Here is a 115,343-nt window from a genome sequence, read left to right as displayed (position 1 = left end):
GTCCTGTAAGGGGATAGCATTTAGTTCCTTCAAAGAGAGCCAATCGACTTGCTCCAGCAGTTGCTCACCGGCATTCGATTCAGGGTCCAGGCCTGTCTCAAGGCTTCCGCCTACCACGCTTACCTCAAAGAACAGCTCCACGGCGTGAAGGGGGGAGCGTAAAAACTCGTTCACGAAGAGGAATCTGTTGACACGCACGTTTAAGCCGGTTTCTTCCTTGAACTCGCGGGCCAGGCCCTGCTGCATGGTCTCGCCATACTCCAGGCCGCCTCCGGGCGGCGACCAGAACGAGTCGTTGCCAACGGTGTGGCCGTGCTTCACTAACAGGAGCTTATCATCTTGAATGCAGATGCCGCAAACCCGCACCCGAAGCTTTTCGGAGTAATTAGCGGCAAGTGGGTTAATTGTAGCCATATTTTGTGAATTTTGATCCGGGCAGTACTTTTACTGCATGATACAAACATTTAATCCTGACTTTGAGCAGGACATTCGGGTGAAGTTGGAGCGCCAGGAGTTTATGAAGCTGATGGGCTTCGAAGTAACAAAGATAGAAGTTGGCAGGATAGAAGGCGAATTGAAACTGGAGAAAAGGCATTTGCAGCATAAAGGTTTTACCCACGGTGGCGTGATCGCCACGCTTGCCGACATTGTGGCGGGCTTTGCTGCCGTCAGCCTCGTTCCCAAAGAACACCAGGTGGTAACCGCCGAACTGAAGGTTTCTTACTTCCACCCGGGCATTGGCGAGAAGCTGGTGGCGAAGGGGTACGTGATCAAGCCAGGGCGCAAGCTTAACTTTTGCGAGGCCGAGGTTTATGCGCTACAGGGCGACTCGGAACCACTGCTGATCGCAAAGGCCTCGGCCACGATGGCAACCATTACGCCAGCCGACCTGCAGGCCCGCCAAGAGGCGCTGAATCAATAGTGGCTTTAAACGCTTGTAAGGGCACTTTCATATTTATTTTCAGGAAATAGAAGAAATAAACGCTAAAAGCTGAACATTTTGATCTTGTTTTATGTACTTTTAGGGAAAACAAAATTATTATCATGAACAAAGGAGTAGTAAAGTTCTTCAATGAGACAAAAGGATTTGGTTTCATTAAAGATGAAAATTCAGGACAAGAGTATTTCGTACACGTTAGCGGTCTTGTTGACGAGATCAGAGAAAATGACGAAGTAACTTTTGAGTTAAAAGAAGGAAGAAAAGGACTAAACGCTGTGAACGTTAAAAGAGCTTAGTTCTTAGACATACACGTTAGTTAAAAAACTCAAAAAGCCCTGCCTTATGGTAGGGCTTTTTTGTGCCTTACACTTTGCGGCTGTATCTTTACCTTAGTCGCCACGGCAACCAACGCCGGCTATTACCATTATCTGTTAACTTACCGCATGCGCCCCCTAGAAGCCTTAAAGCATAACTTCCCGTTCGAACCTACCGATGACCAGGCCCAGCTCTTCACGAAGCTGGAGGAGTTTATACTGGCGAAGCAGGAAGAGCGGCAGGTTTTTCTGCTGAAAGGGTATGCCGGTACCGGAAAAACCACGGTGGTAACCTCGCTGGTGAAAATCCTTAACACGTTTGGGTATAAGTATGTGTTGCTGGCACCCACCGGGCGTGCTGCCAAGGTGATGGGTAGTTACAGTGGCCGGCCAGCGCAAACCATCCACAAGAAAATTTACCGCCAAACGGCCAACCCTTTTTCAGAAGGCCTTTCCTTTACAAGGCAACCCAACAAAACGGACAATACCTTTTACATTGTCGATGAGTCCTCTATGATCTCAGATGAGAGTGGATTCGGGGACAAGGGATTGCTGGAGGACCTGCTGAGTTATGTGTTTGATAAGAAGAACAACAAGCTGCTGCTGATCGGGGATACAGCCCAGTTGCCCCCGGTAGGGCAAACGCTCAGCCCCTCGCTGGATGCTGAATACCTGAAGCAGAACTTCTGGTGTAACGTGCAGCAAATGGAGTTGCGCCAGGTGATGCGCCAGGCCGAGGCCTCGGGTATACTGATGAACGCCACCAAGCTGCGTGATCAGATGAAGCAGGAACCTCTCGAGATCAAACTTTTTACCAAAGGTTGGCGCGACATTTTCCGGATGACGGGAGAGAAGCTGGAAGACGGCTTGCGGTATGCCTATGATAAGTTTGGAGTTGAGAACACCATTATCATCTGTCGCTCGAACAAGGCGGCAAACCTCTATAACCAGCATGTGCGGCGGCGCATCTTTTTTGCCGAGGATGAGCTTGGGGTAGGGGATTACCTGATGATTGTCCGTAACAACTACTTTTGGCTGCCCAAAGAATCGGACATTGGCTTTATGGCCAACGGCGACTTTGTGGAGGTCACCAAAATTATCCGCTACGAGGACATGTATGGCTTCCGCTTTGCCGATGTCCGGATCCGATTCGTGGACTACCCGGATGCGCAGGAAGAGGAAGTCAAGATTATGCTTGACACCCTCTATACCGATACGCCTGCGTTGCCTACCGACCAGAACCGCAAGCTGTATGAAGCCGTGCTGGAAGATTACATGGATATCAAAACCAAGCGGGAGCGTAACAAAGAACTGAAGAAAAACCCATACCTGAACGCGCTGCAGGTCAAGTTTGCCTATGCCCTGACTTGCCACAAGGCGCAGGGCGGGCAGTGGAAAGCGGTGTTCGTGGATCAGGGGTTTTTGAAAGACGATATGATCAACGAGGAATTTGCCCGCTGGCTGTACACAGCGCTCACCCGCTCTTCGGAGGAGTTGTACCTCCTGAACTTTAATCAGCAATTATTAGTTACGTAACAAAAGAAAATCTTATTTTGCATCGTTATATGTAAAATTCAGTATAAGCTATTGCAATAACCTTAACCTTTTATCAAGACAGAGATGAAAAAAGTACTTCTTTCTTTTGCTTTTGCAGCGCTAGTAGCTGGAGGCACCATGGCTCAGGAGCAACCTAAAGCTAAGGCTACTGCTCCACAAGTGCAGGCTACTAACGGCCCAGGGCTTACGTTTGAGGCGACTGAGCACAACTTCGGCGACATTAAGCAGGGAGATGTGGTAGAGCATACCTTTAAGTTCACGAACACGGGCACACAGCCGCTGGTTATTGAGCGCGTAGATGTAACCTGCGGTTGCACCACGCCAAACTGGACCAAAGAGCCTGTGATGCCAGGTAAGACTGGTTTTGTTACGGCCAAGTTTAACAGTGCCGGTAAAATGGGCCAGCAGAAAAAAGCAATCACTGTGCACTCTAATGCGGCCGATGGCGCCAAGTATGTGTATATCGTGACCAATATCCAAGACAAGTCTACTGCCAGTGCAGTAAAACAATAAGTATCGCTGCAACTGCAGCTACCAACAAAAAGAGCCGCTCCGATAAGAGTGGCTCTTTCTGTTTTGGGAGGAATGATGCTACAAATCCAGATGGGTTTGGAACGTTCGTTCACTAAAATGCTTTCAGTACGGCATAGAACAGGGCACCCCAACCCACAATCAGCGCTGTGCCGCCAATAGGCGTTATCGCGCCTAACCAAGTGATGCCTGTTAAGCAGAGGGTATAAAGAGAGCCTGAAAAGACTAGGATGCCCAGAAAGAAGCACCAGGCCGCTACCTGCAGGGCCGGTTGCTCTACCCGGAACAAAAGCAGGCCAATGGCCAGCAACGCCAGCGTGTGGTACATCTGGTAGCGAACAGCAGTCTCAAAGGTGTCTACTCGGTTGGTTTCTCGAAGCATCGGTCCCAAGGCATGCGCCCCGAAAGCCCCGATGGCTACCGTTAACGCCCCAAAGGCTGTGGCGATCAATAATATCGTTTTTTGTGTCACGCTAATAGGGTATGTGATGTGAAGGTCTGTTGATTGTAGTGCAGCAGGTATAAGGGCTACAGCACCCGGCATTCAGAAATGCTTCGCCCGAAGAATTACTCCTGGTCGAGCGCCTCGACAACCTGTTCCTCAAACTCGTCCTGGCTCTCATACTGCTCGAAGTCAAGCTTCTTATTGTTTGCTTTCAATTCTTTAATCACATCGTAGGCAACGGCTAAAGGCTCAGCCTCTTTCCCGCTCAGGTCAGCGCCCCAGTCGGCCCCGAGTAAAAGGCCATCGCCATACATACCCACACACCAGTTTTCCAGAAACTCAACGAGTGATATTTTTTCAGTTACATAGTTTTCCCATTCATCTTCAGAACAGGCGGCAGCGCCTTCCTGTGTCGACCAGAACAGAATAACTTCATTTTCCGCGTCTTCTGCGGAGTTAGAAGTTGCCCAGGTCTCGTCTTTGGTTAGTCCCCACACGGCATCTGTTTCGACAATTCGCTTCACAAACGCTTCATAAACTTTGTCAGGCGTGGCGGCAGGTTGCATCATAAATGGTTAGGTATTTTTAATTTTAGTTAAAGTCTCAAGAGGTCAATCAGCTTGTTTTCGCCAAGGTTATGGCTTCAGTTGGGTAGCAGGGTCGTGGTGCGCACAGCATATTAGCCTTAATGGCCTATGAAGATCAAAAGTATATATTTTAAATCATAATTTTTGAAACAGATTCGGATAATCTGAAATTATTCCATCTACTCCCATGTGTTTTAACTGCTGCATCTGCTCCAAATCGTTTACCGTCCAGGGAATTACTTTTATTTGCTTTTGATGCGCTTGCTGCACTAATTCCGGGGTTACAAGCCCATGGGCAGGACTATAGATGGTTGGGGTGAAGCCTAAAGTGGAGAGGTTCTCTTTTAAGGTAGCCTTATTCTCAACCAGCAGCGCTGTTTTAACATCTGGATATTTTCGGTGCAGCACCTGGAGCGTACGCACATCAAACGACTGAATTATTACCCAGGGTAGCAGGTCCTTTTGCTTGATAACGGCAACTAATTTTTCGACAAACTCCTGCGGCTCCGGGTGGTATTTGTTATCGCTTGCAGGCTTTGATTTTGTTTCGATGTTGTAAAACACCTGCGGCAATTGGTGCGCCTGCAAATAGGTTTGAACAGTATCGAACACTTCAGCCAGGAGGGGTTTGTAAGCGGGGGCCAATACCTGTTCCGGAAAGCGGCGATGGGGTTTAGAGCCTACATCAAACCCCCTGATCTGGCTGTATGGCATTTGGTACAGCACGAATTTACCAGCGTCTGCCTCCGGTATCTCAGCACCATCGGGGAGCAGTTCGTGGTCGGGGTTGAAGTACGGATCATGCGAAAGCAGCACCTGGCCATCCTGGCTGATGTGCACATCCATCTCCAGCGTCGTGACGCCCAGCTCCAAAGCTGTCACCATGGCTGCTAAGGTGTTTTCTGGGCGCAGGCCGCGTGCCCCGCGGTGCCCTTCCGTATCGAATGCCGGTAAGCTGGCAGACTCCGTTTGCATATGCTGAGAACAGGAGGTTAGAGTAAGCAGGAGCAGAGCTACACCTGCCGTAAGCAAAGCGCTTCGAATCATCTATACATCAGAACTAATACACATTTATGATCAATTATAGTTGCGGCTGCCAAATACGCCGCTGCCAACCCGAATCATGGTACTGCCCTCTTCCACGGCCAGTTTCCAGTCAGAAGTCATGCCCATAGATATTTCCCTGAAGTCGTCGTTGGCGAAAAAGAAGGTTTCCTTCAGGTTCTGGAAGCATTCGCGGAGATAAATGAACTCCTGTCGCAGCTTGTTTTGGTCTTCTGTGTTGGTGGCAATGCCCATCACGCCGGTCAGCCTGATATATTTCAGTTGGCGGTATTCATCGGTTTGCAACAGGGCCACCGCCTCGTCATACGTCATCCCGTATTTGGTCTCCTCATCCGCGATGGAGAGCTGCAGCATACAGTTTATGGGAGTGGTGCGCCCAAACATCTCCGCCCTTTTGTTGATTTCCACTAGCAGTTTCAGGCTGTCCACAGACTCGATCGTGTCGATGAACTCCGCAATGTATTTTACTTTGTTTGTCTGCAGATGGCCGATCAGGTGCCAGGCAATGTCATGCGGCAGCAAATCACGTTTCTCGATCAGTTCCTGCACTCTGTTTTCGCCGAACAGGCGATGCCCGGCATCATAGGCTTCTTTTATTTTCTCCACAGAGTGGGTCTTAGAAACCACTACCAGGCGGCAAGGCGTGGTCCGGAGTTGAGCATCAAAGTAAAGTATATTTTCAGCGATAGACATGTTGTTTGATCGTAGGGTTAATGATATAGTTATGAATATAACAGCACTTGTTTAAAGCCCATACCTGATGGTGGTACTGCTTGAGCCGAATCCGTAAGCTGGTCGCGGGCAGCTTAATCTTCCAGCACGTTGGTTAAAAAGGTGTTTTTAAGCAGCATCCAGAGCACCAGCATCAGGAGAGCCCACTTCAAGTATACCTGGTAATAATCCTGGGTGTCGCGGAAGCGCTTTTCGGTTACCTCCGTTTTCTCCAGTTTGTTTATATTCCTGAAAATCTCTTGAAGCGCATCTTTGCTGGCCGCCCGGAAGAAGCTGCCTTCTCCCAGCGTGGCAATCTTGCGCAACGTAGACTCATCCAGCTGTGTCTCTACCAACATCGTTTTGCCAGTTTCCTCGTCTGTGTAAGGCACCTGTCCATCTTTACCGATACCAATGGTATAAAGTTTTATACCATAGGCAAAGGCCAGTTGGGCCGCCAGTTCCGGGTCGAGACTACCGGCCGTGTTCTCTCCGTCACTGATGAGGATGATCACTTTGCTTTTCGCCTCAGAGTCTCGCATGCGGTTAATGGCCACGGCCAGGGCGCTGCCAATGGCCGTGCCGTCGTTAGGAATCATTTTAAAACCGATGGAGCTGATGTTCTCGCGCAGCAGTTGGTAGTCTGTGGTCAGGGGGGAGAGTGAATAGGCGTCGCCGGCAAAAACCACCATACCGATGCGGTCCTGTACCCGCCCTTTTATAAAGTCCATGGCTACCTCTTTGGCGGCGGTTAGCCTGTCAGGGGCGATGTCCTGCAATTCCATGGATCCTGATACATCCAGCGCTAACACAATGTCAATTCCCTCAGCGGTTTGCTCTACCTGCTCGTTCACGCGCTGCGGCCGGGCCAAGGCGACCAGCACCAGCATGATAAACAGCATAAACACTACTTGTGGTATATACCGTAGCAGGCTGGTCCACTGCCAACGTACCTTGCTTTCAAACAGCGCCAGGTCCAGTTTATTTCTGGAATTGAGCGTGAAAAGCCATTTGAGCAGGAACAGCAAGGGGACAGCCAGCAACCCGTATAACACCAGCGGGTACACCCAGTCGAAGGAGCGGAACGTGCCGAGCGTGAACCACTCCAGGCTAAGCCACTCCCAGAAGTTATCGCTTATTCCTTGCATTCCTGATTATTTCTCGGTGAGTTTTGTAACGAGTTTTCGCAAAGCGGCGCAGCATTCCGAGCGCAAGGTTGGTTTCCCCCTCATACTCTGATTGCAGGTTGCCATATATGGTTTTGTCGCAGATGCGCAGGGCGGTATTCACCTCTTCGTCGTTTTCGTAAAATTCCACAATCTCCTTCGTAGTGAAGGAGTTGATCGCGCTTCGCTCTAGCTTGGTTAAGTAGTTCTTCCAAAGCGATACGCCTTTCTCCAAGCTCTGGGCTGCCCCGGATTTTTTAAAGCGGTCTTCGTGGGAGTTGTAGCGAGAGGCAAAGTACACGTGGTCTTGCCGGAGGCGGTAAAGCTTGTATTTGCGTTTTATGGCCTGCCCGAAAATCAACCATACCAAGCTGATGAACGTGGCGGAGGCAACCAGCCACAGGATAAGCGAGGGCCAGTTAAAGCGTCGCTCCACCGAAGCCAGCGCTGTATCTGCCTTCACCTGCAGCGGCTCCTGCACCAGGCTTACCAACTGCTTCAGGACCACCGTGTCAGTCGGTGCGTATACCATCTGTGTATCTGTCGGGCCCAGCACGTAAACGGGCAGCGACAAAGGCTGAAACGCAGTCGTCTCGAAGGTGCGCAGGGTATAAACGGCACTGTCGGTGCTGATGCCTGCCAGGGTATAGGTCGGGTAAAACTCCTTGGTCACCAATTCGAAAGGGGCGAAGTTATATTTCTCAGAAGGCAAAATCACTTCCTGTGAGGCCGGGTGCCGATGCACCAGGGTGTACCGGAGCAGGTCGCCTAACAGCACGGTATCCTGGCTGAAGCTGCCGACAGGTTTCGGCACCTGCCCCGATGCCTGCCACTGCAGCAGCATTAGCAAAATGATGAAGGCAGATCTAAGCACGTTTCTTGAAAGACTTGTTGCGGAGCCTGAATAGGTTGACCAGTTGGGGCACATAGTCCTCGTTTGTTTCGATGGTCAGGTAATTGGCCTGGTATTTCTGGCAAAGGCGCATCAGGTTATCCTGGTTTTGGGTATAGCGCTCGAGGTACTGTTTCTGAAAATCATCTCCGGAAGTATTAAGCCATAGGGTGCGGCCGGATTCCTTGTCCAGCACCGGCACAATGCCCATGGGAGGCAAATGGTGCTCCCGCACGTCCACCAGGTGCAGCACAATCAGGTCATGGCGCTTTGCCAGCATCGCCAGTTCTTTCTCGTAGTTGTTGTCGATAAAATCAGAAAGGAGCAGGATAATGCTGCGGCGCTTGATGATGTCCAGCGTTAACCTTATACCAGCTGACAGGTTTGTTTTGGCTGACTTGGGCTGCAACTCCGTCAGCGCTTTGATGATGCTGTAAGCCTGCTGTATGCCCTTGGCCGGTTTGATGTATTTTTCCTTCTGGTCGCTGATGCAGATGATGCCGATCTGGCTTTGCTGCCGGGCCGCCGAGAGGGCCAGCACGCCGCAGATCTCCTTGGCCACATCAATTTTCTTTTGGCTACCCGTGCCGATGGCCTGCGAGGCGCTGACATCCAGCATCAGAAACACCGACTGCTCTTTTTCCTCGCGGTAGGTCTTCACGAAGGTGCCGTGCCCTTTCGCCGACACGTTCCAGTCAATGGACCGCACATCATCGCCATACTGGTAGGCCCGCACATCGTCAAACTCGAGCCCGGTACCCTTAAAAACAGAGTGGAAGTCGCCCTGCATTTGGGTGGTGATGGCCTTGCGAATCCGGATTTCGTACTTGCGTAGCTTTTTTACGAGCTCTTTCATGGGCGGCAGCCGTGCGGTGTAATTTTCAATTTATAACTATATCACGTAATTTACACCCGTGATAAGACATTTCTATATACTTTTTTGCCTTTGCCTGCTGAGCTGTGCAAAGCAACCGGAAGAAAAGCCCGACTCCATGGTACCGAAGGCGAAGATGGTGCGCATTCTGGCAGACATCCATACCGCAGAGGCCATCATCGAGCGGAATGTGCCCTACCCCGACACTGCCTTGGTGGTATTCGCGGAGCGCCATGCCAACATCCTCAAAGGCTACCAGGTAAAAGAGCAGGACTTTAAGAAAACCTACCGCTATTACCTCCGCCACCTCGACGAAATGGATAAACTCTACGAGGTGGTGGTAGACACGCTAAGCGTTCGGGAGTCTAAAGCTAGGGCCAAAGAGGGCCTGGGCGAACCAGACGTGCAACAAGCCCCGGAGGGTCTGATGCCGGCGGCAAACTACTAATCGCTAGGCGTGTACCTTTAGCTTGGCAAAGCTTAGCAGCAGCGTCTTTTCGCCAACCTCATCGAAGTTGATGATGGCTTTGGTGCTGTTGCCCTGCGTGTCGATTTTAGCGACCACTCCAAACCCGAATTTCGGGTGCTCTACTTTCATCCCTGCCTGCAGGTTAGAGGTATCGCTGGCCTGGAAGTCGGCCGGAGGAGTATAATTGGTGGCCACCTGCTTACGGACCGGGGCCGCCACAAGGCTGCTTTTGCGCTGCAGTACCCTGTCAAACACGTTGTTGCTGGCAACTGCCGTGTCGCCGTACTTAAAGTTAACGTACTTGGGGTCAATCTCATCCAGGAAGCGGCTTTTCTCGCAGGCCCGCAGGTTACCCCATTGATAACGGCTGGTGGCGTACGTCAGGTACAGCTTCTTTTCGGCACGGGTAATGGCCACATAGAACAAGCGGCGTTCTTCCTCCAGATCAGCGCGGGAGTTGAGCATCATCTGGCTCGGGAAGAGGTTTTCTTCCATCCCCACGATAAACACGTTTTTGAACTCCAGCCCTTTGGCGGAGTGAATGGTCATGAGCGTCACAAACTCGCCGTCGTCGTCGGCTTTGGTATCTGCGTCCGTGATCAGGGCGATGTCCTGCAGGAAAGCCGAAAGGCTCTTATCCTCTTTCTCCGGGTTGTCCACGTACTCTTTTATACCGTTTAGCAATTCCTGGATGTTCTCATACCTGGCCAATCCCTCTACCGTTTTGTCCTGGTATAAATCGTCCACGATGCCGGAATGCTTGGCAATATGCTTGGCGGTTTCATACGCATCACTGTGCTCGGAGATGCGGGCAAAGTCACGGATCATCATCGAGAAGTTCTCGATGGCCATACCTACCCGGTTACCCAGAAACTCGCTGCCGTTCATCACCACTTCCCACACTGCGTGGTTGGTGTCATTGGCAATCACGAAGATCTTTTGCTCGGTGGTTTCGCCGATGCCGCGTTTTGGGTAATTGATCACACGGCGCAGCGCCTGTTCATCGTTCGGGTTCACCGTCAGGCGCAGGTAGGCAATCAGGTCCTTTATTTCCTTGCGCTGGTAGAAGGAGAGTCCGCCGATGATCTTGTACTTGATGTTCATGCGCCGCAGGGCTTCTTCCATCGCCCTCGACTGCGCATTGGTGCGGTATAGGATCGCGAAGTCGTCATAGGAGAGGTGGTTGCTCATCTTCTCCTCAAAGATAGAGGTCGCCACAAGTTTACCTTCCTCGTTGTCGGAGTTCGCCTTGATGACCTCAATGAGCGGGCCCTGCTCGTTGTCCGTGAACACATCCTTGCGGAGCTGTGCCTGGTTGTTTTTGATTACCGAGTTAGCCGCGTTCACGATGTTTTTGGTGGAGCGGTAGTTTTGTTCCAGCTTGAATACCTCAAGCTCCGGGTAGTCACGCTCAAAATTGAGGATGTTCTGGATATCAGCCCCACGGAATGCGTAAATCGACTGTGCATCATCGCCCACCACTACGATGTTGCGGTTCTGGGCTGCTAGTTTCCGCGTGATCAGGTACTGCGAGTAGTTGGTATCCTGGTACTCATCCACCATCACATATTTAAAAATGTTCTGGTACTTGTTCAGCGCATCCGGATGGTCTTTGAATAGCACGTTGGTCTGGAACAGCAGGTCATCGAAGTCCATGGCCCCGGCCCGGAAGCAGCGGCTCTGGTACATCTCGTATATCTTCCCGATTTTCGGGCGCAAGGCTGCCTCATCGTCTGCCTGTATGGTCGGGTCGTTGAGGTACTGCTTTACCGAAATCAGTTTATTCTTGGCCGAAGAGATACGTCCGAGCACTACGTTGGGCTTGTACAGCTTGTCGTCCAGGTTCATCTCCTTCACGATGTTCCGGATAAGTGTTTTGGAGTCGTCCGTGTCGTAAATGGTGAAGCTCTTCGGGTAACCGATCTTCTCGGCTTCCGCGCGCAGGATACGGGAGAAAACCGAGTGGAACGTACCCATCCATATGTTCTTGGCCTCGTTGCCAATCACCTTCTCAATTCGGTGGCGCATCTCCTTGGCCGCCTTGTTGGTAAAGGTCAGGGCCAGTATGTTGAACGGATCGACACCCTGACTGATAAGTTGGGCGATCCTAAAGGTCAGTACCCTTGTTTTGCCGGAGCCGGCACCTGCAATAATCATGGCCGGGCCTTCTTTGTGCAGTACCGCATTGCGCTGCGACTCGTTCAATAAGCTTATATAATCCATTTCTTCTCTTCCGCGTGCTACTTAAAGTGAATGCAATTTACGAATACTAATCCTTTTTCAGAACGGATGCACCATTTTGGCACGGCGCATGCAGCTAAATGTTTGGATAAGTCTTGCCCAATGAACAGGAACAGCAACGAAAGCGTTTAGAAATTAGCTTGTATCTTGCACCTTGAATCCATGAGCGGACTTCAGGTGTGGCAGGATTTTGATTTAAAACGGCAGAGTTGGTTTCTTTGTGGAATTTCTGAGCGATACAAGACTGCGATCACCTTATTCGGTTACAAAATTTATATGAAACGATTACTACTCATGTTGCTCTTGGGCAGTGCCAGCCATTTGGTGTATGCGCAGGGAACAACAAAGCCTGCCCCGGCTGCACCCAAAGCCAAACCAGCCGCCACAAAGCCAACAGGCATTACGGCAGCCGTGAAGCAGGCAGCCACAACCCCTGCCCCTGCGGTAGTAACAAAGCGCATATGGCGCACCCCGGCCATGGACGAGGCCATGGCGTATTACAAAGCCGTGCGTTTTAAGGAGGCCTATGCCAAATTCAGGGAGGCTATCGCGCAGGGCGATAAAGATGGTTATTATTTCATTGGGCGCATGCACCAGTTCCGGGAATTGAAGTATGATTCGGTTCGGATAGATACCATTCAGCAAGTAAGGGATGTAGAGCGCTTTTTCAGTGCAGACGAGGATTCGGCAAGCTATTATTATCAAAAAGCGCTGGATGAAGGAAGCCTGCTCGGGCACCTGGGCCAGGCGGAGATGATGGTCCTGCATTCTGAAGAGGATGTGCGTGTTTTCACCCAGCACATGCGCACGGCAGCCATGGAAATACGGGATAAAGCCGTGGATGGTGATGCCTTCAGCAATCGTATTTTGGGCGGGATGTACTACAACGGCTTCGGTGAGCTGATGGACAAGGGACTGGCCTTTAATTACCTGAGCCGGGCAGCAGCGGCTAAAGACGTGCCTTCTTATACCGCGCTGGCCAATTTATACCTGAACGGGGAGGGCGTAGGCAAAGACCTTGATAAAGCCGCTTATTGGCTAAGAAAAGGCGTGGAGGCCGGAGACCGCGAGGCAACCTATACCCTGGCGTTGCTGCACGAAGAAGGTACCCTGGGCGAAGTGAAAGTAGAAGAGGCCCGCAAACTATACCGCAAGGCCGTTGCCAAGGGCAGCATTAATGCTTACGAGCAGTTAATCTATATCAACCAAACGCCTGACCAGAAAGTGGTTATCGCCGCCATCAACCGCGATCCTGCCATGCTGCAGCGTGCCATTGCCGCCGGGGGAGATGTGAACACTCGTGCTGTACCCAAAGAGTACCGTGCCAACCTGCATGGGCGCACTCCTCTGATGCACACGGTCTATGTGCCCATGCTGTTGGAAGACTATGGCACAACCTATGAACCCTATGTGCGGTTCAAGACGGTGGCCCAACTCCTTAAAAACGGGGCGGATGTGAATGCACAGGACGAAGACGGCAAAACGGCCTTACACTACGTAGTCAGCTCCTCCAGAATCAAATCGGAGCTGTTTGAGATGGAGCAGGTGAATTTGCTGGACACGCTAATTAATAACGCAGCCGATTTGAATATACAGGATGCGGAAGGTAACACGGTACTGGCGCAAGCCCTCACAGCTACCATAGGGCAGCACATCGGCATCATGGAACTGGAGAAGCTGCTGAAGGCAGGCGCTAACCCCAACATCAAGAATAAAGTTGGCAAAACCCCGCTGATGCTCGCCTGTGAAATGGGCGCGAATTACGAAGTTATTGTAGCGCTGCTGCAAGCCGGTGCTAACCCAAAGCTGGAGGACAACGCCGAAAAGGCTGCCATCGATTATACCAAACACCATAACGTGCAGAATATCCTGCTGGCGTCCGGTTCACGCCCACCCAAGGGCCAATAGCCCGGCTAAGTAAGCCTGTGCCTTTATGCATAGGCTTATAGTGAGAGGTCCGGCTTTAAACTATTTTCTCCTTACCTTTGTCATTCATTAAATCTATTGCGGCTGCAGCCAGGTTTGCCTGCAGCCATCACGCTTTTTGTTCCTTTTAGCAGCATGATAGTACTTCAGAATACAGTCATCAGTGATGACGTACGTGACCAGTTTTTTGTATGTAACCTTGAGAAGTGCAAAGGTGCCTGCTGTGTGGAAGGAGACTTAGGAGCACCACTCGAGGAGGAAGAGTTGGCCATACTGGAGCAAAGCTATGAGCAGATAAAGCCCTACATGACAGGTGCAGGCCAGCACGCAGTAGAGGAGCAGGGGCTTTACATCAAAGATTGGGAAGGCGACTATTCTACGCCAACCATTAACAACCGCGAGTGCGCCTATGCCATCTACGATGCGGATAAAACGCTTAAGTGCGCCATCGAACAGGCTTATTTAGATGGAAAGATTGGTTGGCACAAGCCCATCTCTTGCCATCTATACCCCATCCGTGTGACAAAATACGATGACTTCGAAGCTTTGAACTATGACCGCTGGGGCATCTGCAGTGCTGCCTGTAACTTCGGGCAGGACCTGGGTGTGCGTGTTTACCAATTCCTGAAAGCGCCGCTTATACGCAAGTATGGCGAAGGATGGTATAGCGAATTAGAGAAAATAATGGAAGAAGAAACCAACGCTTAGTTTAAGGGTTTACCTGCATACCAAAAGCCTGACATGCTCGTGTCAGGCTTTTTTGTGTCTGCACCCTTGCAAATGGTTTCTTTCTTTTCCGATCTACCTGACAAGTTTACCCTGGTTTTAATGGGTTGAAACTATAGGGGATACGCTTCAGTGGATAAAAAAAGCCCCGGCTTTATCAGGCCGGGGCTTTGAATGGTATGTGCAATGCTTTCTATAAAGCCTTGAAATCGAAATTATCGAGGTATGAAGTTGTGAAATTACCTTCCTTGAAGCCAGGGTCATCCATCAGCTTCAGGTGAAAAGGAACTGTCGTGTGCACTCCCTCAATCACAAACTCACTCAGGGCACGCTTCATCTTCACCAGCGCTTCTTCGCGGGTCTGGGCGCTCACGATCAGCTTTGCGATCATCGAGTCATAGTTGGGCGGAATCACATAGCCAGAGTATACATGCGAGTCTACGCGCACACCGTGGCCACCTGGCAAATGCAAGGTCGTGATCTTGCCTGGCGAAGGGCGGAAGTTGTTCTTCGGATCCTCGGCGTTGATACGGCACTCGATCGCGTGCATTTTCGGATAATGGTTTTTCCCGGAGATCTTCTCGCCAAAAGCCACCTTTATCTGCTCCTTGATCAGGTCATAGTCAATCACCTCTTCCGTGATCGGGTGCTCCACCTGGATACGCGTGTTCATCTCCATGAAGTAAAAGTCACGGTTCTTGTCCACCAGGAACTCGATCGTACCCACGCCTTCGTAGTTGATGGCTTTGGCACCGGCCACAGCAGCCTGTCCCATCTGCTCACGCAGCTCGTCGGTGATGAATGGGGAAGGCGTTTCCTCCACCAGTTTCTGGTGACGGCGCTGAATAGAGCAGTCACGCTCCGAGAGGTGGGCCACGTTGCCGTGCTGGTCACCGATCAGCTGTATCTCGATATGGCGTGGCTCTTCCACGAACTTCTCCAGGTAAATGCCATCGTTGCCAAAAGCCGCTTTCGCCTCCGTGCGGGCATCTTTCCAGCCTTTCTCAAACTCGGCATCGTTGCGGGCAATGCGCATACCGCGACCACCACCGCCAGCCGTGGCTTTCAGGATAACCGGGTACTTGATCTCGTTTGCCAGCTTCACACCTTCTTCCATGGATTTTAGCAATCCTTCAGATCCGGGGATAGTCGGTACACCTGCCTTTTTCATGGTTGCCTTGGCCGAAGCTTTGTCACCCATCGAGTTGATCATGTCAGGAGAAGCACCGATGAATTTAATGTGGTTCTCGGCGCAAATACGCGAAAACTCTGCGTTCTCAGATAAAAAGCCATACCCCGGATGGATAGCGTCTGCGTTCGTGATTTCGGCGGCAGCTATAATGTTCGGGATGTTGAGGTAAGACAGTGTGCTGGACGGCGGGCCAATGCAAACAGCCTCATCGGCAAAGCGCACGTGCAGGCTCTCCTTGTCGGCAGTAGAGTATACAGCTACTGTTTTGATGCCCATCTCCTTACATGTCCGGATGATGCGCAGGGCAATCTCGCCACGGTTGGCGATAAGTATCTTTTTAAACATGCTTTGTAAATTATAAATTAGAAATGCACAATTAGAAATAGCCAGTGGGAGCAGCCGCGTTGCGTTACAGCCCCTGCTACTGTCAATTCTGAATTATATTTCTAATTAAGAAGGATCTACCAGGAACAATGGCTGATCGTACTCAACTGGGTTGGCATTGTCCACCAATACCTTCACAATCTTGCCTGATACCTCAGACTCGATTTCGTTGAACAGCTTCATGGCTTCAATGATGCAGATTACCTGGCCTTTTTTCACCTCATCTCCAACATTGACAAAGATAGGGGACTCCGGGCTAGAGGCACGGTAGAAGGTTCCGATCATAGGGGCTTTGATAGCCACATACTTGCTCTCCTCGTTTGCAGGTGCAGCAGCCGGAGCCGGGGCCTGTGCTGCCGGGGCAGGTGCTGGTTGTGGCGCAGCAGCAGGTGCCTGAGGGGCAGGGGCGGCATGCGACGGTTCGTTCACATACTTCACCTTCTGGTTTGGCTCACGCTGTACGGCAATCTTAAACTCCTCCGTTTCGATGTTTACTTTGTTCAGGCCAGATTTGGCGATGAAGTCGATTAGGTCCTGGATTTCTTTAGCTTTCATGTTTTTATTTAACTCTCTCTGCGTATGAATAGGTACGAGTATCTACTTTGATTTTTTCATCCTGGCCAATAAACAAAGGCACCTGGATCGTGGCTCCTGTTTCTACGATGGCTGGTTTAGATGCATTGGTGGCCGTATCGCCTTTCAGGCCCGGCTCGGTATACGTGATGGTCAGTTCCACAAAAGGGGGGATCTCACACGTTAAGGGCATCTCTGTTTCGGCATGGTACAGGATGGTTACTTCCTGACCTTCTTTCATCAAATCGGCAAAAGGCACCATGTCCGCCTGCAGCGTCACCTGCTCAAAAGTGTTCATGTCCATGAAGTTATACCCCATGTCATCCTTGAAAATGAACTGGTGCGGCCGCTGCTCTACACGGGCGGTCGTGATTTTATGGCCGGCTGAGAACGTGTTATCAAGCACTTTGCCGGTTCTAATGCTCTTAAGCTTGGTTCTTACAAACGCAGGACCTTTTCCTGGCTTCACGTGCTGAAAGTCAGTCACCACATAAAGGTCATGGTTAAACTCAATACACACTCCGTTTTTAATATCAGCGGTAGTTGCCATACAGGTAAACTCTAATATAGTATATCTTTAAACAAAGGGTAAAAGTAAAGTTGTTTTTGCTGTCTTGCAAAGTAAAGTTAGTGATTCTGCTATAAATGTTGCCAACATACATAGTGTTTTTTAATTATTACAGGCCTCTTTGAAAAGTGTTAAAACATTGGCTCTGACTGCACAAGGCGGAGCGCATTACGAGCTTTAATCCCGGCTTATGCGTTCGGCAGAATATAAATCGGTCATACTTATAGGATTAGCTGAGCACTAAACTGTAGCGGAAACAAATGATCGGTTATAATCAAATGTGGGAACAAAACCGGGACTGACCTGTTTTACCCTGATTCGTACGAAAAGCAAGACTAGACCATGACTAACAAGACATATCTGTTAAACAACCGACCTGTCGGGATGCCGACAAAGGAAAATTTCAGGCTCTCGGAAACAACTTTGCGCCCGCTGCAGGAGGGCGAGGTGCTTTTGAAAGTGCTTTACATATCAGTAGACCCTTACATGCGCGGGCGCATGAGTGATGCAAAATCATACGTGGCCCCGTATGAGGTGGGCGAACCCATTGTGGGTGGCGTTGTGGCTGAAGTGGTGGAAAGCAGGAGCAGCAGATGGCAGCAAGGTGCTGTAGTGGTGGGCAGCCTGCCATGGCAGGAATACATCGTACACACTGATAAAGACCTCTTGCAGGTAGACCCGGACGTGGCTCCATTGAGCTATTATTTGGGTATACTCGGCATGCCGGGCCAAACCGCTTATTTTGGACTGTTGCACATAGGCAAACCGAAAGAAGGAGAGACGGTGGTGGTGTCAGGTGCAGCAGGTGCGGTTGGTACCATTGTAGGGCAACTGGCTAAAATAAAAGGATGCCGTGTCGTGGGAATTGCTGGTTCCGACGAGAAGGTAGCATTCCTAAAGGAGGAACTTGGCTTTGACGAGGCCATCAACTATAAAACAACCTCTGACATCAATGCCGCCGTGGCTGCCGCCTGCCCAGACGGGGTAGATGTGTATTTTGATAACGTAGGCGGTGAAATCTCTGATGCCGTTTTACTAGCCATAAATAAGTTTGCGCGTATCGCCATATGCGGGCAAATCGCTTATTATAACAACACTACCCCGCCTATGGGAATGCGCGTTGAGCCAACCCTGCTAAAGAAAAGCGCCCTGATGAAGGGTTTTATCGTGACTGATTATGCCAGTGAGTTCGGGACTGCTGCCAGGGACATGGCAGAATGGGTTACAGCGGGCAAACTCCATTACCAGGAGACAGTGACAGAGGGCTTCGAAAAGCTTCCAGAGGCATTTATCGGGCTATTCACGGGACAGAACACCGGCAAGCAGTTGGTGAAAGTAGCGGAGCGTGGCGCTTAGCGGCACATGCTTATACAGTCCGTAGCTCCTCATACAGGGGTTTCATCTTTTGATGTTGCCCTTCAAAATTAAGATTCAGTAATTAAAGAGATAAAACATGAATAATTTCAATTTCTATAACCCGGTTAAGATCATTTTCGGTAAGGGGCAGATCAGTGCCATCACCAATGAGATCCCGGACAATGCTCGGGTGATGATCACGTACGGTGGCGGTAGTATCAAAAGGAACGGGGTATACGAACAGGTCATGGAAGCGCTTAAAGGCCATACCGTCTTCGAGTTTAGCAACATCGAACCAAATCCGCATTACGAGACGCTGATGCAGGCTGTTGAGATCGGAAAGCGACAAGAGATCGACTTCGTGCTGGCCGTAGGGGGTGGTTCAGTGGTAGATGGAACAAAGTTTATTGTGGCAGCCATGACGTATGAAGGCGAAGACCCGTGGGACATCCTTGCTAAAAGAGAACCCGTAAAAAGCGCCATTCCGTTTGGAGCTGTTCTGACGCTGCCGGCTACAGGTTCAGAGATGAATTCTGGCTCGGTGATCACCAGGGTGTCAACCAGAGAGAAGCTGGCTTTCAGCAGTCCTTTTACCTTTCCTAAGTTCTCAGTGCTTGACCCTGAAACAACGTTCTCCTTACCGAGCCGCCAAATCAGCAATGGTATAGCGGATGCCTTCACGCATGTGCTGGAGCAATACCTGACCTATCCTGTAAACGCGCCGCTGCAAGACCGTATGGCTGAGGCGGTGCTGCTGACACTCAAGGAAGAAGGCCCCAGGGCCATGCAAAACCCGCAGGACTACGACACCATGGCCAACTTTATGTGGAGCGCCACAATGGCGTTGAATGGCGTGATCAGGGTAGGGGTTCCTACTGACTGGGCCACACACAACATCGCGCACGAGCTGACGGCGTTGCATGGCATCGATCACGCACGCACCTTAGCTATTGTACTACCGTCATTATTGCGTTACAAGATCGCGACCAAAAAGGAAAAACTGCTGCAATACGGTGAACGCGTATGGGGCGTAAACGCCGGCACTGAAGATGAGCGACTGGAGGCAACCCTTCAAGCCACTATTTTCTTTTTCGAGTCTTTAGGTATCGATACAAAGCTCTCTGACTACCAAGTGGGAGAGGACACAATTCAAACGATTGTGCAGCGCTTTAAAAACCGGGGCGTGAAAAACCTGGGAGAGCGAGCCGATATTCAGGTAGAGGATGTGGAGCAGATCCTGCTGATGAGTTTATAGGATCTGCTGCATTCCCTATCCGGTTCCATTACCTAGTCTACCGGAGTATCTAAGACAGGCCCATTTGCATCTGTTTGCAAATGGGCCTTTCTGTTACAAACTTGTTTTGAAGTTCATGTCTAATCTGTGGGAGCCTGGCTTAAAATAGCATCAGCTTAGCAGAATCAGTTCAGAGTTCAATTTCCGTTGTTGATGGTACAAATGATGCATTAAATCGTCTAATTGCTTTTAGGACGTATAAATTGTACTATTTTACATAAAAATTATTTAAAATAAAACATATGTTTCAAAACTCCGACTTCACAAAAACGTATAGCTCATTTAAAACGTGAGTTATCACTTACTTTATAACTAAGTGGTAATTAGTTTTAAACAGGCATAAACGAGGGATCAGCCGCTTTTTTAAGTGAGTTATTAATTAATTGCTTTATTTTTCACTGGAAAGCTTGTCTTTTATAAGTCAGCCAATTAAATTGCACTATGCTATTTTGATAAAGCAGGTATCAACAACACATATATCAAAGCAGATACTTTTTACTTTACAATTTGAGTAAGGCCAAACAGAATAGCATTCAAACACCTGACGATAACTTTTAGCCCATGTTAGACATTATCAATTTTGTAGCGCTTTCCGGTATTTTTAATATCCTTTTTTTCTGGTACGCCTCGACTAAAATGAGTTCGAAGCCGGATCCGGTCAAAACGCTGGTAGTATCGTTCGTGTTTTCTATACCCTTGAGCTTCTTGCTAATAGGTGTATATACAACCATGCTTGTTTATGCTGCAAAAACCGGTTCAAGCGAAGATGCCATGTGGGAGTACATGGAGCAGGAAGAATTGCAATAGACTTATACTATATTAGTTAATAAAAAAGGAGGGAAGGCCACCCATACGGGTGGCCTTCCCTCCTTTTTTATTAACATTATTTTGGCTTAGTGGCTTCCGGCGCTACTGCCAATATCCTGTCCACCATCCTGCACATCGGCACTGCCTCTGCTTCCGCTCTTTTGCGAAGGGGCACCGCCTACTTTACCCTTCATAATGTCTTCCTCATTTACCTTTTCCTCTTTCATGCCGGTTGGGTTGATGTTCGGAACGCTGTTTCCCTTGTTCAGCGTATTGTTCACGTCTTCGTTGTTCAGCTTATCGATATCTTTATTTTTATCTTTCATAGTTTTGAAATTAAGTAAGTACAAATATTGGTGAGTCTCATTTTACGCCGTGGTGGTTAATACCAGTCGTTGCTATTATCACGGTGCGCGTCATCATGGCGCGAATTGTCGTTCTCTCTGAAGCGTTGGTAGTCAGGATGCCGGCTTTCATAGTTGCCATGGTAACTGCGCCGTTTGCCTGTCATTGGCTCGTAGCGGCTGTTCCAATCCGGGTCTGATATGTTGTTTCCGTCGTAGCCATAGCTTAAAGAACCAGCCATGTTGCCGTAGTTCTCGCCTCCGCCGCGGCCATACCTGTCAGGGCGATAATCAGCAGAGAAATTGCCCGAGCCGTAAGGGTCTTGGTCCACTATTCTGTCGTGAACGCTGCCGTGGCGCTGCTGCCCTGCACCCTGTTGGTAACCTTGTGAGCCGTTTCGCCTGTAATCGTCGCGACGTCCAGACGACCCACTGCGGTTCATGTCGTTGTAATTGCGGTTATAATCGTTGTTGTAGTCCCGGTTATAGTTTCTATTATAATCCGTGGACGAACGGCGTCGGTCCTCTGCTCGATGCGAGTCATTCCAGGTAGACTCGTTTCGGGGTGGGCTGGAATTGTCCATGCGGTATGAACTGCGGTAGCTGTCTTCATCTGCCATGCGCTCCTCTCTTCTGTCCTGGTGAGGGTATGGCTTTTCATGTCGCCTACTGTTCCAATCGTTGTTTCTTTCCATAGTTTACGTGTGGTTTGTTGTACTATTATTTAACGCCTTTAGCACACTTGGGTTGTATCGTTAATGCCATTTTGGGTTATCCCTTGGCCTTATGCTCCCGTACAAGAAGGAAGAATAAACTTAAAATCCACGTTCAATTTAAGACCAAGCTATGAGAGACGAATCAAGAGAAAGAGATGCGCGTTGGCTGCATGGGCACCACCACGGACAAAATTCTGATAGAGGAAATTATACGGTTGATAGCCACTTCAACAGAGGGTATGGCGATAATGCCAACAGCCAGTACGGCGACAATGGTAGCTTCAACACCAATGCCGACCAAGGCTACATGTCTCCACAGGGGCGCTTCCGGAGCGGGGGAGCTTCATACAGTGGAGAGGACTTTACCAGGGGAACTGGCAACCAAAGCAATCCTTATGGCATGAATTATTTCGAGGATGACCGCTATAACTCCGGGCGCCACTTCGACCCGCGGGCAGATTACTCCGATCACGATTACAGGGATCTCCGGGAAAACAGAGCACCCCAAAACCGCAGTGGCGTTGGCCGGGACTTTGGGCATGACGTACGACAGGGAGACCATGAGGGCAACTGGAGCCGCGGCTCACGGGGAGACTATGAGTCCTACAGACGCTATGAGCAGGGCAACCGAAACTACGACAATGACTACAGCGGCGGGTTTGCTGGTCGGAACTATTCTAGTGGCCAAAGCCCATACAGTGAAGGAGGCCGGAACAGGGATTTTGAAGAGAGACGCAGACAAGACCGGCAAGGGTATGAGGAATATATGCGGCAAAGAGACAGACGGTGATCTGTAGTGAAACTGGCTTATGAATACGTTTAAACCGGCGGATGACTTTCTGCCACAAATTTATGAAGATGAGAAATGACAGAGATATGAGTTATGGTGATTTCAACCGGGATTACCAGCAACATGCCAACGAGCCTTCTCACGGGTTCCGCTTTCAAGGTAGGGTGCATGCAAACCTGGGCGACACCCGTAACGAACCCGGCGAGCACTACCGGCTGCAGCAAAGCAGGCAGTATGGCCGGCAAGGCGCCGTGCAAGGGAACCGTGAGGAACGGTATAACCAGATGTATGACATCTCCAATTATTCGGACCATCCAAGGTCATCAGACTACGGATTGCCGTATGGCGTTGAAAACGACCTGGACTATGTAGACCGCTTTCCGTACAATGAAGGCCCTTACGGCCGAAACCCCCGGAACTTCAGTTACAGCCCAGGCAACAACCCCAACTATGACAATCCCGCTGAGGGGGACCGCTACCGCGATTTCGACAGCAGAGGCAACCATGGGTTCAGGCATAGCGGGGGCTATGGAAATGAAGGGGATTTTAGAGACTTTGGGAACGACCATTATGGGAACATGGACAGGTCGAACAGGAATGATGAGAGATACTAACTGACCAGGATAAAACGACTTTCCTCAAAAAGGGCTGCCACAGCACGTGGCAGCCCTTCTCATTTTTGCCCAAACGTTACGCTACTTGGCTGGCTTGTGTCGCTGCAAGCTTTTGCGCGTGCTCAGATGCTTGTAGTTCACCGTTTTTGTAAACCCGGGCTGCCCACCCCGGGAAAACAACTGTGCCGATGAACAGGTAAACATAATGCGTCAGCAGCCGGTACAGCAGCACCACCACTGTTGTGAAACTACCCAGGAAAGTGCCGAAAAAAGCAGGGAATACAAGCTCGGCGATACCCGTTGCCCCTGGCGTGACAGAAACAAGCAGCACGATCTTATAGATGAGGTTGCGGCTGAATATAAGCAGGTGCTCTTGCAGGTTTAGATGCGTGAATGCAGCAATCAGGCAGCCGATAACAACGTAGCGGGCAGTCCAAACAATGAAGGTGGAGCTACCTGCATGGAGCCAATACGCCAGGTTTTTACTACGCAGTTGCCTGGATGATAGAAACAACTCGTTGGCGTGGCGCTGCATAGCCACCTGCCAGCGTTGCATCGCCTTCCAGCCGGCCAGCTTCATAAGCACTCTTTTTACCGCCTTGGGGTTGATGAATATCGCATAAAACAGGGTAAAGGCATAGCAAGCAACTAACGTGTAGCTCACCAAAAATGCTATCCCCAAACTTTGGCGAAGCGTTTCGTTCAGTCCGGCCATTTCAGGCAAAAGATTACCCTGCGTGAAATAGAGGACAAGCGGCACAGCCAATGCAAAGTAACTATTGTCGAGCATAGAGGCGACCATAACCTGTGCAACAGACTTGCCCAAAGGTATTTTCTCCTTATACAGGATGTAGGCACCCACAGTGGTCCCACCCACTACAGCAGGCAAAGCGCATGACGCAAATTCCCAAAGCATAATCACTTGAAAACTTTTTTTCCAGGTAAGCACCTTGTCTGTAAGGAACCGCAGCCGATAGACATAGCCAAAGTCACGGACCAGCAACGCAGCCATGGCTATACCAATCCAGAGAAAATTGGCGTTTAGCAACGCCTTAAACTGCCCAGGTACATAGGTATGGTATAGCATAAAACCGACCACAACCAAACCCAATATGCCTGGCAATAGGAAAGTACGCGCTGAAATCTGTTGTTGAAGCTTTTGCTTAGTCAAGGCCATCAAAGCAGTACTTTCAATTATTAAACCAGCATACATAGTTGCGCGGCATCGGGAAAAAGAAGTTGAATAAATGCAAAATGTCTGTATGCCAGATGGCAGGTGTGGCAGGTACAATCTCTTATCGTCTCTGGGATTATTATTTGCCTTATGTTGACTAAGAGAGGGCCTAACTGGAGTCAAAGGTATAAAACCCAGTGATATTTAATGCAATCTATTAATGCGAAACAGCTTACATTTTGGTGAATGACTGAATAGAGCCTGTTTTAGAGTGCCTTTTTAGTGCAAATTCAATTAGCTGTGCTTTCATGATTGTGCCTGATTGGAAATAGTTGGCTGTGCAGCAGGTATGGATTTTAAACTCTAGGGCATGCTAGACATGAGGTGTGGATTGTTATATTATGCTAGACGACGAAATGCATTTGGTGCCAGGACGAGCTGGGAACTCACCAAAAACGAAAAGGCCGGTAGCTAACCGGCCTTCTGATAGGTTTTCAGTAATCGATAGACTTTGCTTAACGTGCATTTAGATCAATTTATGAATTTTGTCTTTCAAACCAGCGGAGGCATCCACGAGTGGAAGCCTGACATGGGCATTACAGATTCCGAAACGCTCCAACAGGACTTTCACACCAACCGGATTCCCTTCCTCATACATCAAGGGGCTTATGTCTGTCAGGCTCAGCAGGAGAGAGGCGGCTTCCTTAAAATTGTCTTCCAGCGCGTATTGCACCATCTGGCTAAATTTCTCAGGAAAGGCGTTAGCCAATACCGAGATAGCTCCTTCGGCCCCAAACGACACCATCGGGACAGTTAGCATATCGTCGCCGCTAATCAACAGGAAACCTTCAGGGCGGTGTTTCGCAATGGCCATGCACTGCTCCATGTTTCCGGAGGCTTCTTTTATGCCGAAAATGTTATCGTGTAAGGCCAGTTTCAGCGTCGTGTCGGCAGTCATGTTGCTGCCTGTGCGGCTGGGCACATTGTAAAGCATCACTGGCACCGGCGAGGCTTCTGCAATATGGATAAAGTGCTGATAAATACCTTGTTGGGAAGGTTTGTTATAAGCCGGGCTCACAGACAGAATTGCAGCTATACCCTCAAAATCCGTGGAAGCAATTGTCTCAGTGACCTGTAAGGTGTTGTTTCCGCCAAGGCCGTACATGATCGGTACTCTGCCATTCACGTGCTGTTTAACCAGTTTCAGGATTTCCGCTTTCTCAGCTGCAGTGGTGGTCGCCGACTCGGCAGTGGTGCCATTTACGACTAAATAATTGACATTGCCATCCAGCACAAAATCAAGGTGCTTTCGGATCGCATCATAGTCTACTGTTAACGCTTTCGTAAAGGGCGTTACCAACGCGACACCCGTTCCTCTAAAAATATCTCTAGCCATTATCTTCTGTTACGAACCACGAATTACGAACTTCGGATTGATATCTGCAAATACTGCTTCCCAACAAATGCTGATTTAACCCAAACTATGCCGGGCTCAACAGGAGCGGGCAATGAGTACAAGCAGCAATTTAATTTGCCCGGAGAACACCATTTACTGGATGTTGTTCTCCTCCACCCATTTCAGGAACTGCTCCTTGTATACCTCTCCAATCGGTATCTCCTTTTTCCCGATGCGTATACGGCTTTTCTCGATGCTGTCTATTTTCTGCAGCGATACAATAAAAGAGCGGTGCACACGCAGGAATTTAGCATCTGGCAGCTTTTCCATCATCTTGTTCATTGAGAGCAGGGTGATGATTTTCTGGTCCTTGGTCTGGATGATGATGTAGTCTTTCAGCCCCTCGATCCAGAGTATGTCTTTAAAGTCTACGCGTATGTTTTTGTAATCGGCCTTCACGAAAATGAAATCCTGCTCTGGGGCCATATGCGTTTCGGTGGTTTTGGAGGCACGCTGAAGGCGCTCCTGGGCTTTGGTAACGGCTTTCAGGAACCTGTCGAACGGGATGGGCTTCAGGAGATAGTCCACAGCGTCCTGGTTGAAGCCCTCTAAAGCATAGTCCGGGTAGGCCGTCGTGAAAATGATTAGGGGCTGGTGCTTCAAAATGTTCAGAAACTGTATACCGGTCAGTTCGGGCATTTCGATGTCCAGAAACATCAGGTCCACCTGCTTCTCCTGCAGCACCTGCATGGCTTCGGTGGCGCTGGAGCAGGTGCATACCAGCTCTAAGAACGGCAGCTTACTGATATAGCTCTCTATTATCTCGAGGGCAAGTGGTTCGTCGTCCACGGCAATGCATCGGATGGTCATAGTTTTGATGGGGCCTTAGGTTGATAGTAAATTTTCATGCCGGCATAAAAAGTGCCCTCTTGCTCTTTGAGCGTGAGTTCGTGTCGGCCAGGGTAGAGGAGGTCGAGGCGGCGTTGCAGGTTTTCGAGGCCTATCCCGCCAAACTCACGCTTCTTGTGCGAACTGGTATTGTTCAGGGTGCTGAACAGCAGATGGTCTTCGTGCACATCCAGGTGCATGTTTATCCCTACCTCGTTTTTGCTGACAAGGCCATGCTTAAAAGCGTTTTCAACCAGCGTCATCAGCAGCATCGGGGCGATTTGCTTGCCTTGCAGGTTGCCTTGCACTTGCAATTGTATACTGGTTTGCTCGCGCAGGCGTAGTTTCTGGAGGTCGATGAAATTGTTGATGTGCTCCACTTCCCGTTCCAGGCTAACCAAGGCATCATTACTCTCATAGAGCATATAGCGCATCAGCAGCGAGAGCTTCATGATGGCATCGGGGGTTTCGGGGTGTTGCTTGTAAGCCAGCGCATAGATATTGTTCAGGGTATTGAACAGAAAATGCGGGTTTACCTGCGATTTAAGATAGGCCAGCTCCGTAATCAGTTTCTGTGTTTCAAGCTCTTTGTTGCGGCGTTCGTTCCGGATATAATTCCCCGTTACTTTCAAGGCCGAGCTGATGAACACGGTGACCAGGCCGCCTAGCATATACTGCAGCAAGCGCTCGTAATTAAACACCGTGAGCATGCCGGGGTTGAACTCGGGGAACACGTAGAAGTCCAGGGGAGCTTTTGCCAAAGCCAGCAAAAGCAGCATGGCCAGCACAGCCGCCACATACTGCATGATCCGGTTGCGGGCTAGGAACTTAGGGATGAGGAAGTACCAGTTGAGGTAAAAGATAAAGAGATGAAACAGCAAGCCCACCAATATATCAGTACCCCGGCTAAAAGACAGTGTGCGATTAGCATACACAAAATAAAAGATCCAGGCGCCGAACAGCAACCAACCAGCCACGTGCAGCGCGACCTGGTAAGTTCTGTTTGTGCCCGGCTTTGGAAGTATTCTGTTCATGCGACTTGCGCCATTTGCTTTTATACCCATCGTAGTTTCACAGGCATGTTAAAGTTAACAAACCAGTTGTAAGGAACAGCTATTGGCATACACATTTCAAAATTACAGTACCAGCTAATCTATGTAGCGGCGGTTATAGCTCAAGTTGCGATTGTAGCCATAGCGTTAAATCAGGCTGATAAGGTAAACAACTCCTGTAAACTCCTCCTCAGGTGATAAAGCAGCGTTACTGATAAAGCTATACCCCCCCCTGGACCAGCGACAGGAATTCATCCTCCGACAATATTCTGATGCCTAGTTTGTTGGCTTTTTCCAGTTTGGCAGGACCCATTTTGTCGCCAGCCACTAAGTAATTGAGTTTGGCCGAAATAGAAGACACAACTTTACCGCCATGGCTGCTGATCAGCTGCTGCAACTCGTCGCGGCTAATGCTTTGAAAGACGCCCGAAATAACAAAGGTATGGCCAGATAGGCGGTCGCTTTGCATTTCAGGAGCCGTGTTGTCGGATTTAAACCTGAGTCCCGCTGCTTTCAGGCGCTCCACCAGTGCTATGTGTTCGGGATGGCGGAAGTACTCCAGAATGGAATTTGCAATGCGGTCCCCGATCTCGTTGATGGCAAGCAGTTCTTCATAAGTGGCGCCCCGCAAGGCTTCAAGGTCGGGAAGCTGCTCAGCAAGTTTTTTGGCTACCGTGCTCCCTACAAACCGAATGCCCAAACCAAACAACACGCGCTCGTAAGGTGTTTCCTTCGATTTCTCGAGGCTTTGGAGGATGTTATTGGCGGACTTTTCGCCCATGCGCTCCAACTGCACCAGCTGTTCGAATGTCAGGTCGTAAAGGTCAGCGGCATTATGCACCAAACCGGTGGTATAAAGCTGCTCGATTGTCTCTGGGCCCAAACCATCGATGTTCAAAGCTTTGCGGGAGATAAAATGCTCCAGTTTGGCTTTGATCTGTGGAGGGCAGCCCTCGTCGTTCGGGCAGTAAAAGTGCGCTTCTCCTTCTGTGCGTACCAAGGGCGTGTTACAGGCCGGGCATTGGGTCGGGTAAACGATGGGTTGGCTATCGGAGGGGCGCTTGCTAAGATCCACCCCCGTAATCTTGGGTATGATTTCGCCGCCTTTCTCTACAAACACAGTGTCTCCCAAGCGAAGGTCAAGGCGCTGAATCTCGTTCGCGTTGTGCACCGAGGCACGCTTCACTACTGTTCCTGCCAGATGCACTGGGGCGAGTAAGGCTACAGGTGTAACAGCACCTGTGCGGCCCACTTGGTATTGTATACCCTGTAACTGCGTGGCCGCGCTCATGGCAGCATACTTGTAGGCAATGGCCCAGCGGGGGCTTTTGGCAGTATAACCCAATTCCTGCTGTAGGGCATAACTGTTCACTTTCACGACCACACCATCCGTGGCGATGGGCAGATCAAAGCGCTTGGTTTCCCATTCCTGTATGTAAGCCAGTACCTCATCGATGTTGCGGCATTTGCGCCAGGTATCCGATACTTTAAAGCCCCAGCCTTGGACAGCCTGCAGGCTCTCGGCATGCGTTTCGAAAGGGTTAGGCTCGCAATGAAAAGAGTAAGAAAAGCATCCCAGTTTGCGGCTTGCCACAATGGACGAATCCTGCTGCTTCAGGGTACCTGAGGCGGCGTTCCGCGGATTGGCCAATAGCTGCTCGCCTGCTTCATCCCGCTCTGTGTTTAACTGTTCGAACACTTGCAGGGGCAAAAATACTTCGCCTCGCACCTCAAAAAGATCGGGGTAGCCTTCCCCGCGCACGTGCAACGGCACATCGTGGATGGTTCGGACGTTCGCCGTTATATCGTCGCCGCGGGTACCGTCACCCCGGGTAACGCCCTGCACAAACTGGCCATTTTCGTAGGTAAGGCTAATGGCCACCCCATCAAACTTTTGCTCGCATACATACTCCACCTCGCCTCCAATGGCCTTAAGCACCCGGTTATCGAATTCACGGAGGTCTTCTGCTGAGTAAGTGTTGCTAAGCGAGAGCATCGGCCAACGATGGTATACCGTGGCGAAGTTTTTAGTGATGGTGCCGCCAACGCGAAGCGAAGGGGAATTAGTTTGGCGCAATTCCGGGTGCTGCGCCTCCAGGTCTTGCAACTGCTTTAACAGTTTGTCAAATTCCGGGTCGGGTATTTCTGAAATGCTGTTTTGATAGTATTGATAGTTCAGGTGATTCAGGTAATCGGTAAGCTCCTGTATCTGCTGCGCTGGATTTTTATCTGCTGCCATGTTTGGTACTTGGTTTCAGAAGTAAAAATAGGAAACGCTGGCCAATAAGCAGCAGTTGGGAGCTTGTTCTTGTGCCAATATAACCGCAGAAGTCCCTCAAAAGCCAGGTTCAGTGAAGATTATAGCCAATGCGGGTACTGTAAGCCGAATAGACGAAGGTTTACCTCAGGATCACGCCGTCCGCGACAAAGCGCAGTTCCTGCACCGGTGCAGTGATGCCAGCTATTTCATCGGCAGTTTTACCGGCGTCTTTGGCATAATGGCGCTGTTCCTCTACTGGGGTCTCCTGGCGTATGGCGGTTCCGGTAAAAACAACCTGCCGCCCTTTAAGATCCTGTACCGGTAAAAAGAAGCCATAATCGCGGAACGTCACTTTCATGGTTCGGTTGTCCGCCAGCTTTACGTCCATCCAGCAGCCTTTTGCCTGGCAGCTTTGCACAATCTCGCCGGTGAGGGTGGCCTGTACGGTATCCTTGCCGGCAATCGTAATTTCCAGCGCAGTGGATGAAATAGCGCCTTTAGCTTCGAATGGAGCCCCGAAGCTTAGAGCTCTTGATGGGCCCAGGCTGTCAGTGGTGTGCGGCTGGGGTTGGCTACAGCCTAAGGCAAGTGCGAGAGCAAAAATGCTAAGAATTGATTTCTCCATGAGTCCGTGCAAATGTATATGCCAAAGTAACAAAATTCTTGTAGCCATTAAAACTACCGCATGCCCAGGTTATACCAGTATGCCTTGTTGATGGACAGCATCACCCTGCCTGTGAGCAGCGGGAGGTATTTAGCTGGTAGCGAGGCCTCAAAGCTGTCTAGCATCAAGTCAAAATTTGTGGAAAAGTATACCGCCTGATCCGTGTCGGGCAGCAAGGCGACAGGGATCACGGTTTCATTGTTTACCCCCTGCAGGGTAATCGAGGCTGTCCGGTCTTCATTGAAAGGCGTAAGGCTGGTAGTCCCGGCGTTTCGGGTCGGCAACCAGATCGAAATAACCAGTTCTGGGTACTTAGCACCAAACAGCACCTCGTAGGCCATCGCAGGAGGTATACCCGCGCGAACAGGTAACAGGCTGGCAACCGGCAGTACGCATTCGATGGTCTGGGCCTTTTTGTTCAAACGCACGAGCATTTGCTTGGAGATAAACTCGTAGCGATGATCGAGGCCCTCGAGCGACACCATGATGGTGTTGTTGCCGGTATAGCTGGTGCGGTCGTCCTGCGCCTGCGCATACAGGGTGGGTGTAAGGCAGCCTAGTGCCAGCGATAGTATAAATAGTATTGTTTTTTTCATAAGCAAAGGAGCTATACTATTGCTAAACGCAGTTTCGATGGCAAGGATGTTCTTAACCGGGGATTAATAGACAGTAAAGCAGCCTGAAATCAATTTAATCATAACTTTTCATGGTTTTTGAAGTTTGTACTATAAGAACAGTGTATGAGAAAATTAAATAACAGAAATACAAAACCAAAACGCCCTGTACAGGTATAAATGAACAGGCATAGACAATTAAATTTTTAGGCTGCGGAACTGTATGAACCGCAGGACTTCCCAAAGGTGAAAACGGGGCTGAGGATGGATTCAGATAAGAAAAAGCAAGTAAATAAAACGCAACGCTCTGCCTTCCGCAGGATCGAGAAAATGCACCCTATCCGGATGCTGCTCTACCTGAGTATGATCGGTATCGGTGTTCTGTTTTTTATATTGACAGTAGCCTTTGCCAGGACGGGTGGTTTTCCGGGAGATGCATTTGAATTACCCAAGTTTTTCAGTGTGAGTGCCATCCTGCTTTTGTTCAGCAGTTATACCATGTCTAAGGTGCCTGGCCTTTACAAAAAGGAGAAGCTCAAAAAAATGGTGCGTTACCTGGCCTTCACCATGGTACTGGGCGTGCTGTTTATAGGGGCGCAATTGATCGGCTGGAACGAGATGTCTAAAACAGGCATCCACTTTTCCGGTAAAGCCTCAGGCACCTATTTATACCTGATCTCTGCGCTCCATATCCTGCACCTGTTAGGAGGTATCATCTTCTTGTCCTTCATGCTTTTCAAGACGCTTTACGTAGCTTCGGACGGTGTGAGGAGCTTGATCTTTATCCGCGACCCTTTTCGTCATCTGCAGCTGTCCATGCTCAACAGTTACTGGCATTTCATGGATTTCCTGTGGCTGGGGCTATACCTGGTTTTCCTTTTCATCGCCTAATTTCTAGGAGGTATATCGTCCAACGAAGCAATTCTGGAAAAAAGATTCTCACGCAAACTTTCACATCAGATAAACATAAAAAAGCAGCAGCCTCTCTTGATTCATTTCAGGAGAGGCTGCTGCTTTTAAACACCAATGTCGATTTTAATATACTACCTGACTAAAGTAACAGAGCCTTTGAATTGAGTGCTTTGATAGTCAATCACGTAAAAATAAACCCCGGCGTTTACATCCTTTCCATCCCACTTAAAGTCGCTGTTCTGGCTGCGGTATACTTCCTTGCCCCAGCGGTTGAAGATACGGATGCCTGAGAACACGGCAGAGCAGAATTCCTGGGGCAGTCCCGGCACCTCAAAGAAATCGTTTTTGCCGTCGTTGTTTGGCGTGAAGATGTTTGCAGGTATAAAATCACCTATTTTGGGGGCTTCCACTCTGAACTCCATGGTTAGTGTTTGAGGCGCAGGGGTACAGGCATCCTCATTTAGTTGGAAGTTAACACGCACCACCTCCTGTTCTGCTGCTATACAGAGCCCCTTCATCCGGAAAACACCGGCAGCATTACCTTTGCCCGGTGTGCTTTCAAAACTCATCCCATAGTCTTCGAGGTTAAAGCCATCTCCGGCAGCCGACAATATCAGGTTGTCCAGGTCTATGTCTGTGCCTGCAAAATTTGCCTCGAAGTCTTCATTCAACTTCAGGGCGAACACCAGCACTGATTGGTCGGAGGTAAGCACAGGTGCGTTGTTGGTGTCCTTTACCTTGAACTCCAGCACCAGGTCTTGGGCAGTGTTCGGAGCGCAGGCATCCTCGGTCAAGGTATACTTCACGCGCAGCGGGTTTTGGCTGACGGCTGCGCAGGTTGGCGTCCAAATAAAGGTGCCTTTTGCTTCGCCATTGCCGCCTGTGCTGTTAAAGGCCATGCCATAAGTTGCCAGGTCGAAGCCCTCGCCCTGCGCCATAAGGGCCAGAAGATCCAAGTCGATATCGCTTCCTAAAAACTGGGCTGTAAACGGTTGCCCCACCTCTAACTCGATGACGCGGTTTAACTGATCTGTTGTAAGGGTTGGTATGTTGTTGGAGTTATCGGGTTGTACCTCGATGGCCAGGGTGCGGGTAACGGGCTTGCCACAGACGGTAGACGTTAGCTTGAAGTTCACTTTGTAGGAGTCGCGTTGGAGGGAGCTACAATCAATATCCCATACAAAAGGCCTGCGTATGCTTCCGGTGGCACTTCCGCCTTCAAATTTAATTTCCAACTCGGCGAGCGTAAAGCCTTCGCCTTCGGCAGTCAGCGAAACTATGTCTTCATCGGGGTCTATGCCCAGCACATCAAACGAGAGTTGATCTCCTGACTTTACCTGAAATACCCGGTTGGGTGTAGAGAGAGCAATGCTGGGTGGAGTATCGGGTATAGGGTCTACGGTTATGCTCAACCGAACGGTATCCTGGCGGGGAAGGCTACAGCCATCGTCCCTCACGATAAGGTCCAACTCAAATACTTTGCCTCCGGTATCAAAGCAAGGCGCAAAGCAGAGTGTGGCTTTCAGCGAGTCTAGCGCAGTGCCTTTATTGATCGTGCCGGAGACAGGACCCTGAAACGTGAATTCCTGCCCTGCGAAATTGACTGGCCGGGCGCGCACTTCCAGAAATTCATTCTTGTCCGGGTCTGTAAAGAAAATATCGACACAGCGGTTATCATTCGGGCCGATGCGCAGTACCGTGCCACGGGTATAAAAATCCTCTTTGCCCTGCTCGCGGGCAGTTATAATGGGGGTGTTATTGCGTGGGCAATCCAGTACCAGCACCTGGAAATCGCGGCGCACTTCCCCGATTTTTACCCCTGCCCTAAACTCCTGGGCCCTAATGCCGAACACAAACAACCCTTTTTGACTGGGCTTCATGGTCAGCAGGCCAGAATTGCGATCGATGTTAATGGGAGGGGAGCCTCTGACTTGGTTATTTTCGCCGTAGCCGTTCTGCCACCGGATCAGGGGGTATGGGGCCGCGCGTGGGGGAATCGTGTAAATAGGCATGGCCTGGTTGGTAAACCCGTTTAAGGGCGTAACCATGTCATACACAATAGAGTCCCCATCGGGGTCAGTACCATTAAAATCGAAATAGAACATCTCGTTCACGCAGGCATAGTCACTGAGTGGTGGAAACAGAATAGGAGATGAGTTCTGGAAAAAATTGCCGTCGCGTACCACTGGCGGAAACTCCATGTAAAAGGTCTGGGCAGCGTCCTGCGGCGAGATGATGTTATTAATGGTTCCATTCCGGCAACAGCGCTCCCAGGTTACATAATAGCCGCTGGGGTTGTTGAATTTCAGGGGGTCCAGGTAAATGGTCTGGTAGTAAACTATTTTACGGGTAACCAATTGCCCTACCGTACAGTCGATATTGGTATAGGGCACCAAAGATTGCTGCTGTATGGACATTTCCTGCGAAGCAATACGCTGGTTAGTCGCCTTGCTGAAGAAGTTGACGGTAATGGAAGGATCGAGCGCACCGGGGCTTCCGTTCACGGCATCGAAATACAGGTTTAGCGTAATCCTGTAATTGAAGTTGTTGAGGTGCTGCAGTTCAAACTCGCCGCCGACGATGTGTGTGGCTTTTGCAACGAGTGAAAACAATAAAGCAAATACCAATAACAGTAAACGTTGGTGCATACGCAACATATAGGGGTGACCGATCTGATTACTCTATAAATGTATCCAAAATTAATAGGATTTGAAAGCGGTGATTTGCGCCCGCAGATAGAATCTGTTAGGGGTTTATACGCATTCAGGCATTCTTTGTCTGATTTGGCGCTAGCACTTTCTCCAGCAGTTCGTCGAAGGGGAGGGGCTTTGAAAAGTAGCTGTCGTTATAGGCATTCGTGACAAAGCGGATATATCCTGGTTGCTTGTTTACCTTAATGTAATCTAACAGCACATTGCCATACTGTTGGTTACAGATTTGCGTGCCTGGCAAGTCGGAAGCCGGGGGGGTAAGCAAGTGCTTCTCTATCTGTTCGGTATATCGCTCGTGCTTTACTTCCAACGTATCGCAACTGTGCAGCTGGTAGCCCTGTTCCTGCACACGGTCTTTTAAAAAGTCAAAAAAAAACGTAAAATTGCGCGGGCTGATTTGGGGCGCATAGAAAAAAATCAGCCCATTCCTGTTGGCTTCGTTTACCAGCTGTACTCGCAAAGGGCCTTGCAATGTAGCTTTTTGGTAATGGTACGACTTAAACAAAGGCCCAGTCCAGTGCAGGTATACCTGTTCTGCCATCCAAGCCTGATAGGCCGCTCTGTATCTCTGGGGACGGAGCAGCTTCTGGCAGGTTGCCTGGCCAGTACCGTGGCCCAACATTCGTTTAAAAAAATCGTTTAATGACATTTGATAATTTACCACTTAAACACTCTGCGGGTAAAATAGTTTTAGGCATAGAGTGGAGGCAGCCTTTGTGCTAACACCAGGACACAAAATCATTACGACTTTCAGATAAAGAAAACATCAACAGTAGCTTACCTTGTTGCTGCTTTTATGCCGCCGCTCACCATTGAAAAGACTGTTTATAGAGAGAATTGTAAACTATGGAAATGCTAACACAAGAACTAGAAACGAAGAAACGGCTGCTGCAGGAATGCACTAGAATACTTAATGAGCAGATTAAAGCTGCGAAGGCTGCCATGGATGAAGCGCAGCAAAGCGCCAATGAGCACCAGGGGGCTATGGAAGATAAGTTTGAGTCGTTTAGGGAGAACTGTCAGATACAGCGGGATATGTATGCCCGGCAGCTGGATGAACTGATCCGGACTATGAGTATACTGCGTAATATCAACGCTACTAAGATAAATAAGGAAGTATCAATGGGGGCTGTAGTGCAAACCGAGCTACAGCATTATTATATCGGCGTGAGCATGGGGGAAATCAAAGTGGATGGAGAATCCTTTTTTGCTATCTCAGGAATGTCACCGTTGTTTAAGGTAATGATGGGAAAAGCTATAGGAGAGGAGTTTACTTTCCGGGATAAGACTTACCTAATACTGAATGTGTTTTAAATTTCTTATTATTTGAAACACAATGACTTGATTAACAGTATAATATAGAAAGGGTGACAAAAGGGATTGCATTGCGCAATCCCTTTTGTGTTTTATAAGCTATTCTACCCTTGTCCAGGTTTGGGCTCTGCCAATGAGCGAGATGCCGATATAACCTTTCACCTCCATCACGTTTTTGCCAAGCATTTTCATGTAGCAAGAGTAAGTCTTTCCGCTTTCCGGATCGTAAATAGTGCCATCATCCCATTTGTTGTTGCCATCATACTGAAAGCCTTTCAGAAAGACTAGCCCCATCAGTGGCCTGTTTTGGTATTTTGTATCCGGGTTATGTTCGTCTACTTTAGCCTTGCCGTTACGATTGGGCTCTTTCAGAGAAACGATCTTTCCGCAAAGATTGTCGCCGCATTTGTAGATTTCAAATTTAGCCTTGCCATCCTGGTTCGTCCACACCCCTAGCGGTGATACCGTTTGAGCCCAGGCAGCGCTTGCAAAAAACATAAATACAAAGAGCGCTAAGAACTGCTTTTTCATTTTATATAAAGTTAGTTGTGAGTGAATCGAAATATAATGAATAATATCATCCGCTGATGCGATCCTTTGCAGAAAAATAATCTAAGTCAGGTAAAACCGTAGATAAAAAAGCCTAAAAGATCGATCCAATTAAAGGAGGCAATTATCAGGCCGTTTATTATAGAGTAGTTTACAGCAGCCTAAAAGTCGATAATAGCGCGTTCTCGAAAAAATATAAAAATAATATTCATTTCATTGTGAACTTTCAGCTAAAAATATATCTTTACAATAAGTAGCGAGTGCTACAGCACTGTCATCAAAGCTAGTTACATGCTGGTTGCGAAGGTGGTGTTATGTTGGACTAACGAGAAAGGAGGTGCTGATGTCTAATCCCAAACAAGTGTTATCAAGCCTACGTAATAGTATTCACCTAAACCGTGAAATGGCTTCGTAAACGGGATTTTGCTGTTTACACAGCATGCATTACATTGGTCTTCGGATGGTAACCTGTATCACAGGAAGCCGCTTGGTAAGACTTTTTAGGATTCTGAAACACCTGATGTATCTTGACGGGCTACATCAGGTGTTTCTTTTTATACCCAGCCCTGTTACAAATCGTCTTTATAAATCCGGTTGTCCCGCAGTCTACGTTCTCTTATAAAAGTACCAACGTAGACCACAACGGCCAAAAAGCAGCTGGCTGCCATGGCCACCAGCAGGAGGTGGCGCAAGTTCCAGCTAAAAGTGTTCAAATTTAACAACCATACAATCATGAACCCCACCAGTAGTGTGAGTGCTGTTACCGTGTTAAACACGAAGCGATTGTGCTTACGCAGATGGTAGGTGCAGGCCAACAGGAGCAAGCCCACAAGCGGGACGATCAGGGCGGTAGGTGGCTTGGCCGGATTTGTAAAATATACCACTAAGCCGGCTATTATAAGGACCAGTGCATTGAGTGTATTGATAAGGTAGGGGTGTACCATAGCTTTTCGGGTTTATACAACAGCAAGTTGCTAGCTGTGCTATGGCTTTGTGTACGTATAAAGGAGCCGATCTTGTTGTAGGAGGTATGATTTAAAGCACACGCCTTATCTCCAAAAACCGGTTTTCATAACCGGTGCCGTCCAACTGGCTTATTTTCACGCCGCCGTTTGATGATGCATGCACAAACTCAATCGGCTCGCCCAATCCGGAAATGATCAGACCCACATGGCCCGGTTCGCGTATGGTCGCGTCTGTTCCAGTAAAAATAATCAAGTCTCCACTAACCGCCGCTGCCGGGGTAATTTGCTGCCCTTCACTAGCCTGCATTGCCGAGGAATGCGGCAGATCCACTCCGACGCTGTCAAAAACATGGGTGATAAAACCTGAGCAATCAAAACCGTCGGGCGTAATGCCGGCATACACATAGGGCGCGCCCATGAGGCTAAGGGCATACGTCACAACTTTCGTGGATTCAGGATCAAGCTTAGAGCGTTGGGGTTGTATTTTCTTGTTATGGGTATCAATGATTTCAGGAGAAGTGACCTCGTGCGGCAGCGTGGCACTGATTTTTTCGGCTGATTGAGAAATCGTAAAATGCGTTGGGTTTGTCCAGGATAGAATGGCCAGTGTTAATAAAGGGAAAGCGAGCATGGCGAACGTCTTTTTCATAGCGTTTTGTATTGATGTGCTGACAACAATATGGAAGAACCATGCCAAAGTCAGATTTTATCGAATTCAAGGTGATGGGTATTCAAGGCATACATGCTTTGGCTAAATTTTGGCTTGCCAAATTTGACCGTTTACAATGCATTGGAGTCTGCTTACTTATTTATTGAGCTAATTTGAAACATTTTAATAAACGTTTAGCCTTTTTATATAGAAAAGTATATTTTTGTATAAACTGCTATAAAAGGAGAGGTGATGAGGGTATTGTCTACAGATACTTTGGAAGTGACATCAGATACAAATCGAGGTCGTGTGACGTTGAATTTTGCTGCCAAAGTGCAGGATGAGGATCTGTTCAGGGAAAGCCTTCTGCAAGTGCTGGCGTTTGCAGTTGAATCACATATTAAGCAGTGGGTTTTAGATTTTACAGCTTCTGGATGCCTACACGAGTCAGAAGAGAGATGGTTGCAAGTGGATTTCTTTCCAAGGCTCATGATGGCGTTGGGAACAGGTAATTATGTGGCTTATGTGTTGCCAGAGGCTTGTTACAATAAACTGCTAAATGAGGTGGGTACAAGCGGGATGCATACCTATAATTCCTTCGTGATAATGAACACATTTTGCACTGCCGCTTCTGCCGAAGCTTGGCTGGACGGCGAGCAATTTTCTCAAGCCTCTTAGTTGCACTTTGGGGGTATAGAGTAGCGAGTGATTTTGAAAATCACGGTATTTGTGGTATAATGCCTGTATTTTCATTAAAACTCATACTAACATATGCTCAAACGAAAGCGATTTACCCTTTCTCTACTACTGCTTGCTTTTATTAGTGTAGCTAACACAGCAGCGGCACTTGCCGCTGAATTACGCTATACCCTTTCTATGCCTGCCCCCCATACCCATTACTTTGAGGTAGAGGCAGAACTGACGGGCGCCAAGAAAAACTATGTTGATTTCACGCTTCCCGTTTGGGCGCCAGGCTCTTATCTGGTGCGGGAGTTCGCTAAAAACATAGAGGACTTCAAGGCAACCGACCAGAGCGGCAAGGCGCTACGCTCAGAGAAAATCGATAAGAACACATGGCGGGTATATAGCAACAAAGCCAACATAGTGCGCGCATCTTACGACGTGTATGCCTTTGAAATGAGCGTGCGCACCAGTTTTTTGGATGCTTCGCATGGTTATGTAAACGGTACCAGCGTGTTTATGTACCCGGAGGGGTATGAGAGCCTGAACGGAACCTTGGTTGTGAAGCCATTTGAGGGATGGGGCAAAGTATCAACGGGCCTCAAGAACACAGCCAAATTTACCTATGCATTCCCCAACTACGACATCCTGGCCGATTCACCACTGGAAATCGGCAACCATGAGGTCCATACCTTCACCACTGCCGGCGTGCCACATGAAGTGGCCATTTACGGCGAAGGCAACTTTGAGGTGTCACGTCTGCTAGCGGACATGCAGAAGGTGACAGAAGAGGCTGTCAAGGTGATAGGGGAGTTGCCGGTAGACCGTTACCTGTTCATCGTGCATAACCTGAACCGTGGCGGCGGCGGCTTAGAGCACCTAAACTCTACCACGTTGCAGGCATCACGCTGGAACTATGGCACCGAATCTGGTTACAATGGCTTTCTGGCGTTGGTGGCGCACGAGTATTTCCACCTCTGGAACGTGAAGCGCTTGCGCCCGCTTCCGCTTGGCCCCTTTAACTATAACCAGGAGAACTATACAGACCTGCTTTGGGTGTCAGAAGGGATCACTAGCTATTACGACGACCTGATTGTGCGCCGTGCTAATTTTTATTCCCCGCAACGTTACCTTGATATTGTGTCGGGTACTATACATGCTGTAGAGAATACCCCAGGCAATAAAGTGCAGGCAGTGTCAGAGGCAAGTTTTGATGCCTGGATTAAGTATTACCGTCGCACCGAAAATTCAAACAATGCCGAGGTGTCTTACTACTCCAAAGGCGGAGTGCTGGGGCATTTGCTGAACATGGAGGTTATGGAAGCCACAGATGGCAATAAGTCTCTGGATGACGTGATGCAGTATATGTATAACCGGTATTACAAGAAGCTTGGCCGAGGCTTCCAGGAAGCGGAATTTAAGGAGGCCGTTGAGCGTATCTCTGGCCGCAACATGGACAGCTTTTTCAAGAACTATGTGAACGGCACCGAAACCCCGGACTATAACGCTTATTTTGACGCAGCTGGTCTTAGGTTAGTAAACGTGAACGAAGGGAACAATGCAGTAAGCTGGGGAGCATCTACTTCTGTATCGGATGGCAAAGTGCTGGTGCGCGGCGTTAATCGCGGGAGCAGTGCTTACGAAGGCGGCCTGAACGTGAACGACGAGATCATTGCCGTGAATGGGTATCGTGTCGGAAGCGACGTCGACAACTATATCGAACGGATGCGCATTGGCGACACGGCCGAAGTGCTGATCGTGCGTGATGGCAAAGTGAAGACGCTGAATATCCCATTGCTAAAGGACAACAGCATACGCTACCGCTTTGAGCGGATCGCTAATCCAAGCAAGGTGCAAGATAAAATCTACAATAAATGGCTGGCGATCAATAACAGCTAGTTAATGGTTTTTGAGCTGCTAAAGGCGATTGCAGAAAGGTGAAACTTTCTGCAATCGCCTTTTTTGTTTGCGGCTGCAAACGGTTAGGGCAAAACAATAACCAGGCCTTCTGCTCAGAGGCGTTAAATGCAGCTTAGCTATTGTTTGATGGACTCAGATCTTAAGAGGACTTGAATAATATTGTGCAATTTTTTGCACTAGTATATTAGGTGATATGAATTAATATAATTTCAATAAAAATCCTTTGTGGGTTTCTACTAATACTCTATCTTACGTGTTCATACATAAAAATTATATGGATCCAGATGGTGATATACGAAACGCCATATGTAAAGATATCGCACGTTATAGCATGCAATGTTTTAATTATTAAATGGTTGTATAAACCAGATAATTCAGAGTTTGTTAGTGCACATCTGGCCGCCTTGCAATATTCTGTAACGAATAACCCCATTACGCTCATCTGCACTAATCTAACATTAATTGGCTCTCTAAACCGGGAGCAGGAGGCTTGGCTAGCTACAGAATGCTATAAAAGGTCATACAATCTGTTGCAGCATGACATCCATGTAGCCGTAGTTTTCACTGAGGAGCACTTTAAGGCAGTAGTGTCAAATTATATTGTTTCTTCGTCGAGCAATCACCAGGACTATGTGCACTTTAATTATTTTACAGACCAGGAAGAGGCGCTTCACTGGCTTTCAAGCATAAAAAAAGGCCAGGACCTGGCTGTGTTGCCTGTAAAGTCCTGACCTTGCTATGCTGTGGCTAATTACTTTTACTAATCAAGGGAAGATACCCAACGACTCGTAGCTGACGCCGATTTTCTCGATGGCCGTTAAGAAGGCTGCCGTACGCAAATCCGGGATATTCTTCAATTGCATCACGTCACGGATTTCATGGTACGCATTGATCATGGTATCCTCCAAGCCTGATCGAACCAAACTGATCTCATCCGATCCTTGAGTCAGGAAGGCACGCTCCTGCGGTGTCAGGCTCTTACCGGACGAAGACTCAATGGCATTTACCAGACGGAGGTAACTTGCCTCTTCCGCGCGTTTGCCCATACGCCCGAAGCGTACATTTGATAAGTTCTTCAGCCACTCAAAGTAAGATACCGTTACACCCCCTGCATTCAGGTATAAGTCAGGAATAATGATTATGCCCTTTCGTATCAGAATCTCCTCAGCTTCGCGCGTTACCGGGCCATTGGCTCCCTCTGCTACAATCTTGGCTTTCACATTGGCAGCGTTACCGCTGTGAATCACGTTTTCGAGTGCGGCAGGAATCAGAATGTCGCACTCCATTTCCAAAAGCTCAGTAGAATTATCGTAGTTCTTGCAATCCTTGAAGTTAAGGATAGAACCGTTCTGGCTTCTATGGCTGAAGGCCTCTTCCACATCTATGCCATTCGAGTTGAATATACCACCCTCTCGTTCAGCGATACCTACAATCACAGCGCCATCCTGCTGGCAGAAATAGGCTGCGTGGTAACCCACATTACCGAGTCCCTGCACGATTATGCGTTTTCCCTGCAGGCTTTGGCCCTCCAGGCCCTTGCCTTTCAGCAGCTCAGTGTCTGTTAACGTCTCCCGGATGCCATAATATATACCTAAGCCGGTCGCTTCCGCTCTTCCGCGTATACCGCCCTGGCCTACGGGCTTACCCGTAACACAACCTAAGGCACTGGTTTCGCCATACTTAAATGTCTGGTAGGTGTCCGCTATCCAAGCCATTTCACGGCTGCCTGTACCGTAATCCGGCGCAGGTACGTCAATGCCCGGTCCGATCAGGTTTTTCTTGATAAGCTCAGTGGCATAGCGGCGGGTAACACTCTCCAGGGTTTTAACAGAACTTGTACGCGGGTTGATCTTCACACCACCTTTGGCACCTCCAAAAGGCACGTCCACCACGGCGCATTTAAACGTCATGAGGGTGGCTAGCGCTTTCACCTCGTCTTCATCCACCTGCATGCTGTAGCGGATACCGCCTTTCGACGGCAACTTGTGGTGCGAGTGTTGCACGCGGATACCCTCAATAACTTCAATTTTGCCCTCAATCTCCACAGGGAAAGACACCTTGTAAACACTGTTGGGGGCTTTTATCTGGGCTAGTATGCCGGGGCTTAACTTTGAAAAACTGGCAGCGTGGTCAAAAAACTGATGAACGCTGTCTAAGAATTTTTTCCCTTCATTAGGATCGTTTGCCATACGTGTGTGTAGTTTTTTTGATAGTGGTATGATGATTTAGAACGGTGTTTATTGGGTTTTGTTTGATTTACCTTTTCGAGGCCCAGCACCCAATTGGCACAAGTTATATCTTATTAGTATATATATGCAAAGACGTAATTAATTATCATATTAAATAATAGAAATATATTATAAACTTGTTTTTTAACTTCCAAAATTGCAGCTTTGCAAGTATAAGTTACTATTATTCTGTGCGCCGATTGCCATACTGCGTTTGCCATTGTTTGATGACTTTTGATCTACCAAACTGATGTTATTAAATACCTGCTCCAATACTACACTATCACTAGACAACACGCATTTGGTTACAGATGCGGTAAATAATTTTGAGATCCACTACGACAGCACCGAAGAGGTGTTGGTGGTAAAATGGAAAGGAGACGTTGACTCGACGGATGTGCGGGCGGGGTATAGGCTTTTACTACAGGAAGTTTATACCTATAAGCCGCGTAAAATGCTCTTAGACTTCCAGCACAGGCACAGAATCCGCCGTAACGACCAGCAATGGGTGTTCGGAAGCGTATTCCCGGAGATGTTGCGTTTGGTGGGAGATACTGTTTTCATGGCTATCGTGCTGCCCATTACCATGTACTATGGCCTGGTTGCCGACATGAACGGGGATGAACTGATGCAGGATAACAATTTTCTCATCATTCAGCATACCCTGTACCAGCAAGAAGCCTTCCGTTGGCTACGCAATATGCAACCAGTTTCGTGCCTGGCCTAACTTTTAAAAATCATGTAAACGTAAAAAAGGCCGCTTCAGGTAAATACCCGTGGCGGCCTTTTTTATGTTGCGAAGCTAAAGCTTATTTAACTTTCAGCAGTTCTACGTCAAATACAAGCGTAGAGTGTGGGCCGATAGCTCCACCTGCGCCCTGTGCGCCGTAAGCCAGGTTAGACGGGATAAATAGTCTCCACTTGGCGCCTTCCTTCATTAACTGCAATGCCTCTGTCCAGCCCGCAATAACACCGTTCACCGGGAAGGTAGCAGGCTCGTTGCGCTCATAGCTTGAGTCAAATACAGTGCCGTCAATCAGGGTGCCGTGGTAATGGGTGGTCACGGTGTCCGTTTGTGATGGCGATTTGCCCGTGCCCTCTTTCAGTACCTGATACTGCAAGCCGCTTGGTAGGGTCTGTACACCTTCTTTCTCTTTGTTCTCAGCTAAAAATGCCTCGCCTGCTTCCTTGTTATCAGAGCCGGCAGAATTCTGCTTTTCTGCCATTTCCTGCTGCAAGGCCATCATGGCCTGCTGCACTTCCTCCTGCGAAAGGATGGATGGCTTGCCCTCCAACACTTCCTTCATGCCTTTAATAAACGGATCGGCATCGATGGAAATACCCTGCTTTTGTAAATTGCTCGCCATGTCCCGGCCAATAATGTAGCTGATTTTCTCTTTTAAATCCATAGTATAGTTTTTTGCACCAGATGGCGCTATCAAAAATTAAGTATACCGCTTGGTAGCGGCAAAGTTGCAAAGCTACCAATTTTGAGGCAAACAGAAGAAGCTCCCTCCAGTGTTTTCCTTTTATGAGGGCATGGTATAATGAGGCATCTCAAAAAACACCCATCAAGAGAGGTGCAAATGTTGATTGGATTTATAAAAAAAGCCGCACCCTTTAGTAAGGCCTGCGGCTTCTCATATAGCTTGTGAAGCTATTTATTTTTTATAAGTACAGGTGGAAGTCATCTTCCGCACTTTTGCTGCTGTGTTTAACGGGCTGTATCCAGTTCGTGATTAGAAGGCTAATCGTGGTGCCGATAAGGAAAAAAGAGGATAGGGTAGTAATGCTTTTCATATGGGTGGAGTTAACGCATGCTGAGACATATTTTTTAGCATTAACGGAAACCTATCCTGATTAGTTCTAGGGATACTCAAAATTAACCCAATTATTCTAGTGAGCACGCACTTACTGCTTTTAAACCTCCTTTTTAGCTGTTCCTAGGCCTATTCGGGCGTGCGGACATCCCGTTTGATTGGGGCAATTCAACTATAATCCTCAGAGTCTTCATCCAACGAATCGATCTGAAAATTTACTTCTTTCACATGCTTCGTGAAGAAGTAATAAGCGATAGTGCCCAGCAAAAAGAAGGATGCGCTCAGTGTAATGAACGACCAGATGTTAGTGTTTGATGATTTCATGGTTGGTGCCATTCAGAAGGTGTTGGCTCGTTCTTACGGCAGGAGGTAGGGTATGGTTAGTTAATTACCAACCAAGCTCTAAAAAAAGCGAAGCCATACGTTTCGGTAGGGCTTCGCGGGTAGTGTATACTATGTTAATGTATCCTTTACATGTTTCTGCGGTACTGACCGCCAACCTCAAACAAAGCGTTGGTAATTTGGCCAAGGGAGCAGTATTTCACCGTTTCCATCAGCTCACCGAATATGTTACCATTGGTGATCGCAACCTGTTGTAATTGCTTCAATAACTCGGCTGCTTTATCCGCATTGCGGTTCTGGAGCCCATGCACCATGTTGATCTGGTATTGCTTCTCTTCCTCCGTTGCCCGGATAACCTCTGTCGGGATAACAGTTGGAGAGCCTTTAGACGACAGGAAGGTGTTTACTCCGATGATCGGGTAATCGCCGTTGTGCTTTAGCGTTTCATAGTATAAACTCTCCTCCTGTATCTTGCCGCGCTGGTACATTGTCTCCATCGCGCCCAACACACCACCGCGCTCTGTTATACGGTCGAATTCAACCAAAACGGCTTCTTCCACCAGGTCAGTCAGCTCTTCGATGATGAATGAACCCTGCAGTGGATTCTCGTTCTTGGCCAGGCCCAACTCACGGTTAATGATCAGCTGTATGGCCATGGCACGACGCACAGATGCTTCTGTTGGCGTGGTGATGGCTTCATCGTATGCATTGGTATGCAGCGAGTTACAGTTGTCATAGATCGCATAAAGCGCCTGTAAAGTAGTTCGGATATCGTTGAAGTCGATTTCCTGCGCATGCAATGAGCGGCCCGAGGTTTGGATATGGTATTTCAGCATCTGCGAACGGGCATCTGCGCCATACTTCTGCTTCATCGCCTTTGCCCAGATCCTTCTGGCCACACGGCCAATCACCGCATACTCCGGGTCGATGCCGTTGGAGAAGAAGAAGCTTAGGTTCGGGGCAAACTTATTGATGTCCATGCCACGGCTCACATAGTACTCTACAAACGTGAAGCCATTTGCCAAGGTGAAGGCCAACTGCGAGATAGGGTTCGCGCCAGCCTCCGCAATGTGGTACCCCGAAATAGAGACTGAGTAGAAATTACGCACATTGTGGTTGATGAAATACTGCTGCACGTCACCCATCAAACGCAGTGAGAACTCCGTCGAGAAAATGCAGGTGTTCTGAGCCTGGTCTTCCTTTAAAATATCTGCTTGTACAGTGCCTCGAACGGCTGCTAGTGTGCGTTCCTTGATTGGCTCATATACTTCAGCTGGCAATACCTGGTCGCCGGTTACTCCCAAAAGCATCAAGCCAAGTCCGTCGTTGCCCTCAGGCAGCGGCCCCTGGTAGCGTGGGCGTGGTGAACCTTTCTCTTTATAGATCGCGTCAATTTTGGCATCAATCTCCGCTTCCATGCCATGCTCCTTGATGTATAGCTCACACTGCTGGTCGATGGCGGCGTTCATGAAGAAGCCTGTCAGGATAGCAGCCGGCCCGTTGATGGTCATGGATACCGATGTCTTCGGGTCAGCCAGGTTAAAGCCGGAGTATAGCTTTTTCGCGTCGTCGAGGCAGCAGATGCTTACGCCCGAGTTACCGATCTTGCCGTAGATGTCCGGTCTGTGGTCCGGGTCTTCACCGTAAAGCGTCACAGAGTCGAAGGCTGTAGAAAGTCGCTTGGCTGGCATACCCAGACTCACATAATGAAAGCGACGGTTGGTGCGCTCCGGTCCGCCCTCGCCCGCGAACATACGGGTGGGGTCTTCCCCTTCGCGCTTGAACGGGAACACCCCCGCGGTGTATGGGAACTCACCCGGCACGTTTTCCTGCAGGTTCCACTTCAGCAGGTCTCCCCAGGCCTCGTAGCGCGGTGTGGCCACCTTCGGAATCTGTAAATGAGAAAGCGACTCTGTATGGGTTTTGATCTTGATCTCTTTGTCGCGAACCTTAAAAATGTAAAACTCATTTTTGTAGGCTTGTACCTTTTCGTTCCAGTTCTCAAGTATCTTCTTGTTCTGCCCGTCCAGGTTCAGTTCTACCTCAGCGTAGGCGTGCTCCAGCTGCTTTACCAGGCGGTCTTTGTCCTCTACCTCGATGCCCTGTACCGCCTCGATAGACTTTTTGATGCCGTACAGCTTCTGTGCAATCTCTGCCTGGTCCTTGCTCCACTTGTCGTAGTTGCGGATGGTCTCAGATATCTCAGACAAGTAGCGGGTGCGGGCAGGAGGGATAATGTATACCTTCTCCGACATCTCCTTTGAAGTTTGTAGGTTAGAGTCAAACGCTATACCCGTCTTCTCTGCTATCTTCGCCATGATGGCCCGGTAGAGCTGGTTCATGCCCGGGTCGTTGAACTGCGAGGCGATGGTGCCGAACACGGGAATCTCCTCGTCGCTCACGTCCCAAAGCTGGTGGTTGCGCTTGTACTGCTTCTTCACGTCGCGCAGGGCATCCAGGGCACCGCGCTTGTCGAACTTGTTAAGGGCAATCACATCGGCAAAGTCCAGCATATCGATCTTCTCCAGCTGCGTGGCGGCGCCGTACTCTGGTGTCATCACGTACAGGCTCGTGTCGGAGTGCTCGATGATCTCAGTGTCGGATTGCCCGATACCGGATGTTTCCAGTATGATCAGGTTGAATTGAGCGGCCTTCACGATGTCCACAGCGTCCTGCACATACTTGCTCAAGGCCAGGTTGCTCTGGCGGGTGGCCAGCGAGCGCATGTATACCCGCTCGTTAGAGATGGAGTTCATGCGGATTCTGTCGCCTAGCAACGCTCCACCCGTTTTGCGCTTCGACGGGTCTACAGAGATGATCGCGATCTTTTTGTCCGGGAAGTCCGTCAGGAAGCGGCGCACCAACTCGTCTACCAACGACGATTTACCGGCACCGCCCGTGCCTGTTATGCCTAAAACAGGGGTTTTGACTGCTTTTGCCTGCTCCTTCACCTCATCCAGAATGACGCGGGCCTCTTCCGGGAAGTTCTCGGCAGCCGAGATCAAGCGGGCAATGGCCTTCGGGTCTTTATCCTGCAGGTGCTTGGCCTCGCCGTTTAGGTTCTGGCCTGTCGGGAAGTCGCACTTGTGCAGCATGTCGTTGATCATACCCTGCAAACCCATGGCGCGTCCATCGTCCGGAGAGTAAATGCGGGCGATGCCGTGGCCATGCAGTTCCTCGATCTCAGCAGGGAGTATCACCCCGCCGCCGCCGCCGAAAATGCGGATGTGGCTGCTACCGCGTTCCTGCAGCAGATCATACATATACTTAAAGTACTCGATGTGGCCCCCCTGGTAAGAGGTGATGGCAATGGCCTGCGCGTCTTCCTGGATCGCGCAATCCACGATTTCCTGTACCGAGCGGTTATGGCCCAAGTGGATCACCTCAGCCCCTGACGCCTGTATGATACGGCGCATGATGTTGATTGCCGCATCGTGGCCATCAAACAAAGATGCCGCTGTGACAATCCGGATATGGTTGACTGGTTTATATGGTTCTACAGTAGTTGCTTGCATGTCTACGAAACAAGTTTTTTCAAATTTTGATGCGAATATAGTCATTTAAAGCAGAGAATCCTGCAGCCGCCAGGATAGCAAGTGAGTACCTACATTCCTTTTCCGCACGAAATCAAAGCTTTAGGGAGATTGCTTTTAATAGAATTGAAAGGCTGCTTAGCCTAGCCCGGCCTCCTTTGCCAGTATTACCAGGTCGGCCACATTTTTGGTGCCGAGCTTGCGTTGGATGTTTTTCCGATGGGTGCTGACGGTATTCGTGCTGATGTAAAGCTCATCAGCAATGGCGCTGGTGCTATAGCCTTTACAAATCAGGTCAAGCACTTCCACTTCCCGTTTTCGGAGGCTGTTGATGAGCAGCTTGTTCTTTAGCTTCAGGCTTTCTTTCAGCGCGATGGTGAGTTGCGTGTCCGTGTTCATCTGCTGGCTCATATCCACGTCCACCGAGATGATGTGCTTCACTGTCCCATCGGGGTTATTGCTCAGCACCTTCGACCAACCCATATACCATTTATACTCGGAGCTGTTCTTGTGTTTTGCACGAAATAAGCCGCCAAACTGGGGCTCTTCCATATGCTGATAATGGATCACGCTGTCCTCGGGTATGTTTTGGTCTTCGGGGTGCACTATCTTTTCAAAGTACTTTATGCCGCCCATTTCCTTGATTTCCTCCAGGGTATATCCCAGAGTTTCTTCATTCGTTTTATTGCACCAAACTACTCCCTCCTGCAAGTCAGAGATATAAATATTGGCAGGTACCTCGTGCACTACCTTTTCCAGGAAAGCGCATTTCTGTTTTAGTTTTTTCACTTCTAACTGCAGGGCAGCGATTTCCTGCTCGGTTAGTTCTTTATTTAGGCGTTCGTTCATAGGGTAGCACTCCGTGCGGATGCAAGTCATTTTTCAAAACACAAAATTGAATTGCCTCATTGTTCGATCCATAAATATATAGTTTTACAAATTATAGATCATTCATTACATGAACGGGAATCAGGCATGTGTGTTATGTAGCCCGGTAGAGGGTTAATGCTTGTAATCCATGGCAATAGTAAGCGGCGGGGCGCCTATTATATAAATCTTAGCGCTGAAACCGGTGAGAAACGCACTTTCTTCTTAACTTTGTTCTTCGTATAGATATTTATGAAGAACATCCGAAATTTCTGCATCATCGCCCACATTGACCACGGCAAAAGTACCCTGGCCGACCGCCTGCTAGAGTTTACCTCTACGGTGGCAGAGCGTGAGATGCAAAACCAGTTGTTGGATAACATGGACCTGGAGCGCGAGCGCGGCATCACCATCAAGAGCCACGCCATCCAGATGAACTACCATTATAAAGGGGAGGAGTATGTACTGAACCTGATCGACACGCCTGGTCACGTCGATTTCTCTTATGAGGTATCCCGCTCCATTGCGGCCTGCGAAGGCGCTTTGCTGATCGTGGACTCCTCGCAGGGGATCGAGGCACAGACCATCTCGAACCTCTACCTGGCCATCGGCAACGATCTGGAGATCATTCCGGTGCTAAACAAGATCGACTTGCCGCACGCCATGCCAGAGGAGGTGTCAGACCAGATCATTGAGCTGATTGGCTGCGACCAGGAGGACATCATCCTGGCCTCGGGTAAATCAGGCATTGGTATAGAAGATATCCTGAATGCCATCTGTGACCGCATCCCGGCTCCAAAGGGCGACCCGGAGGCACCGTTGCAGGCCCTGATCTTCGACTCTGTTTTCAACTCCTACCGCGGCATCGAGGTTTACTTCCGTATCTTCAACGGCACCCTGAAAAAAGGGCAGAAGGTAAAGTTCATCAACACAGGAAAAACCTACGAGGCCGACGAAATTGGGGTACTCAAACTAAACCAGGAGGCGCGCCAGGAAATGGGGGCCGGTAACGTGGGCTACCTTATTTCCGGTATCAAGAACGCCAAGGAAGTAAAAGTTGGGGATACCATCACCCACGTAGACCGCCCGGCGCTAGGTATACAGGGGTTTGAGGACGTGAAGCCAATGGTATTTGCGGGCATTTACCCGGTAGAGACCAGTGAATACGAAGAGTTGCGCAGCTCGATGGAGAAGCTGCAACTGAATGACGCTTCCCTGGTATGGGAACCTGAAACGTCAGCGGCACTCGGCTTTGGTTTCCGTTGCGGATTCCTGGGTATGCTGCACATGGAAATCGTGCAGGAGCGTTTGGAGCGCGAGTTCGATATGACTGTGATTACCACGGTACCATCGGTACAGTTCCATGCTTATACCACCAAAGAGAACATGGTGAAGGTGAATGCGCCTTCAGAAATGCCTGAGCCGAACTACATCGACCATATTGAGGAGCCGTACATTAAAGCGCAGATCATCACGAAGTCTGAGTTTGTGGGTCCGATCATTACGCTTTGTATGGACAAGCGCGGTATCCTGAAGAACCAAACATACCTGACCAGCGATCGGGTGGAGATGAGCTTTGAAATGCCGCTCGCAGAGATCGTGTTTGACTTCTTTGACAAACTGAAGACTATCTCGCGCGGCTATGCCTCTCTCGATTATGAACTGATCGGTTTCCGGCCATCGAACATGGTGAAGCTGGACATTATGTTGAACGGTGAGAAGGTAGATGCGCTGAGCGCCATCGTGCACCGCGACAAGGCATACGACTGGGGCAAACGCCTCTGCGAGAAGCTGCGCGAGCTGCTCCCGCGCCAAATGTTCGAGATCGCCATTCAGGCAGCTATCGGGCAGAAGATCATTTCCCGCGAAACGGTCAAAGCAATGCGTAAGAACGTGTTGGCAAAATGCTACGGCGGGGATATTTCGCGTAAGCGCAAACTGCTCGAGAAACAGAAGAAAGGTAAGAAACGCATGCGCCAGGTAGGTAACGTGGAGATTCCGCAAGAAGCCTTCTTAGCTGTGCTTAAACTCGACTAAATACACCAAGCCCCAACGTGCCACCGCGCGGCGGGGCTTTTTACTTAATGCAACTTCCTGGTAAATCACGTATTCAAACCATTCGTAATTAAAAATTCGCAAGTATACTATGACCCTGCTCGACGGCAAAAAAACATCTGAAGCCATACAACAAGAGATAGCTGCTGAGGTAGCTGCATTGAAAGCCGGTGGTGCCCGTGCCCCACACCTGGCAGCCATACTCGTCGGGAACGACGGTGGCTCCGTGACCTATGTGAACAACAAGGTGCTGGCCTGCGAGCTCGTAGGATTCGAGTCCTCGCTGTTCCACTACGAAGACACTATCACAGAAGCCGAGCTGCTGAATAAAATTGAAGAACTGAACCAGAACGATGCCATTGATGGCTTTATCGTTCAGCTGCCTTTGCCCAAGCACATCGACCCAGAGAAGGTGCTGGAGGCCATTGACCCACGGAAGGATGTGGACGGCTTTCACCCAACCAACGTGGGACGCATGGTGGCAGGCCTGCCGGCTTACCTGCCTGCCACGCCTGCTGGTATTTTGCAGCTGCTGGAGCGTTACCAGATCGAGACGAGCGGCAAGCACTGCGTGGTGATTGGCCGCAGCAACATTGTGGGTTCTCCTATGAGTATTTTGATGGCAAAGAGTGCTTACCCAGGTAACTGCACCGTAACCATCTGCCACAGCCGCACCGTGGATCTGCCGTCTTATACCCGCCAGGCTGATATCATCATTGCTGCCATCGGTAAACCAGAATTTGTTACTGCCGATATGGTGAAAGACGGCGTGGTAGTGATTGACGTGGGCACAACCCGTGTGCCAGACGCTTCTCGCAAATCAGGTTTCCGCTTGAAAGGAGATGTTAACTTTGACGAGGTGGCCCCGAAGAGCAGCTACATCACACCGGTGCCAGGAGGTGTTGGCCCGCTCACGATTGCCATGCTGCTCAAAAATACGCTAAAAGCAGCGAAGAACGAGGTATACGCTTAAGTTTTAGCTGCACCTAGCTAAACGTGATACGCAAGTATCAAGTACAGTATAAAAAAAAGCCCCCGCTGTTGTCATAATAGCGGGGGCTTTTAATTAACACTTGTTCTAACTTTTAGGCTTCGCTGTCATTTCGACCTACGGGAGAAATCTGGGTAGTTTGATTGCCCCTGATTAGTTCGATTTTCCACATAGTTGAAGCGGTAGCATGCTTTTACACAGACAGGCCTTAATGCAATGTCGTCAACTTAAGGAGTCAATGTATAGATTTTGTCATTTCGACCCACGTGAGAAATCTAAATTAAGATACAGTAGAGCCATGTGTCAGATTTCTCACTAGCGTTCGAAATGACAGTTTTTTCTTAGGTTGACGGCATTGGGCCTTAATGTGCGCCTACGTTCACGATATCGGCGAATACGCCTGCGGCTGTTACCTCAGCGCCTGCTCCCGGCCCCTTTACCACCATTGGGCGTTCTTTATACCGGTCGGTGGTGAAGGAGATGATGTTGTCGCTGCCGGAGAGGGTGTAAAATGGATGGCTTTCGTCTACCATCTGCAGGGAGATGGATGCCTTGCCTTCATCCAGCGTACCAATGTAGCGTAACACCTTGCCCTGGCTTTCCGCCGTGTCTTTCATCGATCGGAAGTATCCTTCAGCCGCCTTTAACTCCGCATAAAATTCTGAAACCGACGTCGCCTGCAGGCAGGAAGGGGGCAGGATATTATCGATCTGCACATCCTTTGCCTCCAATGGGTAACCAGCATCGCGTGCCAGGATCAGGATTTTACGCATGAAATCCATGCCGCTCAGGTCATCGCGCGGGTCCGGCTCGGTATACCCTTTCTCCTGCGCCGACTTCACGACGTCATGGAAAGACGCATCGCCTTTAAAGTTGTTAAAGATAAACGAGATCGTACCAGACAGGATCGCTTCAATGCGCTGAACCCGGTCACCACTCATCATCAGGTCTTTCAAGGTGCGGACAATCGGTAGGCCAGCACCCACATTCGTCTCGTAATAAAAGTCTACACCGTGCTGAAACGCAGTGTCTTTAAAAAGTTTATACTGCTGATAATCAGACGAGTTTCCTATTTTGTTGCAAGTAACGATGGAGATGTTTGACTTAAACACTTCCTCGTAATAGCGGATAGGGGCAGGGCTGGCGGTATTGTCTGCCAGCACGCAGTTGGGCAAGTTCATCTGCTTCATACGCGAGATGAACTCCGGCAGGTCTGCGGGCTCACCGGCTGCCTCGAGCACCTCCTTCCAGTTTTCCAGAGGCAACCCATCCGCGTCAAAGACCATCTGGCGGCTGTTACTGATGCCGACCACCTTTACCTGTATGCCATTGTGCTGCTGCAGGAAGTTCTGGTGTTCCTGTAACTGCTTGATTAAAGTGCTGCTAATGTTACCGGTTCCCAGGCAGAAGAGGTGCAAAGACTTTTTGAGCTCAGTGAAAAACGCGTCGTGTACGCTGTTCAGCGCCTTGGTCAGGTCCTGGTGCAGGATGATAACGGAGATGTTATACTCCGAAGAGCCCTGGGCAATGGCGCGCACGTTCACGCCATTACGGCCCAGCGCATGGAAGAGCTTGCCCGAAATGCCCGGTGTCTCCTTCATGTTCTCGCCCACAATGGCCAGCACCGACAGGTCCTGCTCAATCGTAGGGACTTCCAGTTTCTCGGCTCTCAGTTCCAGTTCAAACTCCTGCTCAATGAGGCGCTTCGCTTTGGGTGCGTCTGTCGGGTGCAAGGCAAACGTGATGCTGTGCTCTGACGAAGCCTGGGTGATCAGGATCACATTGATCTGCTCGCGGGACAGCAGCGAGAAGAGGCGCCCGCTATACCCGGCTTTGCCCACCATGCCACTGCCCTGCAGGTTGATGATGCTAACCTGGTTTATAGACGAGATCCCTTTGATGCTGGTCCCATTCTTCTGCGTGTCATGGCGTATGGCCGTTCCGGGGAAGCCTGGATTGTTGATATTGCGGATATTGAGCGGAATCCGCTTCATAAAGGCCGGGGTCATGGAAGGTGGGTAGATTACCCGCGCACCGAAGTACGACAGTTCCATGGCCTCGATGTATGAAAGCTCCGTGAGCGGAATCGCCTTCTTCACCATCTTTGGGTCCGCGGTCAGCATACCGTTCACATCGGTCCATATTTGGATCTCAGTACAGCCTAGGGCAGCACCTATCAGCGCGGCGGTATAATCAGAGCCACCACGGCCAAGCGTGGTGATCTGCCCGTAGTCGTCACTGGCAATAAAGCCTGTCACGAAAAGCAGCTCATCTTTGTGCTCGTGGTAGAAGGAGCGCACCAACAGGTCAGTGGTCTCCTGTTGCACCCGTGCATGCCCAAAGCTGCTGTCTGTCTTGATTAACTGCGACGCGTCCACATACCGGGCTTCCGGGAAGCGCGCTGTAGCCGCTTTGCTCACAAGCAGAGTCGTGCAGCGTTCGCCGTAGCTAAGCACCAAATCCTTAGTTTTGGGGGTAAGCTCACGCAACGAAGAAACTCCCTGTAGCAATCCTTCCAACTCTATAAAGTACTCCTTCAGCTGGCTGTTCACTGCCTGGTAGCGCTCCTTGTCCAGCAGGCCACGAGCAACTTCCAGGTGCTGCTGCTCCAGTTCCTCTAGGTAATGCAGGTAGTTTTTGCCGTCGGCAGCAATGTCGGCCATGCTTGCCAGCAGATTGGTCACACCGCTCATGGCCGATAACACCACAACCGGTTTCTCTGATTTCGCTTCGTCGGCAAGTATGTCTAGCAAGGTGAGGATGTTTTGGACAGAGCCAACGGTTGTTCCCCCGAATTTCAGGACTTTCATAGATTTAATACGCTATGGTGACACTGCGAAGTTTTGCCTCGCAGGTTGTTTATATTTAAGGTATAGAGCGTAAAGCGGCTAAGGCTTTGTGCTTGAAATGTTGCTTAATGCTTAGTTAAATCGTAATAGGATAACATGTTAATTACCAGTGGTAGTATGAGTTTTATGTTGCTCCTGTAATAACTCAGCCAATGCCTCAAATTCGTTTGGAATGTGGCTTGCCAGTTTTGTTCTTCCAAGAAAAGCCTTCAGTTGAGCCGGTAGTGCAATGTCAGCTCCCAGCACCTCATCTATTGTCTGCTTGAATTTAGCAGGGTGTGCGGTTTCCAGGAATATGCCATCTGTTTGCAGGGCTGGCAACTGCTCTTTAAGGGCCATGTAAGCAATCGCTCCGTGCGGGTCCAGTAGGTATCCGCCATGTTCCTTTACTGTTTTAATAGTATTCCGAATAGGCTCGTCAGCTGTCCAATAGCCTTTCACGACAGCTTTCATATTCTCATACGTATTCCCGAATATCTCCAGGATGCGTGGGAAATTGTTCGGGCTTCCCACATCCATGGCGTTGGCAATGGTGGCCACAGAAGGGGCGGGGGTATATTCCCCTGACTCCAGGTATGCCGGTACGATCCTGTTCAGGTTAGTGGCAGCCACAAAAAACTTAACTGGTAGGCCCATCTGTCTGGCCAGCACGCCGGCAGCCAAGTTTCCGAAATTGCCGCTTGGTACCGAGAAGGTGACTTCTGCCCTTGCATCCTGCTGCTTTCGCCACTGCCCCCAGGCATAAAAGTAATACACCATTTGCGGCAGCCAGCGGGCCACGTTGATCGAGTTGGCCGAGGAAAGCTGCATCTCTTTGGATAATTCAGGGTCAGCAAAGGCCTGTTTTACTAGGTGCTGGCAATCGTCAAAGGTGCCGTCTACCGCAACAGCATGTATGTTCTGGCCCAGCGTGGTAAACTGCATCTCCTGGATGTCACTCACCCCGCCGTTTGGGTACAAAATCACTACTTCAATATTGTCAACCCCCAGGAAGCCATTGGCCACCGCGCTTCCTGTGTCGCCGGAAGTGGCAACCAGCACAGTCACGGGTTTACCGGGCTCGGCAAAGGTTTGCAGGCAACGCGACATAAACCGGGCGCCGATATCTTTAAAGGCACAGGTAGGGCCATGGAACAGCTCCAGGCTAAAAATGCCATCCTCGACTTTTACCAATGGAACCGGAAAAGTGAAGACTTCGTCGCATATCTGCCGCAAGGCAACCGGTGAGATGTCCTCAGCCACATAAGGCTGCAGCACTTTATAGGCTATTTCCGGTAAGGTCATGTCAGGCAGTGCCTCAAAAAAATCTGCGCTTAAAGCGGGCACCTTCTCCGGGAAGAACAATCCTTTGTCTTGTGGCAAACCTTTTACAACCGCTTCCTTGAAGCTTATTTTAGGGGATTGGCGGTTAGTGCTGTAATATTTCATGCTTGTGCTTTTAAAGAAGGTTGTTGAATCAATCGTGCCCCTTGCTCAGGCACTTGGGTTACATAGGCGTGCAGGTCGATGCCACTGTTTTGGTAGACCTGCTCAATGGCCTTGCGCACCCTCACCGCATCTGCCTCTTTTGCCGATAGGGCGAAGATAGACGGGCCTGAACCAGAGATGCCCGAACCCAGGGCGCCGGCATCGAGGGCTGCCTGCTTGGCTTGTTTAAACAGCGGGATCAGAAAAGCGCGCTCCGGTTCGAATATCTCATCGTGCAGGCTGCGGCTGATCAGGCTATAGTCTGCTTTCAGCAAACCGGCCATCAGCCCAGCCAGGTTACCCCATTGCCGGATGCCTTTCTGCAACGGGATTTCCTTTTTGAGAATACTGCGAGCCAGGGAGGTCTTGAGCTCTACCTGCGGATGCACTACCGTGCAGTATAACTCCACCGGCACGCCCAATGGCACCACATCCAGCGGGTCGTAGCTGCGCACCAGCACAAACCCACCCAGCAGCGAAGGGGCCACATTGTCGGCATGCGCCGAACCGGAGGCAAGGCGCTCGCCCTCCATGGCAAAAGGCACCAGCTCTTCGGTGGTAAACGGCTTGCCCAGCAACTCATTCACCGCGTACGCTGCGGCGGCAGAACTAGCGGCACTGCTGCCCAGGCCACTGCCCACGGGCATTCCTTTGTGCAGTTGCATGTCCAGGCCAAAAGGGACCTGCAGCGTCTCCAGCATTTTCCGGGCCACTACGCCGATCACGTTCTCGTCGGGGTTTGTAGACAAGCCACTGATGCCGTGAATCTCAGAGATGGTGACACCCGGTTCCTCTACCTTTCGCACCCATACCTCATCGCCGGGCTGGTCCAGGGCAAAGCCCAGCACGTCAAACCCACAGCAGACGTTGGCTACAGTGGCGGGGGCAAATACTTTTGTGTACTTCAATGCATTCATATCGTAAGCCTTTAGGCCAGTTCTTTTGTTGTTTCTTCGTGCTTCGCCAGAAAGAAGCTGTTGTGCAACAGGTTAACCGCGTGCACGGAGTCTTTTCCGCTTACTACCAGGGAGATGTTACGCTCGGTTGCGCCCTGGGCAATAGCCCGGATGTTGATGGCGTGGTCGCCCAGGATAGAGAACATGGTGCCGGCTATACCTGGCTGCTGTATCATGCCATTGCCTACAATGGCTACAATGCTCATATGTTGCTCCAGGTTCACGGGGTCAACCTCCCCAGCGGCCATGTGGTATTCAAATTCCTGTGTCAGGGCTTCCAGCGCGGCTTGTCCTTCGGTATCGGCCATGGCGATGGTGATGCTTTGCTCCGAGGACGACTGCGTGATAAAATAGATGTTGATGTTGCGGGTGGCCACCGCCTTGAACAGGCGCATGGCAATACCCGGCACGCCCACCATGCCGCTGCCGCTCAGCGTGATCAGGGCAATATTATCGATGCAGGAAACGCCTTTAATGATGTTCGGTCCCGGTTTCGGGTTTGCTGTGATCAGCGTGCCGATGTGCGTAGGATTGAAGGTGTTCTTAAGCAGCAGAGGAATGTTGGCCGAGACCAACGGAGCGATGGTAGGGGGGTATAGCACCTTCGCCCCAAAATATGCCAGCTCCATGGCCTCTTTATAACTCAGCTCTTTAATGGAGTGCGCTGCCTTTACCTTGCGCGGGTCAGCGGTGTACATGCCATCCACATCCGACCATACCTCCAGCCGCTCCGCGTCCAGGGCAGCAGCATAGATAGAGGCACTGTAGTCTGAACCGCCGCGGCCCAGCACAGAGGTCTTGCCAGCCTCGGTTTTAGCAATAAAGCCCGGGGCTACTACAAGCGCCACGTCAGGCATCGTGTCTTTGATGCGCCCATAGGTTTTTAGCTGGTTTACTTTAGCGTTTAAATAATTACTGTCAGTGATGATATAGTCGCGGCTGTCTATCAGTGTGTTTGGCAGGTCTTTATGATGAAAGGCAATCGACACGATAGAAGAGGAGAGCAGCTCACCATACGACATCACCCGGGCCTTCACGCTGTCGCTCAGTTCGTCGAGCAGCAATACGCCCTGGCAGATATCCTCCAGTTCGCGCAGCAATAGCTTCACCTTTCCTTTCACGTCCACCTGGTAGCTGAACGGCACCAACTCCTCGATGGCCTCCATGTGCTTGGTTTCCAGTTGCTGTATCACCTCATGGTAACTGGCGTCGTGCCCGGCGGCTTTCTGGTAGCACGACACCAGCATGTCTGTGACACCCGACATGGCCGAAACCACCACAATCATTTGCTTCGGATATTGCTTTTCTTTTATAACTGCGGCAATTTGATTTATTGCAGTTGCGTTAGACACAGAGGTGCCGCCAAATTTTAAAACCAGCATGGGGATAATATATAAACTTGATAATAGGAAATATGCCTTACAGGAGGCCTAAACCGCAGGTTGCGCGATATTAGAGAAGGGACGATATGTATAAATTTACCCCACAAGGGGTAATAATGGTGATCGCTGTAACGCCAAAAAAAAGCATAGTTTTCCCTGTGTTCAAAAAATGCAGCGATATGTTTTTTAAGCCGTTCATTATTTATATCGAAGGCAAAGTACTACCTGTTTTACACAATTGCTAATATTTTTTAACTTTTAATGTAAAAAGAGTAAAGAAGCGGGTGGCCATACTTTCTCAACGGAACGTTAAGCGCTGCGGTGCTTGTTGCATTTTTAGCTAAATTGCACCTTCTGTACAAAGGGCTATCATCCCCTGCGGAGCGAACCATGAAATTTTAGAGGGCAGGGGAGCAATCCTCAGCCACATTTGCACGAAATTGGAAGTAACAAAAGCATACCAGACGGCCTCCATCCATACCGTACCCAAAGATGGAAGCGCGCTTCCGCTGATGGAGGCATTTTATACCATACAGGGCGAAGGCGCCAACACCGGCACAGCAGCTTACTTTATTCGGCTGGGAGGCTGCGACGTAGGCTGCCACTGGTGCGACGTAAAGGAGTCGTGGGATGCGGAACAGCACCCGCTCACACCCGTGCACGATATTGTGGAGATGGCAGATGCCTATCCGGGCAAGTCCATTGTGATTACGGGCGGCGAGCCCTTGCTCTACAACATGCAGCCGCTCACCGAACAGTTGCAGCAGCGCGGTATCCGTACCATGATCGAAACCTCCGGCGCCTATCGTATTAGTGGGGTGTGGGACTGGGTATGCCTTTCGCCTAAAAAATTCAAAGCGCCCGACGCATCGGTGTATCCCTTCGCAAGCGAGTTGAAAGTCGTGATCTTTAACAAGAGCGATTTTAAGTGGGCCGAGGAGCATGCCGCCTTGGTGGGGCCCGGCTGCCAATTATACCTGCAGCCAGAGTGGGGCAAGACCAACGAGATCATGCCTCTGATAGTAGAGTATGTGAAGCTGCACCCCCAATGGCGTGTTTCCCTTCAGACGCACAAATACATGGACATCCCGTAACAGACCTATGACGAAACACCTGCTCGCCTTTTTATTGCTGCTGACGATGTGCACCGCTGCGTTTGCCCAACAGCACAAGCTCAGTACCACCTCATCCAAGGCAGCCAAGCTCTACGAGAAAGCAGATGTTTACGCCATGAACCGGGACTTTGAGCGGGCGCTGCAAAGCCTTGCCGAAGCGATTGAAAAAGACCCCCAGTTTGTAGACGCCTACATCAGAGCCGCCAAACTGCAGAAAATGATGGGCAACAAGACGGCAGTGTATGAACTCCTGAAAAAGGGCCTGCCCCTGGTGGCGTTTACACCCGCCTACGGTGGCCTTTACTTTGATTTGGCCGACCTGCAATTTGAGCGCGGGGAGTACGCCGCCGCCATGGAGAATTACAAATTATTCCTCCAGTCCAAGCCAAAAAGCCAGCAGCTGATCAGCTGGTCTCGGAACCAGATCAAATCGGCGGAGTTTGCGATTGAGGCGATGGCTAAGCCGGTTCCTTTCACTCCGGTGCAAATGCCCGCCCACCTCAACCGGTTCGGGTTACAGTATTTCCCGTACACCACCGCCGACCAGCGCTATTTCATTTATACCACCCGCTTAAGCTCACGCCCCGATCACGACGAGAACATTTATATCAGTGAGCGTAAGAACGGGCAATGGCAGGAGCCGGCCTCCATTTCAACTAACATCAATACAAAAGCCAACGAGGGGGCGGCCACGATTTCGGGAGATGGCAAGACGCTGGTCTTTACGTCCTGCAACCGCCCCGACGGGCAAGGCGACTGCGACCTTTATATCTCCTCCAGAACCGGCGATAACTGGAGCAAGCCCAGCAATATGGGTAAGCTTGTCAACTCCAAGGCTTGGGACTCTCAGCCAAGCCTGTCAGCCGACGGGCGCACGCTTTACTTTTCATCCACCCGCGGGGGAGGTATAGGAAAGGAGGACATCTGGGTAGCGAGCTTGCAGGAAGACGGGACCTGGCAAAGGCCCGTGAACCTCGGAAAAACCGTCAACTCGGCGGGCCGTGACATGGCGCCCTCCGTGCATACCAGCGGGTCCACCTTATATTTTGTGAGTGATGGCCATTTGGGGCTCGGCGGGCTCGATGTGTTTAAGGTGACCCGCAAGCAGGGCAAGCCGTGGTCGGAGCCCCAAAACCTGGGCTACCCGCTGAATACGCAGGCAGATGAAGGCTCTCTGTTTATCACCTCTGATAACAAGGTGGGATATTACTCGCGGCAAGTAACCACCGATGCCGGCGCGCCGAGCATCCAACTGTTCCAGTTCGATGTGCCGCAGGAGTGGCGCAGCAGCGAGAACAGCACCTATGCCCAAGGCCGTATCTTCGACAAAAGCACTAAAAAGCCCCTGGCTGCCCAGGTGCAACTGTATGATGTGGCCACAGACTCGCTGGTGCAGCAGGTCAATTCTGACAAAGAGAACGGCGAATACACGGTTGTGCTGACGGAAGGCAAGCAGTATGCCCTTTACGTGACCGCGCCCCAGTACCTGCTCAACAGCCTCAGCTTTGATTATACCTCCCCCAAATCGCTCTCGCCAGTGGCGCTGGATGTATACCTGGAGCCCATCAAGGCAGGAGCAGCCGTCGTGCTGAACAATTTGTTTTTTGAAACAGGGGCATACAAACTCGCCGATAACTCCAAAACGGAACTGAACAAGCTCATCCGTTTTCTGCAGCAGAACGAAGCGTTGAAGCTGGAGATTGTCGGGCATACCGACGATGTGGGCTCTGATAAAGCCAATCAGGTTCTGTCTGAGCAAAGAGCCCTGGCTGTGGTAGATTACCTGCGCACGCATGGCATCAGCAAAAACAGGCTACGCCACAAAGGGTATGGCGAAAGCAGCCCGGTGGTCGCCAACAACTCAGAGGAAAACAGGCAGCTTAACCGGCGTATCGAAATGCGCGTGCTCTAATAGGGCCCCTGTAATTGCCCAGGCATGGACCTGAACCTGCATTAATTTTATAGCTGACACGCACGAACCCAATGCAATAAAAAACCCTCCGGCACCTATGCACCGGAGGGTTTTTAGTTTTGTGCTAGCAAAAGCTTACCAGAGTCTGATTCTATCTTCCGGAGCTTTGTAAAGCTTATCACCTGGCTGTACGTTGAAGGCCTCGTACCAGGCATCCATGTTCACGGGGGCACCGATGGTACGGTACTCGCCTGGCGAATGCGGGTCTGTTACGATTTGCTGAGCAGCGCTTTCTGGCAGGATATTGCCGCGCCATACCTGCGCCCACGACAGGAAGAAACGCTGATCAGGCGTAAAGCCGTCGATCTTCTCACCGGACTTGCCCTGCTCTGTCATTTTAAAGGCTTCGTAAGCGGCGTTCAGGCCACCCAGGTCACCGATGTTCTCACCTAGCGTCAGCTTGCCATTCACATGAATGGTATCTAGCACGGTATAGTTGTCGTACTGCGTGGCCAGTTGCTGTGCCTTTGCCTTGAAGCGGGCCAGGTCTTGCTCTGTCCACCAGTTGCGCAGCGTACCGTCTTTGTCATACTGGCTACCGGAGTCATCGAAACCATGCGAAATCTCGTGGCCGATCACCGCGCCTATACCACCGTAGTTCACTGCGTCATCCGCTTTCGGGTCGAAGAACGGAAACTGCAGGATACCAGCCGGGAACACGATCTCGTTCATCACCGGGCTATAGTAGGCGTTCACCGTTGGAGGCGTCATACCCCACTTGGTTCTGTCCACGGGCTTACCCAGCTGGCTAATCATGTCGTTGTAGCTCCACTTGTCGGCGTTGCGCAGGTTCTGGAAAAAAGACTTGCGGCTGATGTCCATTCCCTCGTAGGTCTTCCAGTTATCCGGGTAACCGATCTTTGGGGTGAAGGCATGCAGTTTCGCCAAGGCTTTTTCCTTCGTCTCAGCGCTCATCCAATCCAGGTTGTTGATCCGAATCTCGTAGGCTTTGATCAGGTTGCTGATCATGTCCTGCATTCTGGCTTTCGCCTCTGGCTTGAAGTGCTCTTTCACGTAAAGCTGCCCCAAGAGCTCACCGATGGTGCGGTCAGTCAACTGCGACATGCGCTGCCAGCGTGGCGTTTGTACTTTCTGTCCGGACAAAGCCTGGCTGTAGGCAAAGTTCGCATCAACGAAATCTGAGCTCAGGTAAGGGGCAGAAGACTTCAGCACGTTCCACTGCAGGTAAGTCTGCCAGTCAGCCACGGGGGTTGCTGTCAGCAGATCGTTCAGGGCTGTGAAGAATTTCGGGTTGTTCACCAGAATGGTGTCCTGACCCGTTACCTTCATCTTCGCCAGCATCGACTCCCATGCAATGTTTGGAGTCATTTTGCTGAGATCGGCCACCGCGAATTTATTGTATGTCTTGTAAGGATCGCGCATTTCAACACGGGCCATTTGCGCCTCGGCCATTTTCTTTTCCAGGTTAAAGATGGTTTCAGCGTTTTGCTTTGCTTTCGCGTCTTTTACCCCGGTTAGTGTAAACAGCTTGGTGATGTATGTTTTATAGGCCTCCTGTATTTTCTGGCTACGTGCATCATCCTTCAGGTAGTAATCGCGGTCTGGGAGGGTGGTGCCACCCTGGCTCAGCTGCGGCACCATGTTCTCCACGTTCTTGCGGTCCTGGCCCACATAGAAGCCAAACATAGGCGAGGCGAACCCAGAGGCACGCAAGGCAGTTGCCTCATTCAACACTGCGTCTAAGCTCTTCACTGAACCGACTCTTTTCAGGTCAGCCTTGATGGGCTTATAGCCAGCCTTCTCAATCGCTGCGCTGTCCATAGCCGCTGCATAGAAGTCGCCTACGCGCTTTTCTACAGAGCCAGCGGCTGCACTCTTGTTTGCCGCCGCATCGTTCAGGATAGACCGTACTGCGCCAATGTTAAAATCGCGCAGCAGGTTAAAGCTTCCCCAGCGCGTTTCTTTGGCCGGAACAGGGTTGTTCTTCAGCCAGGTACCGCTGGCATAGGTATAAAAATCATCGCCAGGCTTCACGCTTAAGTCCATGTTGGCCTTGTCGATGAACTGATCTTCGCCTTTAGTTTGTGCAACGGCTGATGTTCCGTAAAGGGCAGCAGCACCGAATAGTAGTAGCCTGAGGTGGTTTTTCCAGTTAGACATGTGTGTTTGTAAGGTTTGTAAATATTAGAAAGTGTTGTGATCGGCTTTAAAAAGGGTATTTGATCCGCCTAATTTAAAGCATTATTTTTTAATTTTTATCTTAAAATCAACCTTTAGATCAGGGTAGTGCAAGCGATGTTACCGCTAAAACGAGTATCTAAAAATGTGATTTCGTAAAGATAGGGTACAAATTCTATGCCTCAACGTTTAAACACTGAAAAAAGTGTCGTTCACTCATGAAATTCAGGAAGGGGATCTGGGTATAAATAGGGCAATGCACGCTATGGTCGGGCGACGCGAGAAAAATATGCGTGACAGGATGGACGCATCAGCCAAAAGTGACTAACAGTTCCTACCAGGTCTGTTAATTGCTGTGTTGCACTTTTTTAGCATCGTACGTAAACGTGATGCCTTGCTTTAATCCAGCACGTTGAAGCGTTAGGGTGAACACAGTGCCTTTGCCTTCCTCGCTGTCCACTTGAATGGTGCCATGCTGGTTCTCTACGAACTCTTTGCAAAGCATTAGCCCTAAGCCGGTGCCTTTTTCGTTCTGCGTGCCGGGTGTGGTATAACGTTCGCTGGAGAATAGTTTCCGCACGTTTTTAGAAGGTATACCCACACCGTCGTCCTTTACGGTTAAGATCACCTGGTCGTCCTCGGCGCGAGCCGCAATCTGGACGAGCCCGCCCACAAACGTAAATTTAATCGCGTTGAGCAATAGGTTGCGCAGCACAAAGTTCAACCTTTCCTGATCGGCTAGCACGCTGACATCCGCTTCGATGCTGGTCTCAAACCGTATGCCTTTATCAAGTGCCTGTGTTTTGGCGTACTCCAGGTTCTGGTTCACAACAGCCTGAAGTGAAAGCGGAACCAACTGCAACTCAGTTTCCTCTAACTGCGCTTTCGACCAGAGCAGTATATTGTCGAGCATGGCGCTGCTGGCTTCCATATTGGTGTTCAGTAGTTTGAGGGCATGCATTTTCTGGCTCTCTGTGATCGCGTTATGCTGCACGAGCTTCAGCACCCCCCGGATGTTATTGAACGGGTTGCGCAGATCGTGCGAGATAATTGAGAAGATCTTCGTTCGGAAATGCTTGTGCTTTTCCAGTTCCTCGTTCTTAGCCAGAAGCTCCTGTGCCTGGTTCTGTATCTCGTTTCGCTGTGAGTGCATCAGCTGGTTCGATTCCTGCAGCTCTGTATACGCTAGCCGAAGGCGACGCTTGTTCAAGTAAAGCATCACCATAATAGCCAGCAATAGCAGCAAAGCAACACTTACCAATAGCAGGATAGTACGATGCATTTCTATTTTGTCCGCCTGGAGGGCTTGCTGGGCTTTTAGCTGCTGGTTCTCAAGTTCCTTGGCCTCTGACCGGTACCGCACAGCCGTTTCTGCAGCTTTTTTGTGCTGTGCGGCCAAATCTATTTCTGTCAGCTCAGACTCGTAAACCGACAAATAGTAATAGGCATCTTTGTAGTTTTGAGTGGCAGCATATAACTGCTCCAGCTGTTTAGAGGCCGATGCAATACCGCTCTTATTGCCCTGGGCCCTTGCCATACCGAAAGCTTGCTCTGCATAATCGATAGCAGGTTGTTGCTGGCCCGTAGCCAGGTAATGCTTAGACAGGCTAAGCAAAATTGGTATAAAAAGGTCGGTTCTTGCCGTTTCCTGCGCAATGCCTTTCGCTTTCTTGAGCGCTGTGATGCCTGACTGGTGTTGTTTTACCCTGGCGTAGTTTTCACCGAGGTAGTATAGGCTAATGGCGACTCCCTGTTTGTTGTGCAGCGACTCATACGTGCCGGAAGCTATTCTATGATATAGGATCGCTTTATGATATTTGCCTTGCGTTGCGTAAAGTAAACCGATCCTGTTATAAAGTTTGCCCAAAGCCGCCCGGTAAGGCTTTGCCTTGGCCACCGCAATGGCCGAGCGGTAAGTCTTTAAAGACTGGCGGTGCGTATTCGAAAGGCGGTAAGCATCGCCGAGCTTAAGATAGGCAGCGAGCATACTCACTGTGTCCTTCGCCTGCATAGCGGTAGACAGCGCTTCGAGGTCATGCGCTAATGTATGAGCAGTATCGGCGGTGTTGGACTGGGATGGATGCGGAGCGCCTGCCTGAGCCAAAAAACAAGGGCAACTTAGTGCAACTGCCAATAAAGAGCGAATCAACAGCTTTCTCATACAAGGCGAGCGCGCGTAGGTATAAGGAGTATAAAGAATCTCATCTTGTTCGCCATTTCAGAGTAGCACAGCACTATAACAATAGAGTGACTGCTGTTGCTTATAAGTTTTGTTTTGTAGCGTTAAGCGCTGCTATTTCAGTGCAATTTATAGCCTTATTTTGCTAAATAGAACTGATTTGTAAATTAAATTTCATTTATATAGTACAAATGGTATTTATAATGTTTTAACTGGATTATAGTTTGTTTTTGTGTGGTGTTGAAGTATATTGGGAATAGGACAGAGGTTTGTAAGTAACAGGAGCTAACTTTTAAAAATTAACCTTCGGGCATGGATTTGCAATTTGATAGCCAAGAATGAAAAAGCGCTCCTGGTATACGCAGCTGCGTATACCAGGAGCGCTTTGGTCTCCGGTAAAAAAGGGGAAAAGGCTAGTCTAGAATTTTCAGGGCTTCCTGGTTGCCTTGCTGTTGCGCCAGTTCACGAGCCGTCAGCCCGCGCATATCCTTCACCGTTTGATTCGCACCGTGCACTACCAGCAACTTAACCAGCTCGTTTCTACCAAACAAGACGGCGAACATCAGGGCAGTGCTACCATTGGCGTTCTGAAGATCGAGCGAGGCACCGTGTTGTAACAGCATTTTAACAATCTCAAGGTGGCCTTTAAAGCTAACCCCCATTAAGGCCGTATTCCCGCTAAAATCCTGTGCATCCACATGGGCCCCTGCCTCAAGCAGCACTCTCGTTGCCTCCAGGTGCCCTTCATACGTGCTCAGTACCAAAGGGGCAAAACCGCGTTCATCCTTCATGTTCACATCAGCCCCCGCATCCAGCAGGTTTTTGATAGCGGCAGCATCTCCTTTCCGGGCAGCATCAAAAAGCTGTTCTTCGGGCTTTGTAGAGTTTGGCATCATGAGATTGTGTTGTTAAAAGTTACCAATGGTCTAAACTACGCTAAAATCAGGTCAAGGTATACCATGGGCAAGTACCCCCAGCATCAGGGAACAATGCAGGGAGGTGTGCCAGTTGCAAAATCTATTTCCTGTTTTTGGTTTTCCTGTTTGGCCTATCGTCGTTCACCTCTATCCAATGGCCATCGGGGTCCTGGAAGTAAACCTGTTTTACGCCGTCTACCCGTACTGTCGGGGCTTTGGCTGTGCCAGGCCAGTTGGTGTATTCCACCTGGTGCTGATCTAATTTCTTGATAAAATCCGCTACTGATAGAACACTAAAACACAAGTGGTTATTTTTATCGATAGTGAGGTTTTTGCCCTCTCCCTGAATCAGGTGAAGCTGGCCTGCGGCTCCGAGTGTAAACCAGGTATGGCGGCCGTCGTGGAAGGGCTCCGGAATCTCCTGCAGTTCCAGCACGTCCTTATAGAAGGCTGTGCTCTGTTCCAGGTCGTGCACATAAACAGCTATGTGATTCAATACAATGGGTGCTTCGGCTTTCTTTGCCTGCGCGAAAATATTGTGGCTTGTAAGGCATACCAGGCAAATGAAGGCCAACCGGATGATTTTTTTCATGGAAACGGGAACAGAAATGTATGGTGTAACAAGAAAACAAAAAACCTGCATAAACCCTGCATGCGCAGCAGGTTTTTTGACTTTCCCTTTATATATCGGATTACCTTACAGGATCATTTTTTATTTTTCTTTAACCCCTTGGTAGACGGGTCGTTGAACATCTGGTAGCTAAGGTCGCCGGTGCGGAACCAGCGATAGCCGTAGGCGTCCAGTGTGATAAACTGGTTCCCTTTCCCGTCTGCCACGCTTTCATAGTTGGTCATTAAGTCAATGAGTTTGTCGCCCTCGTTTTGATCCAGGTGAAGCTTTATTTCATGAGCCTTCTCCTCTAAGTTGTGCACTACAATGAGTGAATTGTCTTTCCACGTATAGCAGATGGCAAGCACTTCCGGACAACCGGTGTTTACCAGTTTCCATTTGCCCCAGCCAATTTCCGGGCACTCTTTGCGCAGCCGGATCATGGCGGTCATCCAGTTCAGGAGCGAGTCAGGGTCACGGCGCTGATCCTCCACATTCACATGGGTGTACGCATAGGGTCCTTCTGACACCACCGGGTGAATCAGCTTTTCGGCCCTGGAGAAGCCTGCCTGCGGGTCAGCAGACCATTGCATCGGCGTTCGGACCGCGGCACGTTCCTTCAGGCTCAAATCGTCGCCCATACCTATTTCATCGCCATACCTTATTACCGGGGTGCCGGGCAGCGAAAAGAGCAGGCTATAGGCCAGTTCTGTCTGTTGCCTGTTGCCCAGCATAGGAGAGAGTCGCCTGCGGATGCCCCGGTCATAGAGCTGCATGTTCTCATCCGGCCCAAAGCGTGCAAATACCTTCTGGCGCTGTTTCTCTGTCAGGCGCCCTAGGTCTAACTCGTCGTGGTTGCGCAGAAACTGCGCCCACTGCGAAGTAAAGAAATGTTCCTTGGTTTGAGTCAGGGCCTGTTGCAGGGGTTCGGTATCGGCAGTGGCAAGGGCATAGAACAGGTGTTGGTTCACGTAGAAGTTAAACATCATGTGGATGCCATCGCCTTCATGGCCGAAGTACTTTGTGTTTTCCTCCGGGAGCACGTTGGCTTCGCCGAGCAGAATAGCGTCCCCTTTGCGCCACTGCAAAAAGCGACGCATCTCACGCAGGTACTCAAACCGTAACTCGTGCTTTTTCTTGCCGGGGGCGGGCGTTTCCAGTACAAAGGGCACCGCATCCACCCGAAACCCGGCCACCCCCAGTTCCAGCCAATAACCCATGATGCGCTGCACCTCCGCCCGCACCTCCGGGTTTTCCATGTTCAGGTCAGGTTGAAATTTGTAGAACCGATGAAAGTAATAGGCCTTCGCCTTTTGGTCATAAGTCCAGGTCGCTTCCTGCACCCCCGGAAACACCATGCCTTCATTCCAATCCGAAGGCTTTTCCTTCGACCATACATACCAGTCGCGGTACTTGGAGTCGGGGCTGCTGCGCGATTCCTGGAACCAGGGGTGCTGGTCGGAGGTATGGTTCACGACCAAATCTATGATCACCTTGATGCCGCGTTTTTTGGCCTGGTGCATAAACTCCACAAAGTTCCCGCTAGAGCCGTGGCGACGGTCCACCCCGTAGTAATCATACACATCATAGCCGTTGTCTTGGTTGGGGGTGGGCTGGAAGGGGGCGAGCCATACCGTGTCGATGCCGAGTGCGTGCAGGTAATCCAGTCGCCGGGCTAGTCCCTCAAAGTCGCCGATCCCGTCGGCGTTCACGTCCATAAATGTTTCCAGGTCCAGGCTGTAAATAACGGCATTTTTATACCAGAGGTCCTCTATCATGTTGCTAGTTTGGTTTGGGTGCGGCATCTGTGTCGCCGGCACGATGGTTTATAAACACAGGTATACAGGCGTTATACCTCCAGTGGAATTTAAGAGTTGAAGAAAAGCCAAATTTCTGTTTACTTTGCAGGCATATGGCCCTCTCTTTCACCTCCCTGAATTCCGGCAGCAACGGAAACTGTTACTACATCGGTAACGACAAAGAGGCCGTTTTGGTGGACGTAGGTATCTCTTGCCGCGAAACGGAGAGGCGAATGAGCCGGCTGGGCCTATCGATGCAGCGCGTAAAGGCTATTTTCGTGTCGCATGAGCACTCCGACCACATCAAGGGCATTCCGGTCTTGGCCCGGAAGTATAACATCCCGGTATACATAACACCGCATACACAGTGGAACTCGCGCATCAGTTACGAAGGAGTGGAGATAAACTCTTTTTCGGCGTATGTGCCCGTGCAGATTGGCGGATTGACAATAAAGCCCTTTCCGAAATATCATGATGCCGCCGATCCGCATAGCTTCGTGGTGAGCGCTTCAGGCGTGAACATTGGCGTGTTTACAGATATTGGCGCCTCCTGCCAACATGTGATGGAGCATTTAAGCGAGTGCCATGCGGCTTTTCTGGAAGCTAACTACGACGAGGAGATGCTGGAGAGGGGCCGCTACCCGTATTACCTGAAGCAACGCATCCGGGGCGGACGCGGCCATTTGTCTAACAAGCAGGCATTGTCCTTGTTCTCAGCGTGCAAACCAGCGCACATGAGCCACATCCTGCTGTCGCATCTGTCCAAGGACAACAACTCACCAGCACTTGTCAAACGCCTTTTCGAGGCACATGCCAACGGCGTGGAAGTTACTGTGGCTTCACGCTACGAGGAAACGCCGGTATATACCATACATGCCACCAGTGCAGCGGTTAAATCCGAACCCGTGCAGCTCGCGCTGGACTTCTAATCTAGCCATGCTGTAACAGCACCTGCCAGGCCACTACTGGGTAGTGGCCTGGCAGGTGTGCTCAATGGACTTACACACTTTCTGAATAGGGTTGTGGGAAGGGTTGCCAGGCCTTTACCATCGAGAAACTATAGGTCTGGGAATTAGGTGCATCACTAATCATGATGCGGTTATTATCTATATACCAGCAGGCAACTACTTTGGGCGATCCGTGCTCAACGAGTGTTGCAAGAATGTGCTGACGTAAGTTGGGGGTCTTTTCGTTATGTTTTATCCAGGTTGACATAGCAATTGGGTTTAAAGGTGAATATGTTGGTTAGGGTGAACTACAATTTTCCCTTTCTAATTTATACGCAGACCCTTCAGAAATGTCAACTGATTTACCAGAATGGCTTTGTGTTTAAAGTACTGTTATACAAATATTTATTTATATATATTGAAAGTATTAGTGCAATTTTAGCTGTCTGTATTACAACCGCCTTATTCGCTATGTATAAGTATTGTTCAATAAATTAAGGTTTTTGTTTTGAGTCTTTTTCCAGAGAATAATTTGTGAATCAGACGCAGCAAGCAAAACAATAATTTGTGATTTAAGTATAATCAATTTGTTTTAATCATGCTGATTTTACAAAAGCTACACACGTTCAGTGTCCGATTTGGGATGCGCTGCAACTATTGTGGTTTTTGATTGCTCCGCCCTTAGGTACCCGCTAGAACTTTAACTTATACTCAAAAGGCTATGAACAAACGTTTACCAGTTTATCCAGGGCATATCATACATAAAGCCTTATTTACTCTCTTATTTTGTAAAAATATCAAGGAAATGCTGTTGCAGCTACCGCTTTTAATCGGTTTGCTATTCCTTTCGCATCTTGCAGCTGCTCAATTATCCCCATCATGGAAAACGCACATTCCGGAAACAGATGGGATGTGGGTAAACAGTATGCTGCATTCAGCCACTGACCAGGAGGGTAACTTACTTTTGCTAAGTACAAGAAAAGTTGTAGGCGCACAGGCAGTTCTCACCAAAGTAAGTGCTACTGGCAAGGTGCTTTGGCAAAATAACCTAAGGCAACAGGTAACCGGGGAAGACGAGATGCCTGAGAAAGTAGTACTTGATGCAGCTGGCAACATCTATGCCTTCGCGAAGACACGCAACCCAGAGGGTTACATGAAAGAAGCAGTCCTGGCTAAATTTTCCCCGCAAGGGAAATTGCTCTGGCACAAGATGCAGTTTCTGGAAGATGTGCTGGTGCAGGGAGAGTTTGTGTATGTTTTGGGAAATGCTTCACACAATGGTGTAAACCACGTATTGCTGCGCAAGCTAAATGGGGATGGACAAGTAATCTGGGAACAGCAGTATGCAGATGGCTTGGGTATAAAACTGGCCGTAGACCCTTCGCTGGGAGTGATTGTCGCAGGAACCAAACAATCGCATGTCCCTTATGAGAATACTAATCTATTGCTCCTGCGCTGTGCTGCCAAAGATGGCAGCCTTATTTTCGAGAAAACATACACCTATCAGTTTGCCACTTCGAAGTTCAACACTTACAATGAACCAGGCTTTCCGGCCGCTGTTCATGTAACAAGCACGGGAGCTATTAATGTATTAACCAATGCCTCCCCTGAACCTTACGTTTACAATGTGATTTTGCTGATAACCGACAGTGAAGGCAACAAGAAAGTGCACAAGCCAATGGGCCGTACAAACGAGTCTTTTGTGCGGGATGTAGCGTTTTCCCCTGATGGCGGCATTTATTTGTTGGGTTTAGAAGCCAAATATCGCAATGTGTTCGACTATTTCCTGACCCGGTTCAGCAGTAACGGGGAAGAGGAGTGGTACCATACTTTAAACAGCTATGATGGCGGAACAATCCGTGAAACAGTAGGCAAGCGCATTTCCCTGTCACGCTCAGGAAACATTGCGCTTTCAGGCCATCTGGGGCTGATGAAGCGACCACCGGCTTGGCTTGCGCCTCGAGAGTACCTGGAGCAACCAACGTTCTTCGTCCGTCAGTACGATGCAAAGGGTACCGAAACGGACGTGGTGGTCATGCCGTCAAAGCCAGATCAGATTTCCTCAGGCCTGTCGGTGAACTTTGATCTGGAAGATAACCTCTATGCGGCGCTTTTCGAGGAACACTTGCCGCAGGGTTCTGATAAAGGTACATTAACACTACACAAATACACTGCTACCGCAACATGCAGCACACCGGTTTCGGTGAAGCTAAGCCTGCCGCCCTTTGCCATGAAGGTGCGCGAGCAGGTGCGCACCACCGCCGACTTCGGCGCCTACAAGGAGTTGCAGGGGGCCGGGGTGCGCTGGTCGTGGGGCGACGGCACGGCGCCCTCTGTGGCCTACACCCTGCCGGGCAACCCTCGCGTCACAGGGCAGCACCGCTACGCCGCTGCCGGCATCCATACCGTGCAGCTCGACTTTGCAGAGAGTTGCCTGCGCCCGGGCTCAGAAGAGTACCGGGAGGAGATGGTGATCTTCGACCCGGCGGCCAGGGCGGTGTCCGGGGCCGGTTTGCTCTATTCGCCCGCCTCCCCGCAGCTAGCCCTGATGGGGGAGGCGGGGCCGACCGCCTTTGCCTTCGCGGCGCAGTACCGCGACGCCCACGCCAAGGCCAAGCCCTCGGGGGCGGCGCTGCTGTTGCTGGGGCGCAGCGTGCTCTTCAGCCGCAAGCTAGACTGGCTGGTGGTGCGGGGTGAGCGGGCGGCCCTGCAGGGCACCGGCAGCATCAACGGAGAAGGGCATTACCGCTTCGTGGCCACCATGGAGGATGCCGGCGGGGCGGGGCTGAACGACGCGGGCGACAAGCTGCGCCTGCAGGTATGGGACATGACGGCGCACGGGCGCCTGGTGTACGACAACTTCGCTGTGTCCGGGCCGCGCCTTAGCCTGGAGCAGGCACTTCCGGGCATCGGCCTGGGGCAGGTGGTGCTGCACGGGCAGGGCATGAACCCGCTGTTTGCCCAGCACCTGGCCCAGGCGGAGGCCGGCGGGGCAGCCCCGGAAACGGAGCTGGCGACCGCTTTTCCGAACCCGTTCCGGGAACGCGCCACCGTCTCGTTCGTGGCGCTGCAGGGTGGGGCCTATAGCGCCGGGCTGTACGACAGCCAGGGGGCGCTGGTGCGGCAGTTGGGCGAGGGAACAGCCCAGGCCGGGCAGCACCTGACCCTGGAGGTGGAGGCGGCGGAGTTAAAGCCGGGGCTCTACCTGGTGCGTATTCAAACTGAGTCAAGCCTCGAAACACTCAAGCTGATCTTAGAGAAGTAAGTTACTAACCTATACTACAGGCGGGCACTATAGCTACAAAAAACAGCTATAGCGCCCGCCTGTATTTTTATGTGAAGGTGGGTATTTTAAATAATTGGCAACAAATGCGCCGATGCCTGGTTAAAAATGCAATAAAAAGCAGCCCTATCGGATAGCCTTCTTCTTAAGTTGCCGTAGAAGATGTGTTGTGTGTGCAGGTATTTAGAACTTATGAATTTTCAGCCTCAGGTCATTTAAGGTTTTATTCGAGGCGACAGCGTTTTGCATCTGAAGCGAAGAATTGGTTAATTGTAAGTTTAAACTTCTGATACACCGCCAGAAGAAAGTAGCATTTATCAAAATTAATTAGAATGACAGAATTTTTAGAGAGAATTTATTGGCATAATTCAGTAAAGGACTACCTCATTGCAGCAGGCATTATATTGCTGGGGATTGTGCTCATAGGCTTTTTCAAACGAATCGTATTAACACGCTTACAGAAGTTAACCCAACATACCCATACCTCCATCGATAATTACGTGGTGGAGGGAATAGAAAGGTTTGGCGTGCCAGCCTTGTACATAGCCGTTATTTATGCCGGGATTAATTATTTATCCCTAACCAATAAAATGAATAGTGGGCTGCGTGTGGCTGTAACGGTGGCTGTAACCGTGCTGATCATCCGGTTTATATCCATGGCGATACTATTTACGCTGCGGTCTTATGTAAAAAAACAGTCGAACGGCGATGAAAAGGTGAAGCAACTTGGCGGCCTCATGCTGCTGATCAATGTGTTTATCTGGTTTGTGGGCATCGTCTTCCTCTTCGACAACATGGGGTATGACGTGACCACTGTGATCGCTGGCTTGGGTATTGGGGGTATCGCGATTGCCCTGGCGGCCCAGAATATATTGGGCGACCTGTTCAATTACTTCGTCATTTTCTTTGACCGGCCTTTTGAGGTGGGCGACTTTGTGATTGTGGACGATAAGATGGGAGTGGTAGAATATGTGGGCATCAAGACGACCCGGTTAAAAAGCCTCTCAGGAGAACAACTGGTGTTCTCGAACAGCGACCTGACGGGGTCGCGGCTTCATAATTACAAGCGGATGCAGCGCCGCCGTGTCTTATTCAAAATCGGGGTAACCTATAGCACCTCGCTCCAGAACATCAAGGAGATTCCGGTCTTGATCAAATCCATTGTGCAGTCGCAGAAGCTCACAGAGTTTGACCGCTCGCACTTTGCCTCCTACGGTGATTCCAGCCTTGATTTTGAGACGGTATACTACGTGCTCAGCTCCGATTACGGGGTATACATGGACATACAGCAGGCCATTAATATTCGGATTTTTGAGGAGTTCCAGGGCAGAGGCATTGACATTGCGTTCCCTACCCGCACGCTGTATGTCACGCAAGAGCAACCTGCCCTGGCAGCCGGCATCAACGAGGAGTATAGCCGCTAGGTCTGCGCGGTTTTATTTAGAGAATGTGATATTAGTAAATAAACTATGAAGTATAGAAAGTTAGGAAAAACAGGTTTTGAAGTGTCGGAGGTATCACTGGGTACCTGGCAGGTAGGTGGCAAATGGGGTGAGCCGTTTGATGAAAAGAATGCGGCCCGAATAATTAATGAGGCGATAGATGCCGGTGTTAATTTTATCGATACAGCTGACGTGTATAGCGCCGGAGAAAGCGAGGCCGCTGTTGCTAAAGTTGTGAAAAGCCGGTCAGAGAAAGTTTATGTCGCCACTAAATGCGGCCGCCAGATTCAGCCGCATACCGCTGAAGGTTATACCCCCGAGAAGTTGACAAGCTATGTTGAGGAAAGCTTGCAGAACATGAAGACCGACACCATCGACTTGATCCAGCTGCATTGCCCGCCCACTGAGGTATACTCCCGGCCAGAGATCTTCGGGGCTTTTGAGCGCTTGAAGGAGCAGGGAAAGATCCGAAACCTGGGTGTGAGCGTGGAGCTGGTGGACGAAGCATTGCTAGCCATGCAATACGCCAACGTGACATCGGTTCAGATCATTTATAACATGTTCCGGCTGAAGCCGCGGGAGGAGTTTTTCAGCAAAGCCAAAGAGAATAACGTTGGTATAATTGCCCGGGTGCCGCTTGCCAGCGGCCTGCTTACTGGCAAACTAAGCCCCGATACTACGTTCGGGCCGGAAGATCACCGGAACTTCAACCGTAACGGAGAAGCCTTTGATAAAGGCGAAACCTTCTCGGGCGTCGATTACGAGGTGGGTCTGAAGGCTGTGGAGGAGTTGAAAAAGCTTTTCCCGGGTCAGGAACCGCTTGCGGCATGGGCAATCCGGTGGGTGCTGATGGCCGATGAAGTGAGCACTGTTATTCCGGGTGCATCCCGGCCAGAGCAGGTCAATTCTAACATTAAGGCTTCTGCCTTACCTGCACTTAGCGCAGCGCAGATGCAGGGCGTAGAGGAGATTTACAATACCTATCTCAGACCATCGGTGCACGCAAACTGGTAAAATCAGCGAATGGTATAATCTCCTATTTACGCTTAATAAGGGGCGTGTTGCTGATTCCAGCGGCACGCCCCTTTTTTTGCTGAGGCCATTCTTTTAACTTGAGGGTAGGTTTTGAAATGGCAGCGCTGTAGCGGGCCAGACGAATTGATTGAAAGCATTATTTATACAGATGACAAAACACGTAAAGAAGGTAGTTGTAGCCTCCTTAAACCCAGTGAAAGTGCAGGCAGCGCTGGAGGGTATCCAGCAAATGTTTCCCAGCTATACCTGGGAGGCGCACCCAGTGGCGGTCCCATCGGAAGTAGCAGATCAGCCCATGACCGATGCCGAGACACTGAGAGGGGCCGAAAACCGGGTGAAGAATGCAAAAGAAGCCAATCCCTCCGCCGATCTTTGGGTAGGTATAGAAGGGGGTGTGGCACCGATGGAAGCAGGGCTGGCAGCATTTGCCTGGGTGGTGGTGCGTTCGGCAGAATTAGTTGGAAAAGCCCGGTCCGGCACGTTCTTTCTGCCTAAAGCTGTGGCGGAGCTGGTGGAACAGGGGATAGAGCTCGGCACAGCCGATGATATGGTTTTCCGTAAGCAAAACTCGAAGCAAGCGAGTGGGGCCATCGGGCTTTTAACCGACAATTCGCTGGACCGTAAAGCGCTTTATGCGCATTCAGTTATACTGGCGCTGGTGCCCTTCAAAAACGAATCGCTTTATGCGGCCAATGCAGCCTCCGCGTCATCAGACTAAACCAAAGCACATTATTTAACCTCAGACAACAGCGCTATGAAATACAATGCACTAGGTAACTCCGGAATCAAGGTAAGTGAAGTGAGCTTCGGTTGCATGTCGTTAGGCGAAGACCACGAAGCAAACAAAGCACTGCTGCATCAGGCGCTGGACCAGGGTATAAATCTGTTTGATACTGCAGACCTGTACCAGCAGGGTGAAAACGAACGGACAGTGGGCAAAGCTTTTCGGGGAATGCGCGATGAGGTGGTGTTGGCGACCAAAGTCGGAAATGAATGGCGACCAGACGGCAGCGGATGGGACTGGAACCCCACCAAAGCCTATATCCTGAAGGCGGTGGAAGAAAGTTTGAAGCGCCTGCAAACGGATTATATCGACCTGTATCAACTGCATGGCGGCACTATTGAGGACCCGATACACGAAACGATCGAAGCGTTTGAGGAGCTACGCGCGGCCGGTAAGATCCGGGCTTATGGCATTTCCTCTATCCGCCCCAATGTAATTCGGGAGTACGTGCAACATGCCGACCTGGCATCCGTGATGATGCAGTACAGTCTGTTAGACCGCCGCCCCGAAGAAAGCTGCTTCACATTACTGGAGCAAAATAAGATCAGTGTGCTGGCAAGAGGGAGTTATGCCCAGGGCCTGTTGTTGGGCAAAGCGCCAAAACTGTACCTGGGGCGTTCTGAAAGTGAGGTAGCTGCGGCGGCACAGGCAGTGGCAAACGTAGCGTCACAAAACGGAGAGATTCCTGCTGCGGTAGCCGCCCGGTTTGTCCTGCGCCAGCTGCCTGTTGCAAGTGCCGTGCTGGGGATACGCACAGAAGCTCATTTGCAGGATGCGCTGCAGGTAGCCAATGCCCAACCGCTAAGTCATGATTCAGTGACACAATTAACCACTGCTGTGTCACCCACAGTATATGAACAGCACCGTTAGCCAATCGTTATTTGGCATGTTGCGATATGGTTAGCTAAGTTGCTTGCTGCCTGCAGTAGATAAAGCGCACAAGCTAGTGAGGTAGTCAGGCGGTATTTCGTAGCTGGTCTTCCTGCGTTTCCATTTCCTTGAGCGCCCTGGCTTTAGGCTGCTCTAACGCCTGCTGCATATCAGTCGCTTCAATCTGTTTGTTTACCTGACTTGCCTGATGTACCAATGCCTGAAAGAGGCGCCGCTGGGTGCTGTGTTGCGGCAGGTATTCAGGATGCCACTTTATGCCTACTAGGTAAGTGGAGTCCATGCTTTCGATGCCCTGCACCACGCCATTCGCTTCCGGGCCACTACTTGCAGTCCTACACCAATGAAACGCGTTGTTGTGGTATGACAAATGGCTGAATCCCACACACGCCACCCGGGATATAGTACAGGGGAGCTTCTTGAGCACTAATCACTAATATTGTCTAAAAACAAAAAAGCGACAGTTTCCATTTTTCAGGATACTGCCGCTTCAATGCGAAAATATTATTTTCAACTTTTAGCCATTCTTTTATACGGGGCTACGGGGTGTAGGGTTTAGCTTCAACTAAAAAAAAACTTTTTTAGAGTCAGTTATTCTTCACCGCCCACTTTTTCCTGTTCCGGCAGCTCATTATAACCCGTCATGTTTTTCTTTTTGTCACCCTCTTTTGGTAAATATTCCTTACCTACTTTTCCAGTTTCAGCGTTGGCAGGAGTGTGCTGGCCTTGCGTGCCTGTTACGTGCTTCCCCTCTTTCTCAACAGCTTGCGCGCTTTTCTTATTTTCTTCCATAGCTTTTTCTTCTTAAGGTTTAAAACGTTTGTTCTCTTTATATGTGATTCAGCAAATTTAGTTTTATACCCCCTCCATGGTTTGTGACTGGTAAGTTAAAGCTACGGGCTCTGTAGCCAGGATTTCCAGCATTTGACCAGATTGCTATTGCATAGCAACCAATCCCTTCTTCCTTGAGGCAAAAATTTAAAATATGAATCCGAAAACAATAGCTAAAGTCTTAAAAAAACTTTTTCTCGTATAATACTGAAACATCAGGCATAATATTTTTAAGAAAGAACTGAATAATATTTCAGATGAAGCTTCATAAAATATTATCGATATTGAATTTAAAAATTCCCTTTTCTGTTTCTAAGATAACGCGCTTTGTGCCGCAGCTTCTGTGAGCTTAACCGAAGCTTTCAGATGAGCCTGTTACAGTTGGGCCGGGTATAACACAGGGTAAAAGGCTTTCGGCGTCAGGTGTGAGCATCTGCGTAAGAATGACTTCCGGGCCTTAAGAGAATGAAGGCTGCCCTGATTATCCAGGCATTGTCTCAGCTGCTTTAGGATAAATATTGCAGTTGGATTTTTACCTGTTACACTGAAACTACCTTGACTGTCTTACATGCATTAAGTAAGTTTCAGATAGCAACAGCGTCACTAAGGTGGCAGACCGATGCCACCGTTGAATAATGAATTGATACTCATAACAGCATTCGCTATGATGAATATAGTCTTTTAGCAGTTAGTTGCTTCCCAGGAATACATGTTGCGCCGCTGCTTTGGCTACAGATTATAAAATGATTCTGAAAACGTTTTAAAGTTCCACCCTCTATGAACATTTTAGAAAAAATCAAAACCAATTACAGTGCTTCTTCTAACGAGATGACAGTAGCTGCCTACCTCGAGGAGTGCAAGAAGGACCCGCAGATGTATGCGAAGCCCGCAGAAAGAATATTAAATGCCATCGGCGAGCCGGAGGTGGTGGATACCCGCCAGGATCCGGTGATGAGCAGGATTTTCTCGAACCGCCGAATCAAGGTATACCCTGCTTTCAAGGAGTTTTATGGCATGGAAAGCACCATCGAGCAGATCGTTTCTTACTTCAGGCACTCTGCACAGGGCCTGGAGGAGAAAAAGCAGATCCTGTACCTGATGGGGCCTGTTGGCGGGGGTAAAAGCTCGCTAGCCGAAAAGCTGAAGCACATGATGCAGCAAAACCCCATTTATGTGCTGAAGGCTGGCGAGGAACTCAGCCCGGTTTTCGAAAGCCCGCTTGGTCTCTTTGCCGACTATGCCGATGAACTGGAGGAGGAGTACCATATTCCGAGCCGCTATGTGCCCGGTTGCATGAGCCCCTGGGCCTCGAAGAGGCTGCGCGAATTCGACGGCGACATCAACCGCTTTAAGGTGGTCAAGTTGTTCCCATCCATACAGGAGCAGATTGCCATCTCCAAGACAGAGCCAGGGGACGAGAACAACCAGGACATCTCGACGCTGGTAGGAAAAGTGGATATTCGGAAATTGGCTGAATTTCAGCAAAGTGACCCGGACGCTTACTCTTATACCGGTGGCCTTTGCCTGGCCAACCAGGGCCTGCTGGAGTTCGTGGAGATGTTTAAAGCGCCTATCAAAGTGCTGAACCCGCTCCTGACGGCCACCCAGGAAAAAAACTACAAGGGTACTGAGCCTATTGGCGCTATTCCGTTCGACGGCATTATCCTGGCGCACTCTAACGAGTCGGAGTGGGCGAAGTTCCTGAACGACAAGAAGAACGAAGCCTTTCTGGATCGTATTTACAAGGTGCAGGTGCCTTATTGCCTGCGCGTGAGCGAGGAGATCAAGATTTATGAGAAGCTGATCAAGGAAAGCTCGCTGAAAGACGCGCCTTGCGCCCCGAAAACTATTGAGCTGCTGGCCGAATTCTCAGTGCTTTCACGCCTGAAGGAGCCGGAAAACTCCAGTATCTACTCCAAGATGCGGGTATACAACGGCGAAACGCTCCGGGAAACTGACCCCAATGCCAAGTCGCTACAGGAGTACCGCGACGATGCCGGCATAAATGAGGGAATGCAGGGGATTTCGACTCGCTTCGCCTTCAAGATCCTTTCCAAGGTATTTAACTTCGACAGTGAGGAAATTGCCGCTAACCCGGTGCATCTCTTATATGTGCTGGAGCAGGAGGTCATCAAGATGATGCTGCCGCCTGAAACTGAAACCAAGTACCTGCACCTCATCAAGTCGTTGCTGGCCAGCAAGTATGCTGAGTATATCTCCGACGAGATTCAGAAAGCCTACATTGAGTCTTATAGTTCTTACGGCCAGAACATCTTTGAGAAGTATGTGGTGTATGCTGACCATTGGATGCAGAATAACGACTACCGTGACCCTGACTCCGGAGAGATTTTCGACCGCAGCATCCTGAACGCCGAACTGGAGAAGATTGAAAAGCCGGCGGGTATTGCCAATCCAAAAGACTTCCGAGCGGAGGTAACCAACTTCACGCTGCGCTACAAGGCCAACCACAGTGGTGAAAGCCCGCGCTGGGACTCTTATGAGAAGATAAAGTCGGTGATCGAGAAGAAAATCTTTACCAACACCGAAGACTTGCTGCCAGTGGTCTCTTTCACGGTAAAAGCCAATGAGGAGGACGAGAAGAAGCACAAAGATTTTACCAAGAGGATGCGCGACCGCGGTTATACCGATAAGCAGATCAGGATTCTTGTTGACTGGTTTATGCGCGTGCGTAAAACCATGTCCTGATAGGGGTGAGAAAGATTTGTGTCTGGGAGTCAGAAAGTTGAGGAAGTAGGGTACAGCAAACTGGTAACTGTTCCTGTGTCAGGTATAAAACCTGTTCATGTATCCCCATCTCTTGATTTTCTACTCTCAAGCACACGCACCCTAAACTCTTTGACTTACAAACCTTCTAACGCCCAACTTATATGAGCCATATCGTTGATAGAAGAAAGAATGACAAGGGGAAATCCACGGGTAACCGGCAGAAGTTCCTGAAGCGCGTCGAGCACCAGATCAAGAAAGCTATACCGGACGTGATCAGCCAGGAGAGTATAAAAGATACTCAAACGGGCGGAAGCGTGAAGGTGCCGGTGCGCGGCCTGGACGAACCCAGCTTCCGGCATGACCCCAAAACCGGCAGGAAGCAGATCGTGAAACCGGGTAACGACAAATTTAGTGAAGGCGACCGCATACCCAAGCCCAAGGAAAATGGCGGCAGCGGAAAGGGTAAAGGTTCAAACAGCCCGGAGGTAACAGAGGATGAGTTTACGGTGGTGCTGTCGCGGGAGGAGTTTCTGAAGTACTTCTTTGATGACCTCGCTCTGCCCAACATGGTGAAGAAGATGATGGAAAGCACCGAGAACTTTTCGCTGCGCCGTGCAGGCTATACCAAAGACAGCGTGCCCTCCCGACTTAACATCAAAACTAGTTTCCAGCAGTCGTTGGGCAGGCGCATGGCGCTCAAGGGTGTGTTGGAGAAAAAGCTGAAAGCACTGGAAGAGGAACTGGCCGCAACAAAAGGGAAGGCCGCCAAAGAAGCGTTAGCGCTGCAGGTAGAGCAGGTAAGGCGGCAAGCCCAGACCATCCCTTTTTTCGAAGACATCGACTTGCGCTATAACAATTTTGAGCGGGTGCCTGTGCCGATTACCTCTGCGGTCATGTTCTGCATCATGGACGTGTCGGCCTCCATGGGGCAGCACGAGAAGGACATTGCGAAACGCTTTTTCACGCTGCTCTATATCTTCCTGACCAGGCAGTATAAGAACGTGGAACTGGTGTTTATCCGGCACCATACCGAAGCCAAGGAAGTCAGCGAGGAGGAATTTTTCAACTCCCGGGAAAGCGGCGGTACCGTAGTGGCCCCCTCGCTGAAGCTGATGGAAACCATCATGCGGGAGCGCTACGATGATACCTGGAATGTGTACTGCTGCCAGGCTTCTGATGGGGATGTATGGTCGAAGCAGGATGCCCTGGAATGCAAGAAACTGCTGCAGGAGCATATCCTGCCTGATATCCAGTACATGGCCTATATCGAGATCAGCAACAAAGCCAAAGAGAGCGACCTGTGGCAGGCCTACCACCGCATCAGCAACGACGATGAATTTGCGATCCGGCATATTTACGAACCCTACGAAATCTGGCCCGTGTTCCAGGGGCTTTTCCGGAAAAGTAAAGAGGCTGTGATGGGATAATGTATGGCGTGTTCTGTCAACAGGAAAATTATGATTTTGGGGATCATAAACTTCCCAGATTCAAAATCACTTTTTAAAAGGGAAGTGGCAAGAGGAACCGTTGGCTGAAAAAGTAATAACAGAGGTAATGTGCTACTCAATTGGTGATATTAACCCAGCAACAACATGAAAGATACTGAAAGATACAAAGCGATGTTCTGCAATCCTAACTGGGACTATGACACGTTGGAAGCTGCGGATGAAGTGATCAGTAAGATTGGGCGGGAGTACCTGAAACTGAAGACCTATCCTAACCAGATTGAGATCGTAACTTCTGAGCAGATGCTGGATGCCTATTCCCTTACCGGCTTGCCCACCTCATACCCCCACTGGAAGTTCGGGAAAGACTTTGTGCTGAACCAAAACAACTATACAAAAGGCCGCATGGGGCTTTCCTACGAATTGGTAATCAACTCCAACCCCTGCATCAGTTACAACATGGAGAACAACTCTACCTGTATGATGCTGCTGGTGATTGCCCACGCCTGTCAGGGCCACAATGCCTTTTTTGCCAATAACTACATGTTCCTCGACTGGACTTCTGCCGACTCCATTGTGGACTACATGGTGTTTGCCAGGGATTTTATTTTGAAGTGCGAGGAAGAGTTCGGCGAAGAAGAAGTAGAGCGGGTACTGGATGCGGCGCATGCGCTGATGTACCACGGGGTAGACAAATATAAAAAGCCCTCCAAGCGGTCGGCGAAAGAAGAGAATGAGCGGTTGAAGATGCTGACTTCTGTGAAACGCGAGAATTACAACGTGATCTGGAAAACGCTACCCAAAACCCCGGAAGTGCCTGAAGGCGTGGTAGGAGGCGAAGAGCAGCGCTTCCCGAAAGAGCCGGAGGAGAACATTCTTTACTTTATTGAGAAATACGCCCCGGCCTTGCCTGACTGGAAACGGGAGATCATCCGAATAGTGCGGAAGGTGTCGCAGTATTTTTATCCGCAGGCCGCCACCAAAGTGATGAACGAGGGCTTTGCCACCTTCACGCACTACCACATCATCAACAAGCTGTTTGACGAAGGCTATGTGAATGATGGGTTCATGCTCGAGTTCATCAAGAGCCACAGCGGCGTGCTCTACCAACCCGAGTATAACAGCAAGTTCTACTCCGGGCTGAACCCCTATACCCTCGGCTTCAATATTTTTATGGATATCAAGCGCATTTGCCAGGACCCGACGCCCGAAGACCGCCTCTGGTTTCCGGGTTTAATTGGGAAAGACTGGCTGGAGCAGGTGCACTACGTGATGGAGAACTTCCGGGACGACAGCTTTATACTGCAGTACTTGTCGCCGAAGGTGATACGCGATATGCGCCTGTTCACTATTGTGGACGATGAGCACGAGGACGTTTACGAGATCGGGGCCATTCATAACGAGCGGGGCTACCGCAAGGTACGGGAGCAACTGAGCCAGCAATATGAGCGCTCGAATTTTGTGCCTAACATACAAGTCACCAAAGTAGACCTGCACAAAACCAGCAAACTCTACCTGACGCACTACATTCAGAAAGACCGCCGCCTGGATGCGGATACCGCTATGGCAACCTTGGAGCACATCAAGTCCCTGTGGGGCTTCCCGGTAGTGCTGCACTCCAAGAATAAGCTGGGCATCAATGAGAGCACCCTGGAAGTAAAGTAAGGCGCGCTTCAGGTCTTTGAACTGGACAAGGCGAAAGCTGAAGGGACTCACAGCACTGACATGCCAGCTGGCGCATGATACAACCCTTCGCTTTTAACTATTGAAGTGGTATAGGAAAGTGATGATACCCGTATAAGCCGGTTTTTTACTGTCTTTAATTTCCAGCGTTACCTCTAGCCGGGCTTTGGCAATACCGCGTAGGTCTTTCAACGAAAGCAGTTTAGCACGCAAGCGCACAGCGCTGTTCACCACTACGGCCTGGTTAAAGCGCAGCGACTCAATTTCATAGTTCACCTGCATTTTCAGGTTCTGAATGCTGGCAATTTGCGACCACAGATAAGGCAGCAACGATACCGTCAGGTAGCCGTGGGCGATGGTGCCACCGAACGGAGATTCTGTCTGGGCACGCGCTTCGTCCAGGTGAATCCACTGGTGGTCCAGGGTAGCGTTGGCAAACTGCGTGATTTGCGCCTGCGTGATGGTGTGGTAATCCGACACGCCCATTTCCTTGCCTTCGTATTGGGCAAGCTCTGCCAGGCTACTAATGGTTAATTGGCTCATGGTATAAATGCTAAGCTTTGCGCTAGGTTCCGTCTAAATTTAAAAAAGTAAATATACACTTTTACAACTTATAGCCGCAACAATTGAGTACCCGCGCACAGGAAGAATACGCCCGTAAAAGAGCGAGGCACAAGGTTTTTATACCCTGTGCCTCGCTTTGTTTTAGTCGTAGCTGTTCTTTTTCTTTTCAAGCTTAGCCGCCTGCTTTTCCTTAGGCGTTTTCGCTGCTTTTTTCTTGACGTCTTTCTTTGCGTCTTGTGACTTTCCCATAATACATCATTTAATTTAAAGGAAGATACGAGTAATTTAAGTGCTATACGTAATGTTATCCCACTTTTTTGCAGAAATCTTATTTAGTTTCCGCCATTTCAATACGTTAGGTACGCGGTATTATTAATGCTTTATTTTTCCTCGGTTCGTCATACCCAAACTTTTAGAGATGTATTGGCTATCGATTTACAGTAGCAGAAGTAGCACTTTGGACTTTCAATCGCGTATATCCTATAAGAATGGTTTAAATTTAAATTGTTTAAACACTACATGAAGGTCCTCAAAATTGGTGATAAAGGTGCTGATGTAAAACGGTGGCAGTTCTTCCTGACCGGCCAACTCCTGAACCCAGGTGCAGTAGACGGCCTGTTTGGTGACATGACTAAGAAAGCGACGGAGGCGTTTCAGGGATTGTATGGGTTGCAGCCCGATGGTATTGTAGGAAACAGAACCATGGGAATGGCGATGACCCTGGGTTTTGGCTTGCTGGACGACGACCGGCAGGGGATACTAGGAGAGCATTGGCCACCAAAACCAAATTTTCGCCCTTTGATAAGCCATAGAGACCGCGCCTCTATTTTCGGGCATTTCAGATATAAGTCGCAGCCCCGGCCCGACAATCCCGAGCATATAGAAGTGCTGGATAATTGGGCGCACCAGCATATTGTGCGGGTAGAGGTACCCCAGTTGGCGCGGGTAATGGGGGGAGTGGGGGTATACTTCCATCGGATGGCAGCTGCACAATTGCAGCAGCTTTGGCGGGAGTGGGAGCAGCATCACCTGCTGCGCCTTGTCCTGACCTGGCACGGGGCTTATGCGCCGCGCTTTATCCGAGGCAGCCGCACCCAACTTAGCAATCACGCTTTTGGCACCGCATTCGACATTAACTATGCCTGGAACATGCTGGGAACGCAGCCTGCCCTGGTCGGTCAAAAGGGTTCGGTTCGCGAACTGGTAGCCATCGCGAACCAGAACGGCTTTTACTGGGGCGGGCATTTTACCAGATCAGACGGAATGCACTTTGAACTGGCATGGGTACGCTGATTGGGGGATACAATACTATAACTGGCTTAGGGTAATGGCTTGCCTAACATAAGGTGCGCCCATCCCTGGCAAATAGCATACACTTTAAAATTATGAGAAGTTGAAAAATAAACTGTTTTTATGCAAGTGGGGCGATTGGGATGACCATGGGATAAACGCCTATGAAGCGCGGGAAAAAGAGGTAACGGAGAATTACTTTACGGAAGAGAACGGTTATGAGGCGGAAGACCGCAACGCGATCATCACGCTGGATGTAGGGGAGCAGTATGATGTGTCTTCGGGAAACCAGATAGTGGAGCGGCTTAAGTAAATCGTTTCTACGAGATCATTAAGTTCATTCCAATTTAGCTGACGTGTACCTCCAGTTCATTCGCATCGAGGCCCAAGGCAATGCCTTGCAGCAGAATTCTGCTGTTGGGGTGGGCGGGGTCCTGTAAATCCTTCTCAATGTCGCTGATGGTGGTCTGCATCGGATCACCGGCGAAAAAGCGGAACCACAGCGTTTTCTCCGTGTCTTCCTCGTCCTCAGACTGCACCTGAAGTTCTATTTCGCGCAACCGGCTCATGAGCGTAGCCAGGTTAATCTGCTGGTCCAGATAGGCATTAAATGCATCCTGTGCAATGGTGGTATAATGGGGAAGGTGCGGCATATGTAGGGGCTTTAATGCTGCAAGATACAAATACCAAAAAGCTTTCTAAGCTAAGAATTACGGTAATCTCCTTTAAAAACCTCGTTCACGTGCCATGTCGTGAATTCAAGGTTAGGGTATAGCGATTTCTTTTGGGGAGGCTTAATTAACTTTCCTTCGTGTCGCAGTAGCCATTCTTCAGCGCCAAAGCCATTCACTTCGTCGGAAACCCGCAACATAAGATCAGGGGTGACTGTAAAAGCACCCATATCAAAAAGCTTATGATGCGTAGCACACAGCGCCAATCCGTTTACCTCAACGTCGGGGCCACCAGCTTGATGCCACATGATATGCGCTGCTTCCAGGGCCAACAGTTGATGCCGCAGCCGTACGCTAAACCCACAAACGGCACATTGGTACCCATAGGCTTTTAAGATAATGTCCCGAAAAAGCGGATCTCGTTTCCGTTTCTGTTCTGTGATATGGCTAATTGCAGGTGTAAGACTTAAATCTAAACCAACTGCATCCAAAATATTCTGGTGTAGTGTTTCAGGAAAATTCTGTTCAAGAATGATTACTGCAATGTTTTGAAGTAGTGCTGGGTTTTGTTTTAACTGTTGTGTCACATGTTCCGGAAACTTACCTGCTAAATGGTGTTCGCGTAGAAACTTTGAAGTATAATCTTGCTTTGTATCAATCAGAGCCGGTTCGTTCAGCTGCCAAAGCCCATCATTTGCCAATTTTGTAAACGGGAAGTTAGGGTAGTAGCTCTTCCTGTATGGACCAAAATCAATGAGCAGATCCTTTAGCTTTGGTTCTATGCTAGTATAAGGTATAAAGCCGATGTTCCCTCGCTGAATCTCGCCCAAAGCTATCAAAATAAGCAATGGCTTGTGCGGTGCACGGGTGCCTTTGCTTTTCCAGGTGTTGATGTTCTGGAACTGGGAAAGGAGGTCCTGAAATCTATTCATTTGGGAATAAACCTGTTGTAGTTGTAGAATTAAAGGGGCACATTGCGAGGCAACAATTGCGGGACTGAGATTAAATCTTTTTCGTATTGTTTGATTTTGCTTTTAAAGTTAAGAACATGCTCTGATAGTTGCTGAGATTTTAATTTTCTAAGCTGCGGCATTTTTATTCACACACGCTTCAAAAGCTTTATTATGGATCGATTGATTCCCTGTGGTGGGGCTTTACAATATGATATGACCAGCAATAAAAGAAAAGTACTTCTCTACTAAAAAAATGCTATTCAAATTAAAGAGGAAGAGAGCTATATTTTCTGAAAATGCTTGGATAAACCGAGCCATAGGTATGAACATGCGTGAAGGGTGGCTCAAAACCGTCACGTGGTATACCTTCTCTCCCCAGTACTTCCAAGGCTATACCCCATCACCGCTTAGCAAGCCTTAAACAAAAGGCCCACCTCCTGGAGTGATGACATCCAGGCCGCACTGCTTCATGAAATCATTTGTGAATACCTGCTGGGTGGAGGGGTCGAGGAGGAAGGCGCGGCTCTGCAGCCATTTGTTCACCTGCTGCTGGCCATACATGCGGCGCACTCTTTCGGGGTTCAAAATGTAGTTTAGCTTACCCCAGTGCAGGGTATAATCAATCCTGAGCGCCTCTAGTTGCAGCCATACCTTGGTAAAGAAATCCCGGGTAATGTTCGCATCCACGGCATCCATTTCCAGCACACAGGTTTTGGCATATTTCGTGAAGCCCAGCAGGGCCGGAGTGCCCTTTACGAAGCGCAGGGCAATACCGCCGGCAAATGGCTGCCGCTTGTTCAGCTCCAGAATTACCTCAATGACCCTGAATACGTCCTGGGTGGAAACGGCCAGGGCTGCACTGGCAATCTGCCCCCGAAAGCGGGTATGGCGAAACGTCTCGCCGATGGTGAGCGGCTTGGGTTGGGCTGCCCGAAGCGTGCGCTCGAACAGCGCATTCACCAGAGGCTTGATCAGGTGCATGTTAACAGTTGGCCCAAGCCTATCCAGCGTTTTGGAGATAATGCCGTTCAGGTCGGGGCTAAAGGTGCGGCCACTTTCTAGGCTGTTATGCACAGGCCGGTAATTAGGTGGGCAGGGGATCTTATAGAACGTGCGGATGTAGATGCCTTTCTCCTTGCTGCCTTTTTCGAAGTGGTGCGGGTTAATGGCAACTTCCAGGTGGTATAACTTTTTAGTAGGGCTTTCGGCAGGCATCCTCACCTTCTGATTTTCGGGCAAGGGGCTTTCGTCGGCCAGCCTGTTCAGGTATGTCCGTAGCGCTACCATGTCCTGCTCCTGAATGGCAGCTTGCAGGGTGGGGGTATAGGGTACATGGTCGAAGCGATACTCTTCCAGCAAAAACAGGGGTTCCGTTTCGATCAGGATGCCATGAATGATGCCGAAGCTACCGAAGCTAACTACCGCAGCGTTAAACAGGTCATCGTCGCGCAGGATTTGGGTGCCAAGTGCCTGCGCGAAGCTCTCGGATACCACGGGCCGTGATGCCCGTTCCAGCCACACATGGCTGTTGGGACCAGTAATCAGGTGCAGGCCCACAATACCGTCGTGCACCGAGCCGGTATACAGGGCGCCGCCGTGCGTGTTGGTTGCCGTAGCGCCCGCCAACGACTGCCCGTTGCTACCCCCTGAAGCTTTGATGCTACGCCTGAACTGTAGTTCCAGCACTTCGTTCAGCTCCAGGATGCTAATGCCGCCCTGCACAAAAAACACGTCCTCCCTGGTTTTTCCGCTTTGCAGGTATTCCCGCGAAAGCGATGCGTTAGCCATCTGGAATCGGAGGTTTAGTGCCCTGGTGTTCAGCATCCCCCCGTTGCACACCGCTACCGGCGAGAACGACCAGTTGTTGCCCATGGCCCGGAAGGGCGTACGGGTACTAATGGCTTGCCGGATAAGCCACTGCATGTTGGCAGTGGTGGCGTCATAGTCTGCCAGCCGGGAAGCATTGGAGTTGATGCGCAGGGTATAGGAGGCATTCGGTTTAAAGAAATGCACAAAGTTCTCATGGGCGTTTCGCCAGGGGCTTGCCGGGTGAAATGGTTCGATTCCTTGGGGTAATGCAGGCATAGGCTGGGGATATAAAGATGAGATTATTCGTCAGTGCCAATGGTGCCGGTGTCCCGCCAGGGAGGGGCGCAATCCCACTCCAGGCGCTGTGGCACGACCAACCCCAGGCTCAGAAACGAAACAGTGATGAAAAGGGGATTCGTGCTTACCCGCACCCTGGACATATCGCTTCCGGTTTGGCAGCCCGCAGCCCAATCCTCCGCTTTCCACAGTCCCCACACATAAGACCAGTGCGTCTTGCCCTGGTGCGACAGGTGTTTCGGGTTTGCAGGTTCATCGGCGATATGCCTGGACACCACCATGTCGCTGACTGTACAGGAATCTAACCCTAAAAACAGCAGACACAGGTAGCACCAAAGCCTGTATTTCTGCCCGGAAAAACTGATAAGCCTAACCATCGCATTAATTTACAGTTAATAATAGAGTGGGTATTAAAGTTAGAATTAATAATATTTTGAATAGATACGATTAGTTAAGAAAACAGATGTCCTGTTAGCCAAATTATAAAGCTTTCGAACGGTGTAATTGGCCATTTCTAAAGGCAGGTTGAAAAGTTGTATTTGCTTTAGATCGCAACCTATAATCCAGCATACGATTGGATCGGTCTGTAAGGCCAGCTAAACAGATGAGCTCACAAGGCACTAATCTTGCATCCCAGTCGGGCGGCGAAGTCAGCTTCTGAGGTGGTGCCGGTCAATTCAAAGGCTTTCAGCGAAAGGGAGGCGCAGGCATGGGCGTCGGAGGCGGCGCGGTGATGGTGAAAGTTGATGCGGTGCAGGTTACAGAGCGATTTCAGGTCATACCTGGGCACACCTTTCCAGATATTCTTAGAGAATTTCAGGCTGCAGGCATAACGGGCGCTTGGTAACGGAATATGGTAGGTAGCCAGTGTTTTGCGCAGCACGCTCATGTCGAAGCTGGCATTATGGGCGATCAGCAATTGATTTTCGAGGTAGGGCTGCAACTCCGGCCACAGTTCGCGGAAGTCAGGCTCGTGTTGCACATCTGATGGCCGGATGCCGTGCACTGCGATGTTGAAGGAATTGAAGTGCGGGTAGTATAAGGGTTTGATCAGCCAGGAGCGGGTTTCGATAAGCTGCCTGTTGCGCACCACCGTCACACCAATCTCACAGGGGCTGTCGCGTTGCGGCGTGGCCGTTTCAAAGTCTAATGCAATAAAATCCATTGCCAAATTTAGGCAATTATTCCTGTTCCGAATTATTGATTCTGATCAATACTGTCTTATTAACTTACCTCCCTCTGCCCCTCCCAAGATGTAGGGCCGTTAAGTTCTACATTATATTAAGTCATGGCGCGAGCGTCCTCGCTCGTGTCCTACTATTTTCTGACCCTTTGGGCCAGTTGAGTCGGAGACTCAACATTCACTTTAAGACACGAATCTGGAGATTCGCGCCAGAATCAAGTAGAACTTAACGGCCCTGCTCCCAAGAGGGGAATTTTCACTTTTATCTTTTTTACATCTACAGTATTCCCCTCTAGGGAGCATTATCGTTTCATTTCAATATTGCTTTCGCTCGCGTCTCGTGCGTGTAAGGTATCATTGGGCCTCTGGCCCAGCCGGGTTGCAAACTCGACACCTTTTTTAGACACCCCGAAGGTATTCGGGGCGCCAGTAAAGTAGAGAATGAAACGGCCCTGCTCTAGGTAGGGGTAGGTTTCTGTACAGCTGCTAATTGCACAGGTTGCACGCATTATTCCAGCCTAGGAAGGTTTACCTATCGATGGGTGCTATCTACATATTCTTTCCACCAGGTTTGCTGCGGTGTCTGGTGGTGCAGGATTACAGGTTCGCCAATGTGTGGCGTGGTGATGGAAACCAGCCTTTTATCCGCTTCCTGCGTGATTCGCTCGATGGGTTCGTTCCAGGGGTGCATGGCCAGGGCAAAGCTACCCCAGTGGATGGGGAGCAGCAGTTTGCCTTTTAGGTCGATATGCGCTTGCACCGACTGCTCAGGCATCATGTGGATGTTGGGCCAGAGTTTGTTATATTGCCCGGATTCCATCAGGGTAATGTCGAAGGGGCCGTATTTGTCGCCGATCTCCCGGAAGCCATCAAAGTAACCGCTGTCGCCGCTGAAGAAAATCTTGTCCTCCTTGCCCAAAATCACCCAGGAAGCCCAGAGGGTATGCATCCTGTCGGATAGTCCCCTGCCCGAGAAATGCCGCGCCGGTGTAGCGGCAAACGTCAGGCCCTGGAAAGATGCCTCTTCCCACCAGTCCAATTCTGTTATTTTGGCAGCTGGCACGCCCCAGCGCTCCAGGTGTGCGCCCACGCCCAGCGCCACGTAAAAGTGCCTGGTCTTTGCTGTGAGTGCTTTGATAGAGCCGTAGTCCAGGTGGTCGTAATGGTCGTGCGAGATCAGGATGGCGTCCAGTTCCGGCAAGTCTTCTATGGCGAGTGGGAGTTTCGAGAATCGCTTGGGGCCAATAAAACTGATGGGAGAGGCAATGTCGCCGAGCATCGGGTCGAGCAGGAGGCGCTTGCCATCTATCTCTACCAGAAAAGCCGAATGCCCCAGCCAGGTAATGACCGTAGCCGTATCCTGCCGTACGGTTAGTTGCTCCATGTCCACCATCTGCACCGGAAGCGTATGGTCCGGGGTCTTGTTGTTATCGTCGCCAAACAACTGCTTGGAGATCAGTTTCATGTAATCCCGGAAGCTGATCTCCATGCTGGTCGGTACCGTGTTCTGAAAAGCACCGTCATGGTAATGGGGAGAATTTCGCATCTTTTCGCGTCGCTGGCCCTCGGCCTCCGCCCCGAACTGCGGCGAGATCAGCGTGAACGAACAGCCAGCCACAGAGACGAGCAGCACGAAGATGCCCAGAAAGTAGAGCGGATATTTAATATAAGGGTGCATAGGGTTGCATTTTGCTAATCAGGAAGCTTTTTAAAAGCAAGCTCTTATTCTGCGGCAAGTTAAGCAAGTCTCTTGCCGAAATCGATTATTTGTTTGTGTTTGAGGAGCAACACCTAACCTGTTGTTTTGTTAAGGCGCTTTGCCAGGCATTGTTATACATGCGTTGCTTGCCATGGCCCACAAGCTATAAAACTGCCTTTGTGGCTTTAGCTGTTTCCACGCTTTGCTGAGCTCAGAAGGCGCGCTTTATCTCCGCATCCCTAAATCCCGTATAAAATATATAAACCTTCTTTTCGTGTATAAGTACATCTCATCATGCTGATCTTCTGGACGTTTGTAGTAGGGGCAGTGTTGGGCTACCTGTTTGGTTTTTACCTGAAGCCCAACCGACAATTGCGCAAGGCAATCGGGGCGGCGCACGCTGTCTGCCGAAGTGCCTTGGAGGACAGTAACAGGGGGGTATACCGCACGGTGGTTACGGAGCAGGCGCGGTCCTCGGAGCTGACTGTAGAGGTGAAAGAGCTGGCCGTAACGGAGGCCGGGCAAGTGAAGGTGCAGTATCTCAGCGCATTTTACAGGAACCCTGCGTTCCGGACCCGAAAAGGGGAGGCACTGTTAAAGGAAGTTCGGGACCTGCTGGGCGATTACCTGCCCCGCCACGAGATAGAATGGTATGAAAACGAAGCCCGGCAGTTACACCTCAAACAACAACTCCATACCCTCGACCAACTATCGAAGCAACAATTAGGAACCTAAGCACCATGGAAAAAAAAGAAATTACCCTGTCCGAAGACAAAGAGCAGATCCAGCGCCGCGCCCACGACATTGCGGCCACCATCGACCCTGAAAAGCCCGAAACCCTGACCAACTTCGGCGTAGAGACGCAGCGGAAATTAGGCTACTATTCCAATGAGCTCCTCACAAAGGTGAAAGCCAAAGACTCCGGCGACGCGGGAGCCGCTATTAACGAGCTGCTCACCCAGATCAACATGATCCGGCTGGACGAGGAAGAGAAGCGCAGTTTCCTGTCGCGGTTGCCGTTTGCCAAAAAGATCAAAGACCGCTCGCAGCGCATTGCCATCCAGTATAACTCCATCTCCGAGAACGTGGATGATGTGGTGGTAAAGCTCGAGAAAACCCGGCAGAGCATCATGAAGGACTCCACCACGCTGGAGGTGATGTTTAAGCAGGCCGTGGAGTACATACACGAGGTGCGGGCCGTGATTACCGCTGGCAAGATGAAAATAGAGGAACTGGAAAACCAAGCCATACCTGCCCTGCAGGCCGAAGTAGAGTCCAGCAACCAGGACGAACTGGTGGTGCAGCGCCTCAGCGATTTGGTGGCCTTCAAAGACCGCCTTGAGAAAAAAGTACACGACCTGACCTTGTCGCATACCATTGCCACGCAGTCCATGCCGCAGATCCGGATGATACAGACCACCAACGAGGTGCTGGCCCAGAAAATACAAAACTCCATCGTAACCGTAATTCCGGTATGGCGCCAGCAGGTAGCCATTGCCCTGGGGCTGGAAAAACAGCGTAAAGCACTGGAGATTCAGAAAAAGGTGACCGACACCACCAACGAGATGCTCCTCAAGAACTCGCAGCTGCTTAAGACCAATGTAGTAAGCGCGGCCAAGGAAAACGAGCGCGGCATCGTAGACGTAGAGACGCTGAAAAAAGTAAACCGCGACATGGTGGAGACGCTGGATGCTGTGATGAAGGTGTCGGAGGAGGGAAGCCGCAAACGCGCCGAGGCGGTGCAGGAACTCGCCGATGTTCAGGAAGAGCTGAACAGTAAAATCATCGGCCTATATGGCAGGACAAATAAAATTGAGACAGAGTAATGCCGGAAAAAAAATCCCAACAGCCCAACGCTGCCCAGTTCCTGACATCGGAACAGGAAGAGGTGTTGGCGGTATACATTCAATCGCTTGATCTTTATTTTGAGGAGCTGAAAGCCGCAGAGAAATTGCAGGTAGAAATAGAAACCCAGCACCTGAGGCGAATATTGGATATATGAGTGGGTTCTGGCGCTCAATTTTTGGTATGGGGGATGCTGCAGGCCAACGAAGGGTGGCAGAAGATGCCGCGCGTGTCCCGCAGAAAGACCTGCCCTATGTGCAGGAGTCGAGGCAGCGCCTGGAGGCGCTGCAGCATTTGTGCCACCGCTACCACGGCACACCTTACGCTGACCAAATCAAGGCCGTGCTGGAAAAGACAAAGCGCATCCATACCTATCTGCTGGAGAAGCAAAAACCCAGCGAACTAGAAGTGTTTCACCTCCAGTACACCGATCATTTCATCAGCACGTATACGGCCATTGTACAAGCCCATGCAGGCGAACAGCACAAAAGCCGGATGGCGATACGGGCAGGTGTCGCCGTCCGGAAAGTGGCTTCCCTGCTCTTCCGCAGCGACAGAAAAGAAGTGAAGGCGGCGCGGCAGAAAAACCAGGAAGTCAGCGAACAGGCCCTGCAAGACTTAAAAAGGGCACGCAGCACCGTTCCTAGATTATTGCTGCCCCAGATTGCTATCAACACCTACACTAAAATCACCTACCTCCTCGCTGACGATCCCGACAATATCAAAACCAGGGAAATCGGGTTCACGTCTGCGCCCGAGGAGAAGGAGTTCTTCCTGAATTACCTCACCGAGCACCTGGGAATCCACGACCTCTCCTATGTGGGAAATGCCTTGCTCTACCTACCCAGCGTTAACCAGGCCAGCCTGCCGGAAATGACGCCCGTCATTCATTGGAGTGACACCCTCTATGCCGTCTGCCTGACGCATTTTCGGTTATACCCCGTTAGCCGGAATGGGAGAGGGGCCTGAAACAAAAAAGCCGCTGCACAAGGCAACGGCTTTGGAATGATATTTTAAGCTAAATTAACAGACAGGCAGCCGGATGTCAAACTGCGTGCCTTCGCCCACCGTGGAGGTAATGTCCATGGTACCATTCAAGCCATCGATCAGGTATTTCACCAGCGGCAGGCCAAAGCCATACCCCTGCTCGCCCTTGGTCCCGTTGGTAGATGTAGAAGCCCCGGTCAGTATCTTATCTATGTTTTCCTGCGCAAGTCCCACACCGGAGTCCTTTACCTGAATGTGCAGCATAGAAGTGCCTTCCAGAAAATCCAGGTCCAGGTCCACGGAAACTCTGCCTGCCGGCGGGGTGAACTTTATGGCGTTCGAGATCAGGTTGCCCGAGATCTGCAACAGCTTGTTTTTAGGGAAAGGCACCACCCCGTTCTCTGGGTTAATAGCCACCGCAAAGTTGATGTTCTTGTTTTTGGCCTGCGGGGTATACAGCTTCTCAAGCTTGTCCTTAAATTGCAGCAGGTTTAATTCGTGCTCTTTCAGTTCAGGGGTTTTGGTAGCCGCCTGCAGTTCCGCGTTCAGGATCTCGTCGGCCAGTTCCAGTAAGGAAGTTCCGCTTTTCTGAATCATGTTGATGAACTGCAACACGTCGTCCAGCTTGTTTTTCTCGCCGCGCTTGGTAATTAGTTGTGCCAGACCAATAATGCCGCCAATCGGTCCGCGAATGTCGTGGGCAACGCGCTTCTTGACTTCCTTGGCTTCGTTCAGGTTATAGTTCAGCGAATGAATGGCCTGCACCATCATCAGGCGGTTCACAATCTCATCGGCAATAATTTTCAGCAGCTCTATTTTCTCCGGGTTCAGCGTCTTGTTTTCGGAGTCCAGCACACACAGTGCGCCAATGTTATGGCCTTTGTTGGTTCTGAGCGGAATACCGAAGTAGAACTTCAGGTGCGGTTGAGCTGTCACATACTCCTTGTCCTTAAAACGTTCGTCCAAGGTCAAATCCTTTACCTCAAAAGGGGCATCATTCATAATGGTATACTGGCAAACGGATTCCTCCCTGTCCATTTGCGTCACCTCAAAACCATGCCCTGATACCGTCCACTGGGTAAAGGAATCAATCAAGTTCAGCAACGAGATCTCTGTGCCGGCAACGCGTGCGGCCAGCTTCGTCAGGTCCTTAAACTTCTCGTCTAAGTTAGAGTAATCTAAGTCGAGTTCTGTCAGGTCTAAGACCCGCTCAAACTCATTTTCAGGAATGGGTGCTGTAAGGATCATGGTTGATTGTTTGTGTTTGTCTTTCAAATGTAATATGAAAAATCAAATACCAATCATCCCTGGTTATAAATAACGAACGTTGCTTTATTTGTCTAATAAAAGCTATGCAAAGTGCATTTAGCTGGGTTTGAGGATATCAATCAAATTGCATAATATTTTGAATTATTTTAAGATGTTATAACGCTGTTTTGTTATGTGCAAAGCAGTGGCCTGTGACTGAGAGAATTACCCGACCAGCTTACCCCTTGAGCAGGAGAAATATGGAATGGGTTTTTGTGAGATGTTCTCTTTCCTATAGAATGGATATTTGGGATAGATCTCTAGTTATCGCATCACATTTCATCAAGGCTTTCTACTTGGCGTTAATCTCTCTCCAATCATCCCATAGCTGATATCCCCTCTTTTCAGGCGAAATGAATTTCGCCTGAGCCGTACTTTTTTCTGGTCGAGCGAAACGCATTTCGGGGCCACCCCGCTCCATTGCCTGCAAACGCCCTTTTGAATTGTGGTACAGCATTTGGCATTAGCCAGTGTAATTGCAAAAATAACTTTAAATAATTCTGATATGCACGACATCGATCGCACTTTAAGAGAACAAGAGTATGCTGACGAAATGGATTTTGGTCAGGAGCTCGGAGATGGGGCCTACGCTGGGGAGTATGGCTTTACATCGGATGAACTAGACGGCTTCGGAAACGAGGCGGAGCAAGATTTTAGCCAGGAGTTTGATTTCGAGTTTATGTATGAGGACGAACTGCCTGACAGCCTGGAGATGGAGCTTGCCTATGAACTGCTCAGCGTGAGCAATGAGCAGGAGTTAGACCAGTTTCTGGGAAAGCTGATCAAGAAAGCCGGGCGGGCGGTGGGCAAGTTTGCCCGTTCCTCTGCAGGCCGTGCCATAGGGGGGATGCTAAAGTCTGTGGCTAAGAAGGCGCTGCCCATTGCAGGCTCAGCGCTGGGCACTTTTGTAGGTGGCCCCTTGGGTGGTGCCCTCGGAGGGAAGCTAGGCTCCATGGCCACCAAGCTCTTTGAGCTGGAGCTGGAGGGTATGAGTCCGGAGGACCAGGAGCTGGAAATTTCCAAAGCCTATGTACGCTTTGCCAACAAGGCGCTGAAGCAAGGTGCCTCGGTTGCTCAGAATAACCCCGGCGCCTCACCGCAGCTAGTGGCAAAAGCCGCCATTAAAAAAGCCGCCAGCCAATATGCGCCTGGTTTGCTGGCCGGAGGACGCAGCCGCAACCGGTCTGCCTTGCGCGGGCGAAAGGGAACCTGGGTGCGCAAAGGAAGGACCATCGTGCTGTATGACTTTTAAGGAAACGGTGGCATCTAAAAATTTTAAACGATACAGCTATGTACAACAACAGAGATCATGAGTTTGAAAGCGAAATGGAATTCGAGGATGAATTTGAATTCGATCAGGAAAGCGATGGGTATGGCCAGGAGTTCAGCGATGAATTTGACATGGAGTTCCTAAACGACCAGGAGGGGGAAGGGGAGGAAAGCATGGAAATGGAAATTGCCGGCGAACTTCTCACAGTCAGCAACGAACAGGAGCTAGACCAGTTCCTGGGGAACCTGGCCCGCAGGGCGGGAAGGGCGGCCTCCAATTTTGCCCGTTCCCGCGCGGGCCAGATGGTAAAAGGGGCACTCAAAAAAATAGCCAAAAAAGCGCTTCCCATTGCCGGTAAAGCCATTGGCACCTACTTTGGGGGTTCCAGCGGGGGAGACATCGGCAAGAAGTTAGGGGGGATGGCCTCACGCCTGTTCGAGCTGGAGTTGGAAGGGCTCAGCCCGGAAGACCAGGAGTTTGAGATATCCAAAGCCTACGTGCGCTTCGCCAAAGCCGCCATGCAAAAAGGGGCTAACCTGGCACGCAGTGGCTCAGGCGGCTCTCCACAGCAAATAGCGAAAGCTGCGCTTAAAAATGCCGCCAGCCAACATGCTCCGGGGCTTTTAGCCAACCGGTCCGGCAAGGGGAGTTCAAGAGGGTCGTCTGGCCGGAACCGCAAAGGGGGCTGGCTTCGGAAAGGGAACACCATCGTGCTATACGGATTATAAAGATGCGGTCTGTTGCTGACACACAGTTTCTGGAGAATGAGGCGCTCTCGCTTTTAGGCAGGTTGGAGATGCTCAGGCCCTTTGCCCTGAACACCCCTATGGTGCAGGCTGCTGCTATCTCCCCCGAGGCCCAACACGGCATCAATACTTTGCTGAACAGGGTCAGCAAGGAGGTGAGGGAAAAGATAGAGCAGTACGTGGCATGGCTTAAAAACCCGGCATCCGTCGGGGTGTCTGCCGCAGAGGCGCAAGGGCGTTTCGCATACCTGAAACTGCGGTTTAACAACCTCCTAGACCAGCTGGATATATTCGCGGATGTTTTGTCTCAACGGGGAGAGCATAATACCGGGGTATGGCTGGCAGGTCTGGATGTGTTGGCAAGGGATGCGCTGAACATCAAAGGGGACTTTTACGAAGCCCCCCCTTTGATGTGTTTTCTGGAGCGCGGGCATGGGGCTGCCATCAGGCGGGCCCGCACCCGCCTTCCGGGAGGCGACGATAACCCGGTGGGCGTTATACAAGTGCCCCGCGAAAGGCTGATCGGCAGCGGCATTGCCTCGTCGATTATACACGAGGTGGGCCACCAGGGGGCGGCACTGCTGCAGTTGGTCGATTCAGTGAAGGAGGCCATCGCACAGAAGGTTTCCCAAGGGGAGGAGGTGCGGGCATGGCAGCTGCTGGACCGGTGGATCTCGGAGATCCTTGCTGATTTCTGGGCGATGGCGCAGTTGGGCATTGGCGCGACACTGGGCCTGATCAATGTGGTAAGCCTGCCGACCTATTTCGTGTTTCGGGTTGCCACAGACGCCCCTCACCCTTTCCCCTGGATTAGGGTGAAGCTTAGCCTCGCCTTTGGGAAACTACTCTACCCGCACTTGCAGTGGCGGTACCTGGAGAACCGCTGGGAGACCTTTTACCCGCCAGACAAACAGCGTGCCTCCACCCGCTACACCATCCAGGCGCTGGAGCGCACGCTACCGGACTTTGTGGAACTGGTGGTGAATCATAGACCCAAAGGCTTGGGGGGGTATAAACTGAGAGACGTTTTCCCGGTTCAGGCGCGACAGCCCGCCCGCCTGCAAAAGCTTTTTAAGCAGTGGCGCTATGCCCCAACGCTGATGCACACGGCATCGCCCACGCTTGTTTTTGCGGTATTGGGCCAGGCCAAGTCCGATGGCAATCTCTCCACGGTGGAGGAAACGATGCTGCTGCAGCGCATGCTCACCAGGTGGGCCATGCAGCGCGCGAGGCAGCCCTGCGGTTGTGCCGGTTGCCAGCAAAAAAAGTTAGCGCACATCAGCCAGATCAATTTTTTAAACAGCATTACAACAAATTAAACAGGAGGATGATATGGAACACTCAGGTATTGTGCTGCTCTATCCGGAGGATGGAAAAGTACACGCAAACGATAAAATTAGGTTCTCGCTTCACATCGACAAGGACAATGACTCGGCTTTTGATGAAATCGACCGCATAGACTTTGAGCTGCGGAGCATGAAGCAGAAAAGCCATTTTAAGATAGCAAAGCGCAAAGTAAAGCCAGCCCTAAAAGACCAGAACGAAATAGAGTACATCTGGAAGGTGGACCGGCACCTGCGCGAGGGGATATATGAGGCGAAGGCTATCGTGTTGAACAAGGACGGCAATGTGCATGAGGACTTGACAAAGCGGATAGAGCCCACCCGTATTGAGGTGCTGCCGGCGCGGGGACAGACACAGCAGCAGGTGCACCTGGCTGAAAATACGGTTGTAGGCATCAGACCCGCTAAGGCGGGCATGCCCATACAGGTGGCCCTGCAGGAAACCAACCGTATCGACTCGCCGGACCAGTTGCTCTGGATTCTGATCCGAGACCGGACGGTGAAATACGATGCCTATGAGACGTTTATTGACAGTGTCATGTGCTTCGACAAACGCTCACACAGGGACCCAAATAGGGCCGTATACGCCCAGGCGAACAGGTTACCCTTCCACAATGTGGCCTCCTACAGTTTGCTGAAATATGCGACCGAGTTTTTCCTTATGCAGGAGTGTGGACTGGTGCCAGCGGGCTTGCTGCAACCGAATGCTTCCGTTGAACTTCTGAACCAATTCAACACCTCGGAGGAGCGGGGCAGAACCGCTCGCACGCACATTAACATGTCGGAGTTACGCGACGAGTACCTCAAGAAGCTGACAAATGGCAGTGAGTCAACCTACAGTTTACCATACCTTGATCTGATCAGGCAGAAGCTGCACGAGATACCGCTGAAGAAGCCCCATGAGATCGCCATAAATGACTTTGAGAGTGTGACTACGAACAGCGCCTGCTACGGCATCCTGAAAACGGAGCTGCTGGGGCCGTGCCTTATGGAGCTGATCTGGTCGTACTGGCACGAGGAGGGCGGACTGGTGCAGACCATGAACGCCATCAGTCGCCGTTTCCAGAACGTGCGGAGCGGGGTGGGCAAAGACCCGCTCGCCAACCTGAACCTCGACCCACTGCGCCCCCTGAACAACCTGCTGTGGGGGTATATTGAGGACGAGCGCAACCGCCTGAGCATTTCACGCCGTAACCTGGAGTACCAGTATGAGTACGGCATCTCCATGATTGGTAAGGCCGTGCCGCAGGTAAACGTGGTAGAGCACCGCACCGACTTTATCCGCGCCTTCCACAGCCTGCTGAAAGCCTGCGTTGATTTCTATAACCAGGCGAATTTCACAACGGTGATCCCAGACGGCTTCCCGCTGCTGAACCACCTGCGCGAGGTGCACCTGCTGCTGGCTGAAGGTGCCCACAACCAATACGGCGACCTGCCCTGGACTTCGCGCATCGAGATGCTGATTCAGCAATGGCTTTTGTCACGCCCCGAGATGCGGGAATTTATCGGCGGCCGCATCATGGTGCCGTACGCCGAGCCATGGATGGATAAAGTAGACACGATGAAAGGACTGCAGGGATGGAGCTCCACCAACATCACGCACTTCCACGACCTGGGCGTTTTCGGGGAGCAGCTGCTGCTCTCTATCCGGTTTGGAAACTGGAACTCCACCACAGGCGTGGGGGCGACCAACGCGGCTAACTGGGCCTATTACTGGCGCAACGAGGTGCAACGCTACGTACACGCATACAGTGCCGTGACAGGGGTAGACCTGGGTGCCGAGAATAAAGACAGCCGCGGACAGGCACTCGAAGTGGAAGACCGCTTCCTGCCACCTGCCCTCCTGATGCAGAAGCAGGAGGGTATACAGAAAAGCAGGAAACAATACTCCTTGCAAGCGTCCATGGCCCGACCTGGCGGCATGCAGCACCAGGGCATGATGGCACCCGCGCTGCAAGCGAATCAGAAAAAGCTAGATGGATGATTTCACCTCCTCGCTCTACCTGGGCCTGCGCCATCCTTCGCAGGACCTTCCCCCCTGGCAAAGCCTGACCACGGGGGTGCCTGCAACAGTGCGGGAGCCGCTCGAGAACCTGTTGCTCGCCCAGAAAGTTGCGCACATGCAGGGGCTTGAACAGGGAATCGTGGCCCCCTCATCGCTGCACCTTTTCTGGGATGTGCTGGGGAAACTGGCGCCAGGCACTCTGGTGTTAGCCGATGAGAAGGTGTATCAGATTGCTCAGTGGGGGCTGGAGAGTGCCGTTTCGCAGGGAACTGCGGTGAGGTATTTCAAGCACCACAACCCGAGCAGCCTGCATCAGAGGCTTGGCGCACAAACCAGCTTCAGGCAGTTGGTGGTCGTGACCGACGGTTGGTGTCCCCACTGTGGCCGGGCTGCCCCCTTGCCCGCTTACCTGGCAGTGTTGCGTCAACACAAGGGGGCACTTCTGGTAGATGACACCCAGGCTTTGGGGATTTTAGGCGCACATCCTTCCCGCGCGATGCCTTTCGGCACAGGTGGAGGAGGACTGCTGAAGTGGTATGGTGTGCAGGGGCACGATATCATCACGATCTGTTCGTTGGCAAAAGGGTTTGGGGTGCCTCTGGCTGTATTGAGCGCCAGCAGGAATAGGATTAGGGCATTTAAGCACGTGAGTGATACCCGGATACACTGTAGCCCGGCTTCTGCGGCGCATGTGGCAGCAGGCCTGTCAGCTCTGCAGGAAAATGAGCGCAACGGGGGCAGCCTCCGGTTGAAACTGCTGCAGCGCACCAGCCTTTTCAGGCAGCTATTGCAGCTAAAGGGGCTAAAACCGAAAGGCAGGTTTTTCCCTATGCAGACGCTGCACCTGCAAAACAATGCAGAAACTGAGTCAGTGTACCAGCAACTCCGGGGGCAGGGAATTTATACCCTCTTACTGGCTCCGCATCAGCCTGGCGGGAATGTTGGGCTAGGGATTTGTCTTTCTGTCAGCCATACCCCCAGCCAAATCACGCGCCTCGCCAGCACCCTGTTCAAGTTAACAAAAGGTATCCACCAAATGGTTTAGCTATGTATACTTCATTAACGTACGCTCCACACCGGGTCTTTCCTGCCACTGACAGGGAAGTGCTCTCAAAAGACGATGTGAAGGCGTTTGTCGCCTCCAACAAATCAGGCTTACCCGTCACCCGGCTGCGGGCCATCATTACCCTCCGGGATCGGAAACCAGCGTTCAATATCAAAACAACCGTGCCTTTTAAAACACCCCACCTGACGAGCGGCATCGGCGGCCTCGACTCCAGTTTAGTGCCTGTGCAGGAGCGGGCAGGCCGTGCCTATGTATCCTTGCCCAGCAGGGGCGTGCGCGGAAACGGGGGCGTGCTTTTTCTGCCAGCCAAAGGATCCAACAAGGTAGAGCTGTTTACCTGGAATACAGAACCAATGACCTTAAACAGGCAAATGTCTAACCAAAGCCATGCAGAAAAGCAGTTCCTGAATTGGTTTAAAGGCCATACCCGGCTATACCCAAGCTTTGCCCGGAGAGTCAGCGCGATTCAGCTCTTCCTGAACCGGAGCCCCTGCGCGTGGTGCACGTATGATTTGTGCAGCTTCCTGCGGGTGTATGGGTATGAGAACAAGGTAAAGATTCACTGGTCTCAGAATTACAACAAAGGCACACACAGTAGCGTGAACACTGCAAAACTAAAAGCCTGTGGGTTTGAGGTATACCCACCGAAGTAACATTCTGCTTGGCAAGACCTATAACACACCAGGACTCCATTTCCTGACTAAAGATAATCACCGAGAAAATGATCATAGACTGCCATTGCCATGCCGGAAAAGGGGACGGGCTCACGGGGCCTTGGGACACCGATGCGCCCTTAACGGATTACGTGAAGTGGGCACGTGAGGCTGGCATTCAGAAAACCGTGTTGTTTGCAGCTTTCCATTCAGACTACCAGGTAGCTAACCGACAGGTGGCGGGCATCGTGCGTCGTCACCCCGGCATGTTTTACGGTTTTGCTTTCATACACCCGCAGCGGGACAGCGGGCGGGTGTATGAGATGGTGAAGACGGCTGTGCAGCAGTACAAGTTCTGCGGCATAAAAGTGCACCGCTATGATGCCCGCATCACGCGGGAGATTTGCGAAACTGCCCGCCGGTTTAAGCTGCCGGTGTTGTATGATGTGGTAGGGGAGGTGGCGGTAATAGAGCTATTGGCAAGCCAGTACCCGGACGTGAATTTTATTATTCCGCACCTGGGCAGTTTTGCCGACGATTGGAAGGCACAAACAGCCATGATTGACCACCTGGTGCGCCACCCGAACATTTATACCGACACCTCCGGCGTGCGCCGATTCGACATTTTGAAGAAGATGTTTCAGCGCGTTAAGCCCCAGAAGGTTCTGTTTGGTTCTGACGGCCCCTGGCTGCACCCCGGCGTAGAGCTGGCGAAGATCAAAGCCTTGCACCTTTCGTCCGGTGCCGAACGGTTGGTGACAGGTGGAAACTTCCTCCGGTTGATCGCACAGGTGAAAACAATCCCTTTGCCATCATTCCAAGCCACCCCGGCAGTAAGCAATGAAATGACTATACCCACATACCGCGACCCTTGGTTGATTGGCTTAACCGAGGATATGTAAAATACAAATCAACAACTGTCTTTAAAATCCCCGTATCTGTCATTTCGACCAACGCGAGAAATCTGCATTATAACTTACCTGATGAAAGTTCAGATTTCTCCCTGTGGTCGAAATGACACATCTGTTACCATCGGCTCAGGGAATTATGACAGACGTATAGGTGCTGTCCTGGCTTATACGGGCCTGTGGTAACCATTCAACGGCTCATTTTTCAAGTGCATCTGCAATATCCGTTCGCTGCAGCCTAATGTTTTAGCGGCAAGCTGTATGTTCCCTTCCGTTTCCTCTACCGCTATTTCTTTCGCAATTGTTGTGACAAGCTCTTTTAGGTCTTTCAGGCCAATGCCGGTATAAAGCAGTCTGCGCACTGCCTGTTCCAGTTCCTGCTTGCCCGGTAACGCTGTCTCGTCCTCAAAGTCAGGACGGTCAGCCTCCGGAATATCGCCGAGGGTAAATGGCCCGTCGCCCACATGCTTGTTGGCAATGCGGCTCACCAGTTGCTGCAACTCACGCACATTTCCCGGATAGTCGCGCACCATCAGGTATTGGTATACCTCCGGGTTAACCGGTTGCAACTTGTGGTGGAAGTGCTGCAGGAAATGATCCGTCAGCAGCGGGATATCTTCGCGGCGCTCCCGCAGTGGGGGCAATTTGCAGGTATACCCCGATACCCTGTAAAACAGATCTTCCCGGAACTGCCCGTTTTTTACATCCTCAGACAGGTTGCGGTTTGTTGCGCTAATTAACCGGAAATTTGTTTTACGCCAGGTATTGCTGCCCACCCGCTTATAGGTCCCTTCCTGTAGCACCCGAAGCAGCTCGGCTTGCAAACCAGTAGGTAGTTCCCCCAGTTCATCCAGAAAGAGCGAGCCGCCATTTGCCAGCGCGAAGGCCCCGTCCCGGGTACTGATGGCATTGGTAAAGGCTCCCTTTTCATGCCCAAACAGTTCACTGCCCGATAGACCCGGTACAATGGTTGTGCAGTCCACCACGATCAGCTCCTTTTTCTCCGTTCGACTATCCAGCTCATGTATCCCCCGGCTGATCAGTTCCTTGCCCGTACCGCTCTCGCCCAATAGCAAAACCGGGCAGTTAGCGGAGGCCATTTCCACGACTTGCCGAATGGTGGAGAGCCATATCTTGCTGTTGCCAATCAGGTGCTGCTGCAGGTAGTGCAACTGCTTTTCCGCAGACTCCCAGTAGCTAAGCCGTGCCAAAATAGAGTCCAGCGGTTTTGTAGCTGCATCCCAGACGATCACATCTGATACCCCTGCTTTGAGTAATTTCCAGGCAGCACCCTGTGGGATAGGTTGTAAGGAAACAGCCACCAACTGCTGTGCGCAGGCTTGTGCATACCCTTGCACGTGTTCGATGACTTCCTCCAGCTTCGACTTTTGATCAAAAAATAAGATGCCTGGGCCCTGTGGGGTGTCCGCAGGATGGCGCGCATGCAACCCGATGGCAGCGGCTTCCATGGTACAGATTACATCCGCTAGTTCATTGTACTGCTGGCTGAAGTTACTAAACCATACATCATAGTGAGTCGTCTTTACTTTCATGGTTCTTTGGGTAATGCATACCTAATGAATGCTGAAGAATCAGCGTCCTACGAAACCAAGGAATGATGCCTGCTTTACATGGAAAGCAGTAACGTCATCTACAGGGATTGCTGATGGCGAAGCAAGGGCAAAAGCTCGGGGAAGCTTTGATTATACATTTATATATCTTGTAGGTAGCGCCTACCTTATGTTATTAGATAAAATTCAACTTAATTATTTTACTATTTATTTATACATAGTTAATGTAATAGTGTTGTGTTTTTAGAATCTAAATCAGCTATTTTGCTGAAAATCCTTATGACATTAATATTGGAGTAATACTATTGATGGTTTTAGCGTTCAAGATATCATTAAACAAATAGCTCTTGTGAATAAAGGACACGTGTTAATATTTAAGTATTTGCACAGTATAAAAATAAGTTGGAATAATAGTATATATGTTTATTTTGTGGCCTTATTTGCCGATGCAAAACTTCGTGAAAATATTATCCAGCAAATCATCTGTGGTGATTTCACCCGTAATTTCACCTAAGCTATACAAAGCTCGGCGGATGTCTGCGGCTACGAGGTCACCGCTCATGCCGAGGGCTAAGCCGTTCAGTACGTCATCCAAGGCAGCGTAGGTTTTGTTGAGGCTGTCGACGTGGCGGAGGTTGGTGACGATGGTCTGGCTGCTGGTGTTGAGCTTGCCCAGGTTCACTTTTTCAACCAGTGCTTGTTTCAGTTCATCCAGGTTCGCGCCTTCTGCAGCTGAGATGGTAACCAGGCCTTCGATACCCTCGAACGCTGCTACTTTGTCAGCAGGGGCACGGTCTATTTTGTTGGCTACGGCTACTAATGGCAGCTTTTTCGGGTTCAGTCGGTCTAACTCAGCCTGCACTTCCTGGGCGGTTACCTCTGTGATGTCGAACAGGTAAATAATCAGCGAGGACTGGCTAAGCTTCTGCATGGTGCGTTCTACTCCGATGGCTTCTACCTTGTCGGTGGTTTCGCGCAGGCCAGCCGTGTCGATGAAGCGGAAGCTGATACCTTCGATATTAATCTCGTCTTCGATAAAATCGCGGGTAGTGCCGGGCACATCCGATACGATGGCTTTTTCTTCGTTCAGGAGTTTGTTCAGGAGTGTGGATTTTCCGGCATTGGGATTCCCTACAATTACGGTTGGCACCCCGTTTTTGATCACATTGCCCAGTTCAAACGACTTCAGCAATTCGCGAATGATTGCCTGTATGTTCAGGATGAGCGTGCGCAGTTGGTCTCGGTCGGCAAACTCTACATCCTCTTCACCAAAATCCAGTTCCAGTTCGATCATCGAAGCGAAATGAACCAGTTCCGCACGTAGACGCTTTATTTCCTGGGAAAACCCGCCCCGCATCTGCTTCATGGCCACTTCATGCGAGAGGGCAGAGTCGGAGGAAATAAGGTCCGCCACAGCCTCTGCCTGCGCCAAATCAAACTGGCCGTTCAGGAAAGCACGTTTGGTGAATTCACCGGCATTGGCCAGACGAGCGCCTTTTTTTAGCAGGAGTTGCACAATCTGCTGCACAATAAAGTCTGAACCGTGACAGGAGATTTCTACCACATTCTCTTTGGTATAAGAGTGCGGCGCCACAAACAACGAAACCAGTACTTCGTCCAGCACTTTCTCATTATCGCGGATCGTGCCGAAATGGATGGTGTGGCTGGCTTGATGCGTTAGGTCTTTGCCCTTGAAAACAGCATTGGTGATGCGGATGGCCTCTGGTCCGGAAAGGCGTATAACGGCAATGGCGCCTACGCCGGGAGCGGTGGCAACGGCTACAATGGTGTCGGTCGTGAAATGCTGCTGTGTCAAATCTATAAATTAGGCTTCGTCTGGAAGGCAAATTTACGATTTTAATAGGGGATATAATAGGGGCAGGGGCAGTTGGATAGTTAAACTCTATTTTCCCTGTTTCTCATACTCCTGCCACGTCATTTTTTGGTGGTGGTTTTCGCCGAAGTAACGGAGGATCTGGCTCATGCTTTTTGCTTGAATATACCCCGGAACCGGTGACAGCATGTTCATTTGCTCGTCTAAAAACACAGTGCTGGGATAACTCATCTGCCCGTTTAATAAGGCAATGGCCAGTTCATGCGACTTATACTCGGGCTTGAACGTGAATGTTTGGCCTTTGATCGTGATCGGCTGCTGGCCCTCGGCATCCAGCTTCACGGCATAATAATGCTTGTTAATGATGGCTGCTACTTCCGGATCATTAAAGGTTTCCTTATCCATCTTTTTGCACCAGCCGCACCAGTCGGTGTACACATCCACCATCAACTTGCGGGGCTCTTTTTTCAGCCGCTTTTCAGCTTCCTCAATGGTCAGCCACTCAATTTCCTCCACTGCGCGTTCCGCAGAGCTTTCCGAAACCACTGCCGGAAAAGTGACTGGAGTCGACAGGTTCGACAAGGTGGAGGTGGCTAGAAGCAGCGCTAAAACAGGGGTATAAATCATCAGGTATAACAGTAAAGGCTTTAGGATTCAGATGATAAATTAACGTAAAAAATCAATCACGGTATGCACCGGGTTACAACAAATGTGCCACGAAGGTAGCTATACTAGCCTCCTGTGCTGTAGTATATGGTGCGTTGACTTTTTACTTATCTCCCTGCTTGTCGAGCGCCGACTCCTCACTGACTTCTTTTACTTGCTCGGTAAAGATAAAGCCACAGTCGGCGGCATGCTCAGCGGCGGCAGTGGTTTCTTTTATCAGCACCATTTCCACCTGCCCATCCTGTTTCAGTTCATCTGAAATAGTGGTGACGGCCTTTGTGCGCTCCTCAATATTCACGTCCCGGATATAAACAGCCATGATACGGCCCGGATAATTTTTGACAACCTCCCTATAGATGGTGGCATCCAGCTGCCCGCTATCGCCGATCAGTATAAAATTGAGCTTCGGATAGGTCATCAGGATATTCTCGATCTCCTTATATTTATGGCTCATGTGGTCGGAGTGGCCGAGCTTGTTTTCATCAAACCCGAAATCGCGGAGCAGCAACGGCCCTTGTGGGATGTCATTCAGCTCCAGGAAATGGTAGAGCAGATCGTAATTGTTCCAGGGGCTGCTGGATACATAAAAGAAAGGGTTGTTGCGCTTGCCATTCCGGCCGAGTTGCAGTGACTGGTAAAACTGCGACACGCCATGAAACGGAATGCGGGTATGGGCGTTGTTGAGCAGCACATTTCTGCCAGTCTCCAGCAAACTTGTGGCGCCAGTCCGCACAATAGTATCGTCGATGTCGGAGATGATGCCATACTCTGCATCGGGCGGGGGCACCAGCACATAAGCCGTCTCATGGATATCGCCTTCCAGTTTCACGGGGGCATCGATAAGTTTAATCTGAATCGGGTGCCAGATATCGTCTAGTTGAAGTGGTTTGGGAGGTTCGATGTTCAGCACAAAATAGCCTTCGGCATCCGAGGTAATCTCATGGGGCTCTCCTTGCAGGGTAAGTTGCAAGCGGGCATTCGGAATCTCATCGCTCTCGAAGCGCCGGTACATATTCAGCAGGTTCTCCCACAACGTGTCCTGGCCCTCCGCGCGTTTGATGCCTTTGTCCACTAACACGCGGCCCTTCACATACAAACGCTCTGGTGTGCCATAACTGCGGTAGGTGACAATTTGCAAAGGGTGGTTCATTCCCAAGCGGCTCTTCAGCTCGAAGGTAAGTTGGTCGAGTTTCTCCTCTGCATTGAGGAGGGTATGGGCAGCTTTGTTTTTTAGGTTCTTCATGGCTGTGCAGCAATGCAAATGCCTGCTTGGTAGGGCAGGCATTCAGGTTTAGAGATTCAGGGCTTGTTTCAGTTGGTTAAAGTCAGTGTCAGGGGCGGAGGTTAGTTTGCAGCCGCGCTTTTCGGCCAGCTGCGCTATGTTCTGGATGCGGTTGCCGGGGTTGGGGTGTGTGCTCAGGAACTCCGGTGGCGCTGCGGCCTTATCCGCGTCCTGCTGCAGTTTCAAAAAGAACCCGGCGGCTCCGTCGCAGGCATAATAATTCGTGCCGCCCAGGTAATGCACCGAGAATTTATCAGCCTCCTCTTCCGCATCGCGGCTGAACTTCAACCCCGCCAGGGTACCCGACAGCTGGGCTGCGATCTGTTGCAGGGTGCCAGGGTCATTGCCAAGAGCGACCGACAGCAGCAGGGCAATGCCGTAATCGCGCTGCAACTGCTTCACGCTGTGCCGACGGTCGGCATGTGCGATCTCGTGGGCCAGCACTCCCGCAAAATGGTCTTCATCCTCCAGGTATTTGATCAAGCCCGTAAAAACATAGATATGGCCGCCCGGGGAAGCAAAGGCATTCAATGTCTCGTCCTCCTTGATAAGCGTCACTGTCCAGGGGAATTCCTGCTTGTACTTCACTTCACCGGAGTTCAGTACCCGATTCACGATACGGTCGAGGTTCTGGTAGGCTTGCTGCACGTTGGCGCTGTTGTTACTGCGCTCTAAAAGCTTTCCTTGCGCACGGTAGGTGGAGTCTACTTTTGAGGCGACCTGCTGTCCCAGCTTGATGTCGTCTTCGATCGAAAAGATAACCCCATCGCCGTCTTCGCAGCTACTCAGCATCAGGCAGGTAAAGAAAGTAAAGAACCAGCAGGCTAGCGTATGTTTTGTTTTCATGGGTATGGTTTACAAAGCAACGCCACACTCTAAGCCCCTATTGTAGGCCGTGGTGGTAACAGATTACCTGTGGCTTGCATTTTGCTTACGGGGGTAGGCCGCGCCAAGGTTTCAGCTACCAGCGTTGTACGGCATAACCTGCTGGATATGTGCCTGCCTATATTTTATGATGACTGTATACAGCGCATCACCGCTCAAAAAGTCGGGGTATAAAATGCTACAATAAGTTACACCGCAGCAAGAATGTAGGTAGGAGGCCCCGCTGCGCGAGGGGTGCAATATCAGAGTTGGAGGAGGGCCTTTTGGAGGTTATCAAAATCTGATGCAGGGGATGTGCGCGTAGTGCACCCTTTTTGCAAGGCGGCCTCGTGAAGCTGTTGCGTGCGGTTGTAATTTTGATGTGTATACAGGTAGGAGGAAAAAGAAAGCGGTTCCGTATCCTGTTGCATCAGCTCAAAGAAACTGCCTGCTCCGTCGCAGGCATAGCTGCCGGTTCGGTCCAGATAAACAACGGAGAAATGGTCTGCTTCCGTTTCAGCTTCGCGATTGTAGCTCAGTCCTTTCATCTGACCTGTTAGCATGGAGGTTAAGTCATGTAGGGTGGCAGGAGCTTTCCCGATAGAGGCTGCGAGCAGCAAACTCACCGCGACGTTTTGTTGCACTAGCTTTGCGTAATGCCGTTTGTCGGCATGGGCCATCTCATGCGCTAACAAACCGGCCAATTGCTTTTCTTCCTTTATAAACTTGATCAGTCCGGTATAAATAAACAAGTGACCACCCGGGGTTGTGAAGGCACTTCGGGTAGCATCGTCGTGTACAAGCGTAATGTCCCAAGGAAAAGTCCGTTCGTACTTCAGTTCACCGGAGGCAAGGATGCGGCCCATGATCCGGTCAACACTTTGATAGGCTACGATAATAGGAGTTTTCGAGCTTGTTCGCTCAAGCAACTTGCCTTCAGCCCTGAAAGTAGCCTCGGCCTCTGCTGCTATCTGCTGCCCTAGCTTTATGTCGTCCTGTGCCGTGAAAATCAGGCCATCGTTGCGTTTGCAACTCCCTAGTAAAAACAGAAAGACAAACAGAAGGTGGGGTATACGAGGAGCCATCTTAACTTAAAATGGGGGTGAAGGGCTTATGCTTTTATAGCTCAGTTTGCTGCATAGCCGGTATGCGTGTGCTTTGGGCATTTGCTGGGTTTGCAACAATCTTTTACTTTGTTTCTCTCAGCACTTGTTTGCTGAACATCACGGATACGGCCAGGGTCAGGAAGGCAATCACCAGCATCGCTGTGGTCAGCAGGAAGGCCATGCCCGCCGTTTCGGTGGAGAGGGTATGCGCTGGTTGCCGCATCACGCCCAGCAGGTTCATAAAGTAGGTTGCCGAGCGCCAGCCCAACAGCAGCGTGAGCACACCGGCTTCTGCCATACCCAGTATAAATCCCCAACGTTTACCCCGGTTCAGGAAATGCCCTGCCGTAAGCCCCAGCAAGCCGCCGGCGGCACCGGTCAGAAGTGCTGTCATGGCTTGTTCGCCGGCCAGGTCTACGGCCACCACGCCGCAGGCAATCAGGAAAAAGCCAAAGAAGGCATAGAGGTAAGAGATATTCTTGTGCATGGTTTACAGCAAGGTTAGGTGAAGGCGCCATACAAGGGCGTCACAAAAGCAAATATAAAAGAGATTCCTTGGGTTTTGACAAGTACCCGTTAAAAGGGCGGTTTAATTGCACAACTTTTGCCTGAAACTCAAGTATGAAGTGCTTGGGCAGAAGCAGTTGAGGCGCCCTGTAAGATGGCTAAGAAAAACGAAGTTCACGAATTATACGCCGACCCGACCAAATCGGCGGCTTGGGCAGGATTGCGCTATACCACCGACGAGCGACCGGGTTATGGCCGCAAAAAGGCAGGCAAAGGATTCTTTTTTATCGATGAGAAAGAGCAGCGGGTGACGGATGAGAAGGTGCTGGAGCGCCTTAACAAACTGGTGATACCGCCTGCCTGGTCGGAGGTATGGATATGCAAGTCGCCTAAGGGACACCTGCAGGCGACAGGCCGCGACGACAAAGGGCGCAAGCAATATATCTACCACCCGCAATGGCAGGAGGCCCGTAGCCTTACCAAGTTCGGGCGCATGATTGAGTTTGGGCGGAAGCTTCCGAAGCTGCGGGAACGCATCGAGGAAGATATGAACTCACGCAAACTCGACCGCCGGAAAGTCACAGCCCTGGTGCTGCTACTGATGGATAATGCTTTGATCAGGATCGGGAACCGGCATTATGCCAAATCAAACAAATCCTATGGCCTCACCACCCTTCGCGACAAGCATGTGAAAATTGATGGCAGCAACATTCAGTTCTCCTTTCGGGGCAAGAAAGGCGTGGAGCATGAGATCGGTTTGCAGGACAGGCGGTTGGCCCGGCTGGTGAAGAAATGCCGTGATATTCCGGGGTACGACCTCTTTCAGTATTATGACGAGAATGGCGAGCGGCAGACGTTGGAGTCGGGAGATGTGAATGAATACTTGCGCGAGGCTACCGAGGAGGATTTTACTGCCAAGGACTTTCGGACCTGGGGCGGCACCGTGAAAATGGTGGAATGCCTGGAGCGTGTTATGGATGGGAAGGAAGAGATGGAGAAAGAGAAATGCGTTCGGGAAGCCGTGAAAGAGGTGGCTAAAGGACTTGGCAACACCCCCACAGTTTGCACGAAATACTATATCCACCCTGAGGTGGTGAACATGTTTAAGGAGGATAAACTACTGAAATACCTGGCGAAGCACCGGGAAACTGATTCCACAACAGAGCACCTTTCTAACACCGAAGCATTTGTTTTGAAAATGCTGCAGCGTATAGCCAAAGAGAAAAAGGTAGCGGCTTAGGAGTGGCGTTACTGAGGGAGTGTAATTTAAACTGTGTCATTTCCATGTTTTACATTACTGGCCCTGTTGGTGTACTGGTGTGAATCCTTACAGCAACAGGGCCAAACTTTTGAAGTGCGTCTCACTTCAAGTCCAGCTGCATTCTGTCCCCGAACCAGATGGCTAGTTGCTGTACCGTCTGGCTCCAGTTACTGAGCGGCATGACCCACTTTTTGCTGATGTTCTGGTGCGAGAGGTAGATCAGCTTCAGCAGGGCCATGTCCGTTGGGAAAGCCCCCTTGGTCTTGGTCACCTTCCTGACCTGGCGGTGAAAGCCCTCGATGGTGTTGGTGGTGTAGATCAGGCGGCGTATGGGTTCGGTGTACTTAAAGTACGTGCTCAGCTTCTCCCAGTTCCGCTGCCGGCTCTCCAGCACCTTGGGGTACTTTTTGCCCCACTTCTCCTCCAGCTCCAGCAGCCGCAGCTCGGCCAGTTCCTTTGACTCTGCCCGGTACACGGGCTTGAGGTCCCGCATGAACTCCTTCTGGTCCTTAGAGCCCACATATTTGATGCTGTTGCG

At 50.4% G+C, this 115,343-nt stretch carries 103 protein-coding genes (1 of these 103 running past the window's edge); 44 read left to right on the top strand and 59 right to left on the bottom strand.

Annotated elements, in window-relative coordinates:
- Positions 1–414, bottom strand: the 5' portion of a protein-coding gene (locus ACXYMU_RS08840; RefSeq protein ID WP_458986012.1) for an NUDIX domain-containing protein. The gene continues 72 nt to the left of window position 1, outside the view; the window shows 414 of its 486 coding nt (coding positions 1–414); it begins with the start codon at positions 412–414; its stop codon lies beyond the left edge, outside the window.
- A gap of 37 nt (positions 415–451) precedes the next feature.
- On the opposite strand from ACXYMU_RS08840, the gene ACXYMU_RS08835 reads away from it, so the two are divergent.
- The 4 genes from ACXYMU_RS08835 (at position 452) to ACXYMU_RS08820 (ending at position 3,324) form a co-directional block, all read left to right on the top strand.
- A complete protein-coding gene (locus ACXYMU_RS08835; protein ID WP_458986011.1) occupies positions 452–922 on the top strand; it encodes a PaaI family thioesterase in 471 nt (156 codons plus the stop codon).
- 122 nt (positions 923–1,044) lie between these two features.
- On the top strand, positions 1,045–1,236 hold the full coding sequence (locus ACXYMU_RS08830; RefSeq protein WP_458986010.1) for a cold-shock protein: 192 nt from the start codon (positions 1,045–1,047) through the stop codon (positions 1,234–1,236).
- Between the two features lie 147 nt (positions 1,237–1,383).
- Positions 1,384–2,790, top strand: a complete 1,407-nt coding sequence (locus ACXYMU_RS08825) for an ATP-dependent DNA helicase (protein ID WP_458986009.1) — start codon at positions 1,384–1,386, stop codon at positions 2,788–2,790.
- Positions 2,791–2,874: 84 nt separating this feature from the next.
- Complete coding sequence (locus tag ACXYMU_RS08820) at positions 2,875–3,324, top strand: DUF1573 domain-containing protein (protein WP_458986008.1); 450 nt, start codon at positions 2,875–2,877, stop codon at positions 3,322–3,324.
- Positions 3,325–3,436: 112 nt separating this feature from the next.
- On the opposite strand, the gene ACXYMU_RS08815 is transcribed toward ACXYMU_RS08820, so the two are convergent.
- The 7 genes from ACXYMU_RS08815 to ACXYMU_RS08785 form a co-directional block, all read right to left on the bottom strand.
- Positions 3,437–3,814 (bottom strand): DUF423 domain-containing protein, encoded by a 378-nt coding sequence (locus tag ACXYMU_RS08815; protein WP_458986007.1) that lies wholly within the window; start codon positions 3,812–3,814, stop codon positions 3,437–3,439.
- A gap of 95 nt (positions 3,815–3,909) precedes the next feature.
- Positions 3,910–4,356, bottom strand: a complete 447-nt coding sequence (locus tag ACXYMU_RS08810) for a DUF2750 domain-containing protein (RefSeq protein ID WP_458986006.1) — start codon at positions 4,354–4,356, stop codon at positions 3,910–3,912.
- Positions 4,357–4,509: 153 nt separating this feature from the next.
- A complete protein-coding gene (locus tag ACXYMU_RS08805; protein ID WP_458986005.1) occupies positions 4,510–5,349 on the bottom strand; it encodes a glycerophosphodiester phosphodiesterase in 840 nt (279 codons plus the stop codon).
- Positions 5,350–5,451: 102 nt separating this feature from the next.
- The gene (locus tag ACXYMU_RS08800; RefSeq protein ID WP_458986004.1) at positions 5,452–6,132 is read right to left on the bottom strand and encodes a YggS family pyridoxal phosphate-dependent enzyme; all 681 of its coding nucleotides are present in this window, start codon (positions 6,130–6,132) and stop codon (positions 5,452–5,454) included.
- A 113-nt stretch (positions 6,133–6,245) separates the two neighbouring features.
- On the bottom strand, positions 6,246–7,298 hold the full coding sequence (locus tag ACXYMU_RS08795; RefSeq protein ID WP_458986003.1) for a vWA domain-containing protein: 1,053 nt from the start codon (positions 7,296–7,298) through the stop codon (positions 6,246–6,248).
- Positions 7,279–8,190, bottom strand: a complete 912-nt coding sequence (locus ACXYMU_RS08790) for a hypothetical protein (RefSeq protein WP_458986002.1) — start codon at positions 8,188–8,190, stop codon at positions 7,279–7,281. Before ACXYMU_RS08790 ends, ACXYMU_RS08795 begins: the two co-directional genes overlap by 20 nt.
- A complete protein-coding gene (locus tag ACXYMU_RS08785) occupies positions 8,183–9,064 on the bottom strand; it encodes a DUF58 domain-containing protein (RefSeq protein ID WP_458986001.1) in 882 nt (293 codons plus the stop codon). The genes ACXYMU_RS08790 and ACXYMU_RS08785 overlap by 8 nt, the downstream gene beginning before the upstream one ends.
- Before the next feature lie 58 nt (positions 9,065–9,122).
- Here ACXYMU_RS08785 and ACXYMU_RS08780 point away from each other — a divergent pair, with 58 nt between their 5' ends.
- A complete protein-coding gene (locus ACXYMU_RS08780; protein WP_458986000.1) occupies positions 9,123–9,530 on the top strand; it encodes a DUF4296 domain-containing protein in 408 nt (135 codons plus the stop codon).
- Between the two features lie 3 nt (positions 9,531–9,533).
- On the opposite strand, the gene ACXYMU_RS08775 is transcribed toward ACXYMU_RS08780, so the two are convergent.
- A complete protein-coding gene (locus ACXYMU_RS08775) occupies positions 9,534–11,774 on the bottom strand; it encodes an ATP-dependent helicase (RefSeq protein WP_458985999.1) in 2,241 nt (746 codons plus the stop codon).
- A 294-nt stretch (positions 11,775–12,068) separates the two neighbouring features.
- On the opposite strand from ACXYMU_RS08775, the gene ACXYMU_RS08770 reads away from it, so the two are divergent.
- Both ACXYMU_RS08770 and ACXYMU_RS08765 read left to right on the top strand, forming a co-directional pair.
- Complete coding sequence (locus tag ACXYMU_RS08770) at positions 12,069–13,700, top strand: ankyrin repeat domain-containing protein (RefSeq protein ID WP_458985998.1); 1,632 nt, start codon at positions 12,069–12,071, stop codon at positions 13,698–13,700.
- A 153-nt stretch (positions 13,701–13,853) separates the two neighbouring features.
- Positions 13,854–14,426, top strand: a complete 573-nt coding sequence (locus ACXYMU_RS08765; RefSeq protein WP_458985997.1) for a DUF3109 family protein — start codon at positions 13,854–13,856, stop codon at positions 14,424–14,426.
- Positions 14,427–14,637: 211 nt separating this feature from the next.
- Here the strand turns inward: ACXYMU_RS08765 and accC are convergent, their stop codons facing one another.
- The 3 genes from accC to efp form a co-directional block, all read right to left on the bottom strand.
- The gene (accC, locus tag ACXYMU_RS08760) at positions 14,638–15,981 is read right to left on the bottom strand and encodes an acetyl-CoA carboxylase biotin carboxylase subunit (RefSeq protein ID WP_458985996.1); all 1,344 of its coding nucleotides are present in this window, start codon (positions 15,979–15,981) and stop codon (positions 14,638–14,640) included.
- A gap of 105 nt (positions 15,982–16,086) precedes the next feature.
- A complete protein-coding gene (gene accB, locus ACXYMU_RS08755) occupies positions 16,087–16,575 on the bottom strand; it encodes an acetyl-CoA carboxylase biotin carboxyl carrier protein (protein ID WP_458985995.1) in 489 nt (162 codons plus the stop codon).
- Between the two features lie 4 nt (positions 16,576–16,579).
- Complete coding sequence (gene efp / locus ACXYMU_RS08750) at positions 16,580–17,143, bottom strand: elongation factor P (RefSeq protein WP_458985994.1); 564 nt, start codon at positions 17,141–17,143, stop codon at positions 16,580–16,582.
- A gap of 360 nt (positions 17,144–17,503) precedes the next feature.
- Here efp and ACXYMU_RS08745 point away from each other — a divergent pair, with 360 nt between their 5' ends.
- From ACXYMU_RS08745 to ACXYMU_RS08735, 3 genes are all read left to right on the top strand, one after another.
- Positions 17,504–18,517, top strand: coding sequence for an NADP-dependent oxidoreductase (locus ACXYMU_RS08745; RefSeq protein ID WP_458985993.1), 1,014 nt, complete (start codon positions 17,504–17,506; stop codon positions 18,515–18,517).
- 97 nt (positions 18,518–18,614) lie between these two features.
- A complete protein-coding gene (locus ACXYMU_RS08740) occupies positions 18,615–19,772 on the top strand; it encodes an iron-containing alcohol dehydrogenase (protein ID WP_458985992.1) in 1,158 nt (385 codons plus the stop codon).
- Between the two features lie 600 nt (positions 19,773–20,372).
- Positions 20,373–20,618, top strand: a complete 246-nt coding sequence (locus ACXYMU_RS08735) for a hypothetical protein (protein ID WP_458985991.1) — start codon at positions 20,373–20,375, stop codon at positions 20,616–20,618.
- Between the two features lie 86 nt (positions 20,619–20,704).
- Here the strand turns inward: ACXYMU_RS08735 and ACXYMU_RS08730 are convergent, their stop codons facing one another.
- A complete protein-coding gene (locus ACXYMU_RS08730) occupies positions 20,705–20,944 on the bottom strand; it encodes a hypothetical protein (protein ID WP_458985990.1) in 240 nt (79 codons plus the stop codon).
- 56 nt (positions 20,945–21,000) lie between these two features.
- Positions 21,001–21,657 carry a hypothetical protein gene (locus ACXYMU_RS08725; RefSeq protein WP_458985989.1) on the bottom strand — a complete coding sequence of 219 codons (657 nt, stop codon included), beginning with the start codon at positions 21,655–21,657 and terminating at the stop codon, positions 21,001–21,003.
- Between the two features lie 151 nt (positions 21,658–21,808).
- Between ACXYMU_RS08725 and ACXYMU_RS08720 the strand changes: the two genes are divergently transcribed.
- On the top strand, positions 21,809–22,468 hold the full coding sequence (locus tag ACXYMU_RS08720) for a hypothetical protein (RefSeq protein ID WP_458985988.1): 660 nt from the start codon (positions 21,809–21,811) through the stop codon (positions 22,466–22,468).
- Positions 22,469–22,530: 62 nt separating this feature from the next.
- A complete protein-coding gene (locus tag ACXYMU_RS08715) occupies positions 22,531–23,082 on the top strand; it encodes a hypothetical protein (RefSeq protein WP_458985987.1) in 552 nt (183 codons plus the stop codon).
- A 76-nt stretch (positions 23,083–23,158) separates the two neighbouring features.
- Here ACXYMU_RS08715 and ACXYMU_RS08710 read toward each other — a convergent pair whose 3' ends face one another.
- The 7 genes from ACXYMU_RS08710 to ACXYMU_RS08680 all read right to left on the bottom strand — a co-directional run bounded on the left by ACXYMU_RS08710 (position 23,159) and on the right by ACXYMU_RS08680 (position 31,112).
- A complete protein-coding gene (locus tag ACXYMU_RS08710) occupies positions 23,159–24,439 on the bottom strand; it encodes a lysylphosphatidylglycerol synthase transmembrane domain-containing protein (protein WP_458985986.1) in 1,281 nt (426 codons plus the stop codon).
- A gap of 343 nt (positions 24,440–24,782) precedes the next feature.
- Complete coding sequence (gene dapA / locus ACXYMU_RS08705) at positions 24,783–25,652, bottom strand: 4-hydroxy-tetrahydrodipicolinate synthase (protein ID WP_458985985.1); 870 nt, start codon at positions 25,650–25,652, stop codon at positions 24,783–24,785.
- Between the two features lie 153 nt (positions 25,653–25,805).
- Positions 25,806–26,522 (bottom strand): LytR/AlgR family response regulator transcription factor, encoded by a 717-nt coding sequence (locus tag ACXYMU_RS08700; protein WP_458985984.1) that lies wholly within the window; start codon positions 26,520–26,522, stop codon positions 25,806–25,808.
- On the bottom strand, positions 26,519–27,574 hold the full coding sequence (locus tag ACXYMU_RS08695) for a sensor histidine kinase (protein WP_458985983.1): 1,056 nt from the start codon (positions 27,572–27,574) through the stop codon (positions 26,519–26,521). The genes ACXYMU_RS08700 and ACXYMU_RS08695 overlap by 4 nt, the downstream gene beginning before the upstream one ends.
- A 238-nt stretch (positions 27,575–27,812) precedes the next feature.
- A complete protein-coding gene (gene ligA, locus ACXYMU_RS08690) occupies positions 27,813–29,831 on the bottom strand; it encodes an NAD-dependent DNA ligase LigA (protein ID WP_458985982.1) in 2,019 nt (672 codons plus the stop codon).
- 160 nt (positions 29,832–29,991) lie between these two features.
- Entirely contained in the window at positions 29,992–30,477 is a 486-nt protein-coding gene (locus tag ACXYMU_RS08685) for a DUF4920 domain-containing protein (RefSeq protein WP_458985981.1), read from the bottom strand.
- Positions 30,478–30,530: 53 nt separating this feature from the next.
- Complete coding sequence (locus ACXYMU_RS08680) at positions 30,531–31,112, bottom strand: hypothetical protein (protein ID WP_458985980.1); 582 nt, start codon at positions 31,110–31,112, stop codon at positions 30,531–30,533.
- A 282-nt stretch (positions 31,113–31,394) separates the two neighbouring features.
- On the opposite strand from ACXYMU_RS08680, the gene ACXYMU_RS08675 reads away from it, so the two are divergent.
- The gene (locus ACXYMU_RS08675; RefSeq protein ID WP_458985979.1) at positions 31,395–32,021 is read left to right on the top strand and encodes a cytochrome c oxidase subunit 3; all 627 of its coding nucleotides are present in this window, start codon (positions 31,395–31,397) and stop codon (positions 32,019–32,021) included.
- Positions 32,022–32,173: 152 nt separating this feature from the next.
- On the opposite strand, the gene ACXYMU_RS08670 is transcribed toward ACXYMU_RS08675, so the two are convergent.
- Both ACXYMU_RS08670 and ACXYMU_RS08665 read right to left on the bottom strand, forming a co-directional pair.
- On the bottom strand, positions 32,174–34,690 hold the full coding sequence (locus ACXYMU_RS08670) for a gliding motility-associated C-terminal domain-containing protein (protein ID WP_458985978.1): 2,517 nt from the start codon (positions 34,688–34,690) through the stop codon (positions 32,174–32,176).
- Positions 34,691–34,805: 115 nt separating this feature from the next.
- Positions 34,806–35,294 (bottom strand): hypothetical protein, encoded by a 489-nt coding sequence (locus tag ACXYMU_RS08665; protein WP_458985977.1) that lies wholly within the window; start codon positions 35,292–35,294, stop codon positions 34,806–34,808.
- A 305-nt stretch (positions 35,295–35,599) separates the two neighbouring features.
- Here ACXYMU_RS08665 and ACXYMU_RS08660 point away from each other — a divergent pair, with 305 nt between their 5' ends.
- Positions 35,600–36,067: a hypothetical protein gene (locus tag ACXYMU_RS08660; protein WP_458985976.1), complete on the top strand. Its 468-nt coding sequence runs from the start codon at positions 35,600–35,602 to the stop codon at positions 36,065–36,067.
- 99 nt (positions 36,068–36,166) lie between these two features.
- On the opposite strand, the gene ACXYMU_RS08655 is transcribed toward ACXYMU_RS08660, so the two are convergent.
- The 3 genes from ACXYMU_RS08655 to ACXYMU_RS08645 all read right to left on the bottom strand — a co-directional run bounded on the left by ACXYMU_RS08655 (position 36,167) and on the right by ACXYMU_RS08645 (position 38,230).
- Entirely contained in the window at positions 36,167–36,598 is a 432-nt protein-coding gene (locus ACXYMU_RS08655) for a DUF2147 domain-containing protein (RefSeq protein ID WP_458985975.1), read from the bottom strand.
- Positions 36,599–37,185: 587 nt separating this feature from the next.
- On the bottom strand, positions 37,186–37,560 hold the full coding sequence (locus ACXYMU_RS08650; protein ID WP_458985974.1) for a hypothetical protein: 375 nt from the start codon (positions 37,558–37,560) through the stop codon (positions 37,186–37,188).
- A gap of 91 nt (positions 37,561–37,651) precedes the next feature.
- Positions 37,652–38,230: a C40 family peptidase gene (locus ACXYMU_RS08645; protein ID WP_458985973.1), complete on the bottom strand. Its 579-nt coding sequence runs from the start codon at positions 38,228–38,230 to the stop codon at positions 37,652–37,654.
- A gap of 276 nt (positions 38,231–38,506) precedes the next feature.
- On the opposite strand from ACXYMU_RS08645, the gene ACXYMU_RS08640 reads away from it, so the two are divergent.
- Both ACXYMU_RS08640 and ACXYMU_RS08635 read left to right on the top strand, forming a co-directional pair.
- Positions 38,507–38,908, top strand: coding sequence for a hypothetical protein (locus tag ACXYMU_RS08640; protein WP_458985972.1), 402 nt, complete (start codon positions 38,507–38,509; stop codon positions 38,906–38,908).
- Between the two features lie 93 nt (positions 38,909–39,001).
- Positions 39,002–40,810 (top strand): M61 family metallopeptidase, encoded by a 1,809-nt coding sequence (locus ACXYMU_RS08635; protein ID WP_458985971.1) that lies wholly within the window; start codon positions 39,002–39,004, stop codon positions 40,808–40,810.
- A 785-nt stretch (positions 40,811–41,595) separates the two neighbouring features.
- Here ACXYMU_RS08635 and ACXYMU_RS08630 read toward each other — a convergent pair.
- Positions 41,596–43,020 (bottom strand): Glu/Leu/Phe/Val family dehydrogenase, encoded by a 1,425-nt coding sequence (locus ACXYMU_RS08630; RefSeq protein ID WP_458985970.1) that lies wholly within the window; start codon positions 43,018–43,020, stop codon positions 41,596–41,598.
- Between the two features lie 340 nt (positions 43,021–43,360).
- Here ACXYMU_RS08630 and ACXYMU_RS08625 point away from each other — a divergent pair, with 340 nt between their 5' ends.
- Positions 43,361–43,786, top strand: a complete 426-nt coding sequence (locus ACXYMU_RS08625) for a hypothetical protein (RefSeq protein WP_458985969.1) — start codon at positions 43,361–43,363, stop codon at positions 43,784–43,786.
- Between the two features lie 82 nt (positions 43,787–43,868).
- Here the strand turns inward: ACXYMU_RS08625 and ACXYMU_RS08620 are convergent, their stop codons facing one another.
- From ACXYMU_RS08620 to ACXYMU_RS08605, 4 genes are all read right to left on the bottom strand, one after another.
- Positions 43,869–44,468, bottom strand: a complete 600-nt coding sequence (locus ACXYMU_RS08620) for an FKBP-type peptidyl-prolyl cis-trans isomerase (RefSeq protein ID WP_458985968.1) — start codon at positions 44,466–44,468, stop codon at positions 43,869–43,871.
- Positions 44,469–45,047: 579 nt separating this feature from the next.
- Positions 45,048–45,203, bottom strand: a complete 156-nt coding sequence (locus ACXYMU_RS08615) for a hypothetical protein (RefSeq protein WP_458985967.1) — start codon at positions 45,201–45,203, stop codon at positions 45,048–45,050.
- Positions 45,204–45,349: 146 nt separating this feature from the next.
- Complete coding sequence (locus ACXYMU_RS08610) at positions 45,350–48,736, bottom strand: methylmalonyl-CoA mutase family protein (protein WP_458985966.1); 3,387 nt, start codon at positions 48,734–48,736, stop codon at positions 45,350–45,352.
- 156 nt (positions 48,737–48,892) lie between these two features.
- Positions 48,893–49,603, bottom strand: a complete 711-nt coding sequence (locus tag ACXYMU_RS08605) for a LuxR C-terminal-related transcriptional regulator (protein ID WP_458985965.1) — start codon at positions 49,601–49,603, stop codon at positions 48,893–48,895.
- Positions 49,604–49,873: 270 nt separating this feature from the next.
- Between ACXYMU_RS08605 and lepA the strand changes: the two genes are divergently transcribed.
- Together lepA and folD are read left to right on the top strand one after the other, a co-directional pair.
- Complete coding sequence (lepA, locus tag ACXYMU_RS08600) at positions 49,874–51,658, top strand: translation elongation factor 4 (RefSeq protein ID WP_458985964.1); 1,785 nt, start codon at positions 49,874–49,876, stop codon at positions 51,656–51,658.
- Positions 51,659–51,767: 109 nt separating this feature from the next.
- The gene (folD, locus tag ACXYMU_RS08595; RefSeq protein WP_458985963.1) at positions 51,768–52,649 is read left to right on the top strand and encodes a bifunctional methylenetetrahydrofolate dehydrogenase/methenyltetrahydrofolate cyclohydrolase FolD; all 882 of its coding nucleotides are present in this window, start codon (positions 51,768–51,770) and stop codon (positions 52,647–52,649) included.
- 380 nt (positions 52,650–53,029) lie between these two features.
- Here the strand turns inward: folD and thrA are convergent, their stop codons facing one another.
- The 4 genes from thrA to ACXYMU_RS08575 all read right to left on the bottom strand — a co-directional run bounded on the left by thrA (position 53,030) and on the right by ACXYMU_RS08575 (position 59,321).
- Complete coding sequence (thrA, locus tag ACXYMU_RS08590; RefSeq protein ID WP_458985962.1) at positions 53,030–55,477, bottom strand: bifunctional aspartate kinase/homoserine dehydrogenase I; 2,448 nt, start codon at positions 55,475–55,477, stop codon at positions 53,030–53,032.
- 138 nt (positions 55,478–55,615) lie between these two features.
- On the bottom strand, positions 55,616–56,944 hold the full coding sequence (gene thrC, locus ACXYMU_RS08585; RefSeq protein WP_458985961.1) for a threonine synthase: 1,329 nt from the start codon (positions 56,942–56,944) through the stop codon (positions 55,616–55,618).
- Complete coding sequence (locus ACXYMU_RS08580; protein ID WP_458985960.1) at positions 56,941–57,900, bottom strand: homoserine kinase; 960 nt, start codon at positions 57,898–57,900, stop codon at positions 56,941–56,943. The genes thrC and ACXYMU_RS08580 overlap by 4 nt, the downstream gene beginning before the upstream one ends.
- Positions 57,901–57,911: 11 nt before the next feature.
- Positions 57,912–59,321 carry an aspartate kinase gene (locus ACXYMU_RS08575; protein ID WP_458985959.1) on the bottom strand — a complete coding sequence of 470 codons (1,410 nt, stop codon included), beginning with the start codon at positions 59,319–59,321 and terminating at the stop codon, positions 57,912–57,914.
- Positions 59,322–59,761: 440 nt separating this feature from the next.
- On the opposite strand from ACXYMU_RS08575, the gene ACXYMU_RS08570 reads away from it, so the two are divergent.
- Positions 59,762–60,415, top strand: coding sequence for a 7-carboxy-7-deazaguanine synthase QueE (locus ACXYMU_RS08570; protein ID WP_458985958.1), 654 nt, complete (start codon positions 59,762–59,764; stop codon positions 60,413–60,415).
- Positions 60,416–60,422: 7 nt separating this feature from the next.
- The gene (locus ACXYMU_RS08565; RefSeq protein ID WP_458985957.1) at positions 60,423–62,348 is read left to right on the top strand and encodes an OmpA family protein; all 1,926 of its coding nucleotides are present in this window, start codon (positions 60,423–60,425) and stop codon (positions 62,346–62,348) included.
- Positions 62,349–62,483: 135 nt separating this feature from the next.
- Here ACXYMU_RS08565 and ACXYMU_RS08560 read toward each other — a convergent pair whose 3' ends face one another.
- From ACXYMU_RS08560 to ACXYMU_RS08540, 5 genes are all read right to left on the bottom strand, one after another.
- Positions 62,484–64,415, bottom strand: a complete 1,932-nt coding sequence (locus ACXYMU_RS08560; RefSeq protein ID WP_458986221.1) for a M13 family metallopeptidase — start codon at positions 64,413–64,415, stop codon at positions 62,484–62,486.
- A 478-nt stretch (positions 64,416–64,893) separates the two neighbouring features.
- The gene (locus ACXYMU_RS08555; protein ID WP_458985956.1) at positions 64,894–66,651 is read right to left on the bottom strand and encodes an ATP-binding protein; all 1,758 of its coding nucleotides are present in this window, start codon (positions 66,649–66,651) and stop codon (positions 64,894–64,896) included.
- 488 nt (positions 66,652–67,139) lie between these two features.
- Positions 67,140–67,622: an ankyrin repeat domain-containing protein gene (locus tag ACXYMU_RS08550; RefSeq protein ID WP_458985955.1), complete on the bottom strand. Its 483-nt coding sequence runs from the start codon at positions 67,620–67,622 to the stop codon at positions 67,140–67,142.
- Between the two features lie 121 nt (positions 67,623–67,743).
- Positions 67,744–68,235, bottom strand: coding sequence for a VOC family protein (locus ACXYMU_RS08545; protein ID WP_458985954.1), 492 nt, complete (start codon positions 68,233–68,235; stop codon positions 67,744–67,746).
- Between the two features lie 113 nt (positions 68,236–68,348).
- On the bottom strand, positions 68,349–70,031 hold the full coding sequence (locus tag ACXYMU_RS08540; RefSeq protein ID WP_458985953.1) for an alpha-amylase family protein: 1,683 nt from the start codon (positions 70,029–70,031) through the stop codon (positions 68,349–68,351).
- A gap of 134 nt (positions 70,032–70,165) precedes the next feature.
- Here ACXYMU_RS08540 and ACXYMU_RS08535 point away from each other — a divergent pair, with 134 nt between their 5' ends.
- On the top strand, positions 70,166–70,981 hold the full coding sequence (locus tag ACXYMU_RS08535; protein WP_458985952.1) for an MBL fold metallo-hydrolase: 816 nt from the start codon (positions 70,166–70,168) through the stop codon (positions 70,979–70,981).
- 70 nt (positions 70,982–71,051) lie between these two features.
- Here ACXYMU_RS08535 and ACXYMU_RS08530 read toward each other — a convergent pair whose 3' ends face one another.
- On the bottom strand, positions 71,052–71,267 hold the full coding sequence (locus tag ACXYMU_RS08530; protein WP_458985951.1) for a hypothetical protein: 216 nt from the start codon (positions 71,265–71,267) through the stop codon (positions 71,052–71,054).
- 657 nt (positions 71,268–71,924) lie between these two features.
- Between ACXYMU_RS08530 and ACXYMU_RS08525 the strand changes: the two genes are divergently transcribed.
- The 5 genes from ACXYMU_RS08525 to ACXYMU_RS08505 all read left to right on the top strand — a co-directional run bounded on the left by ACXYMU_RS08525 (position 71,925) and on the right by ACXYMU_RS08505 (position 78,413).
- Positions 71,925–74,264: a T9SS type A sorting domain-containing protein gene (locus ACXYMU_RS08525; RefSeq protein WP_458985950.1), complete on the top strand. Its 2,340-nt coding sequence runs from the start codon at positions 71,925–71,927 to the stop codon at positions 74,262–74,264.
- Between the two features lie 350 nt (positions 74,265–74,614).
- Positions 74,615–75,706: a mechanosensitive ion channel family protein gene (locus ACXYMU_RS08520; protein ID WP_458985949.1), complete on the top strand. Its 1,092-nt coding sequence runs from the start codon at positions 74,615–74,617 to the stop codon at positions 75,704–75,706.
- Positions 75,707–75,751: 45 nt separating this feature from the next.
- The gene (locus tag ACXYMU_RS08515; RefSeq protein WP_458985948.1) at positions 75,752–76,738 is read left to right on the top strand and encodes an aldo/keto reductase; all 987 of its coding nucleotides are present in this window, start codon (positions 75,752–75,754) and stop codon (positions 76,736–76,738) included.
- A 169-nt stretch (positions 76,739–76,907) separates the two neighbouring features.
- Positions 76,908–77,477, top strand: coding sequence for an inosine/xanthosine triphosphatase (gene yjjX / locus ACXYMU_RS08510; RefSeq protein ID WP_458985947.1), 570 nt, complete (start codon positions 76,908–76,910; stop codon positions 77,475–77,477).
- A gap of 36 nt (positions 77,478–77,513) precedes the next feature.
- Complete coding sequence (locus ACXYMU_RS08505; RefSeq protein ID WP_458985946.1) at positions 77,514–78,413, top strand: aldo/keto reductase; 900 nt, start codon at positions 77,514–77,516, stop codon at positions 78,411–78,413.
- Between the two features lie 85 nt (positions 78,414–78,498).
- Here ACXYMU_RS08505 and ACXYMU_RS08500 read toward each other — a convergent pair whose 3' ends face one another.
- Positions 78,499–78,801 (bottom strand): hypothetical protein, encoded by a 303-nt coding sequence (locus ACXYMU_RS08500; RefSeq protein WP_458985945.1) that lies wholly within the window; start codon positions 78,799–78,801, stop codon positions 78,499–78,501.
- Between the two features lie 221 nt (positions 78,802–79,022).
- Positions 79,023–79,223, bottom strand: coding sequence for a hypothetical protein (locus ACXYMU_RS08495; RefSeq protein ID WP_458985944.1), 201 nt, complete (start codon positions 79,221–79,223; stop codon positions 79,023–79,025).
- A gap of 816 nt (positions 79,224–80,039) precedes the next feature.
- Here ACXYMU_RS08495 and ACXYMU_RS08490 point away from each other — a divergent pair.
- From ACXYMU_RS08490 to ACXYMU_RS08480, 3 genes are all read left to right on the top strand, one after another.
- Entirely contained in the window at positions 80,040–81,968 is a 1,929-nt protein-coding gene (locus ACXYMU_RS08490) for a PrkA family serine protein kinase (RefSeq protein WP_458985943.1), read from the top strand.
- A 182-nt stretch (positions 81,969–82,150) separates the two neighbouring features.
- The gene (locus ACXYMU_RS08485) at positions 82,151–83,416 is read left to right on the top strand and encodes a YeaH/YhbH family protein (protein ID WP_458985942.1); all 1,266 of its coding nucleotides are present in this window, start codon (positions 82,151–82,153) and stop codon (positions 83,414–83,416) included.
- Between the two features lie 165 nt (positions 83,417–83,581).
- Positions 83,582–85,099 carry a SpoVR family protein gene (locus tag ACXYMU_RS08480; RefSeq protein ID WP_458985941.1) on the top strand — a complete coding sequence of 506 codons (1,518 nt, stop codon included), beginning with the start codon at positions 83,582–83,584 and terminating at the stop codon, positions 85,097–85,099.
- Positions 85,100–85,192: 93 nt separating this feature from the next.
- Here ACXYMU_RS08480 and ACXYMU_RS08475 read toward each other — a convergent pair whose 3' ends face one another.
- On the bottom strand, positions 85,193–85,660 hold the full coding sequence (locus tag ACXYMU_RS08475) for a MaoC family dehydratase (RefSeq protein WP_458985940.1): 468 nt from the start codon (positions 85,658–85,660) through the stop codon (positions 85,193–85,195).
- 540 nt (positions 85,661–86,200) lie between these two features.
- Here ACXYMU_RS08475 and ACXYMU_RS08470 point away from each other — a divergent pair.
- Together ACXYMU_RS08470 and ACXYMU_RS08465 are read left to right on the top strand one after the other, a co-directional pair.
- Complete coding sequence (locus ACXYMU_RS08470) at positions 86,201–86,974, top strand: M15 family metallopeptidase (RefSeq protein WP_458985939.1); 774 nt, start codon at positions 86,201–86,203, stop codon at positions 86,972–86,974.
- A gap of 100 nt (positions 86,975–87,074) precedes the next feature.
- The gene (locus tag ACXYMU_RS08465) at positions 87,075–87,284 is read left to right on the top strand and encodes a hypothetical protein (RefSeq protein WP_458985938.1); all 210 of its coding nucleotides are present in this window, start codon (positions 87,075–87,077) and stop codon (positions 87,282–87,284) included.
- A gap of 34 nt (positions 87,285–87,318) precedes the next feature.
- On the opposite strand, the gene ACXYMU_RS08460 is transcribed toward ACXYMU_RS08465, so the two are convergent.
- The 6 genes from ACXYMU_RS08460 to ACXYMU_RS08435 all read right to left on the bottom strand — a co-directional run bounded on the left by ACXYMU_RS08460 (position 87,319) and on the right by ACXYMU_RS08435 (position 93,562).
- Entirely contained in the window at positions 87,319–87,624 is a 306-nt protein-coding gene (locus tag ACXYMU_RS08460) for a hypothetical protein (RefSeq protein ID WP_458985937.1), read from the bottom strand.
- A 50-nt stretch (positions 87,625–87,674) separates the two neighbouring features.
- Positions 87,675–88,574: a phosphorothioated DNA-binding restriction endonuclease gene (locus tag ACXYMU_RS08455; protein WP_458985936.1), complete on the bottom strand. Its 900-nt coding sequence runs from the start codon at positions 88,572–88,574 to the stop codon at positions 87,675–87,677.
- 438 nt (positions 88,575–89,012) lie between these two features.
- Positions 89,013–90,680 carry an FAD-binding protein gene (locus ACXYMU_RS08450; RefSeq protein ID WP_458985935.1) on the bottom strand — a complete coding sequence of 556 codons (1,668 nt, stop codon included), beginning with the start codon at positions 90,678–90,680 and terminating at the stop codon, positions 89,013–89,015.
- A gap of 23 nt (positions 90,681–90,703) precedes the next feature.
- A complete protein-coding gene (locus ACXYMU_RS08445; RefSeq protein WP_458985934.1) occupies positions 90,704–91,078 on the bottom strand; it encodes a hypothetical protein in 375 nt (124 codons plus the stop codon).
- A gap of 233 nt (positions 91,079–91,311) precedes the next feature.
- A complete protein-coding gene (locus ACXYMU_RS08440; RefSeq protein WP_458985933.1) occupies positions 91,312–91,866 on the bottom strand; it encodes a 3'-5' exonuclease in 555 nt (184 codons plus the stop codon).
- Positions 91,867–92,416: 550 nt separating this feature from the next.
- The gene (locus tag ACXYMU_RS08435; protein ID WP_458985932.1) at positions 92,417–93,562 is read right to left on the bottom strand and encodes an MBL fold metallo-hydrolase; all 1,146 of its coding nucleotides are present in this window, start codon (positions 93,560–93,562) and stop codon (positions 92,417–92,419) included.
- 315 nt (positions 93,563–93,877) lie between these two features.
- Here ACXYMU_RS08435 and ACXYMU_RS08430 point away from each other — a divergent pair, with 315 nt between their 5' ends.
- Genes ACXYMU_RS08430 through ACXYMU_RS08415 form a run of 4 tightly spaced genes read left to right on the top strand, consistent with a single transcriptional unit; the run spans position 93,878 to position 96,397 of the window.
- On the top strand, positions 93,878–94,318 hold the full coding sequence (locus tag ACXYMU_RS08430) for a hypothetical protein (protein ID WP_458985931.1): 441 nt from the start codon (positions 93,878–93,880) through the stop codon (positions 94,316–94,318).
- A gap of 5 nt (positions 94,319–94,323) precedes the next feature.
- Positions 94,324–95,409, top strand: coding sequence for a toxic anion resistance protein (locus tag ACXYMU_RS08425; RefSeq protein WP_458985930.1), 1,086 nt, complete (start codon positions 94,324–94,326; stop codon positions 95,407–95,409).
- Complete coding sequence (locus ACXYMU_RS08420; RefSeq protein WP_458985929.1) at positions 95,409–95,585, top strand: hypothetical protein; 177 nt, start codon at positions 95,409–95,411, stop codon at positions 95,583–95,585. The genes ACXYMU_RS08425 and ACXYMU_RS08420 overlap by 1 nt, the downstream gene beginning before the upstream one ends.
- Positions 95,582–96,397 carry a hypothetical protein gene (locus ACXYMU_RS08415; RefSeq protein WP_458985928.1) on the top strand — a complete coding sequence of 272 codons (816 nt, stop codon included), beginning with the start codon at positions 95,582–95,584 and terminating at the stop codon, positions 96,395–96,397. The genes ACXYMU_RS08420 and ACXYMU_RS08415 overlap by 4 nt, the downstream gene beginning before the upstream one ends.
- Before the next feature lie 54 nt (positions 96,398–96,451).
- Here ACXYMU_RS08415 and ACXYMU_RS08410 read toward each other — a convergent pair whose 3' ends face one another.
- On the bottom strand, positions 96,452–97,663 hold the full coding sequence (locus tag ACXYMU_RS08410) for a GAF domain-containing sensor histidine kinase (protein ID WP_458985927.1): 1,212 nt from the start codon (positions 97,661–97,663) through the stop codon (positions 96,452–96,454).
- Between the two features lie 565 nt (positions 97,664–98,228).
- Between ACXYMU_RS08410 and ACXYMU_RS08405 the strand changes: the two genes are divergently transcribed.
- The 7 genes from ACXYMU_RS08405 (at position 98,229) to ACXYMU_RS08375 (ending at position 105,708) form a co-directional block, all read left to right on the top strand.
- The gene (locus ACXYMU_RS08405) at positions 98,229–98,975 is read left to right on the top strand and encodes a hypothetical protein (protein ID WP_458985926.1); all 747 of its coding nucleotides are present in this window, start codon (positions 98,229–98,231) and stop codon (positions 98,973–98,975) included.
- Between the two features lie 38 nt (positions 98,976–99,013).
- Positions 99,014–99,721: a hypothetical protein gene (locus ACXYMU_RS08400; RefSeq protein WP_458985925.1), complete on the top strand. Its 708-nt coding sequence runs from the start codon at positions 99,014–99,016 to the stop codon at positions 99,719–99,721.
- A 2-nt stretch (positions 99,722–99,723) separates the two neighbouring features.
- Positions 99,724–101,058 carry a hypothetical protein gene (locus ACXYMU_RS08395; RefSeq protein WP_458985924.1) on the top strand — a complete coding sequence of 445 codons (1,335 nt, stop codon included), beginning with the start codon at positions 99,724–99,726 and terminating at the stop codon, positions 101,056–101,058.
- A 13-nt stretch (positions 101,059–101,071) separates the two neighbouring features.
- Positions 101,072–103,066 carry a hypothetical protein gene (locus ACXYMU_RS08390; RefSeq protein WP_458985923.1) on the top strand — a complete coding sequence of 665 codons (1,995 nt, stop codon included), beginning with the start codon at positions 101,072–101,074 and terminating at the stop codon, positions 103,064–103,066.
- On the top strand, positions 103,059–104,132 hold the full coding sequence (locus tag ACXYMU_RS08385; protein ID WP_458985922.1) for an aminotransferase class I/II-fold pyridoxal phosphate-dependent enzyme: 1,074 nt from the start codon (positions 103,059–103,061) through the stop codon (positions 104,130–104,132). Before ACXYMU_RS08390 ends, ACXYMU_RS08385 begins: the two co-directional genes overlap by 8 nt.
- 2 nt (positions 104,133–104,134) lie before the next feature.
- Positions 104,135–104,806 carry a hypothetical protein gene (locus ACXYMU_RS08380; protein WP_458985921.1) on the top strand — a complete coding sequence of 224 codons (672 nt, stop codon included), beginning with the start codon at positions 104,135–104,137 and terminating at the stop codon, positions 104,804–104,806.
- 68 nt (positions 104,807–104,874) lie between these two features.
- Positions 104,875–105,708, top strand: a complete 834-nt coding sequence (locus tag ACXYMU_RS08375; RefSeq protein WP_458985920.1) for an amidohydrolase family protein — start codon at positions 104,875–104,877, stop codon at positions 105,706–105,708.
- Positions 105,709–105,881: 173 nt separating this feature from the next.
- Here the strand turns inward: ACXYMU_RS08375 and ACXYMU_RS08370 are convergent, their stop codons facing one another.
- From ACXYMU_RS08370 to ACXYMU_RS08340, 7 genes are all read right to left on the bottom strand, one after another.
- Positions 105,882–107,267, bottom strand: coding sequence for a sigma 54-interacting transcriptional regulator (locus ACXYMU_RS08370; RefSeq protein ID WP_458985919.1), 1,386 nt, complete (start codon positions 107,265–107,267; stop codon positions 105,882–105,884).
- Between the two features lie 454 nt (positions 107,268–107,721).
- Positions 107,722–109,101, bottom strand: a complete 1,380-nt coding sequence (gene mnmE, locus ACXYMU_RS08365) for a tRNA uridine-5-carboxymethylaminomethyl(34) synthesis GTPase MnmE (RefSeq protein WP_458985918.1) — start codon at positions 109,099–109,101, stop codon at positions 107,722–107,724.
- An 87-nt stretch (positions 109,102–109,188) separates the two neighbouring features.
- Positions 109,189–109,746 (bottom strand): thioredoxin family protein, encoded by a 558-nt coding sequence (locus ACXYMU_RS08360; RefSeq protein ID WP_458985917.1) that lies wholly within the window; start codon positions 109,744–109,746, stop codon positions 109,189–109,191.
- 142 nt (positions 109,747–109,888) lie between these two features.
- A complete protein-coding gene (locus tag ACXYMU_RS08355; RefSeq protein ID WP_458985916.1) occupies positions 109,889–111,028 on the bottom strand; it encodes an App1 family protein in 1,140 nt (379 codons plus the stop codon).
- A 48-nt stretch (positions 111,029–111,076) separates the two neighbouring features.
- On the bottom strand, positions 111,077–111,913 hold the full coding sequence (locus ACXYMU_RS08350) for a M48 family metallopeptidase (RefSeq protein ID WP_458985915.1): 837 nt from the start codon (positions 111,911–111,913) through the stop codon (positions 111,077–111,079).
- 281 nt (positions 111,914–112,194) lie between these two features.
- Positions 112,195–113,016, bottom strand: coding sequence for a M48 family metalloprotease (locus tag ACXYMU_RS08345; protein ID WP_458985914.1), 822 nt, complete (start codon positions 113,014–113,016; stop codon positions 112,195–112,197).
- Between the two features lie 103 nt (positions 113,017–113,119).
- Complete coding sequence (locus tag ACXYMU_RS08340; protein ID WP_458985913.1) at positions 113,120–113,524, bottom strand: hypothetical protein; 405 nt, start codon at positions 113,522–113,524, stop codon at positions 113,120–113,122.
- Positions 113,525–113,698: 174 nt separating this feature from the next.
- Here ACXYMU_RS08340 and ACXYMU_RS08335 point away from each other — a divergent pair, with 174 nt between their 5' ends.
- Positions 113,699–114,784, top strand: a complete 1,086-nt coding sequence (locus ACXYMU_RS08335; RefSeq protein ID WP_458985912.1) for a DNA topoisomerase IB — start codon at positions 113,699–113,701, stop codon at positions 114,782–114,784.
- A 121-nt stretch (positions 114,785–114,905) separates the two neighbouring features.
- Here ACXYMU_RS08335 and ACXYMU_RS08330 read toward each other — a convergent pair.
- Positions 114,906–115,343: transposase (locus ACXYMU_RS08330; protein ID WP_458985911.1), on the bottom strand; the 438-nt coding region annotated here is incomplete at its 5' end.

Source organism: Pontibacter sp. CAU 1760 (genome assembly GCF_054482735.1).
Note: the sequence above shows the minus strand (reverse complement) of the source record. Positions and strands in the feature narration are given on the sequence as shown.

Excerpts from the sequence above, each read along its gene's own strand:
- ACXYMU_RS08660 (WP_458985976.1), top strand. The coding sequence starts at position 35,600 with ATGGAAATGCTAACACAAGAACTAGAAACGAAGAAACGGCTGCTGCAG.
- ACXYMU_RS08580 (WP_458985960.1), bottom strand. The coding sequence starts at position 57,900 with ATGAATGCATTGAAGTACACAAAAGTATTTGCCCCCGCCACTGTAGCC.
- ACXYMU_RS08450 (WP_458985935.1), bottom strand. The coding sequence starts at position 90,680 with ATGCCTGCATTACCCCAAGGAATCGAACCATTTCACCCGGCAAGCCCC.
- ACXYMU_RS08800 (WP_458986004.1), bottom strand. The coding sequence starts at position 6,132 with ATGTCTATCGCTGAAAATATACTTTACTTTGATGCTCAACTCCGGACC.
- ACXYMU_RS08675 (WP_458985979.1), top strand. The coding sequence starts at position 31,395 with ATGGATTCAGATAAGAAAAAGCAAGTAAATAAAACGCAACGCTCTGCC.
- ACXYMU_RS08700 (WP_458985984.1), bottom strand. The coding sequence starts at position 26,522 with ATGACCATCCGATGCATTGCCGTGGACGACGAACCACTTGCCCTCGAG.
- ACXYMU_RS08545 (WP_458985954.1), bottom strand. The coding sequence starts at position 68,235 with ATGAAAAAAATCATCCGGTTGGCCTTCATTTGCCTGGTATGCCTTACA.
- ACXYMU_RS08685 (WP_458985981.1), bottom strand. The coding sequence starts at position 30,477 with ATGGAGAAATCAATTCTTAGCATTTTTGCTCTCGCACTTGCCTTAGGC.
- ACXYMU_RS08470 (WP_458985939.1), top strand. The coding sequence starts at position 86,201 with ATGAAGGTCCTCAAAATTGGTGATAAAGGTGCTGATGTAAAACGGTGG.
- ACXYMU_RS08540 (WP_458985953.1), bottom strand. The coding sequence starts at position 70,031 with ATGATAGAGGACCTCTGGTATAAAAATGCCGTTATTTACAGCCTGGAC.
- ACXYMU_RS08445 (WP_458985934.1), bottom strand. The coding sequence starts at position 91,078 with ATGGTTAGGCTTATCAGTTTTTCCGGGCAGAAATACAGGCTTTGGTGC.
- ACXYMU_RS08425 (WP_458985930.1), top strand. The coding sequence starts at position 94,324 with ATGGAAAAAAAAGAAATTACCCTGTCCGAAGACAAAGAGCAGATCCAG.
- ACXYMU_RS08575 (WP_458985959.1), bottom strand. The coding sequence starts at position 59,321 with ATGCTGGTTTTAAAATTTGGCGGCACCTCTGTGTCTAACGCAACTGCA.
- lepA (WP_458985964.1), top strand. The coding sequence starts at position 49,874 with ATGAAGAACATCCGAAATTTCTGCATCATCGCCCACATTGACCACGGC.
- ACXYMU_RS08490 (WP_458985943.1), top strand. The coding sequence starts at position 80,040 with ATGAACATTTTAGAAAAAATCAAAACCAATTACAGTGCTTCTTCTAAC.
- ACXYMU_RS08765 (WP_458985997.1), top strand. The coding sequence starts at position 13,854 with ATGATAGTACTTCAGAATACAGTCATCAGTGATGACGTACGTGACCAG.
- ACXYMU_RS08335 (WP_458985912.1), top strand. The coding sequence starts at position 113,699 with ATGGCTAAGAAAAACGAAGTTCACGAATTATACGCCGACCCGACCAAA.
- ACXYMU_RS08670 (WP_458985978.1), bottom strand. The coding sequence starts at position 34,690 with ATGCACCAACGTTTACTGTTATTGGTATTTGCTTTATTGTTTTCACTC.
- ACXYMU_RS08380 (WP_458985921.1), top strand. The coding sequence starts at position 104,135 with ATGTATACTTCATTAACGTACGCTCCACACCGGGTCTTTCCTGCCACT.
- ACXYMU_RS08440 (WP_458985933.1), bottom strand. The coding sequence starts at position 91,866 with ATGGATTTTATTGCATTAGACTTTGAAACGGCCACGCCGCAACGCGAC.
- ACXYMU_RS08530 (WP_458985951.1), bottom strand. The coding sequence starts at position 71,267 with ATGTCAACCTGGATAAAACATAACGAAAAGACCCCCAACTTACGTCAG.
- ACXYMU_RS08725 (WP_458985989.1), bottom strand. The coding sequence starts at position 21,657 with ATGGAAAGAAACAACGATTGGAACAGTAGGCGACATGAAAAGCCATAC.
- ACXYMU_RS08515 (WP_458985948.1), top strand. The coding sequence starts at position 75,752 with ATGAAGTATAGAAAGTTAGGAAAAACAGGTTTTGAAGTGTCGGAGGTA.
- ACXYMU_RS08400 (WP_458985925.1), top strand. The coding sequence starts at position 99,014 with ATGTACAACAACAGAGATCATGAGTTTGAAAGCGAAATGGAATTCGAG.
- ACXYMU_RS08475 (WP_458985940.1), bottom strand. The coding sequence starts at position 85,660 with ATGAGCCAATTAACCATTAGTAGCCTGGCAGAGCTTGCCCAATACGAA.
- ligA (WP_458985982.1), bottom strand. The coding sequence starts at position 29,831 with ATGGCAGCAGATAAAAATCCAGCGCAGCAGATACAGGAGCTTACCGAT.
- ACXYMU_RS08630 (WP_458985970.1), bottom strand. The coding sequence starts at position 43,020 with ATGGCAAACGATCCTAATGAAGGGAAAAAATTCTTAGACAGCGTTCAT.
- ACXYMU_RS08635 (WP_458985971.1), top strand. The coding sequence starts at position 39,002 with ATGCTCAAACGAAAGCGATTTACCCTTTCTCTACTACTGCTTGCTTTT.
- yjjX (WP_458985947.1), top strand. The coding sequence starts at position 76,908 with ATGACAAAACACGTAAAGAAGGTAGTTGTAGCCTCCTTAAACCCAGTG.
- ACXYMU_RS08650 (WP_458985974.1), bottom strand. The coding sequence starts at position 37,560 with ATGGTACACCCCTACCTTATCAATACACTCAATGCACTGGTCCTTATA.
- ACXYMU_RS08730 (WP_458985990.1), bottom strand. The coding sequence starts at position 20,944 with ATGAAAGATAAAAATAAAGATATCGATAAGCTGAACAACGAAGACGTG.
- ACXYMU_RS08360 (WP_458985917.1), bottom strand. The coding sequence starts at position 109,746 with ATGATTTATACCCCTGTTTTAGCGCTGCTTCTAGCCACCTCCACCTTG.
- ACXYMU_RS08350 (WP_458985915.1), bottom strand. The coding sequence starts at position 111,913 with ATGAAAACAAAACATACGCTAGCCTGCTGGTTCTTTACTTTCTTTACC.
- folD (WP_458985963.1), top strand. The coding sequence starts at position 51,768 with ATGACCCTGCTCGACGGCAAAAAAACATCTGAAGCCATACAACAAGAG.
- ACXYMU_RS08785 (WP_458986001.1), bottom strand. The coding sequence starts at position 9,064 with ATGAAAGAGCTCGTAAAAAAGCTACGCAAGTACGAAATCCGGATTCGC.
- ACXYMU_RS08775 (WP_458985999.1), bottom strand. The coding sequence starts at position 11,774 with ATGGATTATATAAGCTTATTGAACGAGTCGCAGCGCAATGCGGTACTG.
- ACXYMU_RS08435 (WP_458985932.1), bottom strand. The coding sequence starts at position 93,562 with ATGCACCCTTATATTAAATATCCGCTCTACTTTCTGGGCATCTTCGTG.
- ACXYMU_RS08565 (WP_458985957.1), top strand. The coding sequence starts at position 60,423 with ATGACGAAACACCTGCTCGCCTTTTTATTGCTGCTGACGATGTGCACC.
- ACXYMU_RS08620 (WP_458985968.1), bottom strand. The coding sequence starts at position 44,468 with ATGGATTTAAAAGAGAAAATCAGCTACATTATTGGCCGGGACATGGCG.
- ACXYMU_RS08745 (WP_458985993.1), top strand. The coding sequence starts at position 17,504 with ATGACTAACAAGACATATCTGTTAAACAACCGACCTGTCGGGATGCCG.
- ACXYMU_RS08830 (WP_458986010.1), top strand. The coding sequence starts at position 1,045 with ATGAACAAAGGAGTAGTAAAGTTCTTCAATGAGACAAAAGGATTTGGT.
- ACXYMU_RS08430 (WP_458985931.1), top strand. The coding sequence starts at position 93,878 with ATGCTGATCTTCTGGACGTTTGTAGTAGGGGCAGTGTTGGGCTACCTG.
- ACXYMU_RS08485 (WP_458985942.1), top strand. The coding sequence starts at position 82,151 with ATGAGCCATATCGTTGATAGAAGAAAGAATGACAAGGGGAAATCCACG.
- ACXYMU_RS08390 (WP_458985923.1), top strand. The coding sequence starts at position 101,072 with ATGGAACACTCAGGTATTGTGCTGCTCTATCCGGAGGATGGAAAAGTA.
- ACXYMU_RS08610 (WP_458985966.1), bottom strand. The coding sequence starts at position 48,736 with ATGCAAGCAACTACTGTAGAACCATATAAACCAGTCAACCATATCCGG.
- accC (WP_458985996.1), bottom strand. The coding sequence starts at position 15,981 with ATGTTTAAAAAGATACTTATCGCCAACCGTGGCGAGATTGCCCTGCGC.
- ACXYMU_RS08375 (WP_458985920.1), top strand. The coding sequence starts at position 104,875 with ATGATCATAGACTGCCATTGCCATGCCGGAAAAGGGGACGGGCTCACG.
- ACXYMU_RS08505 (WP_458985946.1), top strand. The coding sequence starts at position 77,514 with ATGAAATACAATGCACTAGGTAACTCCGGAATCAAGGTAAGTGAAGTG.
- ACXYMU_RS08695 (WP_458985983.1), bottom strand. The coding sequence starts at position 27,574 with ATGAACAGAATACTTCCAAAGCCGGGCACAAACAGAACTTACCAGGTC.
- ACXYMU_RS08820 (WP_458986008.1), top strand. The coding sequence starts at position 2,875 with ATGAAAAAAGTACTTCTTTCTTTTGCTTTTGCAGCGCTAGTAGCTGGA.
- ACXYMU_RS08460 (WP_458985937.1), bottom strand. The coding sequence starts at position 87,624 with ATGCCGCACCTTCCCCATTATACCACCATTGCACAGGATGCATTTAAT.
- ACXYMU_RS08550 (WP_458985955.1), bottom strand. The coding sequence starts at position 67,622 with ATGATGCCAAACTCTACAAAGCCCGAAGAACAGCTTTTTGATGCTGCC.
- thrC (WP_458985961.1), bottom strand. The coding sequence starts at position 56,944 with ATGAAATATTACAGCACTAACCGCCAATCCCCTAAAATAAGCTTCAAG.
- dapA (WP_458985985.1), bottom strand. The coding sequence starts at position 25,652 with ATGGCTAGAGATATTTTTAGAGGAACGGGTGTCGCGTTGGTAACGCCC.
- ACXYMU_RS08455 (WP_458985936.1), bottom strand. The coding sequence starts at position 88,574 with ATGAATAGATTTCAGGACCTCCTTTCCCAGTTCCAGAACATCAACACC.
- ACXYMU_RS08665 (WP_458985977.1), bottom strand. The coding sequence starts at position 35,294 with ATGGCAGAACAGGTATACCTGCACTGGACTGGGCCTTTGTTTAAGTCG.
- ACXYMU_RS08735 (WP_458985991.1), top strand. The coding sequence starts at position 20,373 with ATGTTAGACATTATCAATTTTGTAGCGCTTTCCGGTATTTTTAATATC.
- ACXYMU_RS08740 (WP_458985992.1), top strand. The coding sequence starts at position 18,615 with ATGAATAATTTCAATTTCTATAACCCGGTTAAGATCATTTTCGGTAAG.
- ACXYMU_RS08535 (WP_458985952.1), top strand. The coding sequence starts at position 70,166 with ATGGCCCTCTCTTTCACCTCCCTGAATTCCGGCAGCAACGGAAACTGT.
- ACXYMU_RS08655 (WP_458985975.1), bottom strand. The coding sequence starts at position 36,598 with ATGAAAAAGCAGTTCTTAGCGCTCTTTGTATTTATGTTTTTTGCAAGC.
- ACXYMU_RS08560 (WP_458986221.1), bottom strand. The coding sequence starts at position 64,415 with ATGGACTTAAGCGTGAAGCCTGGCGATGATTTTTATACCTATGCCAGC.
- ACXYMU_RS08420 (WP_458985929.1), top strand. The coding sequence starts at position 95,409 with ATGCCGGAAAAAAAATCCCAACAGCCCAACGCTGCCCAGTTCCTGACA.
- ACXYMU_RS08810 (WP_458986006.1), bottom strand. The coding sequence starts at position 4,356 with ATGATGCAACCTGCCGCCACGCCTGACAAAGTTTATGAAGCGTTTGTG.
- ACXYMU_RS08480 (WP_458985941.1), top strand. The coding sequence starts at position 83,582 with ATGAAAGATACTGAAAGATACAAAGCGATGTTCTGCAATCCTAACTGG.
- ACXYMU_RS08835 (WP_458986011.1), top strand. The coding sequence starts at position 452 with ATGATACAAACATTTAATCCTGACTTTGAGCAGGACATTCGGGTGAAG.
- ACXYMU_RS08615 (WP_458985967.1), bottom strand. The coding sequence starts at position 45,203 with ATGAAATCATCAAACACTAACATCTGGTCGTTCATTACACTGAGCGCA.
- ACXYMU_RS08355 (WP_458985916.1), bottom strand. The coding sequence starts at position 111,028 with ATGAAGAACCTAAAAAACAAAGCTGCCCATACCCTCCTCAATGCAGAG.
- thrA (WP_458985962.1), bottom strand. The coding sequence starts at position 55,477 with ATGAAAGTCCTGAAATTCGGGGGAACAACCGTTGGCTCTGTCCAAAAC.
- ACXYMU_RS08720 (WP_458985988.1), top strand. The coding sequence starts at position 21,809 with ATGAGAGACGAATCAAGAGAAAGAGATGCGCGTTGGCTGCATGGGCAC.
- ACXYMU_RS08715 (WP_458985987.1), top strand. The coding sequence starts at position 22,531 with ATGAAGATGAGAAATGACAGAGATATGAGTTATGGTGATTTCAACCGG.
- ACXYMU_RS08495 (WP_458985944.1), bottom strand. The coding sequence starts at position 79,223 with ATGGAAGAAAATAAGAAAAGCGCGCAAGCTGTTGAGAAAGAGGGGAAG.
- ACXYMU_RS08525 (WP_458985950.1), top strand. The coding sequence starts at position 71,925 with ATGCTGCATTCAGCCACTGACCAGGAGGGTAACTTACTTTTGCTAAGT.
- ACXYMU_RS08680 (WP_458985980.1), bottom strand. The coding sequence starts at position 31,112 with ATGAAAAAAACAATACTATTTATACTATCGCTGGCACTAGGCTGCCTT.
- efp (WP_458985994.1), bottom strand. The coding sequence starts at position 17,143 with ATGGCAACTACCGCTGATATTAAAAACGGAGTGTGTATTGAGTTTAAC.
- ACXYMU_RS08370 (WP_458985919.1), bottom strand. The coding sequence starts at position 107,267 with ATGAAAGTAAAGACGACTCACTATGATGTATGGTTTAGTAACTTCAGC.
- ACXYMU_RS08770 (WP_458985998.1), top strand. The coding sequence starts at position 12,069 with ATGAAACGATTACTACTCATGTTGCTCTTGGGCAGTGCCAGCCATTTG.
- ACXYMU_RS08385 (WP_458985922.1), top strand. The coding sequence starts at position 103,059 with ATGGATGATTTCACCTCCTCGCTCTACCTGGGCCTGCGCCATCCTTCG.
- ACXYMU_RS08605 (WP_458985965.1), bottom strand. The coding sequence starts at position 49,603 with ATGAACGAACGCCTAAATAAAGAACTAACCGAGCAGGAAATCGCTGCC.
- ACXYMU_RS08410 (WP_458985927.1), bottom strand. The coding sequence starts at position 97,663 with ATGATCCTTACAGCACCCATTCCTGAAAATGAGTTTGAGCGGGTCTTA.
- ACXYMU_RS08395 (WP_458985924.1), top strand. The coding sequence starts at position 99,724 with ATGCGGTCTGTTGCTGACACACAGTTTCTGGAGAATGAGGCGCTCTCG.
- ACXYMU_RS08520 (WP_458985949.1), top strand. The coding sequence starts at position 74,615 with ATGACAGAATTTTTAGAGAGAATTTATTGGCATAATTCAGTAAAGGAC.
- ACXYMU_RS08415 (WP_458985928.1), top strand. The coding sequence starts at position 95,582 with ATGAGTGGGTTCTGGCGCTCAATTTTTGGTATGGGGGATGCTGCAGGC.
- accB (WP_458985995.1), bottom strand. The coding sequence starts at position 16,575 with ATGAAAGCTAAAGAAATCCAGGACCTAATCGACTTCATCGCCAAATCT.
- ACXYMU_RS08795 (WP_458986003.1), bottom strand. The coding sequence starts at position 7,298 with ATGCAAGGAATAAGCGATAACTTCTGGGAGTGGCTTAGCCTGGAGTGG.
- ACXYMU_RS08645 (WP_458985973.1), bottom strand. The coding sequence starts at position 38,230 with ATGAAAAAGACGTTCGCCATGCTCGCTTTCCCTTTATTAACACTGGCC.
- ACXYMU_RS08345 (WP_458985914.1), bottom strand. The coding sequence starts at position 113,016 with ATGGCTCCTCGTATACCCCACCTTCTGTTTGTCTTTCTGTTTTTACTA.
- ACXYMU_RS08805 (WP_458986005.1), bottom strand. The coding sequence starts at position 5,349 with ATGCAAACGGAGTCTGCCAGCTTACCGGCATTCGATACGGAAGGGCAC.
- ACXYMU_RS08340 (WP_458985913.1), bottom strand. The coding sequence starts at position 113,524 with ATGCACAAGAATATCTCTTACCTCTATGCCTTCTTTGGCTTTTTCCTG.
- ACXYMU_RS08405 (WP_458985926.1), top strand. The coding sequence starts at position 98,229 with ATGCACGACATCGATCGCACTTTAAGAGAACAAGAGTATGCTGACGAA.
- ACXYMU_RS08825 (WP_458986009.1), top strand. The coding sequence starts at position 1,384 with ATGCGCCCCCTAGAAGCCTTAAAGCATAACTTCCCGTTCGAACCTACC.